The following is a 115343-nucleotide window of genomic DNA, read 5'->3' as shown; positions in this document are numbered from 1 at the left end:
GTCGGCTGATATTGGCTATGCCAGCAGCCCGCGCATGATCAGTTCGAGATGGACCTTCAAAACGGCCTGTCGGTCCAGAATGCGCCGGTCGTCGAAAATCAGCCGGAACACCAATGTTCCGACCATTGGCGACATGACGACCTTGGCGAGTTCCGGGGGATTGGCCCTGAACCGCTTTTTTGCCACGCCATCCTCAAGGATCCCATTGATGCGCGCGAATATCGGTGCGATGAACACGTCATGGTGCTGGTCGATGAGATCGGGGAATTTTGCGCCTTCGGCCACGATGAGGCGGAACAGTTCCCGCATCCTTCTATTGTCGACAAGGGTGTCGAAAAGGAATTCGAGCAGCAGCCGAAGCTCTTCGGCGGGATCGTCGGAGTTGCGTTCATAGGCTTTGAACGCCGCCTGAAAAGGCGCGGAGGCGTGTCGGATCATCGCCTCGAAAAGTGCCTCCTTGGTCTCGAAATAGACGTAGACCGTGCCTTTCGTGACCCCCACCCGCTCGGCGATGTCCTCAACCCGCGTCGCGGTAAATCCCCTTTTGGTGAATTCCTCAAATGCGGCGTCGAGAATTTGCAACGGACGTTGTATCTTCTGCTCAGCACGTGTCAGTTTTGCTTTGGCCATAACCCCGGATCCCTACGTATTCTTTTAAGCGCGTGCCCTTTTGTCCGTCGCAATCGGCGGAAATGACAGGTGGTCTGCCTATAACACCGGCGCAAAAACCGGAATCGATTTTTGCAGCATCCGGTGCGTGGTTCAGTATGCCGAAACATCCCCGATGCGTCCGATGGGACGCATCGGGCAGACTTATGGAATGATCATTCGGGAACCCCGGCTTCGATATCGGAAAAGTTCCCAGACCGGTGACACAAGAATTTCATTGACTATTCAGTCAGTCAAATATTATAGGATGCGGCGAAGATCAAGAGGTCACCATGAAAACCATTCTTATGGCAGTGGCGTTTGGCAGCATTTTCGCCCTGTCGTCCTGCAGCAGTGAAGAGCCTCCGGCCGAAAAGCCGCTGCGTCTCGTCGATGTGGTCACGGCCACGAAAAAACCCGTCGATCGCGGCAGTGTCATCACCGGCGAGGTGAGGGCGCGTGTTCAGACGGACCTGTCCTTCCGGGTGAGCGGCAAGATCACCGAGCGGCTGGTGGATGTGGGCGCGCGGGTAAAGACCGGACAATTGCTCGCCCGCATCGATCCCGAGGAGCAGAAGGCGGATATCGACGTTGCTCTCGCCAACCTGCAATCCGCCGAAGCGCAGATGACGCAGGCGCAGCTGGCATTCGACCGCCAGCAAAGTCTTTTCAAGACGCAGGTGACCTCACGCTCGGCAGTCGACAAGGCGCAGGAAACCCTGCTCACCACGCAAGGGGCGGTAAGATCGGCGCAGGCGCAGCTGGACACGGCGCGCGACGCACTGTCCTACACCGAGCTGCGCGCCGATGCGGATGGCGTGATCACGGCGCGCAACGTCGAAGTCGGTCAGGTGGCGCAGGCGGCCCAGCTTGTCTTCACGCTTGCACATGACGGGCCGCGCGATGCGGTTTTCGATGTCTACGAATCCCTGTTCCTTGAGCGTGACATCGACAACCTCGTCAATGTCAGCCTCCTGTCGGATCCCGCCCGCAGCGTCGATGCGCCGGTGCGGGAGGTTTCCCCGACGATTGATCCGGACAATGGAACGATCAGGGTCAAGGTCGGCCTGAATGGTGATCTGACCATGCCGCTCGGCGCGCCGGTCTCGGGTCATTTCCGCTTCAAGCAGGTCGATGCGATCGAGCTTCCCTGGTCGGCAATGGCGTCGCAGAACGGTCTTCCAGCCGTCTGGGTGGTTGATCCGCAATCCTCGGAAATCGCGATGCGCCGGATCGAGGTCGCCGATTACGAGACGGGTCAATTCGTCGTCGCGGAAGGGCTTCTTCCCGGTGATCTCGTCGTGACCGGCGGGACCAAATTTCTCCGCACCGGTGAAAAGGTCGCCTATGAAAAGGGGCAGGCACAATAATGTTCAGGATAAACAGAAGCTTGTTTTTGCTGCTTCCAGCGCTCGCGCTCGCGGCCTGCCGGGAAAAGCAGGAGGCGCCAGCCGAGGCGCCGCGCCCGGTGCTCTCCGTCGTGGTTGAGGAGAAGCCGGCCGATGCGCTGCGCCTCACCGGCACGGTGGAATCACGCATTCAGACCGATCTCGGCTTTCGTGTTCTTGGCAGGATCATCGCTCGTAACGTCGATGTCGCCGATCTGGTCAAAAAAGGCGATGTGGTGGCGTCGATTGATCCGCTCGCGCTCGAACTTTCGGTGAAAAGCGCACAATCCGATCTTTCCAATGCCGAAGCGCAGCTTGCGAATGCGGTAACGACCGAACAACGCCAGCGCGTGCTGGCCGAGGCGCGCAGCGGCACGGAAGCGGCATTGGAAGAGGCCGAACAGGCCACGCGAACCGCCAATGCCGCCGTCGCCAAGGCCCGCGCAAATCTGGACAAGGCCGAAGAACAGCTGGGTTATGCGCAACTTCGTGCGGAATTCGATGGCGTGGTGACGGCAACCTCAGGCGAAATCGGCCAGGTCGTCTCGGCCGGCCAGACTGTCGTGACCATCGCCCGCCCGGAAGTGCGCGATGTGGTGGTCGATGTTCCGCAATTTGCGGCCCAGCGACTGGAAATCGGATCGGCCTTCGCGATTGCGTTGCAGCTCGACCCTAAAATACACACAACCGGCGTGGTGCGCGAGATTGCCCCGGAAGCCGAAACGGCGACGCGGACGCGCCGCACGAAAATCAGCCTGCAGGATGTGCCGCCGGCGTTCCGGCTCGGATCCGTCGTCACGGCCTCGGCGCTTGCCGCCTCCGAGCCGCAGATCATGCTTCCCTCTTCTGCCCTGCTGAAAACCGATGGCGGATGGGGTGTCTGGATCGTCAACGCCGATACCGCCACAGTAACGTTGCGCCCCGTCACATTGGAGGGCGAGCCTGCCGAGGGCAGCAGCGTGCGCATCACCGGTGGCGTCAAGCCAGGCGAACGCGTCGCGAGCGCCGGCGTCCACAAGCTTAGGGATGGACAGGCCATCAGGATCGATCAGGAGGTCCATCAGTGAAGAAATTCAATCTCTCCGACTGGGCGCTCGAACACCGTTCGCTCGTCTGGTACTTCATGCTGGTCTTCGTTCTTGCCGGCGTTTTCTCCTATCTCAACCTCGGACGTGAGGAAGACCCGAATTTCACCATCAAGACGATGGTGATCAGCGCCCAATGGCCCGGCGCCTCCGCCGAAGAGGTTGCCCGGCAGGTGACGGACAGGATCGAGAAGAAGCTCGAGGAACTCGACAATCTCGACCATCTGCGCAGCCAGACTGTGGCTGGCCGTACCACGATCTTCGTGGAGCTTGTCCCTGAAACCAAGGCGCGCAACGTTGAGCCCACCTGGGTGCGGGTGCGCAACATGATCGCCGACATCAAGGGTGATTTTCCCTCGGGCGTCGTCGGCCCCTTCTTCAACGATCGTTTCGGCGACGTCTATGGCAATATCTATGCCTTCACCAGCGATGGTCTGAGCCAGCGGCAATTGCGCGATCTGGTGGAGGATGCCCGTGCCAAGGTTCTGACCGTCGAGAATATCGGCAAGGTCGATGTCATCGGCGCGCAGGACGAGGCGATCTATCTGGAGTTTTCCACGCGGCAGATCGCAGCGCTTGGCATCGACCAGCAATCGATCATCAAGACGCTGCAATCCCAGAATGCCGTTACCCAGTCCGGTTTCGTCAATGCCGGGCCGGAGCGTGTGGCGCTGCGCGTCAGCGGCCAGTTCACCTCGGAAGACAGCCTTCGCGCCATCAACCTGCGCGTCAACAACCGGTTTTTCCCGCTGACGGAAGTGGCGACGATCCGGCGCGGTTATGTCGATCCGCCGTCCTCGCTGTTCCGTTTTAACGGCCAGCCGGCCATCGGCCTTGCGATTGGCATGAAAATCGGTGCGAACCTCCTGCATTTCGGCGAGGCGCTGGATGCGCAGATGAAGCGCATCGTGGCGGATCTGCCAATCGGTGTCGATGTGCATCGCGTGTCCGATCAGCCCGCCGTGGTCGATGAGGCGGTCTCCGGCTTCACCTCGGCGCTCTTCGAGGCGATCGCCATCGTTCTCGTCATCAGCTTCATCAGCCTTGGTCTCAGGGCCGGCATGGTGGTTGCCGTCTCCATTCCGCTCGTGCTGGCAATTACCTTCGTCTACATGGAATGTCAACGGCGGAGTAAAAACCGGCCATGGGGCGGAGCAAAAGTCGGCCACTATGGCGCCGGCCTGAGACGGCCGGGAGGGCGTAGCCCGAGCGGGGGTCTTAGGCCGGCGCGGCGATTTTTTGAGGGGAGTTTTAGCAGGCCTTTCGGGCGCGACTTTGAGCGAGACGATAGCTTTCGCCGTTCATCTCGAGGATGTTGACGTGGTGGGTGATGCGATCGAGCAGTGCGCCGGTGAGACGTTCGGACCCCAGTGTTTCCGTCCATTCGTCGAAAGGCAGATTGCTGGTGATCAGGGTGGCACCACGCTCGTAGCGTTGCGAGATCAGCTCGAACAGCAATTCCGCCCCGGTCTTTGATAGTGGCACAAATCCCAGCTCATCGATGATCAGCAGCTTGTAGGCGGCCATCTGCTTCTGGAACCGGAGCAGACGCCGCTCGTCACGCGCCTCCATCATCTCGCTGACCAGGGCCGCCGCCGTGGTGAAGCCGACGGACAGGCCCTTCTGGCAGGCGGCCAGGCCGAGACCGAGTGCGACATGCGTCTTTCCCGTGCCGCTCGGGCCCAGCGCAATGACGTTCTCGCGGCGCTCGATCCATTCGCAACGGGAAAGCTCTAGCACCTGCATCTTGTTCAGCTTGGGGATGGCTGTGAAGTCGAAGCTGTCGAGGCTTTTGACGACCGGGAACTTGGCCGCCTTGATCCGACGTTCGACCTTGCGGCGGTCCCGCTCGATCATCTCCCGTTCAGCAAGCCGGAACAGGTAGCCGACATGATCGACGCCTTCGGTGGCGCATAGCCGGGCCAGCTTCTGGTGCTCGCGCTGGAAGGTCGGCAGCTTGAGGGTTTTGAGATAGTGGCCAAGCAGGATCTCTGGCGCGTCGCTGCTCATGCCGCTTCTCCCGCATCAGATGACAGGAGGCGCATATACGCCTTTGCTGACGTCTTCTCGACAGTCGCCGTCGGCAGGTAGGGATAGATCGCCAGATCCAACCGCGGCGGCCGGCGCTCGACCCGGCACAGGATCAGATGCTTGACCGCATCGAAGCCGATCGCGCCGAGCTGTATCGCCTGCTTCACCGCTGCATGTAGATCGGCAAGGTCGAAGCTTTCCAGCAGGCGCAGAACCTGCACGTATTCTCGCCGCCCATGTTTGGCCATGCGGCCTTCCATCAGCCGGCGCAGCGTCGCGAACTCGTCTGGCAGATCCCAGCCCTGCAATGGAGCCGCCTGATCCAGAGAATTGATCTTCCGCTCGATCAGCGGCAGGTAATGGACGGGATCGAAGACGACGTCTTCCCGTTCCCAGCATCGCGGATGACGCGCGATGATCTCGCCGCGGCAGCCGATCACCACCTGATCGACATAGCCCCGGACCCAGACGTCCTGATGGCCGTAGGCGACCGGTACGGAATAGTCGTTCGTCTTGTAGCGCACCAGCGACTGGGCTGTCACAACAGCGCTGGCCTGGTCGCAGGCATCAAACGGCGACGCCGGCAAGGGACGCATGGCCGCAAGATCGCGCTGCAGCCGTTCGCCAATCGTCTCGCTCTCGCCCCGCAGCTTGTCGCGCTGGCGTTTGCGGCACTGCTCTTCCAGAAAAGCATTGAACGCATCCCATGTCGCAAACCGCGGGATCGGCACCATGAAGTTGCGTCGGGCATATCCGACAAGACCCTCGACATTCCCCTTGTCGTTGCCCTTTCCCGGCCGCCCATAGCGATCCCGGATCAGGTAGTGGGACAGGAAGCCGCTGAACAGCGCTGCCCGCTTGCGTGTGCCGTCGGGCAGGATCTTTGCGACAAGGCAACGGTCGTTGTCATAGACGATCGACTGCGGCACGGCCCCGAAGAACGCAAAGGCGTGGACATGACCATCCACCCAGGCTTCGGCCACTGCCGCCGGATAGGCACGCACATAACATCCGTCGCTATGAGGAAGATCCAGCACAAAGAAGCGAGCTTTCTGCTCGACGCCGCCGATCACCACCGTCGCCTCGCCGAAATCGGCCTGCGCATGGCCCGGTGGATGCGACAGCGGCACAAACACCTCCTGGCGGCGTTGATCCCGCTCGCGCATATAATCCTTGATGATCGTGTAGCCGCCGGTGAAGCCGCACTCGTCACGAAGCCGGTCGAACACCCGTTTGGCAGTATGCCGCTGCTTGCGCGGCATCACCATGTCAGCTTCCAGCCACTGCTCGATCGTCGAAACGAATGCATCCAGCTTCGGACGCCGGATCGGCGAACGTCGCTGATAGCCGGGCGGTGTCGAATACGACAGCATCTTGGCCACGCTGTCGCGCGATACGTTGAAATGCTTTGCTGCCTGACGCTGCGTCATCCCTTCGGAAACAGCCAGGCGAACCCTCAAATAAAGTTCCACGGTGTAGATCCCCTGTCCCTCCTGCGATCATTGCAGAAAGGAAATAGGTGGCCGGATTTTACTCCGCCCGCGGACGGACTATTCCGCCGCTACCGTGGCCGACTTTTCCACCGCCGCTCTCATGGAATACACCGGCATCTCGCTGCAACGCATCTCGCTTGGCGCTCTCATCATCGCACTCGGGCTTCTCGTCGATGATGCCATGATCGCGGTCGAGATGATGGTGGCGCGGCTTGAGGTCGGCGACGACCTCAGGAAAGCGGCGACCTATGTTTATACCTCAACCGCCTTCCCGATGCTGACGGGCACACTGGTCACCGTCGCCGGCTTTATCCCCGTCGGCCTCAACAACAGCGCGGCGGGCGAATTCACATTCACCCTCTTCGTGGTGATCGCCGTTTCGCTCATCGTATCGTGGATTGTCGCGGTCCTGTTCACACCTCTTCTCGGCGTGACGATCCTGCCGAAGACGATGAAATCGCATCATGAGAAGAAGGGCCGTTTTGCCTCGGCCTTTTCCTGGCTTCTCGGCCGGGCGCTGCGCTGGCGCTGGGTGACGATCATCCTCACCATTGCCCTGTTCGGTCTCTCCGTCGGCGGCATGAGCCTTGTGCAGCAGCAGTTCTTTCCCTCATCCGACCGCGTGGAGCTGATCGTCGACTGGAACCTGCCGCAGAACAGCTCGATTGCCGAAACCAACCGGCAGATGGCGCAGTTCGAGCAGGAGATGCTGGTCAAGAATCCTGATGTCGACCATTGGACAACCTATGTCGGCGAAGGCGCGCCGCGTTTCATCCTGTCCTTCGACGTGCAGACGCCGGATGTCACTTTCGGCCAGACGGTTATCGTCACCAAGGGGCTGGATGTGCGCGACAAGGTCCGTGCCGAGTTGCAGGACTATCTGAACAAGACCTTTATCGGCACCGACGCCTTCGTGAAGTTGCTCGATATCGGCCCGCCGGTTGGAAAACCCGTGCAATATCGCCTGAGCGGTCCTGATATCCAGCATGTCCGCGAACTCGGGCAGCAACTGTCGGGCATCGTCGGCGAACACCGGCTGCTGTCCAACATGGTCATGGACTGGAACGAGCCGACGCGCGTGGTCAAGGTGGATGTGTTGCAGGACAAGGCCCGTCAGCTCGGCGTCTCGTCGGAAGATATCGCCAATGCCATGAACAGCATCGTGGAGGGTTCCACCGTCACGCAGGTCAGGGACGACATCTACCTTGTCAATGTGGTGGCGCGGGCGCAGCTGGCGGAACGCGGCTCCATCGAGACATTGCAGAACCTGCAATTGCCTGCCACGAACGGCAAGGCCGTGCCGCTCTCGGCCATCGCCAATTTCCGCTACGAGCTGGAGCAGCCGACCATCTGGCGTCGTGACAGGATCCCGACGATCACGGTCAAGGCTGCCATTATCGGTCCAACGCAGCCGGCAACGATCGTGGAGCAGCTGAAACCGAAGATCGAGGCGTTCCAGAAAACGCTTCCCGTCGGCTACACGCTGGAGACGGGCGGCTCGGTGGAATCCAGCGCGGATTCGCAGGCGCCGATCGTTGCTGTCGTGCCCATGATGCTGTTTGCGATGGCGACCATCCTGATGATCCAGCTGCAAAGCTTCAGCCGGCTGTTCCTGGTCTTCGCCGTGGCCCCCACGGCCTTGATCGGGGTCGTTGTGGCGCTGCTCTTCTCCAATGCGCCGATGGGCTTCGTCGCCATTCTGGGCGTGCTGGCGCTGATCGGCATCCTCATCCGCAACTCGGTTATTCTTGTCGTGCAGATCGAGCATCTGAGAAGCGAAGGGGTCTCGGCCTGGCGCGCCGTGATTGAGGCGACCGAGCACCGCATGCGGCCGATCATGCTGACGGCGGCGGCAGCGACACTTGCCCTCATCCCCATATCGCGGGAGATTTTCTGGGGTCCGATGGCCTATGCGATGATGGGCGGCATTGTGGTCGGCACGGCGCTGACGCTGCTCTTCCTCCCTGCGCTTTACGTCGCGTGGTTCCGTATTCCGCGTGAGGACGACCAGTCGGAGGCAGACGAAGTCAAGGCATGATACGGGCGACGGATACCACACCCTTGCGGTCGCGAGGGTGTGGTGGTGGGGAGCAGTGCCTTCACCTTAAATTCCCGTAAATATGCCTGCCATCGTTGTTCCTTCTGTGCCGATAGTGTTAGGAAGATCGACTTGGCTTTGGGATCAGCGCCGTTCCTCAAACGGCGGCGTCTCCCATGGGTAAGGACAGATCACGGGTGCCGGAGGGTTGAAAGATGGGCGGGTTGTCGGATTGGCTTGCGGATGCACAGCCGATCAATCGCAAGAATGCCGCAGAAGCGGTGTTTGAGGATATCCGTTCCGCCATCACCTCAGGCCAGCTTGCGGTCGGAACCCGGCTACCGTCCGAAGCCCATCTCGCGACAAGATATGGTGTCAGCCGGCCGATCGTGCGCGAGGCGCTGCGATCTCTCCAGACGCTCGGGCTGACGCAGACCCGCACCGGAAGCGGTACCTATGTCATGACGGGAACGCCGCCGTCCGAACTGAATTATGGAGCCTATTCCGCCCGCGACCTGATCGAGGCTCGTCCCTTCATCGAGGTGCCTGCTGCCGGTTGGGCGGCGCTGCGACGCACGAAAGCCCAGCTCGAAGTCTTGCTGGAGCTATGTGACCGGATGGAAGCTGAAGAGAGGCCGCACCCCTGGGTGTTGCTGGACGGGCAATTCCATTGCGCCATCGCGGAAGCTTCGGCCAACGGACTGTTCGCCAAGGTGGTGGCGGATGCCCGCGAGGCCGTATCCCAGCAATCCGAGATGGTGAACCTGATGGCAGGCCGTCGCGTCGCCTCGAATTACGAGCACCGCCGGATCGTCGAGGCAATCCGGCGGGGTTCCGCGCCTGAGGCGCGGGAGGCGATGGAGCTTCACCTGGGGCAGGTGAAGCAGGTGGTGACGACCATCATTGGAGAAGATCGGGTTCGCCAGCCGTAAGTGCCGGCAGGTTGGCGAGGTGCCGGGGGCTCAGTGCCCGCTGCAGTTCCTCAGCCGTCAGATGGCCGCGTTCCAGAACCACCTGCGGCACGGTGCGGCCGCTGGCGAGCGCTTCTTTCGCCACTTCCGTAGCCGCATAATAACCGATCAACGGATTGAGCGCGGTCGCGAGGCCGATCGATTCCTCCACGCGCTGCGCCATGATGGCGGGATTGGCCACGATGCCGTCGACGCAACGTTCCGCCAGTGTCCGGCAGGCGGCGCTCAGCTGGCTGATGCTCTGGGAAAGGGCGCGCACGATGATCGGCTCGAAAGCATTGAGCTGAAGCTGCCCGGCCTCGGCGGCCATGGTGATGGTGATATCGTTGCCGATCACCGCATAGGCCACCTGATTGACCACTTCGGGGATGACCGGATTGATCTTGCCCGGCATGATGCTGGAGCCTGCCTGCACGGAGGGCAGGGTAATTTCGCCGATGCCGGCGCGCGGGCCGGAAGAGAGCAGGCGAAGGTCGTTGCAGGTTTTCGACAGCTTGACGGCGACGCGTTTCAGCACGCCGGAAAGATGGACAAATGCGCCCGGATCCTGCGTCGCCTCGATCAGGTCAGCCGCAGTCACTAGAGGACGTCCGGTCAGCTGCGCCAGATGCTGGCAGGCAAGCGCCGCATAACCGCGCGGAGCGTTCAGGCCGGTGCCGATGGCGGTGGCACCAAGATTGATCTCATGCAGCAGTGCTGCGGATTCGATGAGACGCGCCTGATCTTCGCCGATCATCACCACGAAGGTGTGGAATTCCTGGCCGAGCGTCATCGGCACGGCGTCCTGCAGCTGCGTACGCCCGATCTTGATGAAGCCGGAAAATTCCTGTGCCTTGCGGTCGAAGGCGTCTTTCAGCACGCCCATGGAGGCCGCGAGGTCATCGATCGCTTCGATCAGCCCCACATTGATCGCGGTCGGATAGGCGTCGTTGGTCGATTGGCTGAGATTGACGTGGTCGTTGGGGTGAAGGCGGGCATAATCGCCCTTCTGGTGGCCAAGTAGTTCCAGCGCGCGGTTGGCGATGACCTCGTTGGCATTCATGTTGGTGGAAGTGCCGGCTCCGCCCTGAATTTCATCCACCACGAATTGCTCATGCAGCGCCCCGGCGCGGATTTCGCGGCAGGCAGCGGCGATGGCTTCCATCCGTTCCCCATCAAGCAGGCCGAGTTCGTGATTTGCGCGTGCGGCGGCTTCCTTCACATAGGCCAACCCCCTGATGAGATAGGGGTTGTGGCCGATCGTCACGCCGGTGATCTTGAAGTTCTCCACCGCGCGTGCCGTGTGCACACCCCAATAAACATCTGCCGGAATTTCCTTCGTCCCGAGCAAATCATGCTCCCTGCGCGTCACGCTCACTTTTTCCTCCAATGGCTCAAAGCGTTATCTGTATCTGTAAAGCTGTCTTACAGATTTTTCGACCTTAGTCCCTGGTCTTGAGAAGGTCAATAATGATTGCATCCCCTTGACGAGCGGCATTCTGTCCGATTATGAGGGGCGAAAATCTGTCATGCAGCTTTACAGCGTGCATGGGAATGCTGGCCATATTTCCAGCGAGGGCTGTGCCAGTTCCATTTTTGATTTCCGGCGTATCGCCGACTGAAAAGCAAATTCATCGGGAGGAGAAATATCAATGCAATCCGTGAAAAAGGTGCCCGCCGAACGAGAGGTTTTTGCCGAGGAAGACCTCGGCTATCACAAGGCTCTCAAACCGCGCCAGATCCAGATGATCGCCATCGGCGGCGCCATCGGTACCGGCCTCTTCCTCGGCGCGGGCGGGCGATTGGCGCAGGCAGGCCCCGCACTGGTGTTTGTTTATGCGCTCTGCGGCTTCTTCGCGTTTCTCGTGCTGCGCGCGCTTGGCGAACTTATCATGCACCGCCCGAGTTCCGGTTCCTTCGTCTCCTATGCCCGTGAGTTCTACGGCGAGAAAATGGCCTTTGCCGCCGGCTGGATGTACTGGCTGAACTGGGCAATGACGTCAGTGGCGGATGTGACCGCCGTTGCCCTCTACATGAATTTCTTCAAGCAATTTGTTCCGTGGCTCGCCGGTATCGACCAGTGGGTCTTCGCAATGACGGCGCTTCTGGTCGTGCTGGCGATGAACATGCTGTCGGTGAAGGTCTTCGGCGAGCTTGAATTCTGGTTCAGCCTGATCAAGGTTCTGGCGCTCGCCATTTTCCTGGTCGTCGGCATTTATTTCGTTATCTTCGGCACGCCCATCGAAGGCCATGTCACCGGCTTCAGCATCATTACCGATAGTGGCGGCTTCTTCCCGAACGGCATTCTTCCGGCCTTCGTTATCATTCAGGGCGTGGTGTTCGCTTATGCCTCAATCGAGCTGATCGGTACGGCTGCTGGCGAAACTGAAGACCCGCGCAAGGTCATGCCCCGTGCCATCCGCGCCGTGGTCCTGCGTCTCGTGGTGTTTTATGTCGGCTCGGTGCTGCTGTTCACGCTGCTTCTACCCTATACCGCCTATAAGGCGGGTGAGAGCCCCTTCGTTACCTTCTTCGGTTCCATTGGCGTCCAGGGTGCGGATGTGATCATGAACCTCGTGGTTCTGACCGCCGTCTTGTCCTCCCTTAATGCCGGTCTTTATTCCACCGGCCGTATTCTTCACTCCATGGCCGTTTCGGGCTCGGCGCCGGCAGCACTTGCGAAGATGAACAAGGCCGGCGTGCCCTATGGCGGCATCGCAGTGACCGCTGTCGTCACCGTTCTCGGTGTCGCGCTGAATGCCGTCGTGCCTGCTGCAGCCTTCGAGATCGCGCTCAACCTCTCGGCGCTCGGCATCATCTGCGCCTGGGCCGTCATCGTGCTCTGCCAGTTGAAGCTCTGGCAGCTTTCCCGGCGCGGCGAGCTGGTGCGTCCGGATTTCCGCATGTTCGGCGCGCCTTATACGGGCATCCTCACGCTCATCTTCCTGTTCGGCGTGCTGGTGCTGATGGCATTTGACTATCCCATCGGCTCGTGGACCATCGCGTCGCTGCTGGTCATCATCCCTGCGCTGGTCATCGGCTGGTATCTGCTGCGCGACCGTATCCACCGTCTGGCCGGCGAACGCGCAGGTGCGGGAGCATCGCATTGAGCGGGCAGGGTGAAGCGCCGCTGGTGGCGGTCATCGCCACCGGTGGCACCATTGCCAGCAGGCGCGGCGCCGATGGCGTAAGCACGCCCAGCCTTTCGGGTGAAGACCTGCTTTCACTGGTTCCGCAGATCACCGCCCGGCTGAAGCCGGTCGATCTGATGGCGAAGGATTCGTCCAGCCTGACATTGGCCGACATGCAGCGCATCAGCGACGCGGTGGGTGTGGAACTCAGCGATCCCACCGTCGCGGGCGTCGTCGTCCTGCATGGGACCGACGCGATGGAAGAATCCTCGCTGCTCGTGCACCTGCAGCACGCCATCACCAAGCCGGTTGTCTTCACCGGCGCGCAGTTTACCGCCGATCATCCGGATGCGGACGGCCCATCCAATCTGGCCAAGGCCATAGAAACCGCGCTTGATCAGACGAATGCCGGGCGCGGCGTGCTCCTGTCCTTCGGTGGCAGATGTCTGCCGGCATGGGGGCTTTACAAGCTGAGCGCGGATTCAGCGGATGCGTTCCGCTCCGCACGGCCGGCGGCCCCTGCCGCAACACTGAACCTTGCCGCTTCCGTCGCCGGTCTGCGGGTCGATATCGTTGCCATTTATCCCGGTTGCGATGCCGCCCATATCGAGGCGAGCCTGCAGGCGGGCGCTGATGGATTAGTGCTCGCCGCACTTGGTTCCGGCAACGCCAATCCCGGCATTGCAGTTGCCGTGAAGCGCTGTGCCGAGCGCGGCGTTCCCGTTGTCGTCTCCAGCCGTGTGCCGGAAGGGCTGCTGGTGGCGAGTTACGGCGGCGGCGGCGGCGGGCATGACCTTGTCGCGGCGGGCGCCGTGCATTCGTCTACCCTTCGGCCTGGGCAAGCCCGTATTCTGCTGGCGGCGTTGCTGGCTAATAAAAGCCCCGCGGAAACCATTGTTTCCGCCTTCGGTGAGTCGCTTTCTCACTAGGAATCGGCTGAGATGCCCGCGTCTGCGGGCATCGAAATTCCTATAGGATTCCTATTTTATTCCATCCGCCGCCGTCTCGAACCTTTATGCGGTTCGGGTGCATTCTTCTGTGCGGGAAGGGATGGTGTTCCCTTCTCAAGCCAGAAAGAATGAAAAGCGACGTCCCACATGACGGCGCTTTTCTTCCTGTCCGGCTCCTCGGTTAAAAAGGGAGTCCCATCAATGATGGACGTTATTCTGATTGGCGCGGCCACGGTGTTTTTCGCACTCTGCTTTGCCTATACGCGCGCCTGCGACCGGCTTTAGGCGGAGGCTGCGATGATATTCGACTATGTTTTGAGCGGTGCCGTCACCGTCTTTGTCGCCGCCTATCTCACCTATGCTCTCATTCGCCCCGAACGCTTCTGATCGGGAAGCGGCCGTTTGAGCGGCGGAGAGAAAACGGAATCGGATCCGCCGCTCTCTCTTTCTGTCCGAGCATCGGATTTTCCGAAAACCGCATGACACTTTTCGGTCCGATGCTTTATTGAAAGTTCAATACCATGACCCTCAATGGATGGTTTCAGATCCTGCTTTTCTGCGGGATCGTTGTCGCGCTGGTGAAGCCTCTCGGCTTCTATATGACGCGTGTCTTTAGTGGCGAACGCACCCTGCTTTCGCCGGTTCTCGCACCCGTCGAGCGCGGCCTTTATGCCCTTGCCGGGACGAGTGGGCGCGAAGAACAGCACTGGACGACCTATGCGTTTTCCATGCTCCTCTTCAACCTTTTCGGTTTTGTCCTGCTTTATGTCCTGATGCGTTTTCAGGCCGCTCTGCCATATAATCCGGAAGGAATGGCGGCAGTCGGGCCGGAACTCTCCTTCAACACGGCAGTCAGCTTCGTCACCAATACCAACTGGCAGAACTATGGCGGCGAAAGCACCATGTCCTATCTCACCCAGATGGCTGGCCTCACCGTACAGAACTTTGTGTCCGCCGCGACGGGCATGGCGATTGCAATCGGGCTTATCCGCGCCTTCGCACGCGCTTCCGGCAAGGCGATCGGCAATTTCTGGGTGGATATGGTCCGTGCGACGCTCTACGTGCTTCTGCCCGTCTGCATCGTGCTCACCCTCGTTTACGTCTGGCTCGGCGTGCCGCAGACACTGGGTGGTTACGTCTTCGCGCAGACCCTGGAAGGGGCGCGGCAGACGATTGCGGTCGGCCCCGTGGCGTCGCAGCTGGCGATCAAGATGCTCGGCACCAATGGCGGTGGTTTCTTCAACGCCAATTCCGCGCATCCGTTCGAGAACCCGGACGCCATTTCCAACATGATCCAGATGGTGTCGATCTTCGCGATCGGCGCGGCCTTTACCAACGTTTTTGGCCGTATGGTCGGCAACGCCCGTCAGGGCTGGGCGATCCTCGCCGCCATGGGCGTTCTGTTCATCGCCGGGGTCGCGGTTACCTATTGGGCGGAAGCGGCCGGAAATCCGCTGATGCACAGCTTTGGTCTCGCTGGCGGCAACATGGAGGGCAAGGAAGCTCGCTTCGGCGTGGCACTCTCGTCGCTCTTTGCGGTCATCACCACGGCGGCGTCCTGCGGCGCGGTCAACGCCATGCATGGCAGCTTCACGGCGCTCGGCGGCCTCATTCCGCTCATCAACATGCAGCTTGGCGAAGTGATCGTCGGCGGTGTCGGTGCGGGTTTTTACGGAATTCTCATGTTCATCATCATCGCCATCTTCGTGGCGGGCCTGATGGTCGGGCGCACGCCGGAATATCTCGGCAAGAAGATCGAGGCGAAGGAAATGAAGATGGCGGTTCTGGCCATTCTCTGCCTGCCGCTCGCCATGCTGGTCTTCACCGCCACCGCCACCATCCTGCCCTCGGCGGTTGCGTCGATCGGCACGGCGGGGCCGCACGGATTTTCCGAAATCCTCTATGCCTATACATCGGCGGCGGCCAATAACGGTTCGGCCTTTGGCGGGCTCACGGGCAATACGACTTGGTACAACATCACGCTTGGTCTTGGCATGCTGATGGGGCGTTTTCTGGTGATCATTCCCGCACTGGCGATTGCCGGTTCGCTGATCGCCAAGAAGACCGTCCCAGCATCGGCCGGCACCTTCCCAACCGATGGTCCGCTCTTCGTCGGTTTGCTCGTCGGCACGATCCTGATCGTCGGCGGCCTCACCTTCCTGCCAGCTTTGGCGCTCGGTCCTGTCGTGGAACATCTCGTTATGGCCGCCGGTCAGGTTTTTTGAGGTGGTGCCATGACCAGAGATAACTCCCGACGTAACCGCACCCTCCCTGTCCGCTCGGGCGCTCCTGTGAGCAGGAGCGCCGGTCCCGGCGGCTGGTGCGCATCCAATCTCATTCTCGCGATGATGGCGGTCCTGTTCGCCGCCGTCGTCGCTCTCGAAATTCTCACGGCCTGACCGACCCTCATCGGTCGCCCTGTTTCAAACGCTGGAGCCTCTTCATGAGCCAGTCCAAACAAGCGAGCATCCTCGATTCTCGCATTCTCGTGCCGGCCATTGCCGACGCATTCAAAAAACTCAACCCGCGCACGCTTGCGCGCAATCCGGTCATGTTCGTCGTGGCGACGGTATCGGTGCTCACCACCGTTCTGTTCATTCGCGATCTCATCATCGGCAGCGCCAATCTCGGCTTTTCCTTCCAGATCAATCTCTGGCTCTGGTTCACCGTGCTGTTTGCCAATTTCGCCGAAGCCGTCGCTGAAGGGCGCGGCAAGGCGCAGGCGGATTCGCTGCGCCGCACCCGCACCGAAACCCAGGCGAAACTGCTGACCGGTGAGGATCGCAGCCAGTATAAAATGGTGGCGGGTACCAGCCTGAAGGTGAACGATGTCGTCCTCGTCGAGGCAGGCGAGATCATACCCTCGGATGGTGAAGTCGTCGAAGGCGTTGCCTCCGTCAACGAGGCGGCGATAACAGGCGAATCCGCACCCGTCATCCGCGAATCCGGCGGCGATCGCTCGGCCGTCACCGGCGGCACGCAGGTGCTTTCAGACTGGATCAGGGTTCGCATCACCGCCGCTGCCGGTTCCACCTTCCTCGACCGGATGATTTCGCTCGTTGAAGGTGCCGAGCGCCAGAAAACGCCGAACGAAATCGCGCTCAACATTCTGCTTGCGGGCATGACGCTGATCTTCGTTCTGGCCACGGCGACAATCCCGAGCTTTGCCGTCTATGCCGGTGGTTCGATCCCGATCATCGTGCTGGTGGCGCTGTTCGTGACGCTTATCCCGACCACCATCGGCGCCCTCCTGTCGGCCATCGGCATTGCCGGCATGGACAGGCTGGTGCGCTTCAATGTGCTTGCCATGTCTGGCCGCGCTGTAGAGGCTGCCGGTGACGTTGACACACTGCTACTCGACAAGACCGGCACCATCACGCTCGGCAACCGGCAAGCGACCGAATTCCGCCCTGTCACCGGCGTTACCGAGCAGGATCTGGCCGATGCGGCGCAGCTTGCATCGCTGGCCGACGAAACGCCGGAAGGCCGTTCCATTGTCGTTCTCGCCAAGGAAAAATACGGCATCCGCGCCCGCGACATGCAGAGGCTGCACGCTACATTCGTGCCCTTCACTGCCCAGACCCGCATGAGCGGCGTCGATTTCGAAGGTTCTTCCATTCGCAAGGGTGCGGTCGATGCCGTTCTTTCCTATGTCGACGGTGGTGCTCCGCAGCAGGGCAATACGGCGCTCGCCGTTAAAACCGAAACCGATGCCACCCGCGACATACGCACCATTGCGGAAGAGATCGCCAAGACCGGCGGCACACCGCTTGCCGTGGTGCGGGACGGAAAGCTGCTTGGCGTCGTGCAATTGAAGGATATCGTCAAGGGCGGCATTCGCGAGCGTTTCGCGGAGCTTCGCCGCATGGGCATCCGAACAGTGATGATTACCGGTGACAACCCGATGACGGCCGCTGCGATTGCGGCAGAAGCCGGGGTCGATGATTTCCTCGCCCAGGCGACGCCGGAAAACAAGCTGGACCTCATCCGCGAGGAACAGGCCAAGGGCAAGCTTGTCGCCATGTGCGGTGACGGCACGAACGACGCCCCGGCACTGGCGCAGGCCGACGTTGGCGTCGCCATGAACACCGGCACGGTCGCGGCGCGTGAGGCCGGCAACATGGTCGATCTCGACAGCGACCCGACCAAGCTCATCGAGATCGTGGAAATCGGCAAGCAATTGTTGATGACACGCGGCGCGCTGACCACATTCTCCATCGCCAACGACATCGCCAAATATTTCGCCATCATCCCGGCGATGTTCCTGGCCTTTTATCCGCAACTTGGCGTTCTGAATGTCATGGGCCTTTCGACGCCGCAAAGCGCGATCCTGTCGGCCATCATCTTCAACGCGCTCATCATCATAGCGCTCATCCCACTCTCGCTGAAGGGCGTCAAATACCGCCCGATCGGCGCCGGCGCGCTGCTGTCGCGTAATCTGGTCATCTATGGCCTTGGCGGCATCATCGTGCCCTTCATCGGCATCAAGGCCATCGACCTCGCCATTACGGCGCTTGGTCTCGCCTGAGGAGTATAGAAATGTTGAAACAGCTACGTCCCGCACTGGTGCTGATCCTTGCCACCACCGCCATCACCGGCCTTGCCTATCCTCTTGGAATGACGGGCCTTGCACAGGCGATCTTCCCCTTTCAGGCAAATGGCAGCCTGATCGAGAAGAATGGCACCGTCGTCGGATCACAATTGATCGGGCAGGCCTTCGCCGGCGAGAAATATTTTCACGGCAGACCTTCCGCTGCCGGCGATGGCTACAATGCCGCGTCGTCTTCCGGCTCCAACCTCGGTCCGACGAGCGCGAAACTCATTGACCGGGTAAAGCAGGACTATGAGACGGCAAAGGCCCAAAACCCGAGCGCTGACGTTCCCGCCGATCTGGTCACGGCGTCGGGCAGCGGTCTTGATCCGCATGTGTCGCCTGAGGCCGCTTATTTCCAGGTCTCGCGCGTCGCCAAGGCAAGGGGCATGGATGAGGCCTCGCTTCGCGCTATCGTCGAACGCCATGTCGAAGGGCCGGAACTCGGTTTCATGGGCGAACCAGTCGTAAATGTTCTGGCTCTCAACATGGCTCTTGACGCAGCCGGCTCATGACCTGAAATGGCTATGGCTTCTTTGGAGCCATCGCCTCGACCACTGGTGGGTTAAATGCCTGACGATATCAGCAATATGCCGAGCAGACCGTCGCCGGATGCGCTGCTGGAAAACGCCCGGCGAGAGGCGCGGGGCCGGCTGAAGATTTTTCTGGGCGCGGCGCCCGGTGTCGGCAAGACCTATGAAATGCTGATGTCCGGCCGGGCAAAGCTTGCGGATGGCGTCGACACCATCATCGGTGTCGTGGAAACGCATGGTCGCAAGGAAACCGAAACGCTGGTGCAGGGCTTCGAAATCATTGCGCGCAGGCGCATCGATTATCGTGGTCAGGTGCTGGAAGAGATGGATCTCGACGCCATCCTCGCCCGTCGCCCCTCACTCGTTCTGGTCGATGAGCTGGCCCATACCAATGCCGCCGGCAGCCGCCACCCCAAGCGTTATATGGATGTTCAGGAAATTCTGGCGCAGGGCATCGACGTTTATACGACGCTCAACATCCAGCATGTCGAAAGTCTGAACGATGTGGTGGCGCAGATCACCCGTATCCGCGTGCGCGAAACGGTGCCGGATAGCATCATCGACCGCGCCGACGATGTCGAAATCATCGATATCACTCCCGACGATCTGATAAAGCGCCTGCAGGACGGCAAGGTCTATCTGCCCCGCACCGCACGGCGCGCCATCGAGAATTATTTTTCACGCGGCAATCTGACGGCCCTGCGGGAGCTTGCGTTGAGGCGCACAGCCCAACGGGTTGACGAGCAATTGCTCAACCACATGCAGTCGCATGCCATTTCCGGCCCATGGGCGGCGGGTGACAGGGTTCTGGTCTGCCTCGATCATGGCGGCAACGGTCCGGGTCTGGTGCGATATGCCCGCCGGCAGGCGGATCGCCTACGTGCGCCATGGACGGCGCTGCATCTCGATACGCCCCGCTCGCAGCAATTATCGGAAGTGGACAAGGACCGGCTGGCCGGCACCATGCGGCTCGCCCAGCAGCTCGGCGGCGAGACGGTGACCTTGCCGGCGCTCGATCTGACGCGAGAGATCATTTCCTACGCCAACGCCAATAATTTCACCCACATCATCATCGGCCGCCCCAGAAAATCCTGGTGGCAGAGAATTCTGCAGCGCTCGCTGACGCATGATCTGATCGACCATGCCGGCGATATCAGCGTGCATGTCATCTCCGGCGACAAGAGCGAGGAAAAACCAGCGCAGAGCGTGAAGCCGCTGTTAGTGCAATCACGTTTCTCGGTGCTGCCCTATCTCAAGAGCACTCTGTTTGTCGGGCTGGCGATCCTGGTCGGTATCGTGCTTGACCAGACGCTCGACGTTCAAAACCTGGCATTGGTGTTCCTGATGGCGGTTCTGGCCGCTGCCGTGCGCGGCGGGTTGGCGCCGGCGCTTTATGCCTCCGTGCTCGGTGCCGTCGCCTTCAACTTCTTCTTTCTGGAGCCGCGTTACACGCTGACGGTGAGCGCACCCGATAGCGTCGTCGCCCTGCTGTTTTATTTTGGCGTGGCGCTTATCGGCTCGAACCTCACGGTCGCCGTGCAACGGCAGGCGGCGTCCGCGCGTGCAAGGGCGCGAACCACCGAGGACCTTTATCTGTTTTCCAAAAAGCTGGCAGGCACCGGCACGCTGGACGACGTGTTGTGGGCGACCGCTTTCCAGATGGCGTCAATGCTGAACGTCCGGGTCGTTCTGCTGCTGCCGGAAAACAATACGATTGCGGTCAAGGCCGGTTATCCTCCCGACGATACGCTGATGGATGCGGATATAGCGGCAGCCCAATGGGCCTGGGAACACAACAAGGCTGCGGGAAGGGGCGCGGATACGCTGCCCGGCGCCAAACGGCTTTATCTGCCGCTGCGCACCGGCAGCGGCGCCGTCGGCGTCGTGGGGCTGGACGATGACCGGCTCGGCCCGCTTCTTACGCCCGAACAGCAGCGCATGTTCGATGCGCTGTCAGATCAGGCAGCACTCGCCATAGAGCGCATTCAGCTGGTCTCGGATGTTGACCGTGCAAGGCTTGCGGCGGAGACCGACCGGCTGCGCACCGCGCTTTTGACCTCCATCTCCCACGACCTGAAAACGCCGCTCGCCGCCATTCTGGGTTCGGCCGGAACGCTGAAGGATTTTGCCGACGACATTCCGCCCGATGCGCGCACCGAACTGCTTTCGACGATTGTTGAGGAATCCGAACGGCTGAACCGCTTCATCTCCAACCTGCTCGACATGACGAGGATCGGCTCGGGCGCAATGGAGCCGAATTACGGGCTGCATTTCGTTGGTGACATGGTCGGAACGGCATTGTCACGGGCGGCAAAAATCGTCGTCAGGCACGAGATCGTTCTGGATATTCCCTCTGACCTGCCGATGCTGAAGGTCGATCCGGTGCTTTTCGAACAGGTTCTGTTCAACCTCATCGACAATGCGGCAAAATACGCGCCCGAACACACCGCAATTGACATTCGCGGGTGGCGGCAGGGCAGACATGTTTTCCTCGCCGTTGCCGATGAGGGGCCGGGCATTCCCCCTGATGATACGGAGCGTGTGTTCGACAGTTTTTACCGGGTGCGCAAGGCCGACCACGTGCAGGCCGGAACAGGGCTCGGGCTTTCCATCTGCAAGGGGTTCATCGAGGCCATGGGCGGGTCGATCCGGGCGGAAAACAGGCAGGGTCGATCAGGCGCGCAATTCACGATAGGTTTACCGGTTCCCACCGAGCCGCCTGTGCTAGATCATGACTAGGGCGCGATTTCAGGAATCATTCGCGTGCCTTGCCATGCCGCCAAAGGAGATCGGAAATGACCAATTCCGCCGTCCGCATTCTGATCGTCGATGATGAGCCGCCGATCCGCAAGCTTTTGCGGGTAGGCCTCTCGACGCAGGACTATGCGGTCAGCGAGGCGATGAATGCCCGCGTCGCGATGGAGCTGGTGAATGAGGACAAGCCCGATCTTGTGGTTCTCGATCTTGGCCTGCCGGATATGTCGGGCCATGATCTCCTGGCAAAATGGCGGGGGGAAGGGCTTTCCCTGCCCGTCATCATCCTTTCCAGCCGAACGGACGAAGCGGGTATCGTCAGGGCACTGGAACTGGGAGCGGATGATTACATCACCAAGCCTTTCGGTATGAACGAGCTCGTCGCCCGCATCCGCGTCGCCCTGCGCCATCGCCTGCAGACCCAAGGGGAGAAGCCGATCTTTCAGACTGGTGATCTCTCGGTTGATCTCGTCAGGCGTATCGTGAAAGTGGAGGACCGGGAGGTGAAACTTTCGCCCAAGGAATATGATATTCTGCGGGTTCTGGTGCAGCATGCGGGCAAGGTTCTGACGCACCGTTTCCTGCTGGAACACGTGTGGGACGAACTCACTGACGTGCAATATTTGCGGGTCTATGTGCGGCAGCTTCGCCAGAAAATCGAAAAAATCCCGGACCAGCCGCGCTACATTCTGACGGAGACCGGTGTCGGTTACCGGTTGCAGGAAGTTTGAGTGCGTCGTTAAGGCGAAGCGCCCACACTGCCGCCTCTCCTCCGTCATCCTCGGGCTTGACCCGAGGATCCATTCCCGGTGAATTTAGTACATCCTCGGGTCAAGCCCGAGGATGACATCCAATTTGTGAAGAGCGATACCATCACTCTTCGGACACTGTTATGAAACGACACCATGAAATATCAGACGGAAGCGCAGATCGACAGGAATTCGTCCACGTCGCTTTCGGTCGTCGCAAAGCTGGTGACCATGCGGATCAGCACTTCGTCCTTTCCGACCTTTTCCGGCATGTCGCGCGGCACCAGCCAGTCATAGAACTTCGCGCCCTTTTCCGTTGCCGCTTCGGCGGCGGCCTTTGGCAGAATGGCGAAAACCTCGTTTGCGGTGGTCGGCCATGCCAAGCGCGCGCTGTTGAGCGAGGCAAAGCCGGCGCGCAGCCGGTTGGCCATGGCATTGGCGTGGCTTGCAAGGCCAAGCCAGAGGTCGTCCTGCAGATAGGCCTCGAACTGCGCGGCGATGAAGCGCGACTTCGAAAAGAGCTGGGCGGTGCGCTTGCGCAGGAAGGCGAAGTCTTTGGCAAGGGCCGGATCGAAAAACACGATTGCTTCCGCGCACCAGCAGCCGTTTTTCGTGCCGCCGAAAGACAGGACGTCGACGCCGCGTTTCCAGGTCATTTCGGCAGGCGTGGTGCCGAGTGCGGCAAGCGCATTGGCAAAACGCGCGCCGTCCATGTGCAACGGCAGGCCGTTCTCCCTGGCGATCTTGGCGATCGCGTCAATTTCATCGAGGGTATAGACCGTGCCGGCCTCGGTTGCCTGCGTCATGGTGATGGCTGCGGCGCGCCCGTGGTGAACAGCATCCTGCGGATAACGTGAAATACGCTCGATCAGGTTTTCCGGCAGCATTTTGCCGTTTGGCCCTTCAACGGCGACCATGCGCATGCCGGAGAAGAAATCCGGCGCGCCGCACTCATCCTCGATGACGTGGGCTTCGGAGTGACAGAAGGTCAGGCCGCCGGGGCGGGCGATGCTTGCCAGCGAAAGCGAATTGGCCGCCGTGCCCGTCGCGACGAAGAATACTGCCACTTCGCGCTCGAATATCTCATTGAAGCGTTTTTCTATGGAAAGGTCGAGGGCGCTGCTGCCGTAAGCTGAGGCAAACCGGGTGGATTCCCGGGAAAGCCGTTCGTTGATGGCAGGGTGGGCGCCGGCCCAATTGTCTGAAGCAAAAAACATCTCTGAAGGCTTTCCGATGGCTGAGGTTCTGGTTTGGCAATGCGTGGCCGATGACCGGCCAAAGTTCTAGGACCTAACTTGGCGATTGGCAAATCCGGCAATGAAAGCAATGGGTCGAGCCGCTTTGCGACAGAAAGTTTCGCGCAATAGGTCAGTATCGAAACTTCGCTGCAAATCGGTAGTGCGACTAATTGGATTCGCACCCTTGCTAAATCCGCCAGTTTCTGCCAAAATTCTTCCGAATTGAGACAGCTTTGCTGTCCTAAATTTGATCGAACCGGGTTGAGTGCGGATTTTTCGGGAAACGGAAATTCGTGTCGAGCCGGATCTTCGCATGAAACCATGCAAGTAATTTTGCAGGAGGGACAAAAATGACGAACAAGCCGCAGGCCGAGATCGCCGCCGCCACCTTGACCACAGACTGTCCCACCGCGGCTGCGGCCGCACCCGTTTCTGCGAAGGGGCGTTTCGCAGGCGGCTTGCCTGAAAAGCAGGGTCTTTACGATCCGGCCAATGAACATGATGCCTGTGGTGTCGGTTTCGTTGCCCATATGAAGGGTCAGAAGTCGCACCAGATCGTCAAGGACGGCCTGTTCATTCTCGAAAACCTGACGCATCGCGGCGCAGTCGGCGCCGATCCGCTGATGGGTGATGGCGCGGGCATTCTCGTGCAGATCCCCGACCGCTTCTTCCGCGAGGAAATGGCGGCGCAGGGCGTAACGCTGCCGAAGGCCGGCGAATATGCCGTTGGCCATATCTTCATGCCGCGCGATCCGTCCCGTATCGATCACTACAAGAAGGTGATCGTTGATGTTATCGGCGAGGAGGAGCAGCAGTTTCTCGGCTTCCGCGATGTGCCGGTTGACAATGCCTCGCTCTCCAAGGCTCCGGATATCGCCGGAACCGAGCCGCACCATGTTCAGGTTTTCATCGGCGCCGGGCGTGACGCCGCCACCAATGCCGATTTCGAGCGCAAGCTGTTCCTCATCCGCAAGGTGCTGTCCAACCGCATCTACGACGAGGGCGGCGGCAAGGAGACGCAGGATTTCTATCCCGTATCGCTGTCCTCCTCGACCATCGTCTACAAGGGCATGTTCCTCGCCTACCAGGTAGGCGCCTATTACAAGGATCTGGCGGATCCGCGTTTCGAATCCGCGGTTGCCCTGGTGCATCAGCGTTTCTCGACGAACACCTTCCCGTCCTGGAAGCTCGCGCATCCCTACCGCATGGTCGCCCATAACGGCGAAATCAACACGCTGCGCGGCAACGTCAACTGGATGGCGGCGCGTCAGGCGTCGGTATCGTCGGCGCTGTTCGGCGACGATATCTCCAAGCTCTGGCCGATCTCTTACGAAGGCCAGTCGGACACTGCCTGCTTCGACAACGCGCTCGAATTTCTCGTGCGTGGCGGTTACTCAATGGCCCATGCCGTGATGATGCTGATCCCGGAAGCCTGGGCCGGCAACCAGTCCATGTCGGCCGAACGCAAGGCATTCTACGAATATCATGCCGCGCTGATGGAGCCGTGGGACGGCCCGGCCGCCGTCGCCTTTACCGATGGCAAGCAGATCGGCGCGACGCTCGACCGCAACGGCCTGCGCCCAGCGCGCTATCTCGTCACCGATGATGACCGCATCATCATGGCGTCTGAAGCCGGCACGCTGCCGGTGCCGGAAGAGCGCATCGTCAAGAAGTGGCGCCTGCAGCCCGGCAAGATGCTGCTGATCGACATGGAAAAGGGTTCGATCATTTCCGACGAGGAAGTGAAGCACGAACTTGCCGCCAAGCACCCTTACCGCACCTGGCTCGACCGCACGCAGCTCATCCTCGAAGAGCTGAAGCCGGTTGAACCGCGCGCGTTGCGCCGCGACGTGTCGCTGCTCGACCGCCAGCAGGCCTTCGGTTACACCAGCGAAGATACGAAGCTCCTGATGTCGCCCATGGCGACCACTGGTCAGGAAGCCATTGGCTCCATGGGCACCGATACGCCGATTTCGGCCATGTCGGAAAAGTCGAAGCTGCTTTACACCTATTTCAAGCAGAACTTCGCGCAGGTCACCAACCCGCCGATCGACCCTATCCGCGAAGAACTGGTGATGAGCCTCGTCTCCTTCATCGGTCCACGCCCGAACATTCTCGATCACGAGGGTGCCGCCCGCGCCAAGCGTCTGGAAGTGCGCCAGCCGATCCTGACCAATGGCGATCTGGAAAAGATCCGCTCCATCGGCCACACGGAAGACCGTTTCGACACCAAGACGCTCGACTTCACCTATGATGTGGAGCGCGGTGCCGAAGGCATGCCTGACATGCTCGACCGCCTGTGCGAGCGCGCTGAATCGGCAGTTCGCGGCGGTTACAACATCATCGTTCTCTCCGACCGTCAGCTTGGCCCGGACCGCATTGCGATCCCCGCCCTGCTGGCGACGGCCGCCGTGCACCATCACCTGATCCGCAAGGGCCTGCGCACCTCGGTCGGCCTCGTCGTTGAAACCGGTGAGCCGCGCGAAATTCACCATTTCTGTCTGCTCGCCGGTTACGGTGCGGAGGCGATCAATCCCTATCTCGCCTTCGACACGCTGCTCGACATGCACAAGCACGGCGCTTTCCCGAAGGAAGTCTCCGACGACGAAGTCGTCTATCGCTACATCAAGGCGGTCGGCAAGGGCATCCTCAAGGTCATGTCCAAGATGGGCATTTCCACCTACCAGTCCTATTGCGGCGCGCAGATTTTCGACGCCATCGGCCTGTCGTCGGAATTCGTCGAGAAGTATTTCTTCGGCACCGCCACCTCCATCGAGGGTGTGGGTCTGACCGAGATCGCCGAAGAAACGGTGACACGCCATACGGCCGCCTTCGGCAAGGACCCGATTCTTGCCAACACGCTCGATATTGGCGGCGAATATGCCTATCGCATGCGCGGCGAAAGCCACGCCTGGACGCCGGATGCGGTTGCCTCGCTGCAGCACGCCGTGCGCGGCAACAGCCAGGAGCGTTACCGCGAATTCGCCGGCATGGTGAATGAGACGGCGCTGCGCATGAACACCATCCGTGGCCTGTTCAAGGTCAAGTCGGCGGAAGCGCTCGGCCGCAAGCCTGTTTCCATCGATGAGGTTGAACCGGCGGTCGATATCGTCAAGCGTTTCTCGACGGGCGCCATGTCCTTCGGCTCCATCAGCCGCGAGGCGCATACGACGCTTGCGATTGCCATGAACCGCATCGGCGGCAAGTCCAACACCGGTGAAGGTGGCGAAGAATCCGACCGTTACATGCCGCTCTTGAACGGCAAGCCGAACCCGGAACGCTCGGCCATCAAGCAGATCGCATCCGGCCGCTTCGGTGTGACGACGGAATATCTCGTCAATGCCGACATGCTGCAGATCAAGGTGGCGCAGGGTGCCAAGCCCGGCGAGGGCGGACAATTGCCCGGCCACAAGGTGGATGCGACGGTTGCCAAGACCCGGCATTCGACGCCGGGAGTCGGCCTCATTTCGCCGCCGCCGCATCATGATATCTACTCTATCGAAGATCTGGCGCAGCTGATCTACGACCTCAAGAACGTCAACCCTGAAGCGGATGTTTCGGTAAAGCTGGTGTCGGAAGTGGGCGTCGGCACGGTTGCGGCCGGTGTCGCCAAGGCGCGCGCCGACCACATCACCATTGCCGGTTTCGATGGCGGCACGGGTGCTTCGCCGCTGACGTCGCTGAAGCATGCCGGTTCCCCATGGGAAATCGGCCTTGCCGAAACTCAGCAGACGCTAGTGCTGAACGGCCTTCGTTCGCGCATCGCGCTGCAGGTGGATGGTGGTCTGAAGACCGGCCGCGACGTCATCATCGGCGCGCTGCTCGGTGCGGATGAATTCGGCTTTGCCACCGCGCCGCTGATTGCGGCTGGCTGCATCATGATGCGCAAGTGCCATCTCAACACCTGCCCGGTCGGCGTCGCAACGCAGGACCCGGTTCTGCGCAAGCGCTTCAAGGGCACGCCGGAACATGTCATCAACTACTTCTTCTTCGTGGCCGAAGAAGTGCGCGAAATCCTTGCCTCGCTTGGCGTTACCAAGCTGGACGAGATCATCGGCGCTTCCGAGCTGCTCGAAAAAGATGAGATGCTGGCGCACTGGAAGGCCAAGGGTCTGGATTTCAGCCGCATCTTCCACAAGGTCGAGGCCCCGAAAGAGGCAACCTTCTGGACCGAGCGCCAGAAGCATCCGATCGACGATATTCTCGACCGCAAGCTGATCGAGAAGTCGCTGCCTTCGCTCGAAAACCGCGAGCCTGTCGTTTTCGAAGTGCCGATCAAGAACGTCGACCGTTCCGCCGGCGCGATGCTATCCGGCGCGCTTGCCAAGCGCTGGGGCCACAAGGGCCTGAAGGACGATACGATCCACGTGACGCTGCGCGGCACGGCGGGCCAGTCCTTCGGTGCGTTCCTGGCCCGTGGCATCACCTTCGATCTGGTGGGCGACGGCAACGACTATGTCGGCAAGGGTCTGTCGGGTGGCCGCATCATCGTGCGCCCGCCGGAAAACACCCGCATCGTCGCGGAAAACTCGATCATCGTCGGCAACACCGTTCTTTACGGCGCAATCACCGGCGAGTGCTACTTCCGCGGTGTCGCGGGTGAGCGTTTCGCGGTGCGCAACTCCGGTGCGGTCGCGGTTGTTGAAGGTGTCGGCGATCACGGTTGCGAATATATGACTGGCGGCATCGTGGTCGTTCTCGGCGAAACGGGCCGTAACTTCGCGGCCGGCATGTCCGGCGGCGTGGCTTATGTTCTCGATGAGACGGGTGATTTCGCCACACGCTGCAACATGGCCATGGTCGAGCTGGAGCCGGTTCCGGAAGAGGACGACATGCTGGAGAAGCTGCATCATCACGGCGGCGACCTCATGCACAAGGGACGTGTAGACGTTTCCGAGGACATGACGCGCCACGATGAGGAGCGCCTCTACCAGCTGATCTCCAACCACTTCCATTACACGAACTCGTCGCGTGCCAAGGATATACTCGACCGCTGGAGCGAGTTCCGCCCGAAGTTCCGCAAGGTCATGCCGGTCGAATACCGTCGTGCTCTTGAGGAAATGGAGCGCATGCGCATGGGCGTGGCGGCGGAGTAATCCGCCGCGTGAGGATACTACACCAACTGGTCTCGCTGATGATCGCGGCCGCCGTTCCAACGGCGGTCTACTGGACGAGCGGCGAGACTGGATTTGAGTTCATCGTGCTGGGGGCGGTTTTCGGTTTCGCCACCTGGTACTGGGGCCCGACAGGCGCTCCGCTTTGATGTGAGGACATAAACGTGGGCAAGGTTACAGGTTTTCTGGAGATCGACCGGCAGGTGGGCAAGTATCAGCCCGCATCGGATCGTATCCGCCATTTCCGCGAATTCACCATTCCGATGTCGGATGCCGAGGTGCAGAAGCAGTCGGCACGCTGCATGGATTGCGGCATTCCCTATTGTCACGGCCCGACCGGCTGTCCCGTGCACAACCAGATCCCCGACTGGAACGATCTGGTCTATAACAACAACTGGGAAGAGGCGATCCGCAACCTCCATTCCACCAACAATTTCCCGGAGTTCACCGGCCGCGTCTGTCCCGCGCCTTGTGAGGAGGCGTGCACGCTGAACCTCGAGGATGCACCGGTCGCCATCAAGACCGTCGAGCAGGCGATTGCCGACAAGGCGTATGAATTGGGCTTCATCGTGCCGAAGCCGGCGACGATCCACACCGGGAAAAAAGTTGCCGTCATCGGTTCCGGCCCCTCGGGCATGGCCGCCGCACAGCAGCTTGGCCGCGCCGGTCATGAAGTGCATGTCTACGAGCGTGAATCCAAGCCCGGCGGGTTGCTGCGTTACGGCATCCCGGATTTCAAGATGGAGAAGAACTTCATCGATCGCCGTGTCGAGCAGATCAAGGGTGAAGGCGTCACCTTCCATTGCGGCGTCAATGTCGGCGTGGATGTAACGGTCGAGGCGCTTCTGGCCGACCACGATGCCGTTCTTTATTGCGGTGGTTCGGAAACCCCGCGTCCGGCCGGTATCGGCGGTGCTGAGCTTCAGGGTGTGCATGACGCCATGCCTTACCTCGTACAGCAGAACCGCCGCGTTGGCCGCGAAAACATCGACAGCATCGGCTGGCCTGCCGATCCCATCCTCGCCGGCGGCAAGCATGTTGTCGTTGTTGGCGGCGGCGATACGGCGTCTGACTGCGTCGGTACGGCCTTCCGCCAGGGTGCGGTGAAAGTCACGCAGCTCGACATCCGCCCGATGCCGCCGGAAAAGGAAGACAAACTCGCGGTCTGGCCTTTCTGGGCAACCAAGATGCGCACGTCGTCCTCGCAGGCCGAAGGCGCCATTCGCGAGTTCCAGGTCGCCACGCTCGAATTCGTTGGCGAAGACGGCGTTCTGACCGGCGTGAAGTGCTGTCAGGTGGATGACCGGCGCAAGCCCATCGCCGGCACGGAATTCATCATCAAGGCCGATCTCGCCTTCATCGCCATCGGCTTCTCCGGCCCCTTCACCGATAGCGTGCTGAAGGAAATGAATGGAAAGCTGACGCTCAACACCGATCGCCGCGGCTCTACCAATGTGGTCGCCAATGAGACGGACTACAGGACCTCGGTCGAAAAGCTGTGGGCGGCGGGCGACGTTCGCCGCGGTCAGTCGCTGGTGGTCTGGGCCATCCGCGAAGGCCGCCAGGCGGCACGCGCAATCGACGAGGCGCTGATGGGCGCAACCGTCCTGCCGCGCTGAGCCGGTTGATGCGGCGCAAGCCGTCGTAACGAAAACAGAAAGGCCTGTTGTGTTTCACAACAGGCCTTTTGTTTGACTGGAGAACCGGAACGCGATGGAGGTCTCGCATTCAGGGGGACGGACAATATATCGCGCCTGAGAATTGCAATAATATTACGTGCTTCAAAAGACAGGACTGGTTCAGCAATAGGGGAGGCTGATGCGAAAGGAGGCCCCGCCAGCGGGAGAATCACTGATGGTGATCTCTCCGCCATGGTAGCGGACGATTTCCTGCACGAGGTTGAGGCCGAGCCCGGTGCCGCGATCCTTGGGCCTCAACCGGTGGAATGCGTCGAACACGGCTTCCCGGTCCTCTTCGGGAATTCCGTTGCCTTCGTCGGAGATGTCAATCACGCGGTTGGCCCCCACTTTTATGGTGATCGTTCCGCGATTGCCGCCATGTTCGATGGCATTTTGCACGATGTTCATCAGGGCGCGTTGCAGCGAGGCGTCATCGGCAAGGGCGAGGATAGGCTCTTCTTCCGGCTCGAACGAAAGCTCGTAGCCTTGAGAGATTGCAAGCGGCGCCATATCTGCCACGACCGACCTGCAAAGGCCGACCAGATCAAGCGGGATGAGGGGCGCCTTTTGCCCACCAAGTCGCTGCAGATCGAGCAATTGTTCGGCAAGCACGGCGATACGGCTGGCATCTGCCAATATCCTGCTCCGGTCCGGCCCGTCCAGCAGCGTTTCGACACGGGTCTGGAGAATGGCGACCGGGGTTCGCAATTCATGGGCGGCATCGAGGATGAAGCGCTTGTGTCGCTCATAACCATCGTCCAGCCGTTGCAGCGCGCCGTTGACGGCATGAACGAGCGGCTGCACCTCCCGTGGAATATCGGCATCCGGTAACCGATATCCGCGCTTGTCGATATCGATGGTTTCCGCCGTGTGCGCAATGGTGGAAAGGGCGAGAAATTCCCTGCGAATGATCCAGGGAATGGTCACGATCGTGACGATGGACATGAGAATGAGGATCGGCAGGATCAATATGTTGGAGAACAGCAGAACCGGGAATGTCATGCTGAACGGACCGCCTTTGCCGATCATGACGAACTCGCCCGCCGGTCCGGAAACGCGGCGGACAACGGCGATGCGCACGACGGCAAGATAGGAATAGGACAAGGCCGCGTCGCGCACATCGGAAACCCTGATATCGCTGAGCTGCTGATCCATATTGAATGCTTCGGGCACTGGCCCGCCCTGCACGACATCGCCCTTTTCGCCGACCGCGACGAACCAGAAATCGGGCATGTTGCTGCGCATCTCGATGAAATCTTGCGTCTCCTCGAGCACCAGTCGACCGTCCTTGTCCCGCACGATTGCATTGGCGGTAATCTGGGCTGCCTGCGGGCTGAGCAGGGCGCTGCCTGCACCGCCGCTCGACAGATAAGCGACGATCGCAGCACTGACGATGAAAAGGCTGCCGATCTGGAACAGCAGCAATTGAATCGTCAGGCGACGCTTGAGCGATTTCCTCCCGGCCAGCTTCATGCGGCTGCCCTCAGAAGATAACCAACGCCGCGAATGCCGTGGACTTCGAGGCCCGCATCCGCCGCCTGCAATTTGCGGCGCAGGCGCGAAATGTGGGAATCAAGCGCATTGGACTGGATCTCGTCGTCGAAATTATAAACGGCCTCTTCGAGCACCGATCGCAGCACCGTCCTGCCCTGCCGGCGCAGCAGGGCTTCGAGAATGAGCAGCTCGCGTCTCGTCAGGGGAATGAACTCCCCCTTGATGCGCACCTCCCGGGTTTCGAAGCAAAATTCCAGCTTGCCCAGTTTCGCCGTCATCGTCACGGTGCCGGCCGGTCTGCGCATCAGGGCGCGGATGCGGGCCAGAAGCTCCTCGACGGCGAAGGGTTTGCCGAGATAATCGTCGGCTCCAAGGTTCAGGCCGTTCACCCGGTCCGCAAGCGTTCCCTGCGCCGTCAACACGATGACGGGCGGGGTGACGGGCAGCAGGCGCAGATCTTCTATGAGTTCGATGCCGTCGCCATCCGGCAATTGCCGGTCGAGCACGACAAGATCGTGAACGCCGTCCATGATCGCATGGCGGGCAAGGTCGAGCGTGCCGACATTGTCCACGATGATATCGAACCGGTGCAGGGCGGCGGACAGGGCTGCTGCCATTTCGCGTTCATCTTCAACAAGCAGCAGGCGCATGAATTGTTCTCGGCAATGTCTGGGCGCGCTTTCCGTGCAAGGTGTCGCGCATGAAATGAAAATGACGGCTTCGTGGATGTGTCGAAGAAAGATCGCCGTGCGAAAATGCGGTTACAGGCCGCATTCCTGCAGAGCTTCACTTATCCTGCCATTTTCGGATTGCCTAAACATTACGCCCTGACGGGCTCTTGCCGGTCTGATAGCGCCTATTGCCTGGCCTGTGCCGCATCCGGGGCGATGCGATAGTCATCGATACGGCCCGCCGGTGCATCGGCCATCTCGCCACGCTTGGTCAGCCGTTCGCGCGGCGATTCCACCACCGATACGCGTGTCGGCCCGGCTGTCGCTGGGGTGTCGCCAAGCAGCCTGTCGCCGCCATCGAGATTGGGATCGGTGAGGCTGATCGGTTGCGTACGCACCTGTCCCGCGTCGATGCCGAGTGCCGGCAGCGAGGTGAGCGCGGGCAGATTGCTGCCATCCAGTTTCACGAGGTCCGGCCCGGCGCTGTCGAGGTGCCTGCGCACGAATTTCTCGACGTAAAAGGCAAGCTTGCGTTTGCCGGCGCTTGTCATGCCAACGCCATCGGCCTCGCGCAGGCGCGCCTGCTGACCGTTCATGTCGTAACCGGTAATGACGAATTTTCCGGCCTCATCGACGAAACCGTCCCACACATCCACGAATTCGCCGCCGTATTTCTCGACATGGCTGCGATAAAGCCGGTTGAAGCCAACGAGATCGGCCGTGAGCGACGGCGACTGGAAAGCGGGCAGTCCAACCCACAGCAGCGGTACCTTCTTGCGACCGGCAATGGTCAGAAGCTCATCGATCCGCCGCTCATATTCCTTGAACCAGACATCGGTGCCGAATTTTTCCCTGATATCGCCGATCTGCATCTGCTGGCGATCGTTCGATCCCATCATGATGACGATCGTGGCCGGGTTGGTTTCGTTTATGAACTGCGGCAGGTTGGCGAACCAGTCGTAATAATCGGTGCGAACGAGGCCGGAAGAGCCGTTTGCCCGCACATCCACGGCAATTGCCGGCGAACTGGCAAAGGCGTTGACCAGTTCTTCGCCCATGCCGCCGGCCAGAAAATCGCCGACCACCAGCACGCGCCTTGCATTTTCAAGCTTGGCGGCCGGCTCCGGTTTTATGGTTCGCATCTGAACCACCGAAGGCGCTTTTCTTGCGGGCTGCGGACGAGTGACCGCTCTTTCGCGCGGGGCCGATGGGAAATCCCGGCGGTTGCGCGGCTGGTATTCGCGGCTCGGCGCATCCTCCCGGCCCACGGGCCTGCCGAACAGCATTTCGAACAGGGTGCGCCGCTGTTCCTGGGCAAAGCTTTCGGACGGCACGAGCGGGGCGCAGATGGCCGCACAAAGAATGATGACGCAGAAGCGCCAGCCTGTCTTTCCGCGTTTCGCAGCAGGTGTCCTACTCATGACATCAACCTTTCCGGATGGCTCGGCGGCGGTAACGACCGTCGCCGAATTTGCCGGCACACTATTAGTTGCGCAGGGCTCTCAACAATCGCTGCGACGGCTGGCCGTCATTTTCCATGCCCATGCGCGACTGGATGGCGCTGATGGCAGCCTTCGAACCGGAGCCGAAATTGCCGTCGATCTCGCCGTCGTAATAACCCAGTTCCTTCATGCGGGTCTGGAGTTCGAACTTTTCACGAATATCGAGCGTGCCATCCGGGCGTGGCCATTTCTGCTGCATGCCGCCATAACCGGCGATCTCGTCGGCAAGCAGGCCGACTGCCAGCGCATAGCTGTCCGATGCGTTGTATTTCTTGATAGTGAAGAAGTTTTTCATCATCAGGAACCCGGGGCCGTTTGCGCCGCCCTGCAATTTCAGCATCGCGCGGTCGGAGCCGCGGGTGAAATTCTTGCCGTTCGGGCGGGCAAAACCAAGCTTTGCCCATTCGGCAATCGTCTTCGTCTGGCCTTCGTAACGCGCGCCGCCCCGCGGCACTGCGGTCTCGTAACCCCAGGTCCGGCCGGGCTCCCAGCCATTCCGGGAAAGAAGATTGGCAGCCGTTGCCAGCGCGTCGGGAACCGAGTGCCAGATATCGCGCTTGCCGTTGCCATCAGCATCCACCGCATAAAGCAGATAGCTGGTCGGAATGAACTGGGTGTGACCCATCGCGCCCGCCCAGGAGCCCGTCAGCTGCTTGGGCGTCACATCGCCCGCCTGCAGGATTTTGAGCGCGGCGATCAATTGCGTGCGCGCAAATTTGGCGCGCTTGGGGTCGGAATAGGCAAGTGTGGCCAGCGCCTGCGGAATATTGTGCAGTCGCTCCGGCTTTTCGAGAACGGCGCCGTAATTGGATTCCATCGACCAGATGGCAAGGATGATATGTTTGTCGACGTTGAAGTTGCGCTCGATCCAGTTCAGGGTCGTCGCATGCTTCATCTTCATCTCGCGGCCGATCCGCACCGTATAGGGGTTCACGCGGGAATCGAGATAATCCCAGATCTGGGTGGTGAATTCCGGCTGAAAAGTCGCCTTGCGCAGCGCATCCGGATCCGGCTCGCTGACGCCGGCAAAGGCCTTTTGATATGTGGCCTTGCTAATGCCTTCTTTGGCGGCTGTTGCGTAGAACTGGTTGATCCACTGTCTGAACCCCGCATCTGCGTGAGCAGAAACGGGCGCCAGCGAGATTGCCAAACCTGCAACCATCATGCAGCCGAATTTGCGGACACCTGAAAGGATCATCTTTATCATCGTCAGTCTTTCGTTCTCTCGAATGTCATTTCGATTGCGAAAACGCATCGGGCGTCGTCATGGATAACAAAAGAACGTCAACAAATTCTTTACCATTAATAGATGGTAGCGTCACCCTTTACAAAACGTTGTTATTTTTGAAATAACAACAGCGTGCGGGGATTGTGATCAAGTTTTATCTCTCAGGAGGGATATGTGGTAGAACAGAAGAAAATTCGGAAGGCCGTATTTCCGGTCGCAGGTCTCGGCACGCGTTTCCTGCCCGCAACCAAGGCGGTTCCGAAAGAGATGCTCACCGTCGTCGACAAGCCTGTCATTCAATACGTCGTCGACGAGGCGGCGGAAGCGGGCATCGAGCATTTTGTATTCGTCACCGGCCGCGGCAAGGCCGTGATCGAAGATTATTTTGATATTCAATTTGAACTCGAACAGATGCTGCGCGAGCGCAACAAGAATGCCGAGCTGACATTGCTGGCCGGCCTTCTGCCCAAGGCGGGCACGGCAAGCTTCACGCGCCAGCAGGTGCCGCTCGGCCTTGGCCACGCGGTATGGTGCGCACGTGACATCGTCGGCGACGAGCCTTTCGCCGTGCTTTTGCCTGACATGATCATGCACTCGCAGAAAAGCTGCCTGAAGGGCATGGTCGAACTTTACGACCAGACCGCCGGCAACGTCATCGCGGTGCAGGAGTGCGCCCCTGATCAGACGCATAAATACGGTATTGTCGGCGTGGGCGATGCCGTGGGCGAAGGTTTCAAGATCACCGAAATGGTCGAGAAGCCGGCCAAGGGAACGGCGCCGTCGAATTTCTACATCAACGGCCGTTATATCCTTCAGCCCGAGATTTTCGACATTCTCGAAAATCAGGAACGGGGTGCCGGCAACGAAATCCAGCTGACGGACGGCATGTTGACGCTTGCCCAGTCGCAGGAGTTTGCCGGCTATCATTTCCGCGGCCAGACCTTCGATTGCGGCGCCAAGGATGGTTTCATCCTCGCCAACGTTGCCTTCGCCCTGGAGCGTGGTGATATCCGTCCTGCGATCGAGGAGCCGATCAAGGCCCTGATTGAAGGTCTGAAGTAATTCAGCCCAGATATGCCATCAAAATATGTCATGGGAATCCCGGCCTTGCGCCGGGATTTCTGTTTTGAAGCGGTTTATCGCTTCAGGACAAGTCCGGCGCCGAAACGCAGTTCGCTGCTGTCATAAACCGGCGTCCACTGGTAGCTGACGTCCGCCGTCAGGTCGAGATAGCGGTTCAGGCCCCAGGTCAGGCCGGCGCCTGCGGTATATTCCACCGCATTCTCGATGTCAGAGGAGGGGAATGTCCGGTGGACGACCTGCCCCGTCAATCGTGCAACCAGATTGCTGCGCAATTCGTGGGTCAGGCCGGCATCGAGCCGATAGGAGATCCAGCCGCCCTGCGGGCCGCCGGCGAAGTCCTCTATCATCGTGCGCAGCCCGAGATTGACGTTGGTGCCGCGCTGGGGTGACCAGTTCAGTTCGCCGTCCAGCGTCAGCGCGCCGATGGCGGCAAGGCGGTCGTCGTCATATTGTTTGCGCAGGTAACCGATGGCGGCCTCACCGCGCGTCTTTTCGCCGAGATCGACCTCGGTTCCGATCTTCGCGCCATAGGAATTCGAGGAGCGGGCGTAACCGGAATTATCGAGACGCCGGTCATACTTCGTTGTTCCGGCGTTCAGTTCGAGGAAGGGGATCAAGGCCGGTGACAATTCGTAGCCGATGCGCCCACGCAGGTTCGCGGCTTTCTGGTCGCGGTCGCTGAGGCTGATTGGCTGGCCGTTCAGGCCCTTCGCATCCGTATAGACCGTTCGGGACAGATCGAGCGCCGCAAGCCCGCGCAGCTTGCCGAAATCCCGTTCGATCGATGCGCCGGCGGTGAAGCGGTGTTCGCCACCCTGCACCGATGCACCGGTCAAAGCGTTGGGATCTGTCGTATCTTCGCGGCTGAATTCGTAACCGGCCGTGAGATTGGCGGTTGTTTCTTCACCAAGATCGAGGCGCAGATCGGCCTCGAGCCTTGCCCTCGGCTCCTCGCCATCCTTGTCGCTGCCGAAGTTCCTCTCCCAGGCGCCATCACCCGTCACCGTCAGCGCGTGGCGGGACCAGTCGCTGGTCAGCGTACCCCGTATGCCCGTCGTCAGATAGTTGCGCCGGGAAGGGCCGCCGGTATTGGTCTGTTTTTCCGTGTTGATCGTCTGGCTGATCGATGGCCGCAACAGGAATGTGCCGAGCCTTATGCCGGGGGTCTGTCCCGGCTGGGTCGCTATTTGCGGGTTTTCGCCACCGTCTACCGTCGGCTCATAGGGATTTTCGGCCTCGGCATAGGGCTGTCCCGCTTCGTCCTGCTGTTCGAAGATCGCATCGCCGGGATTGTTCGAGGGGCGCCACAGTTGCGGCGCGGGCGCAGGTGCAGTGGTCTGCGCCGTATTCGCCTCAGTCTCTGCTGTCGGCGTGCCGGGAGGCGTTCCGTCGCGGGAGGGAACTGCATTGGGCAGGGGTGTCGTGACCGCAGTCTGTGCGAAAGCGTTTCCGGACGTGCAAAGAAGCGTGCAGGCAAGCAGCATGGTTGCTGCTTTCCGCGACGTCGGCAGACGTGTGGCGGCGCCCTTCACATTCATTCCTCTTCACCCGGCGAATTTGGCCGATGCCGGATCGAAAGTTCGCCAAGCACTTCTCCAGGCCATTGAGCGACAGGCCGGAGAAATGATGTGGACAAACCGGCGATCAGGCAGGCGACGCAAGTTTTAACATCGCTTTAACAATAGGTTTTTTATGGTTAACAGTTGATAAAGATTACCGGGATTTCAGCGTTGCGGTGGCAGCGGGATGTCAGCGGCCGTTTTGGTCCGCGCCGGCAGGTCAATTTCCTGAGGCCGGACTGTTCGGAGACCTATGCCTTAATGAAAAATATTTCTAATATGATAAGATTTAAACGTTTCAATTTGGCACGGAATTGTCCTATAATTCGTGGTGCTGGCCATAAGCGCTCAGCAAATCCTGTTGATTTTTATTTTTTGTGACAGTTTCTTTTCATGAATCCCGTTTTGAACATCAATCAGGTTGGTTTTTATTGCTGGGATATTACCAACGACCGATTTTATCTCGACGAAATCTGCGCTGAACTCTTCGGAATTCCGCTGAGGCAGGCGATGCAGGGCATCAGCATTTTCCAGATGCTTGAAAAAGTGGATCTTGATCATCGAAATCGCGTCATCGAGACCGCGTTGACCACGCTGAAGGCCGCAAGCTTCTACAGCCAGGAATATGCGGTGCGCCGTGGCGACGGAACGGTCTCGTGGGTAAGGACGGTCGGGCGATATCTGGTCGACGAGGAAAACATCCCTTTCAAGCGGCTTGGCACGATTGAGGAAATTTCTCCGCCCGACTTGCGGCACTGACTTGCGCCACTAAAAAGCAGCGCTCGCCGGCTGGAGGGTGGACATATTCCGGGTGAAAGAGTAACAGTCGGCCATGATTACGCGCGCCGTCAAACTGGTCGAAGACAATGCCATCGAATCCGCCGTGCGGACGATTTCGATGGAGCGGGCTGGCCTTGCCGCTCTTGAGGACGCTCTCAGGAACGGTCTTTCCGAGCCTTTCTGCAAGGCGATCGAGACCATCGGCCAGTCAAATGGCCGTCTCATCATCACCGGGGTCGGCAAAAGCGGACATATAGGCGCGAAGCTCGCGGCCACATTCGCCTCGACGGGCACGCCTGCCTTTTTTGTGCATGCGGCGGAGGCCAATCACGGCGACCTGGGGATGATCGGCGGTGATGACGTGGTTTTAGCCATCTCCAAAGGCGGGGAAAGTGCGGAGCTGCGCAGCATCATCAACTATTCGCGCCGTTTCTCCATTCCGCTGATCGCGCTCACCTGTTCCGAAAACTCATCGCTGGCGAAAGCCTCCGACATCGTGCTTCTCGTTCCCAATGAACAGGAAGCCTGCCCGCTCGGTCTCGCCCCCACAACCTCCACATTGATGCAGCTGGCGCTGGGCGATGCCCTTGCCGTGGCACTTCTGGAGGCACGCAATTTCACGGCCGGCGATTTCAGGGTGTTTCATCCCGGCGGCAAACTGGGCGCCAGCCTCACGCTGGTCAGCGATATCATGCATACGGGTGATCGCGTGCCGCTGGTCACCAAGGGTACGGCCATGCCGGAAGCGGTCGGCGTTCTCTCGCGAAAGCATTTCGGCTGCGTCGGCATTCTCGACGAGGATGGCCGCCTGTGTGGCATCGTCACCGAGGGCGATCTGGCTCGCAACCTGTCGCGCAGCCTCGCCGAATTGACGGTTGACGACATCATGACCCGCAATCCGAAAACGGTCAAAAAATCGGTGCTGGCGACCAGCGCTCTGGCGACGCTTGAAAAATTCCACATTGGCGCACTGATCGTCATCGATGACGACAACCGGCCGATCGGACTGGTGCATTTCCACGATCTTCTGCGGATCGGCGTCGCCTGACCGTCAGGATCGGTCGAGCGGTTCTATCGTGAGGGTTCGACCACGCGCGGCCGCGATCCTGACACGTGTTCCGGCAGGCATATCCTCGCCGTTGACGGACCACCATGTGTCATCCAGCCTTATCCGGCCTCGCCCTTCAACGATCGGCTCCTGCAACGTCGCGGTGCGACCCACAAGGCTTGCCTCTCGCTGATTGAGAAAGGGTTCGTCGCTGGTTTCCCGGTTTCTGCCGAAATATCGCCGGCCAAGCAGGGCAAAGATGATGGAGAGGGCGGCAAACAGCACAAATTGCAATTGCCATGCCCAGAATGCCGCGTCCCACAAAAACAGCGAGACCGCGCCGATGACCAGCGCGGCAAGGCCGATCCAGATCAGGAATACCCCTGGAGCAACGAGTTCGGCGGCCAGCAGAATGAAGCCGACGATCCACCAGCTCCATGGTCCAAATTCCGAGGCGAGCCGTTGCAGCATCGTCACTTCTCCGATGAAGAACCGAAGGGATTGCCGGGCACCGTGACATTGATGGTCTGGCCGGAAGACCGCGTCGGTGGCCCCGAGCGGGAAGATGTGGGGGCGGCGGGTGCGGTTGGCGCATCGCCCCTGTCGCCGAAGACTTCTTTTGCAATCGTGCCGATACCGCCCAGAGAACCGATCAGCGCCGAGGCCTCCATCGGCATCAGCACGATCTTGGAATTCTTGGCGGTGCCGATCTCGGCGAGCGCCTCGGTATATTTCTGGGCGACGAAATAGTTGATGGCATGGACATTGCCGGCGGCGATGGCGTCCGACACCATGCGGGTGGCGTTGGCTTCAGCCTCGGCCAGACGTTCGCGGGCCTCGGCATCGCGGAACGCCGCCTCGCGTTGACCTTCCGCCTCAAGAATGGCCGATTGCTTTGCACCTTCGGCGCGCAGAATCTGGGCGTTGCGGGCGCCTTCTGCCTCCAGCACCTGCGCGCGTTTTTCACGCTCCGCCTTCATCTGCCGTGCCATGGAATCGACGAGGTCCTTCGGCGGCGCAATGTCCTTGATCTCGATGCGGGTGACCTTGATGCCCCAAGGCCCGACAGCCTCGTCCACCACGCGCAGAAGGCGATCATTGATCGCATCGCGGTTCGACAGCAATTCGTCGAGATCCATAGAGCCCATCACCGAGCGGATGTTCGTCATGGTGAGGTTTTCAATCGCCATTTCCAGGTTGGAAATCTGGTAGGCGGCCTGGGCGGCATTGAGGACCTGATAGAAGGTGACGGCATCGGCGGAGACACTGGCATTGTCACGCGTGATGACTTCCTGTGTCGGTATATGGAGAACCTGCTCCATGACATTCATTTTCGAACCGATGCTTTCGATGAAGGGCACGATGAGGTTCAGGCCGGGCTCGAGCGTGCGGGTGTAGCGCCCGAACCGTTCAACCGTGTAACGATGCCCCTGCGGCACGGTCTTGATGCCGGCAAACAGCACCAGAATAACCAGCACCACCGCTGCCAGAACAACAATATCGAAACCGCCCAATGCAATCATCACATTTCCTCCAGGGTAAGAACCGTCAGGGATTTTACCCCAGCATCGTTATGGCAAGATTACACCCAGCCTTGCAACTCTCGCCGTACAACCTTTTCGAGAACATCCATACCCTCGGCGCTGTCGTTAAGACAGGGGATATGGGTAAATTTCTCGCCGCCATTATGCAGGAAAATCTCGCCGGCTTCACCGGCAATTTCTTCAAGCGTCTCAAGACAATCCGATACGAAGCCGGGATTCATGACGGCGATGCGCTTGATGCCTTCTGAAGCCAGCTTTTCCACGGTCTTGTCGGTATAAGGCTGCAACCATTCCTCCGGCCCGAAACGCGACTGGAAGGTGATCATGAAATTCTTGTCCGTCCGTCCCAGCGCCTCCCGCAACAGGCGGGCGGTCTTCTGGCAATGACAATAATAGGGATCACCCTTTTTGAAATAGGATTGCGGAATGCCGTGGAAGGAGGTGATCAGCATCTCCGGCTCCCAGTCCAGCGTCGCCAGATGGTTTTTGACGGAAGCTGCGAGCGCTTCGATATAGGCCGGATCGTCGTGATAGGGCGGCACGGTGCGCAGTGCAGGTTGCCAGCGCAGCTTCATCAGGTGTTCGAAAGCCTTGTCGTTGACGGTTGCCGTGGTCGATGCGGCATATTGCGGGTAGAGCGGAAAAAGCAGGATTTTTTCGCAGCCCTGTTCTTTCAGTGCGTCGATTTTCGAGGCGATGGAAGGCTGCCCGTAGCGCATCGCCCAGTCAACGACGACATTGGGCAGATCCGTCAACGCCTTTGCCATCAACTCACCCTGGCTGCGGGTATAGGTGCGCAGATAGCTTTCGTTGCGTTCGTGGTTCCAGATTTCCTCATAGGCCTTGCCGACCTTTTGCGGACGCTTGTTGAGGACGATGCCGTAAAGGATCGGATACCAGTAAAGGCGGGACCATTCGATGACGCGCTTGTCGCTTAAGAATTCCGCCAGATAACGGCGCATCGGCCAATAATCCGTACCATCCGGCGTGCCGAGATTAACGAGCAGAACGCCGACCTTGCCAAATCTTATGCCGGGATGGTCTACGGGGAGTGCGGATAGTTCTGTCGCCATGAATGACACCCTGAAATTCGGACTGTTTGCACAAGAGCTTTCCGTTTGGGAGAGGGCGGAAGGCTCCATCTTTTGTTTTATGCATACCGACGAGAACCCTGACGAATTCTGTCGCAAATGCTTGAGCTATACGCCCCTGTCGTCAATTTGTTCACGTGTTCTAGACGAAATTTCTCAGGATTGAACCACCGCTGGAGGTGATTTCCCGGGCTGGCTGGCAGGCACGATGCCCTTTCGCAAAGTGCGGCCTGTAGTGACCTGTTTTTTATAGGAAAATAAGAAGCCGACCCCGTGGTTGAGGGTCGGCTTCCGGTCTGCGGCAAATTGCCCTGTCTGGTCGCTACCGGCTTATTGAGCCGGAAGCTCCAGTTCCTCACCGATCTCAATGTGGTTCGGATGCTTCAGCGTGTTCGCCCTGGCAATTCTGGTCCAGAGAGCGCCATCGCCATATTTTTCCGCCGCGATCTTCCAGAGCGAATCGCCCTTCTCAACCACATATTTGCTGACCGCAGCAGCGGCGGTCGCGGGCGCGGTGGCGGCAGGTGCCGTGGCAGAAGGTGCGGTGGCAGCAGGCGCTGCGGGCGCCGGAGCCGGTGTTGCTGCCGGAGCCTGTGTGCCTGCTGCCGGTGCCGGTGCGGTTGCTGCGGGTGCAGGTGCTGCGGGCTTTGCCGGAGCCACGTAACCGGCAGGTGTCACTTCGCTGATGCGGCCATCCGTATAGGGCTTATAGGGGCTGTTTGCGGTGATATAAGCGGCGACAGCCTCTTCGAGATTGGGGCCGAAATCATAGGCGTTGATCGCCTTCGTCGCAAAGACCTTGAAGCCGTCACCGCCGGTGCGAACATAGTTGTTGGCCGCGACGATATAGGTCTTGGCCGGGTCGAGCGGCACAAAGGTCTCGCCTTCCTTAACGTCAACCGAAACGATGCGGCTGCCGGCAGGCTTCGAGCGGTCGAAAGAATATTTCAGGCCGGAAACCTGCATGAAGCGGCCAGCACCATCATCGATCTGGCTGACGCCGTTTTCGAGTGCGGCGCGAATATCCTCGCCCTTCAGCTGGAAGGTCGCAACGGTGTTCTGGAACGGCAGAACCGTCAGGACCTCGCCCATCGAGACATCGCCGGCATCAATGGAAGCGCGCAGGCCGCCGCTATTTGCGAAAGCGATGGTAATGCCCTGATCCTTCACACGGGCAAGTGTGGCGTCCGCCACCAGATTGCCCATGGAGCATTCCTTGACGCGGCAAATCTTGCGGTCGCCCTCGATCGGGCCTTCCGAAGTGCCGACGACCTTGGATTTCAGCGCCTCGATCGGTGCTTTCAGCTCGTCGATGCGCTTCAGCGTCGCTTCATCGGGTTTGAAGGAGGAATCGATCAGGATCGGGTCGCCCTTGCTTTCCTTGACCACGCCGCTGTCATCGAAGACGACGCGCAGGTCACCGAGATATTTGCTGTATTGTCCGGCCTGAACCACCGGAACCTTGTAGCCGCCGGGATTGTCGACGAGCGTCGGATAGGGGCCTTCGGCCTTCTGGTCGGTGTTGGAAAGCAGCGTATGCGAGTGGCCGCCAACCACGACATCCACATCCGGGATTTTCGCGATGAATTCGAGGTCGCGCGGATATCCGACATGGGTAAGGGCGATGATCTTGTTGACGCCGTCCTGCTTCAGCTTCTGCACCTGTTCGCTGATTTTCGCGACATCTTCGGCAATGGTGATATTGGGACCGGGCGTTGCCAGTTCCGCCGTGTCGTTGGCGACCGCACCGACGATGCCGATTTTCTGGCCGCCGACTTCAAGGACGATGGAAGGCTTGACGCGATCGCCGATCTTCGAGGCGGCGCTGGCGACCACGTTTGCGGTCACCACCGGAAACTGGACCTTTTCGAGGAAGCCGGCAAGCCCGTCTTCGCTATCGTCGAACTCATGGTTGCCGACGGTCATGGCGTCGAACTTCATGGCGTTCAGCATTTCTGCTTCAACGGTGCCCTTGTAGGTGGTGTAGAACAGCGACCCCTGAAAATTATCGCCGGCATTAAGCAGAAGAACATTTTTCCCTTCAGCCTTGAGCGCGTCGCGGGTCTGGTTGATTGCGGTCAAGAGGCGCGCAGCACCGCCGAAGCATTCATTCTTGCCTTCCTCTTCCGCCGAGCAGGTCGAGTCGGACTTGTTGATCGATTCGATACGGGAGTGAAAATCGTTGATGTGAAGAATGTTGAGCTCGTAATCGGCCAGAGCCGCTCCAGCCGAAAGCGTTATTACCGAAACGCTCAGCATGCCCAGTCCCAAAATTTTCTTCATGGTCCCTCTCTCCTGTTCAAAGCGGAAGCCCCGGCCGGTCGATCATCATCCGGTCGTGCTTATTTTCTAGTCCGAAAATATGTCAGTCTTTCAAAGCGCGATGTTTCCATTTAGCGGCAGTTGTCGCAAGCGAAATTATGACAGTCACGCAATAAAGAAAAACGCACGCTTGAAGCGTGCGTTTCACAATGCTATCCATTTGAAAATATAAGATTATCAGCCTTGACGCGTCAGCGAGAACTGGCTGTTTGTGTCTGTCGTGCAATTCAATTGTGACGGGGAGACAAGGGCGCAGTTGACGCGCGATTGCGTATTGCGAACCAGCGACGTCATGTTGATTTCGTAGAGCGTCGGCGAAATGGTGACATAGGTGCCGGACGCCAGAAGCGTATTGGTGTCGGTCGAACGTGTGGAGAAAGCGCCGTTCTGGAATGTCGATACGATGCCGTTACGGTCGATCCAGCGGCCATCGACGGCCGGCCCGCGGGCAAGCGAGGGGGCCATCGAGGTCTGCTGGGAGGGACCCGGCGCGACGCATGAAGACACCGCGATGGCGGCTGAAAGCAAAGCAGCGCTTGTCTTGAAGTTCATGAGCCTGTTCTCCTGCGATTCGATGAAACCCTTGTGCTTCGACCATGCCGTGAAGCGTTCTTTATTTCAAGGCAACGTTGTTTGCTCTCCCGGGTTCCTGACGTCCCGCATGAAAGCGCCGGCGTGACAAATATGAGACTCCGGTCCTTTAGCGCACTAGAATATTGCGGAACTGCCAAGGATCGGACTTGTCGATATTGTCGGGAAACAGGCCGGGGCGACCGTCGAGCGGCGTCCAGTCCGTATAATGTCCCTCGACCGGGCCAAGATAGGGGCGCTGCACCTCGAGGCATCGGCGGTAATCCATTTCATCCGCCTCGACGATGCCGGCCTGCGGATTTTCAATTGCCCAGACCATTCCGGCCAGCACCGCCGAACTGACCTGCAGCCCGGTCGCATTCTGGTTGGGCGCGAGTGAGCGCGCCTCCTGCAGGGTCAGCCGCGAGCCGTACCAATAGGCGTTTTTGTCATGGCCATAGAGAAGAACACCCAGCTCGTCGGCGCCATCGACGAGTTCGTCTTCGCCGAGCACATGCTGGATCGGCTGGGCCGTGCCGCCATTGCCGAAGAGTTCGTGCAGGGAAAGAATGGCGTCGTTGCAAGGGTGGTAGGCATAATGACAGGTGGGGCGATAGATCACGCCGCCATCGTCATTGCGGACGGTGAAATAGTCGGAAATCGAGATCGCTTCATTGTGGGTGACCAGAAATCCATATTGCGGGCCCTGGCCCGGACACCACGTCCGCACCCGGGTATTGGCGCCGGGTTGATCGAGATAGATCGCCGCCTTGCTGCCCTTTTTCTGCTTTTTCGCGTTTTTCGGCATCCAGTTTTCATGCGTTCCCCAGCCGAGTTCGGCCGGCTGAAAACCTTCGGCGATAAAACCCTCGACGGACCAGGTGTTCCAGAACGCCCCGAATGGCTTGGGCTCCTTTGCCCGCTGCGTGTCGCGCTCGGCCACATGCACGCCCTTGACGCCAAGCTGTTTCATGAGCTTTGCCCATGCTTCCCGGTCATGCGGCTGCGGCTCCTCGATATCGAGACCCGTATCCCTGGCGAGGTTGATCAGCGCCTGCTTCACGAACCAGGACACCATGCCCGGATTGGCGCCGCAGGTGGAAACCGCCGTTGTGCCGCCCGGTTTGCGCGCCTTTTCCTTCAGCATGGTCTCGCGCAGCGAATAATTGGTTCTGGAGGCATTGTCGGCGTCGGCGTCGAAATAAAAGCCCGGCCATGGCTCCACCACGGTGTCGATATAGAGCATGCCGTGTTTGCGGCAGAGCCTCATCAGATCAACGGATGCGGCATCGACGGAAAGATTGACGCAAAAGCCCTGGCCCTGGACACCTTTGAGGAGCGGCTTGAGAACCTCCTTATAGTTTTCCTTGGTCAGATGTTTGCGGATGTGATGAATGTTTCTCTCGGCCAGAAACGCCGCGATATCCTCGCGCGGATCGATGACGACGAGACGGGTCCTGTCGAAATTGAAATGACGTTCGATCAACGGAAGAGTACCGCGCCCGATGGAGCCGAAGCCGATCATGATGATGGGGCCGTCAATATCGCCGTAAATCGGGTGGTTTGCGTCCGTCATTCGTCAATTTTCCTTTTTCAGCCAATAAGTAAGCTAGATCATAAAAGCGTGCCACAATAAAGGGCAGGTGGATGACGGACATATGACGGTGGTGACGACGGGATGGACCGGCACACCCTTTCCACCACATTCTGCCTCTTCGCATTTTAGATACTGCGTTTATAATTGAGTTCTTCTTTTCGTGTATATGTCCAAAGGCTTGGGGGCTTTGGCCGGATGACGACGGGGGAGTTTTTCGCCATCACAGGAGAGTTGCCTGTTGGATAGTCTTATCGAGCGTGTCGCAGCGCTTCAGAGTGCCACCCCCGTTCTGATCGCCCTCTATGATTCCGAGGACCGGTTGCGGCACGCCAACCCGTCGTTTCGGGAAAGCTTTCAGCTTGCTGCGGGAGATTTCCCGACCTGGGCGGATATCATGCGGCTGAACCATCGCCTGCGCACCGGTGTCGTCATAAGAAACAGCGATTTCGAGGGATGGCTCATGTCGGCGCAGTCCCGGCGCGGGAAACTACCTTATCGTGCCTTCGAGATGGACATGTATGACGGCCGCTGGTTCTGGATGACGGAGACAGTTCAGCAGGATGGATGGATGCTCTGCATCGCAAGCGACGTCACCGAATTGCGCCAGGGCTACAGAACGCTGCGGCAGGACCGCGATCTGGCGGTGCGCGCCTCGCAGACTGACGAATTGACGGGAACGGCCAACCGTCGTTTCGTTTTCGCGAAACTGGCCCTGCAGGTGGAACGGGTCGGCAGAGGTCTTGAAGCGCCCTTTTGCCTTTGCACGCTCGATATCGATTTTTTCAAGCAGATCAATGATCGTTTCGGCCACAAATGCGGCGATGCAGTTCTGCGCGATTTTGTCGGCATCGCCCATTCCGTCGTGCGCCGGGTGGACTGTTTCGGCAGGATCGGCGGTGAGGAATTCATGCTCATCCTGCCGCGCAGCTCCGTTGCCGAAAGCGGGGAGATTGTCGAACGACTGCTGCAAAGGGTGCGTCTTTCCAGACCCCTGCCCGATTTCCCGGATTTTTCCTACAGTTGCTCGGCCGGCATGACCGCCTATCGCATGGCGGAAAGCGCTGACGAGGTTTTCATGCGTGCCGACAAGGCCCTATATGCTGCCAAGGAGAAAGGTCGGGACCGGCTTCTGGCGGTGACGGTCTAGACCAGTTCCGCCGCAATCAAGCCATGCAGCGAATTACCCACGAACAACCGCCGCCCGGCAAGATCCTCCGGCTTCAGCGCCTGCCCGCGCGCCTTGCGCTCACGGATAAGATCGGCGCGCAGGACGCCCGGAAGAATGCCGCTGTCGAGCGGCGGCGTCAGCAATTGCCCATCAGGCATTTCGACGAAGATGCTGGTCGAGGATCCCTCGCACAACTCGCCGCGCTCGTTGAGAAGCAGAACCTCATCCGCATCTGCGGCTGAGAATTCGGCGCGGGCGGCATCATAGGGCTCCCGGCGCGACGACTTGTGGCGATAGAAGGTATCGGCGGAATCAAGGGTGGTCTGCGTCGCAATGCGGACCCTCCAGACGGTATCCTCCTGCAACGGACGAAAGTCGGCCGTTTCAATATCCAGCTCACCCTTGTAGTTCATGACAAGCTTTACGCAGAGCGGGTTTTCGCCGCCCACCGTCTTTTCCAGGCACTGGACCGCATTGACGGGTGCGCGAAAACCCAACGCATCGGCGGAGCGCAACAGCCGGCGCATATGCTGGTCAATGCGCTGAAAGCCCGATTGCGGCTCCCAGCGCAGGGTTTCCCTCAAGGTCAGATCAGCGGGTTTGCGTTTCATTGCCTTTGCTCGTCGCCTGTCGTCATCATTGGTGTCCATACCGGCGATATCAACCGGCAAAGCTTGTCCGAAATAGGATAGCCTTGCCGGCTGGCGAGGTTAAGCCTGTTTGTTATCCAGCGCTTCAAGCTCGTCGATCAGCCCCTCGATCATCGAAAGGCCCTTGTCCCAGAAGGAAGGATCGGTCGCATCAAGACCGAAGGGTTTCAAAAGCTCGGAATGGTGCTTGGTGCCGCCCGCTTTCAAAAGCTCGAAATATTTATCCTGAAAGCCGGTCTCGGCTTTCTGGTAGACCGCATAAAGCGAGTTCACCAGGCAATCACCGAAGGCATAGGCATAAACATAGAAGGGCGAATGGATGAAATGGGGGATATAGGTCCACCATGTCTCATAACCCTCGGAAATCCGGATTGCCGGGCCGAGGCTTTCGGCCTGAACGGAAAGCCACAATTCACCGATCTGTTCAGAGGTCAACTCGCCCTGTTTGCGGGCGGTGTGCAGCTTGCGTTCGAATTCATAAAACGCGATCTGTCGCACGACAGTATTGATCATGTCTTCGACCTTGCGGGCGAGCATGGCCTTGCGTTCTCTCACATCCTTGGTGTCGTCGAGCAGCTTGCGGAAGGTCAGCATTTCACCAAAGACGGAGGCTGTTTCGGCAAGCGTCAGCGGCGTGGCGCACATCAGCGCGCCCTGGCCGCCGGCCAGCACCTGATGCACGCCATGGCCAAGCTCATGGGCGAGCGTCATCACATCACGCGGTTTGCCGAGATAGTTGACCAGAACGTAAGGGTGGGCCGATGGCACGGTGGGGTGTGCGAATGCACCCGGCGCCTTGCCGGGGCGGGCGGGGGCGTCGATCCATTCCTCATCGAAGAAACGGCGGGCGATATCGGCCATCTCAGGGGCGAAATCGCCATAGGCGGAAAGCACGGTATCCTTCGCCTCATCCCATGGAATGATCGTATTGGACGTATCGGGAAGCGGCGCGTTGCGGTCCCAGTAGTTCATCTGCTCCATGCCGAGCCATTTCGCCTTCATGGCGTAATAGCGATGCGAAAGGCGCGGATAGGCGTTTTTAACGGCGGCAGCCAGGGCATCAACGACCTCGCGCTCAACGCGGTTCGCCAGATGGCGGCTGTCGGCAATGTCTTCAAATTTGCGCCAGCGATCGGAAATATCCTTGTCCTTGGCGAGCGTGTTGGTGATGAGGGTGAAGACCCGCAGATTCTCCTTGAAGGTGGCGCTCAGCGCTTCCGCCGCCTTCCTACGGGTTTCCGGCTCCGGCTCTTGGAGCATGTTGAGCGTCACTTCCAGCGGAAGGCTTGCGCCGTCAATATCAAAACGCAGATCGGCCATCGTCTCGTCGAACAGACGGTTGAAGGCGCTCGCGCTGGTCATCGATTTTTCAAGGAACAGCTGTTCCAGCTGGTCGTCAAGCTGGTGCGGCTTGTCCTTGCGCAAATCCACCAGCCAGGGCCGGTAATGCCCTGCCGCGGCATCATTTACCATGCAGGCGTCCATCACCGCATCGTCGATGCGGTTGAGTTCAAGCGTAAAGAACAGGAGATGGGCGGAAATATCCGTCAGTTTCGCTTGGGCATCGCCGTAAAGTTTGCCGTTTGCCGGGTTCGACGTATCGGAAAAATAAGTCAGTCCGGCAAAGGAGCCGATGCGGCCGATGAGATCGTCCAGCGCTTCATACTCCTTGAGGGCAGCGCCGATGCCGTTGGCGCCTGTCGCCTTTGCGGCGGTCTCAAGCTTGCCCTTCCATTTATCCTCGAAAGCCGTCGCCATTGCTGCCGCCTTCTCAAGATCGCCCTTGTATTCCGGCGAGTCGCCCGACGAATAAAGATCCGAAAGCTTCCAGTCGGGCAGGTCTCCAAGCACGGGACCGGAGGTTTCCGCAAGGGAAAATACGGGTTGCGGAATGGAGCGATTAAGGGTCATCGGACGTATCCTTCTGGTTATGCTTTTCGAAGCATATGGGGCCTTTGTTTCCCGTAGCAATGGATAAAATGCAAGCAAATCTCAAAACTGGATGTTCAAATCTCCTGTGCCAGAGTGCGGCATAAGGGACCGCATGACGCAGGTCCATAAACCGGAAACCGGAGCCAAAAATGACCGCGCATGTTCTCGTGATAGACGATGATCCTGTCCAGCGCCGCCTGCTCAAAAACGCGGTGGAACGTTATGGGCATCTCGCCTTGCTTGCCGAAAACGGCAAAGCGGGGCTGGAGCTGCTCAAGCAATATAGCGGCGAGATCAATGTTGTTGTCCTCGACCTTATGATGCCGGAAATGGACGGCCTGACCTTTTTGAAAGCCGTGGGCGAACTTGGCACCGATGTTCCCGTCATCGTCCAGACGGGGCAGGGCGGCATCGACACCGTCGTGCAGGCCATGCGCGCCGGCGCCTTCGATTTCGTCGTCAAGCCGGTCTCGCCGGAAAGGATCGGCGCCGCCATCTCCAATGCTCTCAAACTCGACAGGAGAGAGGCAAAGGCCCGCACGGGCAGGCGCGGACGGAGCAATGCAGTGAATTTTACCGATATCGTTTCCGCAAGCCCCGCAATGCTGAGGGTCATCGAGCTCGCACAACGCGCCGCCCAGTCCAGCATTCCCGTGGTGCTGGAAGGCGAATCCGGTGTTGGCAAGGAAATGGTCGCGCGCGCCATCCAGTCGGCCGGTGACAGGTCGAACAAGCCATTCATCACCGTCAATTGCGGCGCTATCCCGCATAATCTGGTCGAAAGCATTCTCTTCGGCCACGAGAAGGGCGCTTTCACGGGTGCCACGGAAAAACATGTCGGCAAATTCATGGAGGCCGATGGCGGAACGCTGTTCCTTGATGAAATCGGCGATCTGCCGCTGGACGTTCAGGTCAAGCTGCTGCGAGCGGTTCAACAGGGCGAAATCGAAACCGTCGGCTCCGCGCGGGTCCAGAAGGTCAACGTCCGGCTGATTTCCGCCACCAACAAGAACCTTATCGAAGAGGTGAAGGAAGGCCGTTTCCGCGAGGATCTCTATTATCGCCTCAACGTCTTCCCGATCACCATTCCGGCGCTGCGCCGCCGCAAGGAGGATATTCCCCATCTGGCGCGGGTTTTCGCCGAGCGTTTTTCGGCGGAGCAGAAATTGCCCAATCCGGTTGGCCTTGACGCCAGCGCCCTGGCGCTGCTGACGGCTTATGACTGGCCGGGCAATATCCGCCAGCTTGAAAACGCCGTTTTCCGTGCCGTCGTGCTGTCGCAGGGCGAGGAACTGGCGGATTCCGATTTTCCGCAGATCGCGCTGCAACTGCCGGAATTTGCAACGGGGGATGATGCGGGAGATTCCATCCGGTCGCCGTCTGGATCGTCGCTGAAACTCGCGGCCTATTCACCGCCGCCGCCATTGGCCGAAACTAACGTCGTTCTTGAGGATACGGCGGATATTTCGACGACCATCTACCGCGGAGGGAACCTGATCTCCAGCATGGACGATTCAGGCAATATCCGAAAACTGGCTGAGATCGAGGAAGAGCTTATCCGTTTCGCCCTTCGTTTCTATCGCGGGCAGATGAGCCAGGTCGCACGGAAACTCGGCATAGGGCGCTCGACGCTTTATCGAAAACTGAAGGATTATGGCATCGATCCCGATGATCCGCTTCGAGATGCCGCCTGATGCCGCAAATGGCATATTCCCCGGCAGATCGTGAGATTCGTTAACTTCTGAGCAAGGATATCCGCTTACCGTCTATAAACCTCTTGTTAGTGGCTGATTCACTATGTAGAGGAAGGTTGCATGTGTGTGGCAATTTTGCCATCGTGTCACCGTATTTGACGTTCATTTGAGGCAATGTGACAGAAATTGTCTTCCAGGCGGGGATCGAATTGCCATATCTGCATCGGAATAACGCGCTGTCGACCAAGATCGCGCGCGGCTTGATCAAGGATATATGCACGAAGCTGTCGGCACGCGCTGTCACCTTTGCCTGCCTGATGCTCGCCGCCATGCCTTTCGTAGGTGCCTCGGCGACGGAAGCCTTCGCCGAGACGCGCAGCCTTAAACTGTATTATATCCATACACGCGAGAAGGCGGTCATCACCTTCAAGCGCAATGGCAAATACGACCAGAAGGGTCTGCAGGAGCTGAATCGATTCCTGCGTGACTGGCGCCGCAACCAGCCGACACGGATGGATCCGCGCCTGTTCGATCTCGTCTGGGAAGTTTATCGCCGCAGCGGCGCGACCGATTACATCAACGTCGTTTCGGCCTTCCGCTCGCCGGAGACCAATGGTCTCCTGCGCACCCGCACCAAGGGTGTCGCGGAAAAAAGCCAGCATATGCTCGGCAAGGCCATGGATTTTTACATACCCGGCGTGAAGCTGGCGCGTCTGCGCGAAATCGGCATGCAGATGCAGATCGGCGGCGTTGGTTTCTATCCGAGTTCCGGTTCCCCCTTCGTGCACATGGATGTCGGCGGCGTTCGCGCCTGGCCGCGCATGAGCCGCCAGGAACTCGTCCGCATCTTCCCGAACGGCAATACGCTGCATCTTCCCTCCGACGGCAAGCCGCTTCCCGGTTACGAGCAGGCTCTGGCGGATTACAAGAAGCGCGTCAGCTCGTCCTCCATTCAGGTTGCTTCCAGCGCTGGTTCTGGTCCTACTTCTTCCGGCGGCGGCAAGCGTAAGACGCTGTTGCAGGCACTCTTTGGCGGTGGAGGCGATGAGGATGAAGATCCGGATAGCATCGCAGCGCCGGAGCCCGCAGAACGCCCGGCTGTCGCACGGCCGGCTGCTCCGCAGCCCGCAGCGCCCGAGCCGGAACAGGCCATTGCCGTTGCTTCCGCACAATCTCTTCCTGGCGTGAACGATGCGCCGCTGCCAACGGCTCGTCCTGCTTTCGGCAATCAGCCGGCCAATACCGGCCTTGCGACCGCACTTTACTCTCCTGCCCGAAACGCTGCGCAGGATGCACTGCAGGCTGCGACAACGCCGACACCGGCGTCCGCTCCAGCTGAGCGTCAGCAATTTGCCGATCTGGCTGAGGTATCCGTACCCGTGCCGACACTTCTTGGGCCGCGTGGCATGAGAGGCGACGCTGAAGGCTCGATCCTGACGGCTTCTGCAGATGGTGCAACCCCTGCTGCGACCGGCGAACTCGCCTCCGTTCCGGTACCTGCCAACCGTCCGGCCGTGGCGGAAGCCCTGCTGGCGGCAGCCAATGCTGACCCCGAAGGTGAAGACGATCTTGCCGACGCGCGGCAGGATACCCTTTCGCCGACTGTGGTTGCGGCTCTTGAACAGAGCGGCCAGGCTGCCCGTTCGCAGGTCCAGTCCGCTGCCGTTCCGACAGCTGCGGCATTCCCGGCCGCTGTCAACCACAAGGTTACGGTAGCGCCCGCCGAAACGGCCAAGGCGGAACCGAAGGAAGGTTTCGGCGATGCGTTTGATCTGAAGCCCGCCGTCAATGGTGGCCTCACCGCCGGCTTGCCGACCAAGGGCTCGCGCCCCAGCAAGCAGGACGCGGCCGTTTCCCATCAGGCCATGGTCGGCGGTGGTCGCCTGACGCAGGATCTGATCTCGGATTGGGCGCTCAACCAGAACAAGGGTACGACCGGGCGTTCGGTGAAGGCGCCGCGCGTTATCGCCAACCGCATGCTCAGCCACGACATGTCTGCCTCTGCCACCTCGGCAAGCTTCAGGCCGGGCGCTGCGGCAATCGAATCCAGCCGCTTCAGCACACCGGTGAAGATGCACTGAGGCAGGCTTTTCTAATGCGGCCGGAAGGCCAACAAAAAACCCGCCGGCGACGGCGGGTTTTTTTATGACGATCTGTCCGGGTGTCAGACGCCGCTCTGGCCGTCGGAGCCGATATAGGCGATGCGTACCATATTGGTCGCGCCGGGGGTGCCGAGCGGTACGCCGGCGGAGATGATGATGCGGTCGCCCGGCTTGCCGAAACCTTCGGACACAACGATGCGACAAGCACGGTTCACCATGTCGTCCAGATCGCTGGCATCGCCGGTCACAACGCAGTGCAGGCCCCAGACGACCGACAGGCGGCGTGCGGTCTGAATGATCGGCGAAAGGGCAATGATCGGAACCTGCGGCCGTTCGCGCGCGGCGCGCAGGCCCGTCGTGCCGGACGAGGTATAGGTGACGATCGCCGCGAGCTTCAGCGTTTCGGCAATCTGGCGGGCGGCAAGCGAAATCGCATCGGCGCCGGTTGCTTCCGGCTGCGGACGCTGCGCGTAGATGATGTTGGAATAATAGGGATCCTGCTCCACCGTGCTGGCGATGGACGCCATGGTCGACACGGCTTCGACCGGATAATCGCCGGAAGCCGATTCAGCCGAAAGCATGATGGCGTCCGCACCTTCAAATACGGCAGTCGCGACGTCAGAAACTTCGGCGCGCGTCGGAACCGGTGCGGTAATCATCGATTCCAGCATCTGGGTGGCGACAACGACGGGCTTGCCGGCGCGGCGGCAGGCGCGTGTCAGCTGCTTCTGGATGCCCGGAACCGCCTCCAGCGGCATTTCGACACCGAGATCGCCGCGTGCGACCATCAATGCGTCGGAAAGTTCGATGATTTCCTCGATCCGTTCGATGGCCTGCGGCTTCTCGATCTTGGACATCAGTCCAACGCGGCCGCGGGAAATCTTGCGTACTTCGGCCAGATCTTCCGGACGCTGGACGAAGGACAGTGCAACCCAGTCCACTTCATTGGTCGCGAGAACGGCATCGAGATCGACGCGGTCCTTGTCGGTCAGCACGCCGACGCCGAGCAGGGTGTCGGGCAGGCTGATACCCTTGCGGTCAGAAATCCGGGTGCCGGAAACAACCGTGGTCACGATGCTCTTGCCGTCGCATTTTTCAGCGCGCAGATGCAGTTTGCCGTCGTCGATCAACAGGCGATGGCCAGGCTTGACCGCTTCGAGAATTTCAGGATGCGGCAGGAAAACGCGGCTGTTGTCGCCGGGGGCGTCATTATTGTCCAGCGTGAATGTCTGGCCCGGAACGAGATCGACCTTGGTTTCGGCGAATTTTCCGACGCGCAGCTTGGGACCCTGCAGGTCGGCCAGAATGCCGATGGGACGGCCGTTGCGGCTCTCGACCGAGCGGATACGCTGAATGAGCGTACGCATCACGTCGTGGCTCGCATGGCTCATGTTGATGCGGAAGAGATCGGCGCCGGCCAGATGCAGCTTTTCGATCATTGCCTCTTCGGAAGAGGCGGGGCCGAGAGTTGCAAGAATTTTGACTTTGCGGTTACGCTTCATCAGTTTTGATTTCCCTGTGTGCCTGGCGTATCGGAAAGCTGGACCATCCAGCTGCCCTGTCTGCCCGTGTCATATTCCTTGAAACCCATTCTCTGGAAGCTGCGGGCATAACAATCGTCTACACCGTCGATCTTGAACTCGTTTTCCGCCACACACATGTTGACGTCACCGGTCCAGCGGCCGCCATGGGCGGCATCCTCGGCATAAAGATAATAATAACGCGACTGCAACTCACCCTCTATCAGCGTTGCGCAGGTAGAGGAGGGGACCTGCCACCACCCTTCGCTGACCCAGCCGTTTTGCGCCCGGTAGCCGATTGCGACCCCCACGAGGTTTTGCGTGCTGTTGCAGACGCGGAAATCCGCATGTGCGGTCTCCACGAACACAAACGGGGTCAGAAACAATGCCGCTGCGGAAAAAAGACGGGCGAGATGCCGAAAGTGGCGAGGAAGAGCGAGAGATGACTGAGTCACGGCTTCCATCCGGATTCCATGGTTATAATGAACACACTTCTTGGCGTGGCCGCCAAAGAAAGTCAACGCGAGTTTAATCGATTATATTGTTCGTGGGATCGTGAGTGCGGTAAGGTAGATGGCTGTTCTTTCGCCGAAACTTGCGCCCGGCCTCAAGCCATGCCATCAAGCTTTTCTCCTCAATCCTGCCCCAGAAAATCATCGATGAACGACTTCATACCCTATGAAATCATAGAAGGCGATTATGACAAAGGCATGGTTCTTCTGGCGGACCATGCCATGAACCTCCTGCCGGCACACTACGGCAAACTTGGCCTTCCGCAAACCGCTTTTCATCGCCATATCGCATTTGATATCGGCATAGAAGGTTTGACGCGCTCGCTGGCCGCCCGTCTCTGCGTGCCGGCGGTGCTGGGTCGTTTTTCGCGGCTGCTGATCGATCCGAATCGCGGTGAAGACGATCCCACCCTGATTATGAAGATTTCGGACGGCGCGATCATTCCCGGCAACCATCCGATTTCTGATGAGGAATGGCAGAAGAGGATCGAGATTTTTCATCGGCCTTATCACGATGCCGTTGATCGCGTGCTCACCGGCGTCGCGCAGTCGTCGGGGGAGGCGCCTCTCGTTTTGTCGCTGCATTCCTACACGCCCTTCTGGAAGGAAACGCCGCGGCCCTGGCATGCGGCCGTTCTCTGGGACACGGATAATCGTGTGGTCGATCCGCTTCTGGCGCATCTGCGCGCGACCGGCGACATCCTGGTTGGCGACAACGAGCCTTATGACGGGGCGCTGAAGGGTGACACCATGTACCGCCATTGCATGATGAAGGGCATACCGCATGCGCTTCTTGAGGTTCGGCAGGATCTGATCGCGGATGAGGAGGGGATTGCCGACTGGTCGGACCGGCTCGCTCCCATTTTTGCCGCAATGAACGACGATCCCGTCCTGCATGAATACCAGCTGTTCGCCTCTCGCACCGGCCCCTATTGAGCCTGGAGTTGCCCCATGACGACACAGAACGACAAACAGCAGATCGAGTTTGAGGCTGCCGCCTTCCGCCGTTTGATCCAGCATCTTCGTGAGCGCCACGATGTGCAGAACATCGATATGATGAATCTCGCTGGCTTTTGCCGCAACTGTCTTTCCAACTGGTATCGGGAAGCGGCTGAGGATGCCGGTGTTCCGCTCAGCAAGGATGAGTCCCGGGAAATCGTCTACGGCATGCCCTATGAGGACTGGAAGGCAAAATATCAGGCGGAAGCGAGCGACGCTCAGAAAACCGCCTTTGAGCAGAGCCGACCCAAGGAATAGCCCCCGATCGACGGAAACGACTTGACGTGAGGCCCGGCAATGGGCAGTTCACAGGCCTGAATTTGTGCCGCCCGGGTGGCGGCGACCGGCGGGAGCTTCCAACCGGGTCGAATGAACAAGGCTCAGACGAGCCGCCAATGAAGGATGATATGATGGACGAAACCAGCACCACTGAAACCGTCGCCGCCGCCGAACTGCGTCAATTCATCGAGCGCGTCGAGCGTCTCGAAGAAGAAAAGGCCGCCATCCAGGGCGACATCAAGGATGTCATGGGTGAGGCGAAAGGTCGTGGTTACGATACCAAGGCGATCCGCACCATCATCCGCCTGCGCAAGAAGGACGCTAACGAGCGTATTGAGGAAGAAACCATCCTGCAGACCTATATGGCTGCGCTTGGCATGGAATGATCGGCTGATGGTCGGTTGATAAAAAATCGCCGCTTTTGCGGCGATTTTTATTTGGGCTTTTCGCGAAACTCAGCCGCGTGTGCCCGCCAGCTTTTCCGAAAGGTCGACGGCCTGTTTGCGGGCATCCTTGTCCGCGGGGTAGAGCGCCAGATAGCGTTCCCAGGCCTTCAGAGCCAACTCGTCGCGGCCTGAGGCTTCGAGGATGTTGGCGAGGCTTGCCAGTGCGGGAAAATAGCGCGGCTCCTTTTCCAGCGTCAGGTTGATATCCGCCATCGCCTTGCGGGTGTCGCCGTCGGCGAAATGCACCATGGCGCGGCGATAGGGCGCCTGCACATAGTCGGGATCGAGCAGGATGATCTGGTCGAGAAAATCGTAAGCGGCGGCATTGCGCTTCTCGTCTGAAGCTTCGCCTGCCCATTGCATCAGAAGATTGATCGTCGCACTGCCGGAATCATTCCATTCGGAAGCAATCTGGTTGGCGATGCTGCGCGCCTTGACGGCGTTTCGCTCTTTCTTCAGGGATGCAAAAAGAGTGTCGACGGTCTTGGCGGGCGCGGGCTCTGCAACTACGGGAACTTGCCCGTCTGCGGCATGACTGATGGCAGCCATTCCCGGAAACAGGAGGGCCGAAAACAGGAAACCCTGAGCGACGATGATAGCCATGCAAAAACGATTTGGGCGCATGGGTCAAAGCTTAACCCGACTGCGCCCAATATCAAATGCAAAGTTCTACTCTGTCAACAAAGTGATCCGCGATCTGATCGCGAACCGCAGTCAATCAGCCCTGACGAGCCTTGAAGCGCGGGTTCTGCTTGTTGATGATGTAGACGCGGCCCTTGCGGCGAACCAGGCGGTTATCGCGATGACGGGCCTTAAGCGCTTTAAGCGAATTCTTGATTTTCATTTTACTGGTCCGCAGTTTTGCACGGCTTTTACCGTGCTTATTCAAACAATCAAAAGCGCGCAACGGGGCGCGCTCTTTTCGGTTGGCAGGCAAATACCCGTTTGACCCCTGCCTGTCAACACTTGCCGGTATCTTTGCCTTAAAAGACTGAGGGTTTTCCTGTATGCAAAAGCTCCGTCACATGGCCCATCTTGCGGCCGGGGCGCGCTTGCGTCTTGCCGTAGAGATGCACGAGGCAGTCTTTTTTCGACAGCCACGCTGGCACATCGTCGATGTCGTCGCCGATGAGGTTGGTCATGACGCAATCTGAATGGCGGGCCGTGCTGCCGGGCGCAAGACCCGATACGGCACGCATATGCTGTTCGAATTGCGAGATCACGCAGGCGGCTTCCGTCCAATGGCCGGTATTGTGGACACGCGGCGCCATTTCATTGGCGACAAGCGAACCATCAGGCAGGACGAAGAACTCGATGCCGATGACGCCGACATAATCGAGCGCCGCAAGAAGCTTTTCCGCCGACTGTACGGCCACATCCTTTGCCCCCTCGGAAAGCGCTGCCGGCACTGTCGAAGTATGCAGAATGCCGTTCAGATGAATGTTTTCCGCCGGATCGTAACAGGTAACCGTTCCATCCCTGAAGCGGGCGGCAATGATCGAGATTTCCCGCTCGAAGGCAACGAAGCTTTCGAGGATGAGCGGCACGCCGCCAAGCGCGTCGAAGGCGCCCGTCGTGTCCTCGCCACCCCGGAAAAGACGCTGGCCCTTGCCGTCATAGCCCATGCGGCGCGTCTTCAGCACGCCCTTGCCACCAAAGGCGGCCAGTGCTGCCTCCAGATCTTCCTGGCTGTCCACGGCGCGAAAATCGGCGGTCGGAATGCCGCAACCGTTGAGGAAGCGCTTCTCCGTCAGCCGGTCCTGCGAGGCGCTGAGCGCCTGCGGCGGCGGATAGACAGGAACGGAGGCGGCGAGCGTCTCGGCTGCCGCCACGGGCACGTTCTCGAATTCGTAGGTCACGACATCGCAGAGGCGGGCGAGTTCGGCCAGCGCGGTTTCATCGTCATAATCCGCGACGATCTGGTCGTTGCAGACCTGTGCCGCCGGACAATCGGCCTGGGGCTCCAGCACGATGGTGCGGTGGTTGAGGCGGGCTGCGGCCATTGCCAGCATGCGGCCGAGCTGTCCGCCGCCGATAATGCCGATGGTGAGGTTGCCCTTGGTCAGATTATTGGTGCCCATCGTCGCGTCAGCTGTCCCGGATGCCGTCACTGGGCGTTGTCCATGGGATATTCGGCCACGGCCGCCGACTGGCGCGCGCGCCACGCATCGAGCCGGTCAGCCAGATCCTCGTCGCCGAGCGCGAGAACCGCTGCCGCCAGAAGTGCCGCGTTGATCGCACCGGCCTTGCCGATGGCGAGCGTGCCGACGGGGATGCCGGCGGGCATCTGGACGATGGAATAGAGGCTGTCCTGTCCGGACATCGTCTTGGACTGCACCGGAACACCGAAGACTGGAAGCGGGGTCATGGCGGCCGTCATGCCCGGCAGATGGGCAGCGCCGCCGGCACCGGCGATGATGACCTTGAAGCCCTCATCCTTTGCGCCATTGGCGAAATCATAAAGTCGATCCGGCGTGCGGTGGGCGGAAATGATGCGGGCTTCATATTCCACATCCAGCGCATCCAGCGTATCGGCGGCGTTCTTCATGGTCTCCCAGTCGGACTGGCTGCCCATGATGATGGCGACGGGGGGCGTTTCTGCTGTCACGTAATTTCTCCGGCTCAGGCGATGATATCGGGAATGACCTGGTCTTCGAGCTGGGTCATCTTGTCCTTGACGGCCAGCTTCTTCTTTTTCATGCGCTGTATCCTCAGCGCATCGCAACTGGTCTGGATCATCGCGTTGATCGCCGCGTCATAGTCTTCATGCTCCTGGCGCAGCCGCGCCAGCGTGAGCCTGATGTCCGCCTGGTCCTGATCGGGCATCTTGTCATCCCCATTTTATGCCAGCCGGATAGCCTCCGGCGCGTATGTCGTCTGTTCCGAGCCTCTATCATCAAATCGCGGCAACGGGAAGTTATCCGTTGCGACCAAATTGCCCACTTATTGCCTTCATTTCGCCTTCGACAATACGATTAATCCATGTCACATTGTCGTCGCAAACCTGAAACTCCAGCGATGGAGAGCTGGAGGTAGGCTTAAAAATGGAAGGACGTGCCGCATGACCATTCAGGCTCATATTGCATCGCTCGAAAAGAAACACGGTGCTCTGGAGGAAGAGCTCGAAAGTATTCTTGCTTCCCCGTCTTCGGACGACACAGAGATCGCTGACCTCAAACGTCGAAAACTGCGCCTGAAGGATGAACTGCAGAGGCTTAAAGCCTCCACAAGGCATTAAATGATGCCATGCCGCAGCCTTCGATGAAGGACTGACGGTTCCTTTTCGGCCCTGGCGGCACCTGCGGTGTTGCCAGGGCTTTTTAGTGGCTGTGAAACCTAGAGGGGCAGTCCGTCCCAGAGCAGTTTCAGGGCTGCGATCAACGCCATGGCATACATCAGCGGGTAAAACACGGATGGTTTCAGATATTTCACCACCCTTGCACCGGCGAGCGTCGCCAGCATCGCGACCGGCAAGAGGCTGGCCGAGGTCTTGAGGTTGGTGGCGTCCAGCGCGCCCAGCGCAAAATAGGGGATGAGCTTGATCGCATTCATGATGGCGAAGAAACGCACGCTCATGCCGGTATAGGTCTTGGGATCGAGCTTCAGCGGCAGGACATAGATCTGGAAGGGCGGGCCGCCCGCATGGGCGACAAAACTCGCATAACCCGAAAGGCTGGACCAGAGCGTTGCTGCGGCCGGTCGTTGTGGTCTGGCCGGTATTTGCTGCCCGTTGCGGCTTTTGAAGCTCTCGTGGAAATAGCGCAGCACAAAGAGGATGGTCACAGAGGCGACGACAAGCCGCATCGCATCTGCAGATATGAGGCTGGAGGTGGCCCAGCCGAGTGTGATGCCGGCGATTGCGCCGGGCAGCATGATGAGGAGCGTCTGCCGGTGATTGTGGTGTCGCCAGGCCCAAAGCGCCACGAGATCCATCACGATCAGGATCGGCAGGAAGATCGCCGCCGCCTGCACCGGCGGGATTGCAAGCGCCATCAACGGCACGCCCATCAGCGCCAGCGCGCCGCCCAAACCACCCTTGGAAAGGCCGACAAGCACGACTGCGGGGATGGCGACGAGGAAAAAATGAAAATCGGTCAGCATGGATGGATGGTTGATCCTTTCTCCGGTCCGGTTTATCGGATTTATCATATCAAAACGAGTGCAGATCGCGCCGGAAGTGTCTTCTGCCTGAAATGGACGAACCAATGACCATAGTTGAAGACCGTTGCCGCCTTGTTCTGATCGTCCCGCAGTCGGACGATGCGCAAAAGCAGGCAACAGATGTGGAAGAAGCACTGCGGGGCGGCGATGTGGCCTCGGTCATCATTCCGCAATACGGTCTGGATGACGCCTCTTTCCAGAAGCGTGCCGAACTGATCGTGCCTCTCGTCCAGAAGGCGGGTGCGGCTGCGCTCATCGCGGGCGACAGCCGTGTTGCGGGCCGGGTGAAGGCGGATGGCCTGCATGTGGCGGGCAACGCCGAGGCGCTTGCCGAAGCCGTTGAAAATTTCACGCCCAAGATGATCGTCGGCGGCGGCAATGCGGATGATCGTCACAAGGCTCTGGAACAGGGTGAGTCCAATCCGGACTACGTCTTTTTCGGCAAGCTCGAAGGCGACATCAAGCCGGAAGCGCATCCCAAAAATCTGGCTCTTGGCGAGTGGTGGGCTTCGATGATCGAAATCCCGGCGATCGTCATGGGCGGCACGGATCCGTCGTCGGTGGTCGCGGTTGCTGAAACCGGCGTGGAATTTGTGGCGATGCGCAGCGGCGTTTTCGACAATGCTGCCGGCGCCGCCCAGGCCGTTTCTGAAATCAACGCGTTGCTTGACGAAAAAGCGCCACGGTTTGGCGGTTGATACAGGCGATGTTCATGCGCTCGGTTCCCTTCTGCCTTTCCGTTTCGCTGATGACGCTGATTTTTGGCGCGTCGGCGGGCGTTGCTTTTGCCCAGTCCGGACCGCAGAGCGAAAGCAACGCGCTTTCCCGGCAGATGGAGGATGAGGCGCAGCCTTCCCGTCAGGGCAGGGTGCAATCGGAAGAACAGAAGGATTTGCAGCCGTCGCAGGGCGTCAACGTCTATCAGCGCATGGGTGCCGAACTGCCGGCCCTGCCGCCTGAAAAGGAGTTCAAGGGCAGAGTGGACGAGGCCTATGGCCATTTCCAGCGCGGTGAATATGTGCAGGCGCTCGACAAGGCATTGAACCGTGCGCAGAACGGCGATGCGGCCGCCCAGACACTGGTGGCGGAAATGATGTCGCGCGGGCTCGGCATTGCCCGTGACGAGAAGACAGCGGCTTTCTGGTACCAGCAGGCGGCGCAGGGCGGTGATGCCGTCGCCATGTTCAAATTCGCCCTGATCCTGATGGAAGGCAAATTCGTCACCCGCGACAAGGCGAAGGCCGACGATTACATGCGCCGGGCCGCGGAAGCCGGCAATGCCTCGGCCCAGTTCAACTGGGGGCAGATACTGGTTTCGGAAAATCCCGGTGCCAAGGGATTGCTGATGGCCATGCCGTTTTATGAAAAATCCGCCGAACAGGGCATTGCCGACGCGCAATATGCGGTGTCGCAGATTTACTGGTCGCTCAAGGATGTACCGGCTGAAAAGAAAGCCAAGGCCCGGGATTGGCTGACGCGGGCTGCAAAAGCCGGTTACGATACCGCGCAGGTCGATCTCGGTATCTGGCTCGTCAATGGGTTTGGCGGCGAGCGAAATCTGGATGAGGGCTTCCGCTGGCTTTATGGCGCCGCACAGCGCGGCAATGTTGTGGCCCAGAACAAGGTGGCGCATCTTTACATCCAGGCTTTGGGTACGAGGCCGGATCCGGTGGAAGCGGCCAAGTGGTATGTGCTTTCCCGCCGTGCGGGGTTGAAGGATCCGGCTCTCGAGGATTTTTATCTCGGGATCACCGACGAGCAGCAGAAAAAGGCGATCGAGGCCGCAAATCGGTTCCGCCCGGTGTGATGCAGGGCGGTTCAACCGTCGCCAGCTTCGGCCCGCAGGCTTTTTGCCTTGAATTTCCGCGCGTTTTGTGGTCTTGAACCGCAAACTTTCAATTCAAGAAAATAATGACGTGCCTGCCCGGCAAGCTTTCGGGCGGCTCGCAAGCTTTCCAGGAAACAAACTCGATGGCCCGTTCAGCCCTTCTCAATGTCATGGTTCAGGCCGCCATCAAGGCGGGTAAGTCTTTGTCGCGTGACTTCGGTGAAGTGCAGAACCTTCAGGTTTCGGTCAAGGGACCGAGCGATTTCGTATCGCAGGCAGACCTCAAGGCCGAAAAGATCGTGCGCGATGAATTGATGAAGGCCCGCCCCACCTACGACTTTCTGGGTGAGGAAGGCGGCGAGGAAAAAGGCAGTGACGGCGCGCATCGCTGGATCGTCGATCCGCTTGATGGCACGACCAACTTCCTGCACGGCATTCCGCATTTCGCCGTTTCCATCGCGCTGGAGCGCAACGGCGAAATCGTCGCCGGTGTGATCTTCAATCCGGCCACCGACGAACTCTACACCGCCGAGCGTGGCGGTGGCGCTTTCCTCAACGATCGCCGTATTCGCGTCGCTGCGCGTAAAGCGCTGACCGATTGCGTCATCGGCTGCGGCGTGCCGCATCTCGGCCGTGGCAATCACGGCAAGTTCCTCGTCGAGCTTCGTCACGTCATGGGTGAAGCGGCCGGCATTCGCCGCATGGGTGCGGCAGCGCTTGACCTTGCCTATGTTGCTGCGGGCCGTCTCGACGGTTTCTGGGAGGCGGATCTTTCGCCCTGGGACATGGCGGCCGGTCTGGTGCTGATTCGCGAAGCCGGTGGCTTCGCCTCTGATATCAAGGGCGGTACGGACATCTTCGGCAGCGGTACTGTTGCGGCTGGAAATGAATATATCCACAAGTCGCTTGTGGAAGTCGCCAACCGCCCGATACCCGGCCGCTGATCGATTTCGGCAGAAAACCTGCCGTTTAGTGCAAGTTTTTAAGCGCCCGGCGAACCCTTGCCGGGCGTTTTTGTTTTTCTGAGCGCCGGTCCCATCCGTCTTTGCAAAATGCGTATGACGAAAGACCGGCTTTTCGCTTCAAATCGTCGCAATTTTCAAATAGCTTCCGCTGGATACCTGACCGAAGGGAATGCGAACGTTATGGCGGATTCGGAGTTACTTGATCTCGGCGTCGAGAAGCCGGTGACCACGCGGCAATACAGCCACAAGCTGTCCAGCCCGACACCGTTTCTCTGGACGATGGTTCTGTTTCTGATCCTCGTCGGTTTCCTGGCGGCCATTCTTTACCGGCAGGCGCACACCGCCTTCATGACGAATCCGGGCCTCAACGGTTTCATTCTCGGCGTTCTTGCCATCGGCATCATTCTGGTGTTCACGCAGACAATGAGCCTGCGGTCAGAAGTGCGCTGGTTCAATGCCTTTCGTGCCGCCGGCAGCGTTGAGAAGGTTGGCCGCGCGCCAAAGTTGCTTGCCCCCATGAGCACGCTGATCGGCAAGCGCGGTGAGGTCCGGCTTTCCGCCGTTACGCAGCGCACGATCCTCGATTCCATCGCGACTCGCCTTGATGAGACGCGTGATACCTCGCGTTATCTCGTTGGCCTTCTGGTGTTCCTTGGCCTGCTCGGCACCTTTTGGGGCCTCATCGGCACCATTGGCGCCATCAGCAACGTCATCCAGTCGCTTGATCCAAGCGCCGGCGACAGCAACGATATTCTCGGCTCCCTCAAGGCCGGCCTGACTGCGCCGCTGGCGGGCATGGGAACGGCGTTTTCCTCGTCGCTGCTTGGCCTTTCGGGCTCGCTGATCCTCGGATTTCTCGATCTTCAGGCAGGCCGCGCCCAGAACCGTTTTTACACCCAGCTTGAAAACTGGCTGTCTTCCGTGACGGATACCTCGGTGGAAATGCCGAGGGAGTTCAAAGCTGAGCCCGGCGCGGTTGTCAGCACCGAGCGTTCGCTTGCAGCCATGACCAGCCTTGCCGAGGGTATTCAGGGGCTGGTCAAGAATATGCGCAGCGAGCAGCAGATGTTGCGCGACTGGATCGAGGCGCAGCAGGAGGAATCGAGATCGCTCCGCCGCACGCTCGACCGGCTGTCGACGCGTATCGATGGCGAGACGAAATCTTCCGGACGCACCCGGCACGATAACGGGAGCGAGTAGCCATGGCGCTTGCGCGCAACCGCCGCCGCGACAGGGGTGTGGATTATTGGCCGGGTTTCGTCGATGCGCTCTCGACGCTGCTCATGGCCATCATGTTTCTGCTCACGGTTTTCGTGCTGGCGCAATTCGTGCTGTCGCGGGAAATCACCGGCAAGGACGAGGTGCTGACACGCCTCAACAGCCAGATAGCGGAACTGACCGAACTTCTGGCCATGGAAAAGGGCAGCAAGCAGGATATCGAGGACGCATTGGCGAGCCTGCAATCCACACTTGCCGCGTCCGAAAGTGAGCGCTCGCGCCTGCAGTCGCTTCTCGATGCGGGATCGGGCAACAGCGCAAGCGCCAATGCCCGCATCGGCAGCCTGACCGGCGAACTGGATGACCAGAAGCAGGCCAATTCCCGCGCCTCCGCACAGATAGAATTGCTCAACCAGCAGATTGCAGCGCTCAGGGCGCAGATTGCTTCCGTGGAAGCCGCGCTGCAGGCGTCGGAGTCCAAGGACGCCTCGTCTCAGGTCAAGATCGCCGATCTCGGCCGCCGTCTCAATGTGGCGCTGGCGCAGAGAGTACAGGAACTGAACCGCTACCGGTCTGATTTCTTCGGACGCCTGCGCGAAATTCTTTCGGACCGCGAAAACATCCGCATCGTCGGCGATCGGTTCGTCTTCCAGTCCGAAGTGCTCTTTCCCTCCGGGGGCAATGAGCTCAATCCGCAAGGGCAGGCGGAGATGGAGAAGCTGGCGACAGCTTTGATCGATCTTGCCAAGGAAATCCCGGCGGAGATCAACTGGGTCCTGCGCGTTGACGGCCATACGGACAATGTCCAACTTTCCGGCTCCGGCCGTTACCGCGACAATTGGGAACTTTCCTCTGCCCGCGCCACCTCGGTGGTGAAATTCCTGATCTCCAAGGGCGTTCCGTCAAACCGCCTGGTTGCTGCCGGGTTCGGCGAATATCAGCCGATTGCAGAAGGCGACACGCCGGAAGCGCGTCAGCAGAACCGCCGTATCGAGCTGAAGCTCACCGAACGCTAAGTCAGGAGCCGCATCTTGGCGGTTGCCTTGTGACGCAAGTGAATTTACGTTCGCGTAAAAGTAATTCCGTCATATCTGGGAGGGGCTGATGGAACGATATGATTTGATTGTCGTCGGTGCGGGGATTGCCGGGCTGGTCGCGGCAACCGAGGCTGTCGAGCGCGGCCTCAGCGTTTGCCTAGTGGATCAGGAGGGAGAGCAGAACCTTGGCGGGCAGGCCTTCTGGTCGCTTGGTGGTCTGTTTTTCATCGACAGCCCCGAGCAGCGCCTGATGCGGGTGCGCGACAGTCTTGATCTTGCCCGGCAGGACTGGTTCGGCTCGGCAGGTTTCGATCGTTCCGAGGACCATTGGCCGCAACGGTGGGCCGAAGCCTATCTCAATTTCGCCGCCGGCGAGAAACGTGAATGGCTGCATCGGCTGGGCATGCGCTGGTTTCCGGTGGTTGGCTGGGCCGAGCGTGGCGGCGCCCTTGCCCATGGCCACGGCAATTCCGTGCCGCGTTTCCACGTCACATGGGGCACGGGTCCCGGCGTGCTGGCGCCTTTCGTTGAAAAGACAAAAGCCATGGCGGCGGACGGCCGCCTTGCCCTCCGGTTTCGCCACCGCGTCGATCGGCTGGATGTCACCGACGGCCGGGTGACCGGCATTTCCGGCGCTGTTCTTGCAACGGATCCGGTGTTGCGCGGACAACAGAGCAGCCGGGACGTAGCGGGGGATTTCACAATTGCAGCCCCGGCCGTTATCGTCAGTTCCGGCGGCATTGGCGGCAATCAGGAGCTGGTGCGGCGTAACTGGCCGGTGGAGCGGCTGGGTATGCCTCCCGCAAGCATGGTCTGCGGCGTACCCGCTCATGTGGATGGTCGCATGCTTGCCATTACGGAAATGGTGGGTGGAACAGTCATCAATCGCGACCGGATGTGGCACTATACCGAAGGTGTGAAAAACCACGATCCGATCTGGCCGGACCATGGCATCCGCATCCTGCCCGGCCCCTCGTCCTTCTGGTGCGATGCCGATGGAAACCGGCTTTCAGCGCCGGCGATGCCGGGCTTCGATACGCTCGGCACGCTTAAAATGCTGGGCGAGCGCGGCAGCGGCCATAGCTGGTTCATCTTGACCAAGGCGATCATCAAGAAGGAGTTTGCGCTTTCAGGTTCGGAGCAAAACCCTGATCTGACGGGCAAGAATATGCGGCTGCTGCTCAAACGGCTGGGCAAGGAACCGCCCGGGCCGGTGAAGGCCTTCATGGAGCGTGGTGAGGATTTCGCCGTCCGCGATACGCTGGAAGAGCTTGTCCCGGCAATGAACGCGATCAGCGGCGATGACCGTTTGGATATAGGCCATATCCGCGACCAGATAGAGGCGCGGGACCGTGAGATCGAGAACGGTTTCTGCAAGGATGCGCAGGTAACGGCAATCCATGGCGCGCGGCGTTATCTCGGCGACAGGCTGATGCGCACCGCAAAACCGCATCGGCTGCTCGATCCGGCGATGGGACCTTTAATCGCCGTGCGTCTGCATGTATTGACGCGAAAGACGCTGGGCGGCCTGCATACTGACCTTGAGGCGCGCGTGCTGGATGCTGCCGGTGATCCGGTGCCGGGCCTTTATGCTGCCGGTGAGGTGGCCGGTTTCGGCGGTGGCGGCATGCACGGCTATAATGCGCTTGAGGGCACATTCCTCGGCGGCTGCCTGTTTTCCGGCCGTGTTGCGGGGCGCAAAGTGCTGGCGTGATTACGCCTGGGCGCGCAATTCGTCCGGCCCCGTCTGGAATTGCAGCCGGGCAAGTTTTGCGTAAAGGCCGTTCTGGCGAATGAGGCTCTGGTGCGTGCCTTCCTCGATGATGCGGCCTTCATCCATCACCAGAATGCGGTCCGCCTTCAGCACGGTGGCAAGGCGATGGGCAATGACGATTGTGGTGCGGGCCTTCATCAACTCATCCAGAGCCTTTTGCACCAGCATTTCGCTTTCCGCATCAAGCGCGGATGTCGCTTCGTCGAGTAGCAGGATCGGCGCGTTGCGCAGGATGGCGCGGGCAATCGCGATGCGCTGTCGCTGGCCGCCGGAAAGCGTAACGCCCCGTTCACCCACCTGCGTGTCATAACCATCGGTCAGTCGCGTGATGAAGCTGTCCGCCTGTGCGGCGATGGCGGCAGCGCGGACTTCTTCGCGTGTCGCGTCCGGCCGGCCGAAGGCGATATTATCATGGATGGATGAGGCGAATATCGCCACGTCCTGCGGGACGATTGACAGGTGGGCGCGCAGGTCTGCCAGGCTGACGTCGCGGATATCGCTGCCATCGACGGTGATACGGCCCTGCTGCGGGTCGTAAAACCGCATCAGCAGCGAAAATACCGTGCTTTTGCCCGCGCCTGAAGGGCCGACAATGGCAACGGTTTCGCCGGCGCTGACCTTGAAGGAGAGGCCGGAGATGATCGGCCGGCCGGTCGCGAGCGGGTAGATAAAATTGACGTCTTCAAATGCCGCCTCGCCGCGCGGTGGCTGCACCATGGCAACGGGCGTCGTCGGCTCGATGACGGGTGAGCGCTCGTCCAGCAGTTCGGAAAGCCGTTCGGCCGCGCCGCCCGCCTGCGCCAGTTCACCCCAGACTTCCGAAAGCTGGCCAAGACCGCTTGCGGCGATGACGGAGTAAAGTACGAATTGGCCGAGCGTGCCCGCAGTCATGCTGCCGGACAAGACGCTTTGCGCGCCATACCAGAGAATGCCGACGACGCTGCCGAAGACCAGTGCAATGGCAACGGCGGTGAGGATGGAGCGTGCACCGATCGCCGCGCGCGCACCCTGATAGGCGGCTTCCACGGAGGCGCCATAACGCGCATTTGCGAGGGTCTCGGCATTGAAGGATTGCACGGTGCGGCTCGCCGCAATCGTCTCGGAGGCATAGGCGGCGGAATTCGCCAATGTGTCCTGTGTGGTGCGCGAGCGGGCACGGACAGAACGGCCGAAGGCAATCAGCGGAAAAACAATGAAGGGAATGGCAAGCAGCGCAAGGCCGGAAAGGCCGGGGCTGGTATAGATCATCATGGCGACAGCGCCGCAACACATGATGATGTTGCGCAGCGCGACTGAAGCGGATGAACCGAAGGCGGAACGGATCTGCACCGTGTCGGCCGTCAGCCGCGAGGTCAGTTCGCCGGATCGGTTGGTATCGAAAAAATGCTGCGACAGCGTGGTGAGATGGGCAAAGACATCGCGGCGCAGATCGGCGACGACCCTTTCACCGATGGTCATGACATAATAATAACGCATGGCGCTGGCGAGCGCGAGGAGGACGGCGATCGCCAGAAGCATGGCGAAATAGCTGTTGATCATGCCGCCATCCGGCGTCTGGAAACCGTGGTCGATGATGCGGCGAACGGCAAGCGGCAAGGCAAGTGTCGTGGCGGAGGAGAGGACAAGTGCGAAAATGGCAGCCGCCATCAGGCCGCGATAACGCCTGAGATAGGGGAAAAGGCCAAGAAGCGGCTTCAGGCTTCTCTGTTTCGCCGCTTTCTGCGCTTCAATATCTGCCACGTCCTTTATGCTCCTCGTTCCGCGCCGTTTTTCGGTCTTTTGGGGCCAGATTTCCGGCCCGCGGTAAAATTCCTGCCCCTGCGGCCATCTCCTTTCACAAGGGGATAGCAGGCTCTTGTTATCTGGGCGACCTTCATGTATAGGCTCCGCATCGAATTGGGAAGCCATGGCCCATCTGGTCTATGGCTTCATTTATTGAAATGGCTCAGTTGACGCAATTGCGGCAAATGGACCGCACGTCACTTAACCAGGAAGATTGTCATGAAGGCTGATATCCATCCCGATTATCACACGATCAAGGTGGTCATGACCGATGGCACCGAATACGAAACCCGCTCCACCTGGGGTTCGGAAGGCGCCGTCATGAACCTTGAAATCGACCCCAAGTCCCATCCGGCATGGACGGGCGGCAACCAGCAGCTTATGGACCGTGGTGGTCGCGTTTCCAAGTTCAACAAGCGTTTCGGCGGCCTCGGCCTCTGATCCACTTGCGGACGGATCGTTTAAAAAAGCCCGGTTTTTACCGGGCTTTTTTGTTGCCTTTTCCAATGATGATGGGCGGGCACGTATCGCCCAAAACAAAAAAGCAGGCTTGCCAGCCTGCTTTTCAAATTGTCCGGATAAGATCGTCTTTTCTCAATTGATGGAGAAAGCCGTGCGCAGGAGATTAAGCTGTGCCTGTACGCTGTTTTCATTGTCCGGCACCTTGGTGGCTTCGGACGGGCGATAGATTTCGCGGTCGAGAAGGGCGATGCGGTTCTGGAGGCGCAGCGACCGTTCGATGAGGTCGCGGAAGGATTCCGGCAGATCGTTCCAGCCGGGCGCGTTACGGTCGACATTGAAGCTGTCGAGACGCACCTTGTTCTTCTCGCTCAGAACCTGATCGCGCGTCATCTCGCCATTGTTGACGGCGCGCTGCAGAAGCAGCCAGGAGGCCATCTGCATCAGGCGGGTGGTGAGGCGCATCGATTCCGCTGCGTAAAGAACGGAAGCCATGCGCGGCAGAACCTTGGAAGCAGCGCGACCGGCGCCGTCAAGATAGCTCGCCGTTTCCTCAACCAAGGTCATGCCTTCGGTATAGAGGGTTTTGAACTGGTTGGAAGCAGCCGCGCGACCCGCAAAGCTTATGGTATTTAAAACCTGTTCCGACATTTTCTTTAAATCCCTGCTCACGCACCACACTGTCAGGCAACGACGACCGGGATATTTTGTTCCGGCCTTTAGTGTTTTCAGGATGGTATCTTTACCTGAAATGCGCAAGGCAATTATTAAAGAAGGGTTAATACCCACAGTTTTACGAAATCCGGATACCGGCAAAAAAAGAGCCGCGAAAGCGGCTCTCAAGGTAAAACAGGGAGAAAAATCAGACCAATTCGCCGAATGGAGAAGATGCCTGAGGTCCAGAAGAACTGGACATGTATAGTAATCTCTCAGAAAGCTTAATTTTTGGTTAATGGTAAACGAAAGACTGCGCCAGAATATTTACACCCGCGCACCATTCCGGCCGCAGCTTGCGACTTGTAGGTTTCCTCCCGGGCGTTTCTGCGGGCCTTCGTCAGGAGCGGAAGAGGTTCTCCGCCGCCAGCCGGCCCGCCGATTTCCTTGTCCGCTCCTCTTCCAGCCGGGTGATTTCCGTTTGCAGGAGGTCGATACGGTTGCTGAGTTCGTCCACGGAAAGAAGGCTGAGATCGCTGCCGATCTCATGCGCCAGCGGTTTTTGCGGACGGTCATCGTCAAAGAGGCTCATATGCCTGCTCCTTTTTCAACATAGTCGCCATCGTCCTCGGGATATTGCGGCGCGCGCGGATCAAGTGCAATGCTTTCCGGCGTGACGAGCGGCGAGGGCGTCGTCGGCATCATGGTCGAGAAATTGTCCTTTTCGTCGGTCGAAAGCGCGGCGCGTTGACGGCTTCTGATGATGGCATAGGCCGTTATCAGCACGTGGGCGACGGCCGTCACGAAGAAGAGCGCATAGGGGCCGGAATAGGTCATGACCGCGCCGCCGAGTGTCGGGCCGATGATGGTACCGATACCGTAAAGCAGCAGCAGCCCGCCCGAAACCTTGACGAAGTCTTCCGATGCCGCGTAGTCGTTGGCATGGGCCACGGCGATGGGATAAAGCGCGTTGGCGGCGGCGCCGTAAATGGCGATCATGGGGATAAGGACGTAGACATTGTGCGGCTGCACGGCCGCAACGGCCAGACCCGCGACTGCGCCAAGACCTGCCAGTCCGGCGAGCACATAACGGCGGTCTATGCGGTCCGAAAGGCGGCCGGCCGGAAATTGCGCGAGCGCGCCGACGAAGATCGTGACGGACACCATGATGGCGATCATGGTCGGATCAAGACCCGCCCGTGCGCCGAAAACGGCGCCGAGCGTGCCGTAAGCACCGTTGGCGATGCCGATCATGAGGATACCGACGAAGGAAACCGGCGAGTTGCGGTATAGAGCCGGTAAATCCAGCTTGACCTTCTGCAAGGGCTGCGGACTGTCGGCCTTCGAAAGCGTGGCTGGCAGAATCGCAATGCAATAGATGATGCCGCAGATCATGAACAGCGAGTTGTTGCTGATGTCGCCCATCGGCACGATCATCTGCCCCGCCACTACGCCAAGCAGGGTGATGGCTATATAAAGCGAGAAGATCATGCCGCGGCTCTCATTGGTCGCGCGTTCGTTCAGCCAGCTTTCGATGATCATGGACGTGCCGGCCGTGCAGAAGCCGGTGAGCGCGCGCATGGTGATCCACCAGACGTCGTCAATGATAAGACCCGTCATCAGCACGGTCAGGCAGACCAGCGCGACGAAGGAGGCGAACGCCCGCACATGCCCGGCGCGGCGCACGATCGCGGGTGCCACAAAGCAGCCGATGACGAAGCCGGCCGCCCAGGAGGTGCCGAGAAAGCCCAGAATTTCATTGGAATAGCCTTCGGCCGAACCACGCACCGGCAGCACCAGGCCCTGGAGGCCGTTACCGAGAAAAAGAAACAGAGTGCTGGATAAAAGAGCGAATACGGGTAGAAGATTTCTGCTCATGAAGACACTCTCATGCGTTCGGACGGACGGTCGGACAGGCCATAGAACGGGATTACCCGAATGAGTTGCACTCTTCTGGTGAACGCTAAAAATGTCCAGCCTGTGACGATGCAGAAATAAAGAAAAGGCTCAATAAATGACAAAGGCGATCGGCCTTTTTTTACTGCTGGCCATGGTGGTCCAGATCATCCGGCCGCTCGGCCTGCCGGGCCTTAAAAAAAGGGGCGATTGCTGGAAGATAGCGGTTGCCGCCTTTGTCATCTGGTCGGCCACGCTTCTTCTGCGCCCGTAAAGAAAAAAGCCGCCCATGGGGCGGCTTTGATTTTTCGGCGTGCCTGTCGGTCTGGCCTTACGCGGCCTTTTCGAGTTCCAGCTTCCAGTTGCCCTTGGCAGCAAGGCTGTTCATGGCGGCGCGGTGGGTGAAGGCGCGCTGGCCGGCGGCGACATTCTCCTGCTTGCCGCCCCATGTCTTGAGGGCCGTATCCTGAAGCGCGCGGCCGTAGGAGTAGGTCAGCGACCAGGGCAGGTCGTAACCGGCATTCATGGCGGAGAGATGTGCCGTCGCCTCTTCGGAGGACTGGCCGCCGGAAAGGAAGGCGATGCCCGGAACGGCAGAGGGCACGGTCGCCTTTAGAACCTTCACGGTCTTTTCTGCCACTTCCTCGACGGAGGCCTTGCGGGCCTTTTTGCCGTCGATGATCATGTTCGGCTTGAGGATCATGCCTTCGAGGTTGACGCGGGCGTCGAACAGATCCGCAAAGACGGTCTGGAGAACCCATTGCGTAACTTCCGCACAGCGATCGATGTCATGCGTGCCCGGCTCGCCGTCCATCAGCACTTCCGGCTCAACGATCGGCACGATATCCGCCTGCTGGCAGAGAGCGGCGTAACGGGCGAGCGACTGGGAGTTTGCCTTGATCGAACCCCAGCTCGGGCGCTGATCACCGATGGTGATGACGCCGCGCCACTTGGCGAAACGGGCGCCGGCCTCATGGTACTTGCGCAGGCGCTCGTAAAGACCGTCGAGACCTTCGGTGATGAATTCATGCGGGTGGAAGGCCATCGGCTTTGCGCCGATATCCACCTTGATGCCCGGCAGGCTGCCGGCCGCCTTGATGATATCAACAAAAGGTGTGCCGTCGGCTGCCTTCTGGAACAGGGTTTCTTCGTAAAGGATGACGCCGGAGATGTATTTCTTCATGGCGTCGTCGGAGCGGAACAGCATTTCGCGATAGTCGCGGCGGGCGGTCTCGGTGGACTCCAGATTGATGCTGTCGAAACGCTTCTTGATCGTTCCTGTGGATTCGTCGGCTGCGAGCAGGCCTTTACCGTCGGCAACCATTTTGATGGCAATGTCTTCGAGACGTTCGGTCATTTGCTATTCTCCCAAGGCACAATAAATTCCCGATAACAGAAGTTCCAGGGCAGGGAAATGGCAGGCTAACTCATTGAAACGATTGAAATGATTTCAATCGTTTGAAACTTTTCCTCCCGTGCGTACTTACCAAAAAACAAGGCCGGGCAAGCATTGCTTGTCCGGCCTCGTGTCAGGCAAGTAGGATAAGTTTACTTGGCAGCGGTCAGGATGGCAACGCCCGGCAATTCCTTGCCTTCCATCCATTCGAGGAAGGCGCCGCCTGCCGTCGAGATATAGGTGAAATCGTCGGAGACGCCGGCGTGGTTCAGTGCCGCGACCGTGTCGCCACCACCGGCGACAGAGACGAGCTTGCCCGCTTTCGTGCATTCGGCGGCATGTTTTGCCGCAGCCACTGTTGCCGCATCGAAGGGTTCGATTTCGAAGGCGCCGAGTGGCCCGTTCCAGACCAGCGTTTCCGCGCGGGAAATCCAGGCCTTGATGCTCTCGACCGATTTCGGGCCGACATCGAGAACCATGGCATCGGCGGGAATGGCGTTGATATCGACGGTTTCGTTCGCCGCACTGGCCTTGAATTCGCGGGCGACCACGCCGTCTTCCGGCAGAACGATGGCGCAGCCGGATGTGGCCGCTTCGATCATGATCTGTTTTGCGGTTTCGGCCAGATCGTGTTCGCAGAGGGATTTGCCGACTTGTGCGCCGCGTGCGGCAAGGAAGGTGTTAGCCATGCCGCCGCCGATGACGAGGGCATCGACCTTCTTGACGAGGTTCATCAGGAGATCGATCTTGCTCGAAACCTTCGCGCCGCCGACGATGGCGACCACAGGACGGACCGGCTGGCCGAGGCCCTTTTCCAGCGCCTCAAGCTCGGCCTGCATGGTGCGGCCGGCATAAGCGGGCAGGTGACGCGCCAGACCTTCTGTCGAGGCGTGGGCGCGGTGGGCTGCGGAGAAGGCGTCATTCACATAGATATCGCCGTTGGCTGCCAGAGCCTCGACAAATGCCGGATCGTTCTTTTCCTCGCCCTTGTGGAAGCGGGTGTTTTCCAGAAGAAGGATATCGCCATCGTTCATTTTCGCGACTGCGTCCGCTGCCGGCGCGCCGATGCAATCGGCTGCGAAAGACACAGGGTGATCCAAAACTTCCTCAACGGTAGCTACGATCTGGGAAAGCGACATGTCGGCGACGGGTTCACCCTTCGGGCGGCCGAAATGGGCAAGCAGGATGACTTTCGCGCCTTTTCCGGAGAGTTCGAGAATGGTCGGTGCAACCCGTTCAATACGGGTCGCGTCCGTCACCTTGCCATCCGCAACCGGCACGTTGAGATCAACGCGGACGAGAACGCGCTTTCCGGCAATGTCGTTAAGGTCGTCGATGGTCTTGAAAGCGGGCATAGGTCGATCCTGATTTGTTGCGAGTTCGGGACGGACCATACTATGCCTGATTGCCGACGCAAGCCGGTCACGCCTCATTTTCTCTCACCTCGGACGGAGGCGCGGAAATGCCCTCGTTGCCATCACCGGAGCGTGACTGACGCCGCTGCGCCAGATACCGCCGCACGCGACTGAGAATCTCCGAAAGGCTTATAAAGATCGGCAGGCTGGTGGCCGGCTCGACCGGTTCAAGCGAAATGCCGATACCGGTGATCGCCTCATGTTCGTCCAGCGCCCGAACGATCAGAACGATGGAACCGAGGCGCACCCGATCGGCATAATCCGCCTTTCCGGAGAGCCGCGCTTCGATGAGTTCCGCAATGCTCATCGCCTGTTCGGCGGGCGAAATGAGGCCCGGGCCGTAGGCTGCATCAAGGTCCTTGGCAGGGCGTGCGGGTGAGATCGCGAAAATGCCGAAGAAATCCGCATCGTCATCGGCGACGGGCAGGGCGCTGGCGAACAGCCGGTCGATCAGGCGGGAATAACCGGGTGCGATGAAAAGATAGACGAGATCGTTTTCACGCAGCCGCCCGGCATATTGGTAGCGGATCGATTTGCCGTCGCGCACGACCAGAGAGGGCATCGCCCAGCGCGGAATGCGCTCGCCCTGCATGATGGCGCTGCCTTTGGCGACGCGATAGGAAATCAACTCGTGATTGGCGGTGCCGGGAAGGTCCACTTCCAGCTTGTCGACATCGCCCATGCGCGGCGGCACGATCAACCCCAGCCTTGTGGCCACTGGTTTGATCGTCCAGCCCTGGAGCAGAAGCGACACCAGCACGATGATGAAGGCGGCGTTGAAATAGATCTGCGCATCGTTGAGCCCGCCGAGAATGGGCATGATGGCAAGAAGGATCGATACTGCGCCGCGCAGACCGACCCAGGCCACGAAGGATGTTTCCTGCTGGGTATAGTTGAAGGGCATCAGGCTGAGCCACACCGCAAGCGGACGGGCGACGAAGATCAGGAACAGCGCCAGCAGGACGGCCGGGATGGCGATCGCCGGAAATTGCGACGGTGTGGCGAGGAGGCCGAGCATCAGGAACATGATGATCTGGGCAAGCCAGGTCAGCCCCTCATGGAAACGGCGGATGGTTTCCTTGGCGAAAATCCGGCGGTTGCCGGCAACGATGCCCGCCACATAGACCGCCAGAAAACCGCTGCCGCCAATGGTGCCGGTGAAGGAGAAGACGAGCAGCGCCAGCGCCAGCACGAAGATCGGTGCAAGCCCGCGGTCGGCGGCGAAGCGGTTGACGACGGTGGCGATCATGACGCCGCCAAGCAGGCCGAAAATGACGCCAAGGCCCATCTGCTCGATGAAAAGCAGCAGAAAGCCGCTGTCTATGCCGGCAAGCCCCTGGCCCTTGGCAATGATTTCGACCAGGGCGATGGTGAGGAAGATCGCCATCGGGTCATTGGTGCCGGATTCGACTTCCAGCGTGGAGCGCACCTGATCGCGGATATGAATGCCGCCGATGCGCAGCAGGAAGAAAACGGCGGCCGCATCCGTGGAGGCGACGATGGCGCCAAGCAGCAGGCCCTCCAGCCAGGAAAGCCCGAGCAGCAGGGCCGCCGCGCCGGCAAAAAAGACGGATGTGAGAATGACGCCGACTGTCGCGAGAGCGACGGCGGGTGCTGCCGAAAGCCGGAAGGATTGTATCGACGTGCCGAAACCGGAATCGAAAAGAATGACGGCAAGCACGAGCGAGCCGAGCATATAGGCCAGCGGATTGTTGGTGAATTCGATGCCGAGGCCATCCACACCCGCCGCAAGGCCGATCATCAGGAAGAGTAACAGGAGAGGTGCGCCGAAGCGGAAGGCGATAAGGCTCGAAAAGGCTGCGACGAGAACCAGAATAGTTGCGACCAGCAACAGAAGATAAAATGATTCCACGTTCACCGCCTCATTCAAACCGCGTTGACCGCTGCAATGAATGCTCTGCGCGTGTGCAGTCAATGCGCCACGGGTTGCGGTCTGTCAGCGCTGTTTCGGCTGGCGTTGAAAGGCGACGCAAGGCGGGGTGTATCGAATGATACGGCAGGGCCGAAGTGCATTGCGCACGACCGTTATCCCTGTTTCCCTTGTCCGTTTCAAAGTGGACCAGACGAAGGCAGGAAATGGGAATTTTTTCGGCGCGCGGGCGAAAACGTTCAAGGCACGCAATGCTGTGGATGCTGCGCGGAAACAATTTGCCTGCCGGTGTCTCGACGTAACATAGAGACAATGCAGCTGCGTTAGTTCTCTCGTCCGAATTGCTTTTCATCATTACCGGAGCGATCGGATGAAACGGAAATCTATTACTGCATTTATAATGGTATTGGCGGCAGGCTCGATTGTTTCGGGTTGCTCCAGCACGGAACAGACGGCTGCAAACATGGGTGCGCAACGCGAGCGCTGCCGGTCGTTTGGTTACCCGGAAGGTTCGCGGGATTTTGCCGACTGCATGATGAAGCTTTCCATGCAGCAAAGCGAATTAAGACAACAGACGTTCGATACGATCTGGAGCAATGCCGGCTCGCGAGACCCGATCATTATCAATAACAGAAAGTGAGCGGTCCATGCCGGATGGCTGGCCCTCTCGCCTCCGGTGATTGTTTCGGTCCGAAGCGCCCCGCCTTGCTTCTGGATCGATGCCGGCGGGATCCCCCATTCCCGCCGGCATTTTTTAGGCAAACAAAAACCGGCAGGATCGCTCCTGCCGGTTTCTTTGTGGATGTAGTGTCTTAGATGGTCTTCGCGAATGCGACGGCCGTGTCCGACATACGGTTGGAGAAGCCCCACTCGTTGTCGTACCAGGACAGGACGCGCACGAACTTGCCTTCCATGACCTTTGTCTGGTCGATCGCGAAGATCGAGGAATGGCTGTCATGGTTGAAGTCGCGGGAAACCAGCGGCTCTTCGGTGTAGCCGAGAATGCCCTTCAGCTTGCCGTTGGAAGCGGACTTGATCGCTTCGTTGACTTCCTCAACCGTCGTGTCGCGCTTGGCGATGAACTTGAAGTCGACAACCGAAACGTTCGGGGTCGGAACGCGGATCGACGTGCCGTCCAGCTTGCCCTTGAGGTGCGGCAGAACGAGGCCAACGGCTTTGGCTGCGCCCGTCGAGGTCGGGATCATGGACAGGGCTGCGGCGCGGGCGCGGTACAGATCCTTGTGCATGGTGTCCAGCGTCGGCTGGTCGCCCGTGTAGGAGTGGATCGTGGTCATGAAACCATGATCGATGCCAACGACGTCATCGAGAACCTTCACGACCGGCACGAGGCAGTTGGTGGTGCAGGACGCGTTGGAAATGACCAGATGGTCCTTCGTCAGCTGGTCGTCATTGACGCCGAAGACGACCGTGAGGTCTGCGCCGTCAGCAGGAGCCGAAACGATGACGCGCTTTGCGCCGGCAGTCAGATGTGCTGCGGCCTTGTCGCGTGCGGTGAAGATACCCGTGCATTCGAGCGCGATGTCGACGCCGAGTTCCTTGTGCGGCAGCGTTGCCGGATCGCGAACGGCCGTCACCTTGATCGGCTTGCCGCCGCCAACGATGATCGTGTCGCCTTCGACCTTGACGTCAGCCGGGAACTTGCCGTGGATGGAATCGTAACGCAGCAGGTGGGCGTTGGTTTCAACCGGGCCGAGGTCGTTGATGGCAACGACTTCGATATCGGTGCGGCCGGATTCAACGATGGCGCGCAGAACATTGCGGCCGATGCGGCCGAAGCCGTTAATGGCAACTTTTACAGTCATTTACAGTCTCCCGATCAAGATATGTGCTTGGTCTTTGCGGAAATGTGGGGGCTTGGGAAGCCCTCACGCAAGTTTTGCCTCGACTGCGGCGACAACGGCTTCCGCCGTGATGCCGAAGTGCTTGAAGAGATCCTTCGCCGGTGCGGATGCACCGAAGGAATGCATGCCGACGAATGCGCCGTCCGAGCCGATGAAATAATCCCAGCCCTGGCGGATGGCGGCTTCAACCGCGATCTTGACCGGAGCCTTGCCGATGATGGCGTTGCGGTAGGTTTCCGGCTGTTCCTTGAAGAGTTCGAAGCAGGGAACGGAAACGACGCGGGCGGAAACGCCCTTGTCCTTCAGTGTCGCTGCGGCCTTGAGGGCGACTTCGACTTCCGAACCGGATGCGAAGATCGAAACCTTGGCATCGCTTGCCGATACGAGTTCGTAAGCGCCGTAAGCGGAAAGGTTCTTCTCTTCATATTCCTTGCGCGAGGGCGCAAGGTTCTGACGGGTGAGCGCCAGCGCAGACGGGCGATGCTTCTGCTCAAGCGCCAGCTGCCAGCATTCCGCCGTTTCGGTTTCATCCGCCGGGCGGAAGAGGAGAAGGTTCGGAATGGCGCGCAGCGCTGCAATCTGCTCCACCGGCTGGTGGGTCGGGCCGTCTTCGCCAACGCCGATGGAATCATGCGTCAGGACGTGAACGACGCGGATGCCCATGAGTGCAGCAAGGCGGATCGACGGACGGCAATAGTCCGAGAAGATCAGGAAGCCGCCGGCATAGGGGATGAGGCCGCCATGCAGCGCGATGCCGTTCATCGCTGCCGCCATGCCGTGCTCGCGGATGCCGTAATGCAGGTAACGGCCGGAGAAATCCGTCGGCGTGATGGACTTCATCTGGCTGGTCTTGGTGTTGTTGGACGGCGTCAGGTCGGCCGAACCGCCGATCATTTCCGGCAGGATGCCGTTGATGACTTCAAGCGCGTCTTCCGAGGCCTTGCGGGTGGCGACGGTCGGATTGTTCTCGATGATTTTCTTCTTGAAGGCATCGATGGAGCTGTCGAAGTTGCCGGGCAGGTCGCCGGCGAAGCGGCGCTTGAACTCGGCCTTCTTGCCGGCTTCGGTCGCTTCGAGGCGGGCTTCCCAGTCCTGGCGGGTCTTGGTGGAGCGCAGGCCGGCGAGGCGCCATGCATCGAGCACATCTTCCGGAATGACGAAAGCTTCCGCTTCCCAGTTGAGGCTCTTGCGGGCAGCGGCGATTTCTTCAGCGCCGAGCGGGTTGCCGTGGACCTTGTGGGTTCCCTGCTTGTTGGGCGCGCCGAAACCGATCACGGTCTTGCAGGCGATGAAGGTCGGGCGGTCGGATTTCTGCGCGGCTTCGATGGCGGCTGCAATCGCATCCGGATCGTGGCCGTCGACGCGGATGGTGTTCCAGTGAACGGCCTGGAAGCGGGCGATCTGGTCGGTGCTGTCGGAAAGGCCGACTTCACCGTCGATGGTGATGTTGTTGTCATCCCAGAACAGAACGAGCTTGTTGAGCTTCAGGTGGCCGGCAAGCGCGATGGCTTCGTGGCTGATGCCTTCCATGAGGCAGCCGTCGCCGCACAGCACATAGGTGAAGTGGCTCTGCAGGTCGGAGCCGAATTCCTCTTCCAGCTTGCGCTCTGCAATTGCCATGCCGACGGCGTTGGCGATGCCCTGGCCGAGCGGGCCGGTCGTCGTTTCGATGCCGGTCGCATGGCCATATTCGGGATGGCCGGCGGTCTTGGAACCGAACTGACGGAAACGCTTGATCTCGTCGATCGTCATGTCCTCGTAGCCCGTCAAATAGAGCAGCGAGTAAAGAAGCATCGAACCATGGCCTGCCGACAGCACGAAGCGGTCGCGATCCGCCCAGAGCGGAGCCTTGGGATCGAATTTCAGGTAACGGGTGAAGAGAACGGTGGCGACATCAGCTGCGCCCATCGGCAGACCGGGATGGCCGGAATTGGCCTTCTCCACTGCATCCATGGCAAGAAAGCGGATCGCATTGGCCATCCGGTTGTGTTTGTCGCGAGAAATCATGGCTTTTCCGTCTGTTTCCGGGTGAAAGGAGATAGTTTTACGCAACTATCCAAAAAGCGGGTTGATCCATAGCAGGTGAGGCAGGCAAGTCAATAAATCCACGGGCGTTTGCGGTTCTGTCGGGGAGAAAAAATCGTTTAGAAAATCGGGCATCGCGACAAAATCCGTGCGAGAGGCGCCGGGTCGTCTTCGTTCATCCACAGAGCAAAACGCCTCAATGCACTGGTTTGATTGACTGGATGATAAATCGGGTAATAACCTCGTGATTGTTGAAAAGGCCTGAAACCGGACGATTCGGCCGGTTGCTTGCAAGTTGGAAAAAACGATGTCGGCTGAGAAGACCGTACAATCTGCGCTGACGGAGCTGAGTGCTGCCATCACAAATCTCGAAAATGCCATCGATATGCGTATCGAACGGCAAAGGGAGACGGGCGAGATCGATAACGAGGTCAAGCGGGTCCATGTCGACCGCGCCAGGCTCGCGCACGAGCTGGATCAGGCCGAGTTTCGCGCCAACCGTCTTGAGGAAGTCAACCGCGAGGTTTCCCGCCGTCTGGTGACGGCGATGGAGACGATCCGCGCGGTGCTGGATCGATAGGAGCGGTTTCATGGCGCAAGTCACTGTTATGATCGACGGCAAGGCCTATCGCATGGCGTGCGAAGCGGGACAGGAAGACCACCTGACCGATCTTGCCACCCGCTTCGACCGTTACGTCGGACATCTCAAGAGCCAGTTCGGCGAAATCGGCGATCTCAGGCTCACCGTCATGGCGGGCATCATGGTGATGGACGAGCTTTCCGAGATAAATCGCAAGCTCGAGAAGCTGGAAGGCGAAGTCACCTCCCTTTCCCGCAACCGCGACGGCATGGCCGAGCACAAGGCGAAATCGGACGAGATGGTGGCGGTTGCCATTGGCGATCTTGCCGACCGCCTGAACGGCATTACCGAAAAATTGCTGGCGCGGCCGAAGCCCGCAGCACATTGATCGCCCGAGAAGCTCTACGCCGGCAAAATTTCGCTTCTCGCCCTCTGGTGGTTTGGTTCGATACGTCCTATATCTGTAGGGCGTTCTGCGCTTCCCGACAGGAACCACAATCCCTGGGGCCATACTCGATCCAAAGGGAGCTGTCCCTGGCCAGTCCCGTGGGGCTGGACACACGGTGCCCACCTACTTTTGTAGGCACCCAGGATCGTAAATCTCCATCGGTCGCCGTGGATCGCGCTTGAAGTTCCGGGTCACCCCGGTTCTTCCTCTGACCCTTATATAGTCGACAGTCATTTTCATTGCTGCCGGGCGCGGCTTTTTTATCCCGTCATCATTGCATTGGCGGAACAATTCCCTATTATCCCGATTGGTATGTCTGTCATGCCCTTTTAAATAAAGGGCGCTGCGGCCAAAACCGCGACGTGCCGTTCAACAGCCCAAAGAGCTAAACTTGTTTACTGAAATTATGATCGTGGTTCTGCTCACCGTATTGAACGGTGTGCTTGCCATGTCCGAGCTTGCCGTTGTCTCCTCCAGACCGGCGAGGCTCAAGGTGCTTGCCGCGCAAGGCAGCAAGGGCGCCACGATGGCGCTCAGCCTTTCCGAAAATCCCGGACGCTTCCTTTCAACGGTGCAGATCGGCATCACGCTGGTCGGTGTTCTCTCCGGTGCTTTCTCCGGCGCTACACTCGGCGCCCGTTTCACCGCATGGCTTCTGGAGCAGGGCATTCCCGACCGCGCCGCCGATGCGCTTGGCGTCGGCTCGGTGGTCGTCGCCATCACCTATCTGTCGCTGATCGTCGGCGAGCTTGTGCCCAAGCAGATCGCGCTGCGCGATCCGGAAAAGGTTGCCGCCCGCGTCGCGCCCACCATGATGCTGCTTTCGAGGGTCGGCGCACCGCTGGTGTGGCTGCTCGACAAATCCGGCAAGACGGTTCTTGCCCTTCTCGGCCATAGCGGCGAGTCCAACGCGTCCGTCACCGACGACGAAATTCGCACGGTTCTGGCAGAAGCCCACAGTGCCGGCGTGATCGAGACCGAGGAATCGGCGATGATCACCAGCGTCATGCGCCTCGCCGACCGCAATGCGCGCGGCCTGATGACGCCGCGCCGCGATGTGGAAGTGGTCGATATCGAAGACACCGCGGAAGAAATCCGCGTGCAGCTTCGCGAGACACAGCGTTCGCGTCTGCCCGTGCGCAACGGCGCGTCCGATGAAATTCTCGGCGTGCTTTTCGCCAAGGATGCTTTCGATGCGCTGGCATCCGGAAAGGAACTGAATGTCCGCGAGCTTCTGCGCGAGGTTCCTGTGGTCTCGGATCTGACAAGCGCCGTCGACGTCATCCAGTCGCTGCGCCGTTCCACGGTGCATATGGTGCTGGTCTATGATGAATACGGTCACTTCGAAGGTATCGTCAGTTCCGGCGACGTTCTGGAGGCCATCACCGGTGCCTTCCAGGAGGATAACGACGAAGAGCCTGCCATGGTCGAGCGCGAGGACGGTTCGTTCCTCGTCGCCGGCTGGATGCCGGCCGATGAGTTTGCCTATCGCATGGGCTTCCAGATCGACGAGGATGCGGAGTTCGAAACCGTTGCCGGTCTGGTTCTGGACGAATTCCGTCGCCTGCCGGAACTGGGTGAACACATCACCCGCAACGGCTGGCGTTTCGAGGTTATCGATCTCGACGGACACCGTATCGACAAGGTGCTTGTGAGCCGGGCCGCCTGATGTCTGGCGACATCGCCGAAAAAGCAAGACTGCGCGGCGAAAGGCTCGCCGCGCGCGATGCGCTGACACAAGCCGAGCGGCAGCAGAAAAGCCGGGCGATGACGGAACATGGCGCATCCGCCATTCCGCTCACGCCGGGCGCGGTTGTTTCCGGTTTCATGCCGATCCGCTCGGAGGCCGATATCCGGCCGCTGATGGAAGCGCTGCGGACACAGGGCGCGCGTCTCGTTCTCCCCGTTGTGCTGGACCGTGAAACCATCATCTTTCGTGCCTTCGAGGTGGATGCGCCGCTGGTGAGGACCGGCTTCGGTACGACCGGACCGGGGGAGGATGCGCAGGTTCTCGATCCGGATATTCTGCTGGTTCCTCTTTCCGTCTTCGACGGGCACGGTCAGCGTATCGGTTATGGCGCGGGTCACTATGACCGCGCGATTGCGAGATTGCATGGCAAGGGTCGGTTTCCCATTCTCATCGGCGTCGCATTCGATTGTCAGGAAGTGCCGTCGGTGCCGGCGGAGCCGCATGATGTGCCGCTTCATGCCGTTCTGACGGAGAGCGGCCTGCGCTGGTTTTCCGCGCTGCGGTTGCTGCCAGGTGGGAAAAAGGCGCTTTAGCACTTTTTAAAAAACGGATTACCCGTTAGAGGGGACGAAATCTAGGAACATGCGCAAGATCGGGGCGGGTGAATGAGGCTTCTTTTTCTCGGAGATATGGTTGGCAAGACCGGACGCACGGCTGTCTGGGACAGGTTGCCGGGGCTTGTTTCCGATCTGAAGCTTGATTTTGTTGTCGTCAACGGTGAAAACGCCGCCGGCGGTTTCGGCATTACCGAGGATATCTACCTCGAGACCATCAATGCCGGTGCCGACGTGGTGACGACAGGCAACCACGTCTGGGATCAGAAGGAGGCGGTCTCTTTCTGCGAGCGCCACGATCAGTTCCTGCGGCCCGCCAATTATCCCGATGGTACGCCGGGCAAGGGCTCGGGCATCTTTTATGCCCGCAACGGCGCGCGCGTGCTCGTCGCCAACATCATGGGCCGCGTGTTCATGCATCCTGAACTGGACGATCCCTTCAAGTCGGCGGAAAACATTCTCGCCGCCTGCCCGCTGAAAGAGCAGGCCGACGCCATCATTTTCGACTTCCATGCCGAGGCGACCAGCGAAAAACAGTGTTTCGGCCATTTCGTCGATGGGCGCGCAAGCTTCGTTGTCGGCACTCATACCCATGTTCCGACCGCCGACGCGCAGATATTGAACGGCGGAACCGCCTATATGTCGGATGCCGGCATGTGCGGCGATTATGACAGTTCGCTTGGCATGGAGAAGGAAGAGCCGATCAACCGCTTCATTTCCAAGATGCCGAAGGGCCGTTTCGAGGCGGCCAGTGGGCCTGCGACGATCTGCGGCGTGGGCGTCGAGATTTCGGACCGCACCGGCCTTGCGGAAAAGATCGCACCGCTGCGCATTGGCCCGAGACTTGCCGAAACCCTTCCATCCTTCTGGGCGTAAGCTTTTCGCTTGTCCGTGAGACGTTCATAATGACGAGATTGTGAGCGTTTCCCCCGTTCTTGAAACTGGACGCCCGGCAAAACCTGTCTCATCCTCTCAACCTTCGCAAGTTCAGGGGAGTGGCATGATGCTGCGTGTGCTTATGCTTGCAATAACGGGTCTTCTCACCTGTGCGGGAGCGGCCTTTGCCCAAACGGAAAGCCGTCCTCCGGTCAGCCAGTGCCAGGCGATCGCCCGCAACATTCCCGGCGTCATGTTCGCCAGCTTCGAACCGCCCCTCAATCGGCCAAGTGTCCAGCTGGCGCAGGCGACGGTGAAGGAAGAGGTGAAGATCAGCTTCATCGGCCATTCCACCTATCTCATCGAAAGCCCCGGCGGCGTGACGATCGCCACCGATTATAATGGCGTCTATCGCCCGCCCGTCACGCCGACGGTGGTGACGATGAACCGGGCGCACTCAACGCATTTCACGCTTAGTCCGGACCCGGCCATTCAATATGTGCTGCACGGCTGGAGCGATACGCCGGGGGAAAAGGCCGAACACAAGGTTCTGGTGGGCGATGTCTATATCCGCAATGTCGCGACCGACATCCGCAACCGCTGGGGTGATTACGAGTCGTTTCAGGAAAACGGCAATTCCATTTTCATCTTCGAGGTCGCAGGGCTGTGTATCGGTCATCTCGGTCATCTGCATCATGAGCTGACGGATACGCATTATGCCGAAATTGGCCGTCTGGACGTGCTGATGGTGCCGGTGGATGGCGGGTTGACGATGGGCGCCGACAGCATGAGCCGCGTGGTCAAGCGCCTGCGTTCCGCGCTGATCTTGCCGATGCACCGCACCGGCGCGCCGCTGGAGCAGTTTCTGACGATGTTCGGAGAAAGTTTCAAGATCGCCTATGCAAACGATCCCATCATCCGGGTCTCGATGAGAAACCTCCCCCGCCAGCCGCAGATACTGGTGCCGAAAGGCATGTAGTCCAGCGGCCGGCGAGGAAGGCCGGGGGGGAGCCCGTTTGTCAGGCGAAGGCGAGGTGCTGACGCACACCGACATCCGGCGTCTTGTCGTCGGACATATTGGCCTTGGCGATTTCCCAGCCGAATTTAAGCGTGCTGTCGGTCGAGGCCCAGATTTCCGCGTCGTCGACGTGAAGCGCCAGCATCGTCAATTGCGGATCGGACTTTCCGTGTTCGTACCAGGCGGCGGTAACGGAGTTCCAGTATTCCTCGATCTTTGCCTTGTCGTCACGCGCTTCAAGCACACCCGAAAGGCAGGCGTGATAGTCATGGTCCTTGCCGACGACGCAGAAGTGCGCCCGCGAACCCGGCTTCAGCGTTTTGACCAGATCGGTATCCTTCTTGGAAAAAAACCATATTGTGTTGGTCTTGGGGTCGGCGTGCGGTGCCATTGGCTGCATGTGATTATGCAGACCCTCGAGGCCAAGCATGCCGGCATGGACCGAATTGACCTCGTCCCACAGCTGGCGGGCAGGGGTTTCTCTTGCTTCAGTCAGGCTGACCATGTGTTTCCTCCTTCGGGTTTGCTGCGGCGACCGGGAGGGTAAAAATGTCCGGCTCTTCCGCGTTCATTGTCAAAACGAAAAGCGGATAAATCAGTTCCTTATATTCTTGCGGGCAAGAGAAAGCGCTTGCGGGCTTGAACGAAGGGCCTATCGCACTTATAAGGCCCGCAATCTCCAAATTAAGACAATCAGGTTTTCCATGGCTGGTCATTCACAGTTCAAGAACATCATGCACCGCAAGGGCAAGCAGGACTCCGTACGGTCCAAAATGTTTTCCAAGCTTGCGCGTGAAATCACCGTTGCGGCAAAGGCGGGCATGCCCGACCCGAACATGAACGCGCGCCTGCGTCTGGCGATCCAGAACGCCAAGGCCCAGTCCATGCCGAAGGACAATATCGAGCGCGCGATCAAGAAAGCTTCCGGTGCTGACAGTGAAAACTACGATGAGGTCCGTTACGAGGGTTACGGCCCGGGTGGCGTCGCCGTCGTCGTCGAGGCCCTGACCGACAACCGTAACCGCACCGCCTCCAACGTACGCTCCATCTTCACCAAGGCTGGTGGTGCACTCGGCGAAACCGGCTCCGTTTCCTTCTCCTTCGACCGCGTTGGCGAAATCACCTACAAGGCGGAAGTGGGCGATGCCGACAAGGTCATGGAGGCGGCCATCGAAGCGGGCGCTGACGATGTCGAATCTTCCGAAGACGGCCACACCATCATCTGCGGTTTCGAAGCGATGAACGAGGTTTCCAAGGCGCTGGAAGGCGTGCTTGGCGAGGCCGAAAGCGTCAAGGCCATCTGGAAGCCACAGAACACGGTGCCGGTGGATGAAGAAAAGGCGCAGTCGCTGATGAAGCTCATCGACAATCTCGAAGACGATGACGATGTGCAGAGCGTCTATTCCAACTTCGAGGTTTCCGAAGAAATTCTCGCCAAGCTTTCCGCCTGAAGTTTCTGATCTTTTAAAAAAAGCCCCGGCAGCGTCGTCGCTCCGGGGCTTTTTTCATTCAGGCGGCTTTCCTTATGGAGGTCCGCACATCGGCGAAAATCTCCACGGAACGCAGTCGCTTTTCAATGTCGTGGATCGGCATCGAGATGATCAGCTCGTCCGCCTGTGTCTCGGCGAGGAAACCGTCGAGATGGCGGCTGATCGTTTCCGGCGAGCCGACGGCCGCGAAACGCAACGTATGTTCCACGGAGAAACGCTCCATCTCGTTCCAGTAACCGTCCATGCTGTGCACCGGCTTCGGGAACGGGGTGCGGACATTGCGGCGCAGATTGACGAATTGCTGCTGTGACGAGGTGAAGAGATGTTGCGCCTCCTCGTCCGTATCGGCACCCACGCCCATCACGCCCACCATCACATAGGGCTTGTCCAGCACCTCGGAGGGCTGGAAGCGCTCGCGATAGATATGGATCGCCTCCATCAGCATGTCAGGGGCAAAATGCGAGGCGAAGGAATAGGGCAGGCCGAGCGCTGCCGCCAGATGCGCGCTGTAGGTGCTGGAGCCGAGCAGCCAGAGAGGCACATTCGAATTCATGCCGGGCACGGCCAGGATCGCCTGATCCTGCTGCGGCGGACCGAGGTAACGCTGCAGTTCGATAATATCCTGCGGAAAGTTTTCCGCACCCGCATCGAGGTTGCGGCGCAGTGCCCTTGCCGTTCGCATGTCCGTTCCGGGCGCGCGGCCAAGACCGAGATCGACGCGGCCGGGCAGCAGTGCCGCAAGCGTGCCGAACTGCTCGGCGATGACAAGCGGGGAATGGTTGGGCAGCATGATGCCGCCAGAGCCGACACGGATATGTTTCGTCGCCGCACCCACATGGGCGATGACCAGTGATGTCGCCGCACTCGCAATACCGGGCATGCCATGGTGCTCCGCAAGCCAGATGCGGTTGTAACCATGGTCTTCAGCCTTGATCGCCATGCGGCGGGAGTTTTCAAGCGCCTCACTGACGCTCTCGCCTTCGCCAATCGGCGAAAGGTCGAGAATGGAAAAGGGGATCATCCGACGCTCCTGCAGAAATATAATCTTTGTTGCGGATGTAAGGCGCGTGTCCCGATTTACCAGTGAAGTCGCATAGAATTGATGGATGGTTCAAAAAAATTGGGGCCTCCGAAGAGGCCCCTTTCACTGTCTCAGCCCGCCCGCCGGAATCGCCGGGTTTCACGGTACTCCGCCGCGCGCCCGTCAGGGGCCAGCACGAATTGTCCGAGCCTGCCATCCATCTCGCCCGCTTCGGAGGCGAGGTTGTGGATGGCGGCCGTCGTTTCTTCCACCATGGCGGCGTTCTGCTGGGTCATGGTGTCGAGGCTTGTGACGGTGCTGTTGATTTCCGCCAGTGTATGCGCCTCCTCACGGGTGGATTCCATGATCTCCTCGATGCGGGAGCTGATGGTCTGCACGTGTTTGCCGATGCCGGTCAGCGAAGTGCCCGCCTTTTCGACCAGCACCACGCCAGCGGAAACCTCGTCGGTCGAGCGCTTCAGCAGGCTGGTGATTTCTTTTGCGGCCGCGGCCGAGCGCTGCGCCAGTTCGCGCACCTCCTGCGCCACGACGGCAAAGCCCCTGCCGGCGTCGCCCGCACGGGCGGCCTCGACACCCGCATTCAAGGCAAGCAGGTTCGTCTGGAAGGCGATTTCGTCGATGACGCCGATGATCTGGTTGATCTGGCGCGACGAGGTCTGGATCGCCTCCATGGCGGCGATGGTCTGTTCCATCACGCGGCTCGAGGCTGTCGCCTCGGTGCTGGCGTCGTGGGCGATCCTTGTCGCCTGTTCGGCGCGGTCGATCTGGTCGCGAACTGCTTCGGTGATTGCCTTGATGGCGCTTGCCGTCTCGGTGATGGAGGCAGCCTGACGTTCCGTGCGTTCCGCCAGCTGGTCCGCTCCCACCCGCATTTCTTCCGAGCCACCGCGAACGGCGGCGGAATTGCCGCCGATGGCCTGCATCGTTTCGCTGAGCCGGGCGAGCGCCGTATTGAAATTATGGCGCAGGCTTTCGAGATCCTCCGGGAAGACCGTGTCTATGCGATAGGCGAGATTGCCGTTCGCCAGCCGGTCCAGACCCTCATCCAGAGACCGCACGACCATTTGCAGCGTGCCGGCCTCGGCTTCGCGCTCCGCAAGATGCGCGCGTCGCGCCGTTTCGGCTTCCTCCCGCGTGCGCGATGCGGTCTCCTCCATCTCCCGCTGCAGGATGAGCTTTTCGCGGAAACTGCCGAGTGCCTGCGCCATGCGGCCAATCTCGTCGTTGCGGTTCTGATTGCCGATCTCGGCATCCAGCCTGCCAGCCGCCACTTCGCCGGTCAGCCCGGCAAGCTTTTCCAGCGGTGCGAACAGGCGCCGCGCGAAAAAGGCTGTCGCCGCGCACATGGCAGCCAGAACGCCAAGGCCGATCACGGCGAGCGTGCCGGCAATCGAGATGGAGCCCGCATTCAACTCGCTGCGCAACATGCTTTCGACGGCGAGATATTGTTCTCCGGCAAACGAGAAGGGGCGGGCATAGGCATTGGCCTCGCCATCCGGGCGGTCGATCTTGGCAATCGTCATGCCGGCCGCATTCGATGCCTGTCCATGGAAGCCGTAGATTGCCGGATCGAGGCTGATGAGCCTGTCGCCTTCCACGCCGATCACCTTGCCATCGGCAGAGATGATTGCGGATTGCTCTGAACTACCGGCGGCGACGCCTTTCGCGAGTATCTGGCTGAAGACCTCCTGCTTGACCCGGAAGAGGAGGATGCCCTTGAACGCGCCGAATTTGACAACCGGAATGCCATAATAAATGCCGGCCTCGTTCGTTGCTGCGTCGATCCGCAGACCGGAGAAACTCGTCTGCGCCACGTCGTTCACGGCTTTTTCGGCGTTGGCAGCTCCGCGGGTAAATGCAGCGCCAAGTCCACTTTCCGCCCAGGCGCCGCCCGTGACGGTTTCCCCGAAGGCCGGTCCTTTCAGATAGGAGTAATAGACCGTGCCGGCGGGATCGATGAAGAGAACATCGCTGAAGGGTGTTCCCTGCAGATAACCGCCGATATCCGTCTGGGTTTTCTCGTGGGTGGAATAATAAAAGCCGCTCGGATTTTCGGGCTTGATCAGCTTTTCCCTGTCGGTGAAGGGGTTCTCCTTGACGAAGACGCGCTGCAGTTCCGCCTTGGCGTCACCGGAGCTCTTCTGGACGGTGCCCCAGCCGCTGCGCATGGAAACGACTGCCATTTGCAGGGATTCGATCTTGGCGATGGAATCCGCCTGTGTCTTCAGCTGTTCAAGACGTTCCTGAAGCATGTCGCCACGGAAGACGAGAATGCTCTCCATGGATTTCGACGCCTGCTCTTCGAGAACGCTGCTGCTGCTTTGATAGCCAAGAAGTGTCAGAGCCCCGGTCGAGATCGCCATCAGCGCAAGGAAAATCACCAGCACTTTGGTGGATATGGAATGAAAACGGTTCAGCATGGCCGTTGCAGCCCCCAATGCCGGATCAGTTCCCGCGCCAAGCATGAATGGCGCCACCGGATGACTGATATGGCTTGAATATTATGCTGCGGATCATCATGTCCGCAGCTCCCCTTTTTTGATTTTGTGCGGGAACAATGCGGTACGCGGTTTAAGCAGAGGTAAATGCTGCACCGCAAATTTGATGAATGTTGTCGTTTTGTTCACTTATCGCTGGCAGGGTCGCAGCCGGAAAGATAAGGTAACTCATGCAAAAGACGATTCGAATCATCGGCATCGACCCCGGATTGCGGCGCACCGGATGGGGTGTCATCGAAACCCTCGGCAACAGCCTTCGGTTTGTCGCCTCCGGCACGGTGACATCGGATGGCGATATGGATCTCGCCTCCCGCCTGTGCCAGCTGCATGACGGGCTGGCCGATATCGTGCACAGCCATCAGCCCGACGAGGCAGCGGTGGAGCAGACCTTTGTCAACAAGGATGCGGTGGCCACGCTGAAACTCGGTCAGGCGCGTGGCATCGCCATGCTGGTTCCGGCACGGGCAGGATTGCCTGTTTTCGAATATGCACCGAATGCGGTCAAGAAAGCCGTCATCGGCGTCGGGCACGGCGAAAAGCAGCAAATTCACATGATGCTGAAAATCCTGATGCCGAAGGCCGAATTCAAGGGTAACGATGCGGCGGACGCGCTCGCAATCGCCATCTGCCACGCGCATAATCGCGGTGGCGACAGAATGGCGCGGCTTTTGGCGGCCGGTTGAATATTTGAAGTCTCATTGAGCGGGCGGCATCATGATCGGAAAACTTAAAGGCAGCATCGAAGAAATCGGTGCGGATTATGTGCTGGTGGATGTGCACGGCGTTTGTTACGTCGCCTATTGCTCGGCGCGCACGCTTTCGAAAATCGGCTCTGCCGGAGAAGCGGTGGTGCTCTTCATCGAAACCTATGTGCGTGAGGACCAGCTTAAGCTCTTTGGCTTTTTGTCGGCGCTTGAGCGGGAATGGTTCAATCTGCTGCAGAGCGTGCAGGGGGTCGGCTCGAAAGTGGCCTTGGCTGTCCTTTCCACCTTGTCGCCCTCCGAGCTGGCCAATGCCATTGCACTTCAGGACAAGGTGATGATTTCGCGTGCGCCCGGTGTGGGGCCAAAGGTGGCGGTGCGCCTCGTAACCGAGCTTCGCAACAAGGCGCCTGCCCTTGCGGGAGAGGCCTCCGCCTCGATAGGATTGAAGCAGGAGCTTGGCGAAGGCGTCGCATCCGCGCCTGTGGCGGATGCTGTTTCCGCACTCACCAATCTCGGCTATTCACGCGATCAGGCGGCCAGCGCAGTTGCTGCCGCATTGAAGAATGGCGGGGAGGGCGGCGACAGCGCCAAGCTCATCCGTCTCGGCCTGAAGGAGCTTTCACGATAGGCTGAACGCAGTACACATGCTGTTCGGGCGCGAATTGAATTTCGTGAAGCGCCTTGACGCGACAGTCATGATATAGCGGCGAAGACCATCTCATGAATTCGGTTTAGAACAATGGAATGCCCTGAATGAGCGATGCGGACAGACTGATTTCTGCGGACAAGCGCGGTGAGGATATCGACACCACCATGCGTCCACAGTCGCTGGACGATTTTACCGGCCAGGCGGAAGCCCGCGCCAATCTTAAGGTGTTCATCGAAGCCGCCAAGAACCGTGGCGAGGCGCTGGATCATGTGCTGTTCGTTGGCCCGCCCGGCCTCGGCAAGACCACGCTGGCGCAGATCATGGCCAAGGAGCTCGGTGTCAACTTCAAGTCGACATCCGGCCCGGTCATCGCCAAGGCGGGTGATCTTGCCGCACTTCTGACCAACCTTGAGGAGCGCGACGTGCTCTTCATCGATGAAATCCACCGTCTCAACCCGGCGGTGGAAGAAATCCTCTATCCGGCAATGGAGGATTTCCAGCTCGATCTCATCATCGGTGAGGGGCCGGCGGCCCGCTCGGTGAAGATCGATCTCTCCAAATTCACCCTTGTCGCCGCGACGACCCGTCTTGGCCTGTTGACGACGCCGCTGCGCGACCGTTTCGGAATTCCCGTCCGGCTGGCCTTCTACACTGTCGATGAGCTGGAGCTCATCGTTCGACGCGGTGCGCGGCTGATGGGGCTTAACATGACCGACGAGGGCGCGCGCGAGGTGGCACGGCGCGCACGCGGCACGCCGCGTATCGCGGGGCGGCTTTTGCGCCGTGTGCGCGATTTCGCCGAGGTGGCGCGGGCCGAAGCCGTCACGCGCGAGATCGCCGATGAGGCTTTGACGCGACTGCTGGTCGACAAAATGGGTCTCGACCAGCTGGACATGCGCTATTTGACTATGATCGCGGTCAATTTCGGCGGTGGTCCGGTCGGGATAGAAACCATCGCCGCCGGCCTGTCGGAGCCGCGTGATGCGATCGAGGACATTATTGAACCATATATGATCCAGCAGGGTTTCATCCAGCGCACGCCACGCGGCCGCATTCTGACCGGGACGGCCTGGAAACATCTGGGAATGCAGCCGCCCAAGGATCTTGAGGCGGCGCAGTTCCGGCTGACGCTGGAGGAGGATTGAGGGAACAAGCCCGGCGTGCCGGCATTTGATCGTCTTTGGCACGGAGATGATCATGTTGGTGTATCGCAAGGGCACGAAGGTCCGGTGGAACTGGGGCAGTGGTACCGGTGAAGGTAAAATCGTCGAGACTTTCACGGATGATGTCGAACGCAGCATCGCCGGCTCCAGAATAAAGCGGAAGGCGAACAGGCAGGAGCCTGCCTATCTGATCGAACAGGAAGACGGCGCCAGGGTTCTGAAAAGCAGATCGGAGCTTGAACGCGTCGATTGAAAACGCCGATATTCGACGTCAATGGAGGAATCCATATGCCTTACGATCCACTGCGAATCTTCCGCAAACTCGCGCGCAACAACCGGCTGGCCAATTTGCGGCTGCACCAAGCCTGTCTTCAGCTTTCGCAGGAGGAGTTTATCGCTCGTCGTGTCAGCTTCTTTCCAACGCTCCGCGCCACGCTGAACCACATCTACACCGTCGACCGATTCTATATCGATGCCCTCCAGGGCGGGACGCTCGGTCTGGCTGCCTTTGCCACAGAGGAGCCCTTCGCCACGATGCCGGCGCTGCGGAGCGCCCAGATGGAACTGGACGAGGTGCTGATCGCCTTTGTCGGCGGGCTCGATGAAGACGGCCTTGCCGCAACCGTCAATATCCATCGCGGCACGCGCATCCAGCAGGATCGCTGCGACGATATTCTGTCCCATCTCTTCCAGCATCAGACGCATCATCGCGGGCAGGCGCATGCCATGTTGTCCGGCGCCACGATCAAGCCGCCGCAACTGGATGAATTCATTGTGGGTGATGACGCAAAGGCAAGAAAAGAAGAGATGGATGCGCTAGGGTGGACGGAAACCGATTTGATGTTTCCAGCCCGCAGGTCCAGACAATGACGCACGATAGCAAGACGCACGACACCCGCATCCGTATGAAGTTCAAGCCGAAGCGCATTTTCCAGATGCGCGTTGCGGGGCTGGCGTTTCGTGACGGCCATGTGCTTGTGCACCGGGCATCGCATGAGAAATTCTGGACATTTCCTGGTGGTCGCGCCGAAATGGGCGAACGCTCCGAAGAAACGCTGGCCCGCGAGATGGTGGAAGAGCTTGGCGTTGAGGCCAGGGTCGGGCGGCTTTTATGGGCGGTCGAGAATTTTTTCCATTACGAGGGCAAGGACTGGCACGAACTCGGTTTCTATTACCTGATGGATTTGCCGGAGACATTCGCCTTTCATCCGACGGACATCATCCACCGCGTTCAGGATGGTGACAACGAGCTGGAGTTCCGTTGGGTCGCCGCGACCCGGCAGGCATTGACGGAACTCGATATTCCGCCCTATTTCATCGCCGACGAAATAGAGCACCTGCCGCAGACCACAAGACACCTCGTCTGGTATGATGGCGACCTGGACGATAAATGACTTCTGCCCCTGACCGTCACATGATCCGGCTTGACCGGAAACCGCAGCTTTTCAGCATGCGTGTGGCCGCGCTGATTTTTCAGAACGATCATGTTCTCGTCCAGCGCGGCACGCAGGACATCTATTGGGCCTTGCCGGGTGGACGAGCGGAAATCGGCGAAAGCTCTCAGCAAACCATCATCCGCGAGATCGGCGAGGAGCTTGACCGGGATTGCACCGTCGAGCGTCTTCTCTGGTCGGCCGAGAATTTTTTCGCCTATGACGGATATGCCGCCCATGAGCTGGCGTTTTATTATCTGGTTTCGCTTCGCCAGCCCTTCCCCTTCCATGAAAGCGATATCGTGCATCAGATGCTGGATGGCGTCGAGGTGGAGTTCCGCTGGCTGCCTGCGCAACCCTCCGCCCTGCTGGAGCATGATCTAAGGCCCCGTTTCATTGCGGAGCGCGTAGCGACGCTGCCTCAGCGCCACGAGCATCTTATCGTCCGTGAAGGTCGTTCAGGTGCGGCCGAACTTTCCAAGGAGACAATATGAGCGAGCTAATGGTTTCGCTTTCAGGCGAACTCATCGAACATGGGCATCGCCTGACGCAACGCGTGTATTATGAGGACACGGATTTTTCCGGTCTCGTTTATCATGCGCGTTATCTGCATTTTCTGGAGCGTGGACGCACCGACTACCTGCGTTGCCTCGGCTGCGAACAAAGCGCGCTTCTGACCGCCGACGAGGAGGGTCTTGTCTTCGTTGTTCATCGCATGGAGATCGATTTCAAGACCCCGGCGCGGATGGATGATGTGCTGACGATCACCACTGTGACAGAAAAGGCTGGCGGCGCGAAAATGGTGCTCAATCAGGAAATCCGGCGTGGTGAAACCCTGCTGGTTGCCGCCAAGGTCATCATTGCCGTCATCAATGCCAATGGTCGCCCAAGGCGTCTTCCGGAGACGGTGGCGGAAAAATTCCTGAAGTAATTGACGGCCCGGTCCAGTAAATCCACCAAGCGTGGCGCGGTTGTAACACTCCTTTAACCATAATGGTGTCTTACTTTAGCAACTGGCATTTGTGCGGCGCACGCCTTCCTTTCACCAAATTTATTGGCAAGTAAGGCTTACTGGCAAGTATCGGGGTATGGCAAAGGGGTTATCGGCTGTTGCCGCATGACTTCGAGCGTTAACACGCGTTTGAATCGCCCGGTCCCGTACCGGGCGTTTGGATTCGGGGATTGGATATTTATGGAACAGGCAGGTTTGGCAGCGGCGACGCACGATGTAAGTCTCTGGGCACTGTTTATGCAGGCGGGCCTCATCGTGAAGCTCGTGATGATCGGACTTATCGCCGCCTCGGTCTGGACGTGGGCGATCGTCTTTGACAAATATGTGAGCTTCGGCAAGGCAAAGCGCCAGTTCGACCAGTTCGAACAGGTCTTCTGGTCGGGCCAGTCGCTCGAGGAGCTTTATCGCACGCTGGCGGAACGCCAGAATGGCGGTCTGGCAGCAATTTTCGTTTCCGCCATGCGGGAATGGAAGAAATCTTTCGAACGCGGCGCGCGTTCGCCCATCGGTCTGCAGATGCGTATCGACCGGGCGATGGATGTGACGATCGCGCGTGAAGGCGAACAATACGAGGCTCGCCTCGGATCGCTCGCCACCATCGGTTCGGCTGGTCCCTTCATCGGCCTCTTCGGTACGGTTGTCGGTATCATGACCTCGTTCCAGGCGATTGCCGGTTCGAAGTCCACCAACCTCGCGGTCGTGGCTCCGGGTATCGCCGAAGCGCTTCTGGCAACGGCTATCGGCCTTGTTGCGGCTATTCCGGCGGTTATCGCCTACAACAAGTTCACGGCCGACGCGCACAAGCTTTCCGCTCGTATGGAAGGTTTCGCCGACGAGTTCTCCGCGATCCTGTCGCGCCAGATCGATGAAAAACTTCAGACACGGCAGGCCGCCCAGTAAGCGGCCCCAAATTACATGCCGTGCAGTAATTTGCCGCAAGGCAAAATGGAGTAAATGATATGGGTATGTCAGCAGGTGGCAGCGGCGGTGGTTCCGGTGGACGCCGGGGTGGGCGCGGCGGACGGCGCAAAGGCGGTGCGATCAGCGAGATCAACGTGACGCCGCTGGTCGACGTCATGCTCGTGCTGCTCATCATCTTCATGGTGGCAGCTCCTATGATGACGGTCGGCGTGCCGATCGATCTGCCGCAGACATCCGCCAATGCTCTGAATTCGGACACGCAGCCGATCACGATCTCCGTCAATGCCAATGGCCAGATCCATTTGCAGGAAACGGAAATCCAGGCGGCTGAGGTTGCCGACAAGCTGCAGGCAATTGCCACGACTGGTTATAACGAACGTATCTTCGTGCGCGCGGATTCCGTTGCCGCATACGGCGTCGTCGCCGATGTCATGGCGCGTATCCAGGCGGCGGGCTTCAAGAATATCGGCCTTGTGACCCAGCAGAAACAGGACAATTGACGTAAAACGATGAAGGGCAGCATCACCACATCCGCGATCGTGCATGCGTCGCTTCTGGCTTTCGCCCTCGTTTCCCTGGGCTCGCCGGAACCGCTCGACGTGTCGCAGGCCGAGGCCTTGCCGGTGGAACTGGTGCCCATTGAGGAACTGACCCAGATCCAGCAGGGCGACAAGAAGGCACCGAAGGCGGAAAAGTCCGCTCCTGTTCCGACCACACGTCCTGACATCATCGAGAACGCCCAGAATGTCGGCAACAACACGGCCGATCTTGACGCGCCGCCGACGCCGACCACCAAGCCCAACGACAATATCAGCGCCGCCGCCCCGCCAAAGCAGGAGAAGCCGCAACCGGTCGTCGATACCAAGGCGAACGAGGTAAAGGAAATCGTCAAGGAAGAGACCTCGGCTCCCAAACCGCAGGAAATGGCTGCCTTGCCGCAAACCAAGCCTGAAATTGCGCCGCAGCCGAAAACGGAGCCGCCGCCGCAGGAAACCAAGGCGGAAGAACCGCCGCCGGCCGCGCAGGAGCCGGCCGAAATCCCCGTGCCGCAGAACGTGCCGCGCCCGAACTCCCGCCCCGAACCGCCGAAGCCGGAAGAGCCGAAGCAGGCTGAAACCAAGCCTGCCGAGCAGAAGCCCGCTGAAAAACCGGCGGAGACCAAGCCCGATCAGGCAAAGTCCACCGACAAGCCTTCCGATAAGAAGCCGGGCGAGAAGAAGCAGGAGACGGCGAAATCCGCTTCGTCCAAGGAAAGCGATTTCAACGCCGACGATGTTGCCGCCCTGTTGAACAAGCAGGCGCCCTCCGGTGGCGGCGCGAAGCGGTCGACGCAAACCGCTTCGCTTGGCGGCAAGAAAACGACGGGCGGTTCGACGCTCAGCCAGACGGAAATGGATGCGCTGCGTGGCGCGATCCAGAAGAACTGGCAGATCATTCCCGGCATGGCGGATGCCTCGGACGTTCGCGTTCGGGTCACCATGAAGCTCGACCGTGATGGAACCATCATCGGCCGTCCCGAGATCGAGGCAACGGGTGGTTCCGAAGGAACGCGCCGTGCTCTTTCCGGCGGAGCCTATCGCGCCATCATGCGTTCTGCTCCGTTCACCAACCTTCCTGCCGACAAATATGACGCATGGAACGAAGTCGTTGTGAACTTCGATCCCAGTGAATTGCTATGAATGCTGAAAGGCCTGGCAACATGAAAATATTTTCGCCGATCCGGCTGGTGCTCGCTGTCGCGGCCCTCATGTCGGTTTTCTCCGCACCGGCTTTTGCGCGGGTGGAAATCAACATCAACAAGGGTAACGTCGAGCCCTTGCCCATCGCCATCACCGACTTCATGTCGGGTGACGGCATCGGTGCCCAGGTTTCGGCCGTCATTGCCGCCGATCTGCAGCGCTCCGGTCTTTTCGCGCCGGTCAACAAGAGCGCCTTCATCGAAAAGATTACCAGCCCGGATCAGCAGCCGCGTTTTGAAGACTGGAAGGTCATCAACGCCCAGGCGCTTGTGACCGGCCGCGTGACACGCGAAAGCGATGGTCGCCTGCGCGCCGAGTTCCGGCTGTGGGATACTTTCGCAGGCCAGCAGATGACCGGCCAGCAGTTCTTCACCCAGCCGGAAAACTGGCGTCGTGTCGCCCATATCATCGCGGATGCCATCTATGAGCGCATCACCGGTGAAAAGGGTTACTTCGACACACGCGTTGTCTTCGTCTCCGAAAGCGGCCCGAAGACGGCCCGCAAGCGCCAGCTGTCGATCATGGACCAGGACGGTTTCAACGTCCGTAACCTCACCAATTCCAATGACATCGTTCTGACGCCGCGTTTCTCGCCGAACCGTCAGGAAGTGACCTATATGTCCTTTGAGGGCCAGCAGCCGCGCGTTTACCTGCTGCAGCTGGAAACCGGCCAGCGCGAAGTGGTCGGCAACTTCCCCGGCATGACCTTCTCGCCGCGCTTCTCGCCGGATGGCCAGAAGGTGATCATGAGCCTCCAGCAGGACGGCAACGCCAATATCTACACCATGGATCTGCGCTCGCGCACCACGACGCGGCTGACGAACACGTCCGCGATTGATACGGCGCCATCATTCTCCCCGGATGGACAGCGTGTCGCCTTTGAAAGCGACCGCGGCGGCCGTCAGCAGATCTACGTAATGAATGCCGATGGCTCCGGCCAGCAGCGCCTTTCCTTCGGTGACGGCTCCTATTCCACGCCGGTATGGTCGCCGCGCGGCGATCTGATCGCCTTCACCAAGCAGTCGGGCGGCAAGTTCTCGATCGGCGTGATGAAGACTGACGGTTCGGGCGAGCGCATTCTGACCAGCGGCTTCCACAATGAAGGTCCGACCTGGGCGCCGAATGGCCGGGTGCTGATGTTCTTCCGTCAGAACGCCGGTGCCGGCGGTCCGCAGCTCTATTCGATCGACCTGACGGGCTATAACGAACAGCTCATCAAGACGCCGACCTTTGCTTCGGACCCGGCATGGTCGCCGCTTCTGGACTGATATGACTGTCATGACGGCGCCGGAATATCCGGCGCCGTCATGTTTTATGCATGCCATGCGGGAATGCGCCTCTTTCTTGCCGCAAACTGTTGTGAGGGAGCAAAAAAGTGGGACATTTCCTTTCTGTTAACCATAAGCGTTTGCCGGCTATTAACCGCGATCAGTTAGTGTCTGGCAACGTTATTGAAATTCCAAGGAGAGACCGGCGATGAGCCGTACACACATTTCGGCACTCAGCCCGATGCAGAAACTGGCCCGTAACCCGGCTGTCATCGCCATGACGCTCGCGCTTGCTCTCGCAGGCTGCGCGAACAAGAAGAACATGCCGAACAGCGCCGGTGAACTCGGCCTTGGTGGCGCGGGTTCCGCAACGCCGGGCTCCCAGCAGGACTTCACGGTCAATGTCGGCGACCGCATCTTCTTCGACACGGACTCGACTTCGATCCGCGCCGATGCGCAGCAGACCCTGCAGCGCCAGGCACAGTGGCTCGCCCGTTACCCGAACTACGCGATCACGGTCGAAGGCCATGCCGACGAACGCGGTACGCGCGAATACAACCTTGCACTCGGCGCCCGTCGTGCTGCTGCAACCCGCGACTTCCTGGCTTCCCAGGGCGTTCCGGCCAACCGCATGAAGACGATCTCCTACGGCAAGGAAAAGCCGGTCGCTGTTTGCGACGACATCTCCTGCTGGTCGCAGAACCGCCGCGCCGTGACGGTTCTCGGTGGCGCGGGCATGTGATTGCCTGACGTTATTGTGATCTCGAATGGGAGGCGGTCTTCGGGCCGCCTTTCGTTTTTTTCATAGTTTGGCCGAAGTTAAGTTGCTTTTTTGGTTGATATGGAAAAAATCCGGCTTGCGCCATTCCGGTGCAAATCAGTTAAGGCAGGACGAATGAGATGAAGAAACTTGTCGTGGCGGGAATGCTGGGGCTTGCAGCCTGCACCGGCCTGAGCGGCATCGCCGTTTCCGGTCCGCTGTTCGGTGCGGGGGGTAGCTTCGGCACGATCAACTCTCAGCAGCCCCCGGTCGTCCGGGTTCAGGCCAATGAAGCCTACAGGGTTCAGCAGCTTGAAGAACAGATCCGGCAGCTCAACGGCCGTATCGAGGAAATGAGCTTCCAGCTTCTGCAGATGCAGGAAACGATCCGCAAGGCGCAGGAAGACAATGAATTCCGCTTCCAGGAACTGGAAAGCGGCAATGCCGGCGGCAAGGCCGCAAGTCCCGCAACGCCGAAAAAGAAGGCGGAGGCCAGTCCGGTAAGTCCGGCCACACCACCGACCGACGATGTTGCAACGATCATCGAAACGCCACCCGAGGGTGGCGCTTCCGTTTCGCCGTCTGCCCCGTCAAATGCGCCGAGCAGCGCGCCGGGAGAGACGACGCTTGGCTCCATCGAGCTTGATTCCAAGGGAATGCCGATTGGCGGTACGCTCAATCAGGGCGCCAACAACTCGTCAGGCAGTCTTCCCGGTGTGACCACGGGCAATAGCCCGCGCAAGACCGATCCGGTCAATACGGCGGCGCTGACCAGCGAGAGCGATATCTATCAGGCTGCTTACGGCCATGTTCTTTCCGGCGACTACAAGCTGGCGGAGCAGGGGTTCCAGCAATATCTCCAGGGTTATCCCAAAGGCACGAAGGCTGCGGATGCCAGCTTCTGGCTGGGCGAGGCGCTATATTCGCAGGGCAAGTTCAACGAGGCTGCAAAAACCTTCCTGAACGGTCATCAGACCTACGGCAAATCTCCCAAGGCGCCGGAAATGTTGATGAAGCTAGGCATGTCGCTTGCCGCTCTGGACAATACCGAAACCGCCTGCGCCACGCTGCGCGAGGTGCCGAAGCGTTATCCCAGTGCTTCGAAGACCGTGCTGAACAAGGTTGCCAGCGAACAGAAGCGGCTGAGCTGCTGATTTTTCCCTGCCATGGCGGCGGTTTTTCCATGCCGGTTGATGCCCGTATTCTGAACGGAAAGACAGTTGCGCCGCTTGCGGCGGCAAGGTCGTTCGTCGAAAAACTTCGCAAACCCGCCCATATCCTCGTTGCAATCTCCGGCGGCAGCGATTCCACCGGCCTGTTGCTGGCATTGCATGAGGCAGCGGCTGAGAAAGGTCGTGACGAGGTGCGGGTGTCCGCCGTCACGATTGACCATTGGCTGAGAGCAGAATCGGCCGACGAAGCAGAGAAGGTCTCGTTGCTCTGCGCCGACCTCGGCATTGCCCACGCGACGCGTCGTTGGGATGGTATCAAACCGGTCTCCGGTATTTCGGAAGCTTCCCGCCTTGCCCGATATCGCCTGATTGCCGAGGTGGCCCGTAAGATCGATGCCGATCTTATCGCAACGGGGCATACAATCGGCGACCAGCGGGAAACTGTCGCTATGCGAGCGGCCCGCAGCGGCGGCGAAGACAATCCCGGCCTCTCCGGCATGGCGGATGCCGTCTTATATGATGGACATCATTGGGTGATGCGGCCGTTCCTGACCTGTGAAAGACAGGCGATCCGTGAGTTCGTATCGTCCCGCTCGCGTGGCTGGTTTGACGATCCGAGTAATGAGAATACTCGATACGAGCGTGTCCGCGTGCGGCAGTCGCTCCCTGATGCTCCGGTGCAGATTGATACGGAGGCCGCAGCAAAAAGGCAGGCGCTTTCCGAAAAAACGGCCATTTTCCTGAGTGAACACCTGGAAGTCTTTCATGCCGTGCTGGCCAGGTTTCCCGACAGCGCCATTCGCTGCAATCTTCCAGAGTTTAGGCACGGGCTGGCGACGGTCATCGCCACGCTAGGCGGGCGGGCCTATCTCCCGGCCGCAAACAGCATGGCGCGGGTGTTGCAGTTCCTCAAAACGGGCGAGAACGGGCGGACAACGATCGGTCGCGTCCTTTTGGACCGCCGAAGGGACGGGCTTTATCTTTTCCGGGAGCATCGAAACCTGCCGGAGCTTCGCGTCGAGGCCGGTGACGAGGCTTTTTGGGACGATCGCTTCCTTTTAAAAAACGGATCGGCTTTCACCGCCCATGTCATGGCGGCTGTCGGCGTTGACGCTGCGGCAGCACTTTTTCCTTCTGTACCGGTGGGAGTGGCGAAACAGGCCATGGCCATCCTGCCGCAAATCGCCGCACCGGCGGCCGGTTCGATCTCCGTGGAAGGCGCCGTCACCATCGTGCCGAGGCTTGCGCCCTTCGATCTTTTCCTGCCGCGCTTCGACCTTGAGTTGGCGGATGCGGTGGCCAATTTGTTCGGTCGCCCGGCATATCCACAGCCCCCGGTTTAAATCCGGCCTCTTTTTCGTGAATTGCCTTGGAATACTTTTTACACCAAAACGCATCAGATAACGCCCTTCGCCTTGGCAACGGCAGATGTCGTCCTTATGTTAGGGGCACGTAAGAGCGGGCAGCAAACATGCCCGTGTGAGTTCGGGGAGTTCGATGAACCCAAATTTCAGAAATTTCGCCTTGTGGGCCGTGATCGCCCTGTTGCTGATCGCGTTGTTCAGCATGTTCCAGACTTCGCCGACACAAACGGGTTCGCGGGAAATTCCGTATTCCCAGTTTATTCGCGATGTGGATTCCGGGCGAGTTCGCGACGTGACCGTGACGGGTAACCGGGTTCTTGGAACCTATACCGAAAACGGCACGGCATTTCAGACCTATTCCCCCGTTATCGACGACAGCCTGATGGAGCGCTTGCAGAGCAAGAACGTCACCATTGTGGCTCGTCCCGAGAGCGACGGCTCCTCCGGTTTTCTGAGCTATCTCGGCACGCTTCTGCCGATGTTCCTCATTCTCGGCGTCTGGCTGTTCTTCATGCGGCAGATGCAGGGCGGCTCGCGTGGCGCGATGGGCTTTGGCAAGTCCAAGGCCAAGCTCCTGACGGAAGCGCACGGCCGTGTGACGTTTGACGACGTTGCAGGCGTGGACGAAGCCAAGCAGGACCTTGAGGAAATTGTTGAATTCCTGCGCGATCCGCAGAAATTCCAGCGTCTCGGCGGCAAAATCCCACGCGGCGTGCTGCTTGTCGGCCCTCCGGGTACGGGTAAGACGCTTCTGGCGCGTTCCGTTGCCGGTGAAGCGAACGTTCCGTTCTTCACCATTTCCGGTTCGGACTTCGTGGAAATGTTCGTCGGCGTTGGCGCAAGCCGCGTGCGTGACATGTTCGAGCAGGCCAAGAAGAACGCACCCTGCATCATCTTCATCGACGAAATCGACGCCGTCGGTCGCCATCGTGGCGCCGGTCTCGGCGGCGGTAACGACGAGCGCGAACAGACGCTGAACCAGCTGCTGGTTGAGATGGACGGCTTTGAAGCGAATGAGGGCATCATCCTCATCGCCGCCACCAACCGTCCTGATGTTCTTGACCCTGCACTTCTGCGTCCAGGCCGTTTCGACCGTCAGGTCGTTGTACCGAACCCGGATATCGTCGGCCGCGAGCGCATCCTCAAGGTGCATGTTCGCAACGTGCCGCTGGCGCCGAATGTCGATCTCAAGGTTCTGGCCCGTGGCACGCCCGGTTTTTCGGGTGCGGATCTGATGAACCTCGTCAACGAAGCCGCCCTGATGGCCGCCCGCCGTAACAAGCGTGTGGTCACTATGCAGGAATTCGAGGACGCCAAGGACAAGATCATGATGGGTGCGGAGCGTCGCTCCTCTGCCATGACCGAAGCCGAGAAGAAGCTGACCGCTTACCATGAAGCCGGCCATGCGATTACCGCGCTGAAGGTTGCGGTGGCTGATCCGTTGCACAAGGCGACGATCATCCCGCGCGGCCGTGCACTCGGCATGGTCATGCAGTTGCCGGAAGGCGACCGCTACTCCATGAGCTACAAGTGGATGGTGTCGCGTCTCGTCATCATGATGGGCGGCCGCGTTGCCGAGGAACTGACCTTCGGCAAGGAAAACATCACCTCCGGCGCGTCCTCGGATATCGAGCAGGCCACCAAGCTTGCCCGTGCCATGGTGACGCAATGGGGCTTCTCCGACGCTCTCGGCCAGGTTTCATACGGTGAAAATCAGCAGGAAGTGTTCCTTGGCCATTCCGTCTCGCAGTCCAAGAACGTCTCCGAGGCGACGGCCCAGACGATCGACACCGAAGTTCGCCGCCTGATCGACGAAGCCTATACCGAGGCACGGCGCATCCTGACGGATAACCATGATGGCTTCGTTGCCATTGCCGAGGGTCTTCTCGAATACGAAACCCTGACGGGCGACGAGATCAGGGCACTGCTGAAGGGCGAGAAGCCCGCGCGTGACCTGGGTGACGATTCTCCCGGCAGCCGTGGTTCGGCGGTGCCGAAAGCCGGCACCAAGAAGGACGGCCCGAGTGAAGTCAAGGGTGACGGCGAAGCCAAGGGTGACGGTGAGGCCGAAGGCGGCATGGAGCCGCAGCCGCATTGATCGCTTTCCAAAGATGATTGATTGTAAAAGGCCATCCGGTTTTCCGGGTGGCCTTTTCAGTTTGGTAACAAGATATAAGCCATTTTTGCGGTAATTTACGTGCTGTTTATCGTGGTTTGTGGCATCTAGCCAAAAACGCTTCCGGCTGTTTTCAGCTTTTGCCGGAATGCTGGAAAAGATTTGGAGTTCAAATGGCACGCCGTTATTTCGGAACCGATGGTATCCGCGGACAATCGAACGTCTTCCCCATGACGCCGGATCTGGCGATGCGTGTGGGTATTGCGGTCGGAACGATCTTCCGCCGAGGCCATCATCGCCATCGGGTCGTCATCGGCAAGGATACGCGGCTTTCCGGTTATATGCTGGAAAACGCGTTGGTCGCCGGTTTTACCGCCGCCGGTCTCGACGTCTTCCTGCTTGGCCCCATTCCGACGCCGGCGGTTGCGATGCTGACCCGGTCGTTGCGTGCCGATATCGGAGTGATGATCTCGGCCTCGCACAACCCGTTTTCCGATAATGGCATCAAGCTGTTCGGCCCTGACGGATACAAGCTTTCCGACGAGCTGGAGCTGGAGATCGAAGATCTTCTCGACAAGGATATCTATGCCCAGCTGGCGAAGCCGAGCGAGATCGGCCGCGCCAAGCGCGTGGATGGCGATATCTACCGTTATATCGAATTCGTCAAACGTACCCTGCCGCGTGATGTGACGCTGAGCGGACTTCGGATCGCCATCGACTGCGCCAACGGTGCGGCCTACAAGGTGGCGCCAGCAGCGCTCTGGGAACTCGGCGCTGAAGTCGTCACCATCGGTAATGAGCCGAACGGCATCAACATTAATCTCGAATGCGGCTCCACCCATCCGGAAGCCCTGCAGAAGAAGGTGCATGAAGTGCGGGCCGATATTGGCATCGCGCTCGATGGTGATGCGGACCGCGTCATCATCGTCGACGAACGCGGCGAGATCGTTGATGGCGACCAGCTGATGGCGGTGATTGCCGATAGCTGGGCCGACGACAAGACGCTGCGCGGCGGCGGCATCGTCGCCACTATTATGTCCAACCTCGGTCTGGAGCGCTTCCTCGGTGACAAGGGCCTCACCCTTGCGCGTACCAAGGTGGGTGACCGTTATGTGGTTGAGCACATGCGCAACCACAATTTCAACATTGGCGGCGAGCAGTCGGGTCATATCGTGCTCTCGGATTACGGCACGACGGGTGATGGCCTCGTGGCCGCCTTGCAGGTTCTTGCCCGCGTCAAGCGCTCGGGGCGCACCGTCAGCGAAGTTTGCCGCAAGTTCGAGCCTGTGCCGCAACTTTTGAAGAATGTGCGTATTTCGGGCGGCAAGCCGCTGGAAAATCCCGTCGTGCAGCAGGCGATTGCGGATGCGGAAAGCGCATTGGCCAATAATGGCCGCCTCGTCATTCGCCCTTCGGGCACGGAGCCGCTGATCCGCGTCATGGCTGAAGGCGATGATAGCGCGCAGGTGGAGCAGATCGTCAATGATCTCGTTGGCGTTATCTCGAACGCTCGTTCTGCCGCATAATTCAGTTTCCAGTAGTAACAAAAAGCCGGCCTTCGCGCCGGCTTTTTCTTTGAGTGTTTGCTAATAAATATAGTGAATGATCGTGGTTAATCGGGACTTAACCATTTTACGCCAATCTCCGTGACTGAACCGTTCACTGGCAGCTGCCGCAACGCACGTGCCTCTTCTGGAGTGGAAGTCATGAAAAACGCCCTGGCTGGATTTCTGGCCGTTCTGCTGACCGGCACAAGCGCCGTCGGCGCCGATCTTTACCAAGCCGAACCCGCACCGGCCTATGTCGAGGCACCCGAAGTTCAGATCACGCAGTCGAGCGGCTGGTATCTGCGCGGCGACGTCGGTTATTCCTTCAACAAGCTGCGTGGCGCCCATTATTATCAGGGTGGACCGGGTGGTTATCTGCAGGATTTTGATACGGCGACGATCAAGGACAGCTATATCATTGGCGCGGGTGTCGGTTATCAGTTCAACAACTATTTCCGCAGCGACGTGACCTTCGACTATATGGGCAAGTCCGATTTCCGCGGCTCCACGAGCGGCGGTTGCGGTGTTTCGCCCTCGGGTGGATGCGTCTCGACCGATCTGAGTTCTCTCAGAGCCTATACGCTGATGGCGAATGCCTATGTCGATCTTGGCACCTATGGCCGTGTCACGCCTTATGTCGGTGGTGGTATCGGCGGCTCCTATGTCAAGTGGGACAAGCTGCGCAATACCTCGTGCAGCACCAATGGCCTCGGCTGCGACCCGACCACGGAACACGGCGGCAAGGGCAAGTGGCGCTTCGCCTACGCCCTGATGGCCGGTGCCTCCATCGATATTACCTGTAATTTGAAGGCTGATGTCGGCTACCGTTTCCGCCACATCAACAAGGGCGACATGTTCGGTTACGAGAACAATGGTGGTCCGGGCAGAGACAAGGGCCTCTATTCGCATGAAGTGCGCGTTGGTGGCCGTTATGTCTTCAACGGTTGCGACACCGCGCAATACATGCCGCCCGCCGATATTCCGCTGCAGCCTGCCGTTTATAAATAAACGTCACGCCTGACTGATAGCTTCAAGCCGTCCGCATCCTCCTCGGGTGCGGGCGGTTTTCGTTTTAGCGGTATTGCGCATGACGCATATGGACCAAAATTCTTCTGCGTAGCGACATATTCCGCTTGACTGCGACCGGCGACAGGAATAGCAACGGCGTCAGGACACTCCACCCTAACGTGGAGCGCCTATCTGGAAGGATAGTCAAATGACAGATATCGTGAAGCCGGACGTCCGTCCGGGCAATACGCATTTTTCCTCTGGTCCCTGCTCGAAGCGTCCCGGTTGGTCGCTAGATGCTCTTTCCGACGCGCCGCTCGGTCGCTCGCATCGCGCCAAGGTTGGCAAAGCCAAGCTGAAGCAGGCCATTGATCTCACCCGCGAAGTTCTCAATGTTCCCGCCGATTATCGTATCGGCATCGTTCCCGCGTCCGACACCGGTGCCGTTGAAATGGCTCTCTGGTCGCTGCTCGGTGAACGCGGCGTTGATATGCTCGCCTGGGAAAGCTTCGGCGCTGGCTGGGTCACCGATGTCGTCAAGCAGCTGAAGCTGAAGGACGTGCGCAAGTTCGAGGCTGACTACGGTCTGCTGCCGAACCTTGCCGAAGTCGATTTCGACCGTGACGTCGTCTTCACCTGGAACGGCACCACTTCAGGCGTTCGCGTCCCCAATGCCGATTTCATCCCGGCTGACCGCAAGGGCCTGACCATCTGCGACGCCACTTCGGCGGCCTTCGCACAGGACATGGACTTTACCAAACTCGACGTAGTTACCTTCTCCTGGCAGAAGGTTCTGGGCGGCGAAGGCGGCCATGGCGTCATCATCCTTTCGCCCCGCGCCGTCGAGCGTTTGCTGAGCTATTCGCCGGCATGGCCGCTGCCGAAAATCTTCCGCATGGTTTCCGGCGGCAAGCTGATCGAAGGCATCTTCACCGGCGAAACCATCAATACACCGTCCATGCTCTGCGTAGAGGATTACATTGACGCGCTGCTGTGGGCGAAGAACCTCGGGGGCCTCAAGGCACTGATCGGCCGTGCCGACGCCAATGCCAAGGTCATCTACGACTTCATCGAAAAGAACGACTGGATCGCCAACCTGGCCGTCAAGCCGGAAACCCGCTCCAACACCTCCGTCTGCCTCAAGATCGTTGATGCCGAGGTGGCTGCACTGGATGCCGCCGCGCAGGCAGATTTCGCCAAGGGCGTCGTTGCCCTGCTCGAAAAGGAAAATGTCGCCCTCGATATCGGCGCTTACCGTGACGCACCGTCCGGTCTGCGTATCTGGGCCGGCGCGACAATCGAGACGGCGGATATGGAAGCCGTCATGCCCTGGCTCGCCTGGGCCTACCAGACGCAGAAGGCAGCACTTTCCAAGGCTGCCGCCTGATTTTGATACCGGCCCTGCGCTGATGCAGGGCCGCACATTCCCCGCTTTCAAAACTGCACCGTTTTTCAAGGAGCCCGTGAACTATGGCACCTCGCGTACTCGTATCCGACGAACTGTCGGAAACCGCCGTCCAGATTTTCCGTGATCGTGGCGTCGAAGTCGATTTCCAGCCGAAACTCGGCAAGGACAAGGACAAGCTTGCCGAAATCATCGGCAATTACGATGGTCTCGCCATCCGCTCCGCCACCAAGGCGACGGAAAAGCTGATCGAGGCGGCAACCAACCTCAAGGTCATCGGCCGCGCCGGCATCGGCGTCGACAATGTCGATATTCCGGCTGCATCGCGCCGCGGTATCATCGTCATGAACACGCCTTTCGGCAACTCCATCACGACAGCGGAACACGCTATCGCGCTGATGTTCGCCGTTGCGCGCCAGCTTCCGGCCGCTGACAGCTCCACGCAGGCCGGCAAGTGGGAAAAGTCGAAATTCATGGGTGTTGAAATCACCGGCAAGACGCTCGGCGTCATCGGTGCCGGCAACATCGGCTCCATCGTCTGCTCGCGTGCACTCGGCCTCAAGATGCATGTTCTGGCCTATGACCCCTTCCTGTCGCCCGAGCGTGCGCAGGAAATGGGCGTCACCAAGGTTGAACTGGACGAGCTTCTGGCCCAGGCCGATTTCATCACCCTGCACGTGCCCATGACCGACAAGACGCGCGGCATTCTCAATGCAGAGAACCTTGCCAAGACCAAGAAGGGTGTGCGTATCGTCAACTGCGCCCGTGGCGGTCTGGTGGATGAAGCGGCCCTTGCCGATGCCATCAAGTCCGGCCATGTCGCCGGTGCCGGTTTCGACGTGTTCGAAGTCGAGCCCGCCACTGAAAGCCCGCTTTTCGGCCTGCCGAATGTCGTCTGCACGCCGCATCTTGGTGCATCCACCACGGAAGCACAGGAAAACGTCGCCCTTCAGGTTGCCGAGCAGATGTCGGATTATCTCGTCAAGGGTGCGGTTTCCAACGCCATCAACATGCCGTCGATCACGGCGGAAGAAGCACCGCGCCTGAAGCCTTTCATCCGTCTGGCGGATGTTCTCGGCTCCTTCGTTGGCCAGGTGCAGGAAAGCGCCACCAAGGAAATCGAAATCCTTTATGATGGCGCAACCGCCAACATGAACACGAAGGCATTGACCAGTGCATTGCTGGCCGGCCTGATCCGCAGCCAGGTTGCAGATGTGAACATGGTTTCGGCGCCTGTCATGATCAAGGAAAAGGGCATCATCCTCTCCGAGGTCAAGCGCGACAAGACCGGTGTTTACGACGGTTACATCAAGCTGACGGTCAAGACGGAAAACCAGATCCGCTCGGTTGCCGGCACGGTGTTCTCGGATGGCAAGCCGCGCTTCATCCAGATCAAGAACATCAACATGGATGCCGATGTCGGATCGCACATGATCTACATCACCAATACCGACGTTCCCGGCATGATCGGTTTCATGGGCACCACGCTCGGTGAGGCTGGCGTCAACATCGCCAACTTCCAGCTCGGCCGCGAAAAGGAAGGCGGCGACGCCATCGCACTTCTTTATGTTGATGGCCCGGTTTCCGAAACCGTTCTGGACAAGCTGCGCGCCAACCCGGCGATCCGCCAGGTCAAGCCGCTGACTTTCAACGTCGACTGATCTTATCGTTCCTCCCAAGGGGACAATAAGGCCCGGTGCAGGGGAGACCCTGTGCCGGGTTTTTCGTTTTTCCAAACGACGGTTTTGCTGCGTCGCGTGTCCACCTCGCGTTTCGGTTGTATATCACAAAAAATTTAAGCCGAGCGGTCTAAAAATGATGATCATGAGTTGCTATATCGGCTGCTGACATGCCGCTCATGGGAGGGCGGCCAACAGGAGATAGTGATGTTTGCTGCCTTTCGGCGCTTCAAGGGTTTGTTCGCAGTCGCCGCGCTTGGTATCGCGGTGTCTTTCGTAGCGGTCGACATGGCGGAAGCACGCCGTGCAAGCGGCGGTTTCGGCAGCCGTGGCACGAGGACGTTTTCCACGCCGCCGGCAACCAATACGGCCCCCGGACAGACCGCGCCGATCAACCGCAGCATGACGCCCAATACCAATCAGGCAGCACCGAGCGCCGCTCAGCCGGCCCGCCCCGGCGTGCAGGCGCCGCAGCAAAATCGTGGCCTGTTTGGCGGCATGATGGGTGGTCTGATGGGCGGCCTGTTGATGGGTGGCCTGTTCGGCATGCTCTTGGGCGGCGGTTTCGGCGGCATGGCCGGTTTCTTCGGCATGCTGCTGCAGGTACTGCTTATCGGTGGTCTGGTCATGCTCGCCATGCGTTTCTTCGCATCGCGCCGTCAGGGCCAGCCCGCTTTCGGTGGCGCAGGCGGATCGCAGCGTACGGATCATTCCGGCTCCTCCTTTAATGGCGGCCCGCAGGCGGGTCCTTCCGCTTCTTCGTTCAAGATCCCGAAGATCGGCGCTCTTGCCGGTGCTGCGGGCGGCGCGGCGGCAGCCACTGCCGACACGGCGAAGCCCGTGGCGCATGCCAACGCGATTTCTGAAGGTGACGAGATCGGCATCACACAGGGCGACCTCGAAACCTTCCAGAAAATGCTGGAAGACGTTCAGTCGGCTTATGGGGCCGAAGACTACGGCACGTTGCGCAAGCTGACGACGCCGGAAGCCATGTCCTACCTCGCCGAGGAATTGAGTGACAACGCCACGAGCGGCGTGAAAAACGAAGTGCGTGACATAACGCTGCTGCAGGGCGATGTCGCCGAAGCCTGGCACGAAGAGGGCCAGGATTACGCGACGGTTGCGATGCGCTACTCCGCGATCGACATTATGCGCGACCGCACCTCGGGCAAGGTTATCGAAGGTGACGACCAGCATCCTGCCGAAGCGGTTGAGATGTGGACCTTCGTCCGCCGTGGCGGCAACGACAACTGGCAGGTCGCCGCAATTCAGGCCGCTGCCTGAGGCGAAACATAGCCTTCTGTGAATAAATGGCCCGGAGGTTTTTACGAACCTCCGGGCTTTTGCGTGTCGTGATCTACGATGACGCGACGCTATCTTTCGCCGTGCCTTCTTTTTGATTCCGCCGGTACTTCAGCGACGCCGGCGAAAGGGCAAAGCTTTCCAAAAAAACGACTGATAAATCTAACGGGTGATATCTACATTGCCTTTTTGATCGCGATATCCGCTTCCCCCTGCCATGCAAGGGTTTGCGCCCTCTCCGTCGAGGTGTGGCGCCGGCGCATAGCTCATTTGCTCCACGGAATCGCCCTTTTTCATTCATCCGCCATTCAGTCCCCACGTCCTAACCAGAACGCCTACACGTCAATGTTACTTTTCGCGCCGGTTCTAAACCGCTTTGGAAAGGGAACCTCAGGCGCAAATCAGCGTTGACAATCCAATTCCCGGCCCGCCTCCCGCAAGCCGGGCTGGGTGGCTGGGTAACGCAGGCCCTGTGAGAACGGAGAGCTATCGAGATGAAACGCTTTGACCTGATCGACGGGATGCGTGGTTACTTCCTCGTCTTCATGCTGATCAACCATCTGGTGTTTGCCGGCGGCTTCTGGCTGGTGGAAATCAATCACCGCCAGTTTGCCTTCGTGGAAGATGCGCAGGGTTTCGTCTTTTTGTCCGGTCTGCTGATCGGCATGGTCTATGCCCGCAAGATGATGAAATACGGTTATGACGCCGGCAAACAGATGATCTGGAACCGCGCGATGGAGCTCTATCGCTATGCGATGGGTCTCGTCATCGCCGTGTTGTTCTTCCGCATGGTTATCCCGCATGCGCCCTATATCTGGTACAACTGGCTGGGGATGACCTCGTTTGACGATCCGCTGCGTCTGGCGGCGATTGCGACATTCCTCTTCCAGCCGACCTTCATGGATATTCTGCCGCAGTACATCGTCTACATGCTGTTTGCACCGATCCTCGTTAAGCTGTGCCTTGACGGTAAATGGGCCTATGTCATGGCTGGCTCGCTGCTGGTCTGGATGGCCGGCCAGCTCGGTCTCCAGCAGATCGTGACGACGCCGCTCAACGAACTCGTCAAGGGTGCGGACGAGCAGGGCATCCGTGTCAGCTTCAACCTGCTGGGCTGGCAGCTGGTGTTCTATTCTGCGCTCGTGCTGGGCGCGATGACGGCGCAGAACCGCATTCCGTGGAAGGCGATCTTCTCGCCGCAGCAAACATGGCTTCCGAAGGCGGCACTTCTCATATGCCTGTTTTTCATGCCGCTGCGCATCGCAACTGCCTGGGGCCTGATGCCGGAATTCGTGATGGGCAAGTTTTCCACCATGGAA

The 115343-nt window shown here is 59.5% G+C and carries 102 protein-coding genes, 1 other RNA gene and 2 pseudogenes (1 of these 105 only partly in view); 67 read left to right on the top strand and 38 right to left on the bottom strand.

Annotated features, from left to right (window positions below; translation table 11 throughout):
* Nucleotides 1-15: 15 nt before the first annotated feature.
* Nucleotides 16-630 (bottom strand): TetR/AcrR family transcriptional regulator, encoded by a 615-nt coding sequence (locus tag JZY08_RS19400; RefSeq protein WP_003497767.1) that lies wholly within the window; start codon nucleotides 628-630, stop codon nucleotides 16-18.
* Between the two features lie 311 nt (nucleotides 631-941).
* Here JZY08_RS19400 and JZY08_RS19395 point away from each other — a divergent pair, with 311 nt between their 5' ends.
* The 3 genes and pseudogenes from JZY08_RS19395 to JZY08_RS19385 all read left to right on the top strand — a co-directional run.
* The gene (locus JZY08_RS19395) at nucleotides 942-2018 is read left to right on the top strand and encodes an efflux RND transporter periplasmic adaptor subunit (RefSeq protein ID WP_003497765.1); all 1077 of its coding nucleotides are present in this window, start codon (nucleotides 942-944) and stop codon (nucleotides 2016-2018) included.
* Nucleotides 2018-3103, top strand: a complete 1086-nt coding sequence (locus JZY08_RS19390; RefSeq protein WP_216333222.1) for an efflux RND transporter periplasmic adaptor subunit — start codon at nucleotides 2018-2020, stop codon at nucleotides 3101-3103. Before JZY08_RS19395 ends, JZY08_RS19390 begins: the two co-directional genes overlap by 1 nt.
* Nucleotides 3100-4239, top strand: a pseudogene (locus tag JZY08_RS19385) (efflux RND transporter permease subunit); the annotation flags it as partial. The gene JZY08_RS19390 and the pseudogene JZY08_RS19385, both read left to right, overlap by 4 nt.
* Before the next feature lie 133 nt (nucleotides 4240-4372).
* Here JZY08_RS19385 and istB read toward each other — a convergent pair.
* Both istB and istA read right to left on the bottom strand, forming a co-directional pair.
* A complete protein-coding gene (gene istB / locus JZY08_RS19380) occupies nucleotides 4373-5131 on the bottom strand; it encodes an IS21-like element helper ATPase IstB (protein ID WP_035226016.1) in 759 nt (252 codons plus the stop codon).
* Entirely contained in the window at nucleotides 5128-6624 is a 1497-nt protein-coding gene (gene istA, locus JZY08_RS19375) for an IS21 family transposase (protein WP_035226019.1), read from the bottom strand. The genes istB and istA overlap by 4 nt, the downstream gene beginning before the upstream one ends.
* 94 nt (nucleotides 6625-6718) lie before the next feature.
* Between istA and JZY08_RS19370 the strand changes: the two genes are divergently transcribed.
* Both JZY08_RS19370 and JZY08_RS19365 read left to right on the top strand, forming a co-directional pair.
* On the top strand, nucleotides 6719-8683 hold the full coding sequence (locus JZY08_RS19370) for an efflux RND transporter permease subunit (protein WP_367303914.1): 1965 nt from the start codon (nucleotides 6719-6721) through the stop codon (nucleotides 8681-8683).
* 215 nt (nucleotides 8684-8898) lie between these two features.
* Nucleotides 8899-9615, top strand: a complete 717-nt coding sequence (locus tag JZY08_RS19365; RefSeq protein ID WP_216333220.1) for a FadR/GntR family transcriptional regulator — start codon at nucleotides 8899-8901, stop codon at nucleotides 9613-9615.
* Here the strand turns inward: JZY08_RS19365 and JZY08_RS19360 are convergent.
* Nucleotides 9584-11011 carry an aspartate ammonia-lyase gene (locus JZY08_RS19360; protein WP_253204150.1) on the bottom strand — a complete coding sequence of 476 codons (1428 nt, stop codon included), beginning with the start codon at nucleotides 11009-11011 and terminating at the stop codon, nucleotides 9584-9586. The two genes, JZY08_RS19365 and JZY08_RS19360, sit on opposite strands and share 32 nt — an antisense overlap.
* 274 nt (nucleotides 11012-11285) lie before the next feature.
* On the opposite strand from JZY08_RS19360, the gene JZY08_RS19355 reads away from it, so the two are divergent.
* From JZY08_RS19355 to JZY08_RS19310, 10 genes are all read left to right on the top strand, one after another.
* Nucleotides 11286-12743: an amino acid permease gene (locus JZY08_RS19355; protein WP_216333216.1), complete on the top strand. Its 1458-nt coding sequence runs from the start codon at nucleotides 11286-11288 to the stop codon at nucleotides 12741-12743.
* Complete coding sequence (locus tag JZY08_RS19350; RefSeq protein ID WP_216333214.1) at nucleotides 12740-13693, top strand: asparaginase; 954 nt, start codon at nucleotides 12740-12742, stop codon at nucleotides 13691-13693. Before JZY08_RS19355 ends, JZY08_RS19350 begins: the two co-directional genes overlap by 4 nt.
* A gap of 168 nt (nucleotides 13694-13861) precedes the next feature.
* Nucleotides 13862-13999 carry a hypothetical protein gene (locus tag JZY08_RS19345; protein WP_003497749.1) on the top strand — a complete coding sequence of 46 codons (138 nt, stop codon included), beginning with the start codon at nucleotides 13862-13864 and terminating at the stop codon, nucleotides 13997-13999.
* A 12-nt stretch (nucleotides 14000-14011) separates the two neighbouring features.
* Nucleotides 14012-14101 (top strand): K(+)-transporting ATPase subunit F, encoded by a 90-nt coding sequence (gene kdpF, locus JZY08_RS19340; RefSeq protein ID WP_006313429.1) that lies wholly within the window; start codon nucleotides 14012-14014, stop codon nucleotides 14099-14101.
* Between the two features lie 134 nt (nucleotides 14102-14235).
* Nucleotides 14236-15939, top strand: coding sequence for a potassium-transporting ATPase subunit KdpA (kdpA, locus tag JZY08_RS19335; protein WP_216333213.1), 1704 nt, complete (start codon nucleotides 14236-14238; stop codon nucleotides 15937-15939).
* Nucleotides 15940-15948: 9 nt separating this feature from the next.
* Complete coding sequence (locus JZY08_RS19330; protein ID WP_167373927.1) at nucleotides 15949-16113, top strand: hypothetical protein; 165 nt, start codon at nucleotides 15949-15951, stop codon at nucleotides 16111-16113.
* 44 nt (nucleotides 16114-16157) lie between these two features.
* On the top strand, nucleotides 16158-18242 hold the full coding sequence (gene kdpB, locus JZY08_RS19325; protein WP_216333211.1) for a potassium-transporting ATPase subunit KdpB: 2085 nt from the start codon (nucleotides 16158-16160) through the stop codon (nucleotides 18240-18242).
* 11 nt (nucleotides 18243-18253) lie between these two features.
* Complete coding sequence (gene kdpC / locus JZY08_RS19320; protein ID WP_216333210.1) at nucleotides 18254-18820, top strand: potassium-transporting ATPase subunit KdpC; 567 nt, start codon at nucleotides 18254-18256, stop codon at nucleotides 18818-18820.
* A gap of 54 nt (nucleotides 18821-18874) precedes the next feature.
* Nucleotides 18875-21577: a sensor histidine kinase KdpD gene (locus JZY08_RS19315; RefSeq protein ID WP_137039222.1), complete on the top strand. Its 2703-nt coding sequence runs from the start codon at nucleotides 18875-18877 to the stop codon at nucleotides 21575-21577.
* Between the two features lie 56 nt (nucleotides 21578-21633).
* Nucleotides 21634-22323 (top strand): response regulator transcription factor, encoded by a 690-nt coding sequence (locus JZY08_RS19310; RefSeq protein WP_216333205.1) that lies wholly within the window; start codon nucleotides 21634-21636, stop codon nucleotides 22321-22323.
* Nucleotides 22324-22505: 182 nt separating this feature from the next.
* Here JZY08_RS19310 and JZY08_RS19305 read toward each other — a convergent pair whose 3' ends face one another.
* Nucleotides 22506-23558: a low specificity L-threonine aldolase gene (locus JZY08_RS19305; protein ID WP_003497736.1), complete on the bottom strand. Its 1053-nt coding sequence runs from the start codon at nucleotides 23556-23558 to the stop codon at nucleotides 22506-22508.
* Between the two features lie 476 nt (nucleotides 23559-24034).
* Here JZY08_RS19305 and gltB point away from each other — a divergent pair.
* From gltB to JZY08_RS19290, 3 genes and pseudogenes are all read left to right on the top strand, one after another.
* A pseudogene (gltB, locus tag JZY08_RS19300) lies at nucleotides 24035-28675 on the top strand (glutamate synthase large subunit); the annotation flags it as partial.
* Between the two features lie 8 nt (nucleotides 28676-28683).
* Nucleotides 28684-28842, top strand: a complete 159-nt coding sequence (locus JZY08_RS19295) for a hypothetical protein (protein ID WP_216333525.1) — start codon at nucleotides 28684-28686, stop codon at nucleotides 28840-28842.
* A 15-nt stretch (nucleotides 28843-28857) separates the two neighbouring features.
* Nucleotides 28858-30312 carry a glutamate synthase subunit beta gene (locus JZY08_RS19290; RefSeq protein ID WP_216333203.1) on the top strand — a complete coding sequence of 485 codons (1455 nt, stop codon included), beginning with the start codon at nucleotides 28858-28860 and terminating at the stop codon, nucleotides 30310-30312.
* 180 nt (nucleotides 30313-30492) lie between these two features.
* On the opposite strand, the gene JZY08_RS19285 is transcribed toward JZY08_RS19290, so the two are convergent.
* From JZY08_RS19285 to JZY08_RS19270, 4 genes are all read right to left on the bottom strand, one after another.
* A complete protein-coding gene (locus JZY08_RS19285) occupies nucleotides 30493-31845 on the bottom strand; it encodes a HAMP domain-containing sensor histidine kinase (protein WP_082185325.1) in 1353 nt (450 codons plus the stop codon).
* On the bottom strand, nucleotides 31842-32516 hold the full coding sequence (locus JZY08_RS19280; protein ID WP_035242915.1) for a response regulator transcription factor: 675 nt from the start codon (nucleotides 32514-32516) through the stop codon (nucleotides 31842-31844). The genes JZY08_RS19285 and JZY08_RS19280 overlap by 4 nt, the downstream gene beginning before the upstream one ends.
* A gap of 206 nt (nucleotides 32517-32722) precedes the next feature.
* Nucleotides 32723-33958, bottom strand: a complete 1236-nt coding sequence (locus JZY08_RS19275) for a DUF459 domain-containing protein (RefSeq protein ID WP_216333201.1) — start codon at nucleotides 33956-33958, stop codon at nucleotides 32723-32725.
* A gap of 64 nt (nucleotides 33959-34022) precedes the next feature.
* Nucleotides 34023-35246: a lytic murein transglycosylase gene (locus JZY08_RS19270; RefSeq protein WP_035242914.1), complete on the bottom strand. Its 1224-nt coding sequence runs from the start codon at nucleotides 35244-35246 to the stop codon at nucleotides 34023-34025.
* A 195-nt stretch (nucleotides 35247-35441) separates the two neighbouring features.
* Here JZY08_RS19270 and galU point away from each other — a divergent pair, with 195 nt between their 5' ends.
* Nucleotides 35442-36329, top strand: coding sequence for a UTP--glucose-1-phosphate uridylyltransferase GalU (gene galU / locus JZY08_RS19265; protein WP_082185327.1), 888 nt, complete (start codon nucleotides 35442-35444; stop codon nucleotides 36327-36329).
* A 74-nt stretch (nucleotides 36330-36403) separates the two neighbouring features.
* On the opposite strand, the gene uppP is transcribed toward galU, so the two are convergent.
* Complete coding sequence (gene uppP, locus JZY08_RS19260) at nucleotides 36404-37888, bottom strand: polysaccharide biosynthesis protein UppP (protein ID WP_216333199.1); 1485 nt, start codon at nucleotides 37886-37888, stop codon at nucleotides 36404-36406.
* A 414-nt stretch (nucleotides 37889-38302) separates the two neighbouring features.
* On the opposite strand from uppP, the gene JZY08_RS19255 reads away from it, so the two are divergent.
* Complete coding sequence (locus JZY08_RS19255; protein WP_082185329.1) at nucleotides 38303-38668, top strand: PAS domain-containing protein; 366 nt, start codon at nucleotides 38303-38305, stop codon at nucleotides 38666-38668.
* A gap of 73 nt (nucleotides 38669-38741) precedes the next feature.
* On the top strand, nucleotides 38742-39737 hold the full coding sequence (locus JZY08_RS19250; RefSeq protein ID WP_216333197.1) for an SIS domain-containing protein: 996 nt from the start codon (nucleotides 38742-38744) through the stop codon (nucleotides 39735-39737).
* Between the two features lie 3 nt (nucleotides 39738-39740).
* On the opposite strand, the gene JZY08_RS19245 is transcribed toward JZY08_RS19250, so the two are convergent.
* The 6 genes from JZY08_RS19245 to JZY08_RS19220 form a co-directional block, all read right to left on the bottom strand.
* On the bottom strand, nucleotides 39741-40208 hold the full coding sequence (locus tag JZY08_RS19245) for an NfeD family protein (RefSeq protein WP_035242913.1): 468 nt from the start codon (nucleotides 40206-40208) through the stop codon (nucleotides 39741-39743).
* A gap of 2 nt (nucleotides 40209-40210) precedes the next feature.
* Entirely contained in the window at nucleotides 40211-41260 is a 1050-nt protein-coding gene (locus JZY08_RS19240) for an SPFH domain-containing protein (RefSeq protein ID WP_035242911.1), read from the bottom strand.
* 59 nt (nucleotides 41261-41319) lie between these two features.
* On the bottom strand, nucleotides 41320-42354 hold the full coding sequence (gene hemH / locus JZY08_RS19235) for a ferrochelatase (RefSeq protein WP_216333195.1): 1035 nt from the start codon (nucleotides 42352-42354) through the stop codon (nucleotides 41320-41322).
* 348 nt (nucleotides 42355-42702) lie between these two features.
* Nucleotides 42703-44655 carry a 5'-nucleotidase C-terminal domain-containing protein gene (locus tag JZY08_RS19230; RefSeq protein WP_216333194.1) on the bottom strand — a complete coding sequence of 651 codons (1953 nt, stop codon included), beginning with the start codon at nucleotides 44653-44655 and terminating at the stop codon, nucleotides 42703-42705.
* Nucleotides 44656-44871: 216 nt separating this feature from the next.
* The gene (gene omp10 / locus JZY08_RS19225; RefSeq protein WP_003497694.1) at nucleotides 44872-45246 is read right to left on the bottom strand and encodes an outer membrane lipoprotein Omp10; all 375 of its coding nucleotides are present in this window, start codon (nucleotides 45244-45246) and stop codon (nucleotides 44872-44874) included.
* Nucleotides 45247-45394: 148 nt separating this feature from the next.
* Nucleotides 45395-46840, bottom strand: coding sequence for a homospermidine synthase (locus tag JZY08_RS19220; RefSeq protein WP_216333192.1), 1446 nt, complete (start codon nucleotides 46838-46840; stop codon nucleotides 45395-45397).
* 259 nt (nucleotides 46841-47099) lie between these two features.
* Here JZY08_RS19220 and JZY08_RS19215 point away from each other — a divergent pair, with 259 nt between their 5' ends.
* A complete protein-coding gene (locus JZY08_RS19215) occupies nucleotides 47100-48008 on the top strand; it encodes a GGDEF domain-containing protein (RefSeq protein ID WP_216333190.1) in 909 nt (302 codons plus the stop codon).
* Here the strand turns inward: JZY08_RS19215 and JZY08_RS19210 are convergent.
* On the bottom strand, nucleotides 48005-48640 hold the full coding sequence (locus tag JZY08_RS19210) for an aminotransferase class IV family protein (protein WP_216333188.1): 636 nt from the start codon (nucleotides 48638-48640) through the stop codon (nucleotides 48005-48007). The genes JZY08_RS19215 and JZY08_RS19210 overlap by 4 nt on opposite strands.
* Nucleotides 48641-48739: 99 nt before the next feature.
* Complete coding sequence (locus tag JZY08_RS19205; protein WP_216333186.1) at nucleotides 48740-50590, bottom strand: M3 family oligoendopeptidase; 1851 nt, start codon at nucleotides 50588-50590, stop codon at nucleotides 48740-48742.
* Nucleotides 50591-50760: 170 nt separating this feature from the next.
* On the opposite strand from JZY08_RS19205, the gene JZY08_RS19200 reads away from it, so the two are divergent.
* Together JZY08_RS19200 and JZY08_RS19195 are read left to right on the top strand one after the other, a co-directional pair.
* Nucleotides 50761-52305: a sigma-54 dependent transcriptional regulator gene (locus tag JZY08_RS19200; protein WP_216333184.1), complete on the top strand. Its 1545-nt coding sequence runs from the start codon at nucleotides 50761-50763 to the stop codon at nucleotides 52303-52305.
* Between the two features lie 176 nt (nucleotides 52306-52481).
* Nucleotides 52482-54386: a DUF882 domain-containing protein gene (locus tag JZY08_RS19195; protein ID WP_216333183.1), complete on the top strand. Its 1905-nt coding sequence runs from the start codon at nucleotides 52482-52484 to the stop codon at nucleotides 54384-54386.
* Between the two features lie 83 nt (nucleotides 54387-54469).
* On the opposite strand, the gene pyk is transcribed toward JZY08_RS19195, so the two are convergent.
* Together pyk and JZY08_RS19185 are read right to left on the bottom strand one after the other, a co-directional pair.
* The gene (gene pyk / locus JZY08_RS19190) at nucleotides 54470-55909 is read right to left on the bottom strand and encodes a pyruvate kinase (protein ID WP_216333182.1); all 1440 of its coding nucleotides are present in this window, start codon (nucleotides 55907-55909) and stop codon (nucleotides 54470-54472) included.
* Entirely contained in the window at nucleotides 55909-56391 is a 483-nt protein-coding gene (locus JZY08_RS19185) for a DUF1036 domain-containing protein (RefSeq protein ID WP_216333181.1), read from the bottom strand. The genes pyk and JZY08_RS19185 overlap by 1 nt, the downstream gene beginning before the upstream one ends.
* Nucleotides 56392-56586: 195 nt before the next feature.
* On the opposite strand from JZY08_RS19185, the gene JZY08_RS19180 reads away from it, so the two are divergent.
* From JZY08_RS19180 to JZY08_RS19170, 3 genes are all read left to right on the top strand, one after another.
* On the top strand, nucleotides 56587-57375 hold the full coding sequence (locus JZY08_RS19180) for an N-formylglutamate amidohydrolase (RefSeq protein ID WP_216333462.1): 789 nt from the start codon (nucleotides 56587-56589) through the stop codon (nucleotides 57373-57375).
* Between the two features lie 15 nt (nucleotides 57376-57390).
* Complete coding sequence (locus JZY08_RS19175; protein WP_216333180.1) at nucleotides 57391-57696, top strand: DUF1244 domain-containing protein; 306 nt, start codon at nucleotides 57391-57393, stop codon at nucleotides 57694-57696.
* A gap of 149 nt (nucleotides 57697-57845) precedes the next feature.
* Complete coding sequence (locus tag JZY08_RS19170) at nucleotides 57846-58103, top strand: DUF2312 domain-containing protein (protein WP_006314683.1); 258 nt, start codon at nucleotides 57846-57848, stop codon at nucleotides 58101-58103.
* A gap of 69 nt (nucleotides 58104-58172) precedes the next feature.
* On the opposite strand, the gene JZY08_RS19165 is transcribed toward JZY08_RS19170, so the two are convergent.
* The 5 genes from JZY08_RS19165 to JZY08_RS19145 all read right to left on the bottom strand — a co-directional run bounded on the left by JZY08_RS19165 (nucleotide 58173) and on the right by JZY08_RS19145 (nucleotide 60989).
* Nucleotides 58173-58787, bottom strand: coding sequence for a tetratricopeptide repeat protein (locus tag JZY08_RS19165; protein ID WP_216333179.1), 615 nt, complete (start codon nucleotides 58785-58787; stop codon nucleotides 58173-58175).
* Nucleotides 58788-58881: 94 nt separating this feature from the next.
* Nucleotides 58882-59007, bottom strand: coding sequence for a type B 50S ribosomal protein L36 (gene ykgO / locus JZY08_RS19160; RefSeq protein ID WP_003497670.1), 126 nt, complete (start codon nucleotides 59005-59007; stop codon nucleotides 58882-58884).
* Nucleotides 59008-59146: 139 nt separating this feature from the next.
* Nucleotides 59147-60244, bottom strand: coding sequence for a 5-(carboxyamino)imidazole ribonucleotide synthase (locus JZY08_RS19155; protein ID WP_137039846.1), 1098 nt, complete (start codon nucleotides 60242-60244; stop codon nucleotides 59147-59149).
* Between the two features lie 26 nt (nucleotides 60245-60270).
* A complete protein-coding gene (gene purE, locus JZY08_RS19150; RefSeq protein WP_035243258.1) occupies nucleotides 60271-60738 on the bottom strand; it encodes a 5-(carboxyamino)imidazole ribonucleotide mutase in 468 nt (155 codons plus the stop codon).
* Between the two features lie 47 nt (nucleotides 60739-60785).
* Nucleotides 60786-60989, bottom strand: a complete 204-nt coding sequence (locus JZY08_RS19145) for a YdcH family protein (protein WP_003497661.1) — start codon at nucleotides 60987-60989, stop codon at nucleotides 60786-60788.
* Nucleotides 60990-61224: 235 nt separating this feature from the next.
* Here JZY08_RS19145 and JZY08_RS19140 point away from each other — a divergent pair, with 235 nt between their 5' ends.
* Nucleotides 61225-61401, top strand: coding sequence for a YdcH family protein (locus JZY08_RS19140; RefSeq protein WP_035222179.1), 177 nt, complete (start codon nucleotides 61225-61227; stop codon nucleotides 61399-61401).
* Between the two features lie 98 nt (nucleotides 61402-61499).
* Here the strand turns inward: JZY08_RS19140 and JZY08_RS19135 are convergent, their stop codons facing one another.
* Nucleotides 61500-62264: a sulfite exporter TauE/SafE family protein gene (locus tag JZY08_RS19135; protein ID WP_216333178.1), complete on the bottom strand. Its 765-nt coding sequence runs from the start codon at nucleotides 62262-62264 to the stop codon at nucleotides 61500-61502.
* 104 nt (nucleotides 62265-62368) lie between these two features.
* On the opposite strand from JZY08_RS19135, the gene JZY08_RS19130 reads away from it, so the two are divergent.
* The 6 genes from JZY08_RS19130 to JZY08_RS19105 all read left to right on the top strand — a co-directional run bounded on the left by JZY08_RS19130 (nucleotide 62369) and on the right by JZY08_RS19105 (nucleotide 69086).
* A complete protein-coding gene (locus JZY08_RS19130; protein WP_035222740.1) occupies nucleotides 62369-63022 on the top strand; it encodes a thiamine phosphate synthase in 654 nt (217 codons plus the stop codon).
* An 8-nt stretch (nucleotides 63023-63030) separates the two neighbouring features.
* Nucleotides 63031-64131 (top strand): tetratricopeptide repeat protein, encoded by a 1101-nt coding sequence (locus tag JZY08_RS19125; protein ID WP_216333177.1) that lies wholly within the window; start codon nucleotides 63031-63033, stop codon nucleotides 64129-64131.
* Nucleotides 64132-64295: 164 nt separating this feature from the next.
* Nucleotides 64296-65096 (top strand): inositol monophosphatase family protein, encoded by an 801-nt coding sequence (locus JZY08_RS19120; protein WP_035243257.1) that lies wholly within the window; start codon nucleotides 64296-64298, stop codon nucleotides 65094-65096.
* Between the two features lie 201 nt (nucleotides 65097-65297).
* Nucleotides 65298-66317: a flagellar motor protein MotA gene (locus JZY08_RS19115; RefSeq protein ID WP_082186029.1), complete on the top strand. Its 1020-nt coding sequence runs from the start codon at nucleotides 65298-65300 to the stop codon at nucleotides 66315-66317.
* A gap of 2 nt (nucleotides 66318-66319) precedes the next feature.
* Nucleotides 66320-67351: a peptidoglycan -binding protein gene (locus JZY08_RS19110; RefSeq protein ID WP_003497646.1), complete on the top strand. Its 1032-nt coding sequence runs from the start codon at nucleotides 66320-66322 to the stop codon at nucleotides 67349-67351.
* Nucleotides 67352-67439: 88 nt separating this feature from the next.
* Nucleotides 67440-69086, top strand: a complete 1647-nt coding sequence (locus JZY08_RS19105) for an FAD-binding dehydrogenase (protein WP_216333175.1) — start codon at nucleotides 67440-67442, stop codon at nucleotides 69084-69086.
* Here JZY08_RS19105 and JZY08_RS19100 read toward each other — a convergent pair whose 3' ends face one another.
* Complete coding sequence (locus JZY08_RS19100; protein ID WP_216333173.1) at nucleotides 69087-70886, bottom strand: ABC transporter transmembrane domain-containing protein; 1800 nt, start codon at nucleotides 70884-70886, stop codon at nucleotides 69087-69089.
* Between the two features lie 261 nt (nucleotides 70887-71147).
* Between JZY08_RS19100 and rpmE the strand changes: the two genes are divergently transcribed.
* Nucleotides 71148-71369 carry a 50S ribosomal protein L31 gene (gene rpmE, locus JZY08_RS19095; RefSeq protein ID WP_003497640.1) on the top strand — a complete coding sequence of 74 codons (222 nt, stop codon included), beginning with the start codon at nucleotides 71148-71150 and terminating at the stop codon, nucleotides 71367-71369.
* Between the two features lie 153 nt (nucleotides 71370-71522).
* Here the strand turns inward: rpmE and JZY08_RS19090 are convergent, their stop codons facing one another.
* From JZY08_RS19090 to JZY08_RS19080, 3 genes are all read right to left on the bottom strand, one after another.
* On the bottom strand, nucleotides 71523-72038 hold the full coding sequence (locus JZY08_RS19090; protein ID WP_035242899.1) for a DUF1465 family protein: 516 nt from the start codon (nucleotides 72036-72038) through the stop codon (nucleotides 71523-71525).
* 403 nt (nucleotides 72039-72441) lie between these two features.
* Nucleotides 72442-72633, bottom strand: a complete 192-nt coding sequence (locus tag JZY08_RS19085; protein WP_003497631.1) for a DUF1192 domain-containing protein — start codon at nucleotides 72631-72633, stop codon at nucleotides 72442-72444.
* Nucleotides 72630-73919: an MFS transporter gene (locus JZY08_RS19080; protein WP_035242897.1), complete on the bottom strand. Its 1290-nt coding sequence runs from the start codon at nucleotides 73917-73919 to the stop codon at nucleotides 72630-72632. The genes JZY08_RS19085 and JZY08_RS19080 overlap by 4 nt, the downstream gene beginning before the upstream one ends.
* Nucleotides 73920-74055: 136 nt before the next feature.
* Between JZY08_RS19080 and JZY08_RS19075 the strand changes: the two genes are divergently transcribed.
* A complete protein-coding gene (locus JZY08_RS19075; protein WP_003497629.1) occupies nucleotides 74056-74211 on the top strand; it encodes a hypothetical protein in 156 nt (51 codons plus the stop codon).
* A gap of 57 nt (nucleotides 74212-74268) precedes the next feature.
* Here JZY08_RS19075 and JZY08_RS19070 read toward each other — a convergent pair whose 3' ends face one another.
* The 3 genes from JZY08_RS19070 to JZY08_RS19060 all read right to left on the bottom strand — a co-directional run bounded on the left by JZY08_RS19070 (nucleotide 74269) and on the right by JZY08_RS19060 (nucleotide 78621).
* Complete coding sequence (locus JZY08_RS19070; RefSeq protein WP_003497628.1) at nucleotides 74269-75294, bottom strand: class I fructose-bisphosphate aldolase; 1026 nt, start codon at nucleotides 75292-75294, stop codon at nucleotides 74269-74271.
* A 191-nt stretch (nucleotides 75295-75485) separates the two neighbouring features.
* Complete coding sequence (pgk, locus tag JZY08_RS19065) at nucleotides 75486-76688, bottom strand: phosphoglycerate kinase (RefSeq protein ID WP_216333171.1); 1203 nt, start codon at nucleotides 76686-76688, stop codon at nucleotides 75486-75488.
* Between the two features lie 67 nt (nucleotides 76689-76755).
* Nucleotides 76756-78621, bottom strand: a complete 1866-nt coding sequence (locus JZY08_RS19060; RefSeq protein WP_216333169.1) for a potassium/proton antiporter — start codon at nucleotides 78619-78621, stop codon at nucleotides 76756-76758.
* A 388-nt stretch (nucleotides 78622-79009) separates the two neighbouring features.
* Between JZY08_RS19060 and JZY08_RS19055 the strand changes: the two genes are divergently transcribed.
* Nucleotides 79010-79279 (top strand): hypothetical protein, encoded by a 270-nt coding sequence (locus JZY08_RS19055; protein WP_035242896.1) that lies wholly within the window; start codon nucleotides 79010-79012, stop codon nucleotides 79277-79279.
* A gap of 172 nt (nucleotides 79280-79451) precedes the next feature.
* On the opposite strand, the gene gap is transcribed toward JZY08_RS19055, so the two are convergent.
* Nucleotides 79452-80462 carry a type I glyceraldehyde-3-phosphate dehydrogenase gene (gap, locus tag JZY08_RS19050; RefSeq protein ID WP_003511409.1) on the bottom strand — a complete coding sequence of 337 codons (1011 nt, stop codon included), beginning with the start codon at nucleotides 80460-80462 and terminating at the stop codon, nucleotides 79452-79454.
* 63 nt (nucleotides 80463-80525) lie between these two features.
* Entirely contained in the window at nucleotides 80526-82508 is a 1983-nt protein-coding gene (gene tkt, locus JZY08_RS19045) for a transketolase (protein WP_035242894.1), read from the bottom strand.
* Between the two features lie 325 nt (nucleotides 82509-82833).
* Here tkt and JZY08_RS19040 point away from each other — a divergent pair, with 325 nt between their 5' ends.
* From JZY08_RS19040 to JZY08_RS19010, 7 genes are all read left to right on the top strand, one after another.
* The gene (locus tag JZY08_RS19040; protein ID WP_035222205.1) at nucleotides 82834-83106 is read left to right on the top strand and encodes a DUF4164 domain-containing protein; all 273 of its coding nucleotides are present in this window, start codon (nucleotides 82834-82836) and stop codon (nucleotides 83104-83106) included.
* 10 nt (nucleotides 83107-83116) lie between these two features.
* Nucleotides 83117-83494 carry a cell division protein ZapA gene (locus JZY08_RS19035; protein ID WP_035242892.1) on the top strand — a complete coding sequence of 126 codons (378 nt, stop codon included), beginning with the start codon at nucleotides 83117-83119 and terminating at the stop codon, nucleotides 83492-83494.
* A 79-nt stretch (nucleotides 83495-83573) separates the two neighbouring features.
* A non-coding RNA gene (gene ssrS, locus JZY08_RS19030) (6S RNA) lies at nucleotides 83574-83732 on the top strand.
* 228 nt (nucleotides 83733-83960) lie between these two features.
* The gene (locus JZY08_RS19025) at nucleotides 83961-85223 is read left to right on the top strand and encodes a hemolysin family protein (protein ID WP_216333460.1); all 1263 of its coding nucleotides are present in this window, start codon (nucleotides 83961-83963) and stop codon (nucleotides 85221-85223) included.
* Nucleotides 85223-85837: a 5-formyltetrahydrofolate cyclo-ligase gene (locus JZY08_RS19020; RefSeq protein WP_216333168.1), complete on the top strand. Its 615-nt coding sequence runs from the start codon at nucleotides 85223-85225 to the stop codon at nucleotides 85835-85837. Before JZY08_RS19025 ends, JZY08_RS19020 begins: the two co-directional genes overlap by 1 nt.
* Before the next feature lie 72 nt (nucleotides 85838-85909).
* The gene (locus JZY08_RS19015; protein WP_216333167.1) at nucleotides 85910-86734 is read left to right on the top strand and encodes a TIGR00282 family metallophosphoesterase; all 825 of its coding nucleotides are present in this window, start codon (nucleotides 85910-85912) and stop codon (nucleotides 86732-86734) included.
* Nucleotides 86735-86858: 124 nt separating this feature from the next.
* Nucleotides 86859-87713: an MBL fold metallo-hydrolase gene (locus JZY08_RS19010; RefSeq protein ID WP_216333166.1), complete on the top strand. Its 855-nt coding sequence runs from the start codon at nucleotides 86859-86861 to the stop codon at nucleotides 87711-87713.
* Between the two features lie 40 nt (nucleotides 87714-87753).
* Here the strand turns inward: JZY08_RS19010 and JZY08_RS19005 are convergent, their stop codons facing one another.
* Nucleotides 87754-88257: a pyridoxamine 5'-phosphate oxidase family protein gene (locus tag JZY08_RS19005; protein ID WP_216333165.1), complete on the bottom strand. Its 504-nt coding sequence runs from the start codon at nucleotides 88255-88257 to the stop codon at nucleotides 87754-87756.
* A gap of 199 nt (nucleotides 88258-88456) precedes the next feature.
* Here JZY08_RS19005 and JZY08_RS19000 point away from each other — a divergent pair, with 199 nt between their 5' ends.
* Entirely contained in the window at nucleotides 88457-89203 is a 747-nt protein-coding gene (locus tag JZY08_RS19000; protein ID WP_003497595.1) for a YebC/PmpR family DNA-binding transcriptional regulator, read from the top strand.
* A 58-nt stretch (nucleotides 89204-89261) separates the two neighbouring features.
* Here JZY08_RS19000 and JZY08_RS18995 read toward each other — a convergent pair whose 3' ends face one another.
* Complete coding sequence (locus JZY08_RS18995; protein ID WP_216333164.1) at nucleotides 89262-90263, bottom strand: LLM class flavin-dependent oxidoreductase; 1002 nt, start codon at nucleotides 90261-90263, stop codon at nucleotides 89262-89264.
* Nucleotides 90264-90394: 131 nt separating this feature from the next.
* Nucleotides 90395-92704 (bottom strand): methyl-accepting chemotaxis protein, encoded by a 2310-nt coding sequence (locus JZY08_RS18990; RefSeq protein WP_216333458.1) that lies wholly within the window; start codon nucleotides 92702-92704, stop codon nucleotides 90395-90397.
* Between the two features lie 248 nt (nucleotides 92705-92952).
* Here JZY08_RS18990 and ruvC point away from each other — a divergent pair, with 248 nt between their 5' ends.
* The 22 genes from ruvC to JZY08_RS18880 form a co-directional block, all read left to right on the top strand.
* Entirely contained in the window at nucleotides 92953-93465 is a 513-nt protein-coding gene (gene ruvC, locus JZY08_RS18985; RefSeq protein ID WP_003497589.1) for a crossover junction endodeoxyribonuclease RuvC, read from the top strand.
* 31 nt (nucleotides 93466-93496) lie between these two features.
* Complete coding sequence (gene ruvA, locus JZY08_RS18980) at nucleotides 93497-94114, top strand: Holliday junction branch migration protein RuvA (RefSeq protein ID WP_216333163.1); 618 nt, start codon at nucleotides 93497-93499, stop codon at nucleotides 94112-94114.
* Between the two features lie 125 nt (nucleotides 94115-94239).
* Nucleotides 94240-95280, top strand: coding sequence for a Holliday junction branch migration DNA helicase RuvB (ruvB, locus tag JZY08_RS18975; RefSeq protein ID WP_035222228.1), 1041 nt, complete (start codon nucleotides 94240-94242; stop codon nucleotides 95278-95280).
* 52 nt (nucleotides 95281-95332) lie between these two features.
* Nucleotides 95333-95551, top strand: a complete 219-nt coding sequence (locus JZY08_RS18970) for a DUF2945 domain-containing protein (protein WP_216333162.1) — start codon at nucleotides 95333-95335, stop codon at nucleotides 95549-95551.
* A 35-nt stretch (nucleotides 95552-95586) separates the two neighbouring features.
* Nucleotides 95587-96168 carry a DinB family protein gene (locus JZY08_RS18965; protein ID WP_216333161.1) on the top strand — a complete coding sequence of 194 codons (582 nt, stop codon included), beginning with the start codon at nucleotides 95587-95589 and terminating at the stop codon, nucleotides 96166-96168.
* Complete coding sequence (locus JZY08_RS18960) at nucleotides 96165-96692, top strand: NUDIX hydrolase (RefSeq protein WP_216333160.1); 528 nt, start codon at nucleotides 96165-96167, stop codon at nucleotides 96690-96692. Before JZY08_RS18965 ends, JZY08_RS18960 begins: the two co-directional genes overlap by 4 nt.
* A complete protein-coding gene (locus JZY08_RS18955) occupies nucleotides 96689-97225 on the top strand; it encodes an NUDIX hydrolase (protein WP_216333159.1) in 537 nt (178 codons plus the stop codon). The genes JZY08_RS18960 and JZY08_RS18955 overlap by 4 nt, the downstream gene beginning before the upstream one ends.
* Nucleotides 97222-97662 carry a tol-pal system-associated acyl-CoA thioesterase gene (gene ybgC / locus JZY08_RS18950; RefSeq protein WP_035242883.1) on the top strand — a complete coding sequence of 147 codons (441 nt, stop codon included), beginning with the start codon at nucleotides 97222-97224 and terminating at the stop codon, nucleotides 97660-97662. The genes JZY08_RS18955 and ybgC overlap by 4 nt, the downstream gene beginning before the upstream one ends.
* A 261-nt stretch (nucleotides 97663-97923) precedes the next feature.
* Nucleotides 97924-98643: a protein TolQ gene (gene tolQ / locus JZY08_RS18945; RefSeq protein WP_003497570.1), complete on the top strand. Its 720-nt coding sequence runs from the start codon at nucleotides 97924-97926 to the stop codon at nucleotides 98641-98643.
* Between the two features lie 59 nt (nucleotides 98644-98702).
* Complete coding sequence (tolR, locus tag JZY08_RS18940; protein WP_003506238.1) at nucleotides 98703-99164, top strand: protein TolR; 462 nt, start codon at nucleotides 98703-98705, stop codon at nucleotides 99162-99164.
* 9 nt (nucleotides 99165-99173) lie between these two features.
* Entirely contained in the window at nucleotides 99174-100343 is a 1170-nt protein-coding gene (locus JZY08_RS18935; protein WP_216333158.1) for a hypothetical protein, read from the top strand.
* 20 nt (nucleotides 100344-100363) lie between these two features.
* Nucleotides 100364-101671: a Tol-Pal system beta propeller repeat protein TolB gene (gene tolB / locus JZY08_RS18930; protein WP_035222753.1), complete on the top strand. Its 1308-nt coding sequence runs from the start codon at nucleotides 100364-100366 to the stop codon at nucleotides 101669-101671.
* A 208-nt stretch (nucleotides 101672-101879) separates the two neighbouring features.
* Entirely contained in the window at nucleotides 101880-102413 is a 534-nt protein-coding gene (gene pal, locus JZY08_RS18925; RefSeq protein ID WP_003506243.1) for a peptidoglycan-associated lipoprotein Pal, read from the top strand.
* A gap of 158 nt (nucleotides 102414-102571) precedes the next feature.
* Nucleotides 102572-103585, top strand: coding sequence for a tol-pal system protein YbgF (gene ybgF / locus JZY08_RS18920; protein WP_216333157.1), 1014 nt, complete (start codon nucleotides 102572-102574; stop codon nucleotides 103583-103585).
* Between the two features lie 29 nt (nucleotides 103586-103614).
* Nucleotides 103615-104946, top strand: coding sequence for a tRNA lysidine(34) synthetase TilS (gene tilS, locus JZY08_RS18915; protein WP_216333156.1), 1332 nt, complete (start codon nucleotides 103615-103617; stop codon nucleotides 104944-104946).
* Between the two features lie 154 nt (nucleotides 104947-105100).
* On the top strand, nucleotides 105101-107065 hold the full coding sequence (ftsH, locus tag JZY08_RS18910) for an ATP-dependent zinc metalloprotease FtsH (RefSeq protein WP_082185361.1): 1965 nt from the start codon (nucleotides 105101-105103) through the stop codon (nucleotides 107063-107065).
* Between the two features lie 191 nt (nucleotides 107066-107256).
* Nucleotides 107257-108609 carry a phosphoglucosamine mutase gene (glmM, locus tag JZY08_RS18905; protein WP_082185362.1) on the top strand — a complete coding sequence of 451 codons (1353 nt, stop codon included), beginning with the start codon at nucleotides 107257-107259 and terminating at the stop codon, nucleotides 108607-108609.
* Nucleotides 108610-108789: 180 nt separating this feature from the next.
* Nucleotides 108790-109638: an outer membrane protein gene (locus JZY08_RS18900; RefSeq protein WP_082185363.1), complete on the top strand. Its 849-nt coding sequence runs from the start codon at nucleotides 108790-108792 to the stop codon at nucleotides 109636-109638.
* A gap of 208 nt (nucleotides 109639-109846) precedes the next feature.
* Nucleotides 109847-111025, top strand: coding sequence for a phosphoserine transaminase (locus tag JZY08_RS18895; RefSeq protein ID WP_137039185.1), 1179 nt, complete (start codon nucleotides 109847-109849; stop codon nucleotides 111023-111025).
* Between the two features lie 83 nt (nucleotides 111026-111108).
* Nucleotides 111109-112704, top strand: a complete 1596-nt coding sequence (serA, locus tag JZY08_RS18890) for a phosphoglycerate dehydrogenase (RefSeq protein ID WP_035222256.1) — start codon at nucleotides 111109-111111, stop codon at nucleotides 112702-112704.
* Nucleotides 112705-112929: 225 nt separating this feature from the next.
* Nucleotides 112930-114006 (top strand): Tim44 domain-containing protein, encoded by a 1077-nt coding sequence (locus tag JZY08_RS18885; RefSeq protein WP_216333155.1) that lies wholly within the window; start codon nucleotides 112930-112932, stop codon nucleotides 114004-114006.
* Nucleotides 114007-114518: 512 nt separating this feature from the next.
* Nucleotides 114519-115343, top strand: partial view of an OpgC family protein gene (locus tag JZY08_RS18880; protein ID WP_003497552.1) — the 5' portion only. 366 nt of this gene lie beyond the right edge of the window; only the first 825 of its 1191 coding nucleotides appear in the window; the start codon lies at nucleotides 114519-114521; its stop codon lies beyond the right edge, outside the window.

The organism is Rhizobium sp. X9 (assembly GCF_018873185.1).
GTDB lineage: Bacteria > Pseudomonadota > Alphaproteobacteria > Rhizobiales > Rhizobiaceae > Agrobacterium > Agrobacterium oryzihabitans.
Note: the sequence above shows the minus strand (reverse complement) of the source record. Positions and strands in the feature narration are given on the sequence as shown.

Coding starts and splice junctions, on each gene's coding strand:
- JZY08_RS19205 (WP_216333186.1), bottom strand. CDS start 50,590: ATGACCCTTAATCGCTCCATTCCGCAACCCGTATTTTCCCTTGCGGAA.
- JZY08_RS19280 (WP_035242915.1), bottom strand. CDS start 32,516: ATGCGCCTGCTGCTTGTTGAAGATGAACGCGAAATGGCAGCAGCCCTG.
- pgk (WP_216333171.1), bottom strand. CDS start 76,688: ATGCCCGCTTTCAAGACCATCGACGACCTTAACGACATTGCCGGAAAG.
- pal (WP_003506243.1), top strand. CDS start 101,880: ATGAGCCGTACACACATTTCGGCACTCAGCCCGATGCAGAAACTGGCC.
- JZY08_RS19200 (WP_216333184.1), top strand. CDS start 50,761: ATGACCGCGCATGTTCTCGTGATAGACGATGATCCTGTCCAGCGCCGC.
- JZY08_RS19055 (WP_035242896.1), top strand. CDS start 79,010: ATGAAACGGAAATCTATTACTGCATTTATAATGGTATTGGCGGCAGGC.
- tolR (WP_003506238.1), top strand. CDS start 98,703: ATGGGTATGTCAGCAGGTGGCAGCGGCGGTGGTTCCGGTGGACGCCGG.
- JZY08_RS19035 (WP_035242892.1), top strand. CDS start 83,117: ATGGCGCAAGTCACTGTTATGATCGACGGCAAGGCCTATCGCATGGCG.
- JZY08_RS19125 (WP_216333177.1), top strand. CDS start 63,031: ATGTTCATGCGCTCGGTTCCCTTCTGCCTTTCCGTTTCGCTGATGACG.
- ybgF (WP_216333157.1), top strand. CDS start 102,572: ATGAAGAAACTTGTCGTGGCGGGAATGCTGGGGCTTGCAGCCTGCACC.
- JZY08_RS19085 (WP_003497631.1), bottom strand. CDS start 72,633: ATGAGCCTCTTTGACGATGACCGTCCGCAAAAACCGCTGGCGCATGAG.
- JZY08_RS19075 (WP_003497629.1), top strand. CDS start 74,056: ATGACAAAGGCGATCGGCCTTTTTTTACTGCTGGCCATGGTGGTCCAG.
- JZY08_RS19365 (WP_216333220.1), top strand. CDS start 8,899: ATGGGCGGGTTGTCGGATTGGCTTGCGGATGCACAGCCGATCAATCGC.
- JZY08_RS19305 (WP_003497736.1), bottom strand. CDS start 23,558: ATGTTTTTTGCTTCAGACAATTGGGCCGGCGCCCACCCTGCCATCAAC.
- ykgO (WP_003497670.1), bottom strand. CDS start 59,007: ATGAAAATCAAGAATTCGCTTAAAGCGCTTAAGGCCCGTCATCGCGAT.
- JZY08_RS19275 (WP_216333201.1), bottom strand. CDS start 33,958: ATGAGTAGGACACCTGCTGCGAAACGCGGAAAGACAGGCTGGCGCTTC.
- kdpC (WP_216333210.1), top strand. CDS start 18,254: ATGTTGAAACAGCTACGTCCCGCACTGGTGCTGATCCTTGCCACCACC.
- JZY08_RS19155 (WP_137039846.1), bottom strand. CDS start 60,244: ATGGGCACCAATAATCTGACCAAGGGCAACCTCACCATCGGCATTATC.
- JZY08_RS19180 (WP_216333462.1), top strand. CDS start 56,587: ATGAACGACTTCATACCCTATGAAATCATAGAAGGCGATTATGACAAA.
- JZY08_RS18900 (WP_082185363.1), top strand. CDS start 108,790: ATGAAAAACGCCCTGGCTGGATTTCTGGCCGTTCTGCTGACCGGCACA.
- JZY08_RS19145 (WP_003497661.1), bottom strand. CDS start 60,989: ATGCCCGATCAGGACCAGGCGGACATCAGGCTCACGCTGGCGCGGCTG.
- omp10 (WP_003497694.1), bottom strand. CDS start 45,246: ATGAACTTCAAGACAAGCGCTGCTTTGCTTTCAGCCGCCATCGCGGTG.
- JZY08_RS19015 (WP_216333167.1), top strand. CDS start 85,910: ATGAGGCTTCTTTTTCTCGGAGATATGGTTGGCAAGACCGGACGCACG.
- JZY08_RS18895 (WP_137039185.1), top strand. CDS start 109,847: ATGACAGATATCGTGAAGCCGGACGTCCGTCCGGGCAATACGCATTTT.
- JZY08_RS19310 (WP_216333205.1), top strand. CDS start 21,634: ATGACCAATTCCGCCGTCCGCATTCTGATCGTCGATGATGAGCCGCCG.
- JZY08_RS19185 (WP_216333181.1), bottom strand. CDS start 56,391: ATGGAAGCCGTGACTCAGTCATCTCTCGCTCTTCCTCGCCACTTTCGG.
- JZY08_RS19175 (WP_216333180.1), top strand. CDS start 57,391: ATGACGACACAGAACGACAAACAGCAGATCGAGTTTGAGGCTGCCGCC.
- JZY08_RS18965 (WP_216333161.1), top strand. CDS start 95,587: ATGCCTTACGATCCACTGCGAATCTTCCGCAAACTCGCGCGCAACAAC.
- ruvB (WP_035222228.1), top strand. CDS start 94,240: ATGAGCGATGCGGACAGACTGATTTCTGCGGACAAGCGCGGTGAGGAT.
- JZY08_RS19115 (WP_082186029.1), top strand. CDS start 65,298: ATGGCGGATTCGGAGTTACTTGATCTCGGCGTCGAGAAGCCGGTGACC.
- JZY08_RS18995 (WP_216333164.1), bottom strand. CDS start 90,263: ATGATCCCCTTTTCCATTCTCGACCTTTCGCCGATTGGCGAAGGCGAG.
- JZY08_RS19355 (WP_216333216.1), top strand. CDS start 11,286: ATGCAATCCGTGAAAAAGGTGCCCGCCGAACGAGAGGTTTTTGCCGAG.
- tilS (WP_216333156.1), top strand. CDS start 103,615: ATGCCGGTTGATGCCCGTATTCTGAACGGAAAGACAGTTGCGCCGCTT.
- glmM (WP_082185362.1), top strand. CDS start 107,257: ATGGCACGCCGTTATTTCGGAACCGATGGTATCCGCGGACAATCGAAC.
- JZY08_RS19080 (WP_035242897.1), bottom strand. CDS start 73,919: ATGAGCAGAAATCTTCTACCCGTATTCGCTCTTTTATCCAGCACTCTG.
- JZY08_RS19070 (WP_003497628.1), bottom strand. CDS start 75,294: ATGACCGAACGTCTCGAAGACATTGCCATCAAAATGGTTGCCGACGGT.
- JZY08_RS19390 (WP_216333222.1), top strand. CDS start 2,018: ATGTTCAGGATAAACAGAAGCTTGTTTTTGCTGCTTCCAGCGCTCGCG.
- kdpB (WP_216333211.1), top strand. CDS start 16,158: ATGAGCCAGTCCAAACAAGCGAGCATCCTCGATTCTCGCATTCTCGTG.
- kdpA (WP_216333213.1), top strand. CDS start 14,236: ATGACCCTCAATGGATGGTTTCAGATCCTGCTTTTCTGCGGGATCGTT.
- JZY08_RS19120 (WP_035243257.1), top strand. CDS start 64,296: ATGGCCCGTTCAGCCCTTCTCAATGTCATGGTTCAGGCCGCCATCAAG.
- tolQ (WP_003497570.1), top strand. CDS start 97,924: ATGGAACAGGCAGGTTTGGCAGCGGCGACGCACGATGTAAGTCTCTGG.
- JZY08_RS19250 (WP_216333197.1), top strand. CDS start 38,742: ATGATTACGCGCGCCGTCAAACTGGTCGAAGACAATGCCATCGAATCC.
- JZY08_RS18935 (WP_216333158.1), top strand. CDS start 99,174: ATGAAGGGCAGCATCACCACATCCGCGATCGTGCATGCGTCGCTTCTG.
- ruvA (WP_216333163.1), top strand. CDS start 93,497: ATGATCGGAAAACTTAAAGGCAGCATCGAAGAAATCGGTGCGGATTAT.
- JZY08_RS19230 (WP_216333194.1), bottom strand. CDS start 44,655: ATGAAGAAAATTTTGGGACTGGGCATGCTGAGCGTTTCGGTAATAACG.
- JZY08_RS19020 (WP_216333168.1), top strand. CDS start 85,223: ATGTCTGGCGACATCGCCGAAAAAGCAAGACTGCGCGGCGAAAGGCTC.
- JZY08_RS19000 (WP_003497595.1), top strand. CDS start 88,457: ATGGCTGGTCATTCACAGTTCAAGAACATCATGCACCGCAAGGGCAAG.
- JZY08_RS19330 (WP_167373927.1), top strand. CDS start 15,949: ATGACCAGAGATAACTCCCGACGTAACCGCACCCTCCCTGTCCGCTCG.
- JZY08_RS19245 (WP_035242913.1), bottom strand. CDS start 40,208: ATGCTGCAACGGCTCGCCTCGGAATTTGGACCATGGAGCTGGTGGATC.
- gap (WP_003511409.1), bottom strand. CDS start 80,462: ATGACTGTAAAAGTTGCCATTAACGGCTTCGGCCGCATCGGCCGCAAT.
- JZY08_RS19345 (WP_003497749.1), top strand. CDS start 13,862: ATGACGGCGCTTTTCTTCCTGTCCGGCTCCTCGGTTAAAAAGGGAGTC.
- JZY08_RS19090 (WP_035242899.1), bottom strand. CDS start 72,038: ATGTCGGAACAGGTTTTAAATACCATAAGCTTTGCGGGTCGCGCGGCT.
- JZY08_RS19255 (WP_082185329.1), top strand. CDS start 38,303: ATGAATCCCGTTTTGAACATCAATCAGGTTGGTTTTTATTGCTGGGAT.
- JZY08_RS19210 (WP_216333188.1), bottom strand. CDS start 48,640: ATGAAACGCAAACCCGCTGATCTGACCTTGAGGGAAACCCTGCGCTGG.
- JZY08_RS18990 (WP_216333458.1), bottom strand. CDS start 92,704: ATGCTGAACCGTTTTCATTCCATATCCACCAAAGTGCTGGTGATTTTC.
- JZY08_RS19395 (WP_003497765.1), top strand. CDS start 942: ATGAAAACCATTCTTATGGCAGTGGCGTTTGGCAGCATTTTCGCCCTG.
- JZY08_RS18960 (WP_216333160.1), top strand. CDS start 96,165: ATGACGCACGATAGCAAGACGCACGACACCCGCATCCGTATGAAGTTC.
- kdpF (WP_006313429.1), top strand. CDS start 14,012: ATGATATTCGACTATGTTTTGAGCGGTGCCGTCACCGTCTTTGTCGCC.
- tkt (WP_035242894.1), bottom strand. CDS start 82,508: ATGATTTCTCGCGACAAACACAACCGGATGGCCAATGCGATCCGCTTT.
- JZY08_RS19110 (WP_003497646.1), top strand. CDS start 66,320: ATGGCGCTTGCGCGCAACCGCCGCCGCGACAGGGGTGTGGATTATTGG.
- JZY08_RS19285 (WP_082185325.1), bottom strand. CDS start 31,845: ATGAAGCTGGCCGGGAGGAAATCGCTCAAGCGTCGCCTGACGATTCAA.
- uppP (WP_216333199.1), bottom strand. CDS start 37,888: ATGAATGTGAAGGGCGCCGCCACACGTCTGCCGACGTCGCGGAAAGCA.
- hemH (WP_216333195.1), bottom strand. CDS start 42,354: ATGGCGACAGAACTATCCGCACTCCCCGTAGACCATCCCGGCATAAGA.
- JZY08_RS19270 (WP_035242914.1), bottom strand. CDS start 35,246: ATGATAAAGATGATCCTTTCAGGTGTCCGCAAATTCGGCTGCATGATG.
- JZY08_RS19010 (WP_216333166.1), top strand. CDS start 86,859: ATGATGCTGCGTGTGCTTATGCTTGCAATAACGGGTCTTCTCACCTGT.
- JZY08_RS19135 (WP_216333178.1), bottom strand. CDS start 62,264: ATGCTGACCGATTTTCATTTTTTCCTCGTCGCCATCCCCGCAGTCGTG.
- JZY08_RS19140 (WP_035222179.1), top strand. CDS start 61,225: ATGACCATTCAGGCTCATATTGCATCGCTCGAAAAGAAACACGGTGCT.
- JZY08_RS18955 (WP_216333159.1), top strand. CDS start 96,689: ATGACTTCTGCCCCTGACCGTCACATGATCCGGCTTGACCGGAAACCG.
- JZY08_RS19315 (WP_137039222.1), top strand. CDS start 18,875: ATGCCTGACGATATCAGCAATATGCCGAGCAGACCGTCGCCGGATGCG.
- rpmE (WP_003497640.1), top strand. CDS start 71,148: ATGAAGGCTGATATCCATCCCGATTATCACACGATCAAGGTGGTCATG.
- JZY08_RS19170 (WP_006314683.1), top strand. CDS start 57,846: ATGATGGACGAAACCAGCACCACTGAAACCGTCGCCGCCGCCGAACTG.
- JZY08_RS19130 (WP_035222740.1), top strand. CDS start 62,369: ATGACCATAGTTGAAGACCGTTGCCGCCTTGTTCTGATCGTCCCGCAG.
- ybgC (WP_035242883.1), top strand. CDS start 97,222: ATGAGCGAGCTAATGGTTTCGCTTTCAGGCGAACTCATCGAACATGGG.
- JZY08_RS19025 (WP_216333460.1), top strand. CDS start 83,961: ATGATCGTGGTTCTGCTCACCGTATTGAACGGTGTGCTTGCCATGTCC.
- pyk (WP_216333182.1), bottom strand. CDS start 55,909: ATGAAGCGTAACCGCAAAGTCAAAATTCTTGCAACTCTCGGCCCCGCC.
- JZY08_RS19040 (WP_035222205.1), top strand. CDS start 82,834: ATGTCGGCTGAGAAGACCGTACAATCTGCGCTGACGGAGCTGAGTGCT.
- serA (WP_035222256.1), top strand. CDS start 111,109: ATGGCACCTCGCGTACTCGTATCCGACGAACTGTCGGAAACCGCCGTC.
- istB (WP_035226016.1), bottom strand. CDS start 5,131: ATGAGCAGCGACGCGCCAGAGATCCTGCTTGGCCACTATCTCAAAACC.
- ftsH (WP_082185361.1), top strand. CDS start 105,101: ATGAACCCAAATTTCAGAAATTTCGCCTTGTGGGCCGTGATCGCCCTG.
- JZY08_RS19165 (WP_216333179.1), bottom strand. CDS start 58,787: ATGCGCCCAAATCGTTTTTGCATGGCTATCATCGTCGCTCAGGGTTTC.
- JZY08_RS19400 (WP_003497767.1), bottom strand. CDS start 630: ATGGCCAAAGCAAAACTGACACGTGCTGAGCAGAAGATACAACGTCCG.
- JZY08_RS19005 (WP_216333165.1), bottom strand. CDS start 88,257: ATGGTCAGCCTGACTGAAGCAAGAGAAACCCCTGCCCGCCAGCTGTGG.
- purE (WP_035243258.1), bottom strand. CDS start 60,738: ATGGGCAGCCAGTCCGACTGGGAGACCATGAAGAACGCCGCCGATACG.
- JZY08_RS18970 (WP_216333162.1), top strand. CDS start 95,333: ATGTTGGTGTATCGCAAGGGCACGAAGGTCCGGTGGAACTGGGGCAGT.
- tolB (WP_035222753.1), top strand. CDS start 100,364: ATGAAAATATTTTCGCCGATCCGGCTGGTGCTCGCTGTCGCGGCCCTC.
- ruvC (WP_003497589.1), top strand. CDS start 92,953: ATGCAAAAGACGATTCGAATCATCGGCATCGACCCCGGATTGCGGCGC.
- JZY08_RS18885 (WP_216333155.1), top strand. CDS start 112,930: ATGTTTGCTGCCTTTCGGCGCTTCAAGGGTTTGTTCGCAGTCGCCGCG.
- JZY08_RS19105 (WP_216333175.1), top strand. CDS start 67,440: ATGGAACGATATGATTTGATTGTCGTCGGTGCGGGGATTGCCGGGCTG.
- JZY08_RS19220 (WP_216333192.1), bottom strand. CDS start 46,840: ATGACGGACGCAAACCACCCGATTTACGGCGATATTGACGGCCCCATC.
- JZY08_RS19240 (WP_035242911.1), bottom strand. CDS start 41,260: ATGATTGCATTGGGCGGTTTCGATATTGTTGTTCTGGCAGCGGTGGTG.